This window comes from Psychroflexus sediminis, from assembly GCF_900099815.1.
Taxonomy (GTDB): domain Bacteria; phylum Bacteroidota; class Bacteroidia; order Flavobacteriales; family Flavobacteriaceae; genus Psychroflexus; species Psychroflexus sediminis.
On record NZ_FNCW01000008.1, the window covers coordinates 1 to 115,343 of the forward strand.

General features: G+C 38.4%; 88 protein-coding genes (1 of these 88 running past the window's edge). 33 read left to right on the forward strand and 55 right to left on the reverse strand.

Going from position 1 to position 115,343, the window contains the following annotated elements; translation table 11 throughout:
* Window positions 1-313 precede the first annotated feature (313 nt).
* The 10 genes from BLP81_RS08730 to BLP81_RS08775 all read right to left on the reverse strand — a co-directional run bounded on the left by BLP81_RS08730 (window position 314) and on the right by BLP81_RS08775 (window position 11,974).
* Window positions 314-679: a cupin domain-containing protein gene (locus BLP81_RS08730; RefSeq protein ID WP_093368082.1), complete on the reverse strand. Its 366-nt coding sequence runs from the start codon at window positions 677-679 to the stop codon at window positions 314-316.
* Window positions 680-785: 106 nt separating this feature from the next.
* Window positions 786-2,444, reverse strand: coding sequence for an aryl-sulfate sulfotransferase (locus BLP81_RS08735; protein WP_245686439.1), 1,659 nt, complete (start codon window positions 2,442-2,444; stop codon window positions 786-788).
* Between the two features lie 178 nt (window positions 2,445-2,622).
* Window positions 2,623-2,904: a hypothetical protein gene (locus BLP81_RS08740; RefSeq protein ID WP_093368083.1), complete on the reverse strand. Its 282-nt coding sequence runs from the start codon at window positions 2,902-2,904 to the stop codon at window positions 2,623-2,625.
* Between the two features lie 42 nt (window positions 2,905-2,946).
* Window positions 2,947-4,056, reverse strand: a complete 1,110-nt coding sequence (locus tag BLP81_RS08745) for an AI-2E family transporter (RefSeq protein ID WP_093368084.1) — start codon at window positions 4,054-4,056, stop codon at window positions 2,947-2,949.
* A gap of 316 nt (window positions 4,057-4,372) precedes the next feature.
* A complete protein-coding gene (locus BLP81_RS08750; protein ID WP_093368085.1) occupies window positions 4,373-6,325 on the reverse strand; it encodes an OmpA family protein in 1,953 nt (650 codons plus the stop codon).
* A 59-nt stretch (window positions 6,326-6,384) separates the two neighbouring features.
* Complete coding sequence (locus BLP81_RS08755; RefSeq protein WP_093368086.1) at window positions 6,385-7,920, reverse strand: ice-binding family protein; 1,536 nt, start codon at window positions 7,918-7,920, stop codon at window positions 6,385-6,387.
* Window positions 7,921-8,273: 353 nt separating this feature from the next.
* On the reverse strand, window positions 8,274-8,834 hold the full coding sequence (locus tag BLP81_RS08760; protein ID WP_093368087.1) for a helix-turn-helix domain-containing protein: 561 nt from the start codon (window positions 8,832-8,834) through the stop codon (window positions 8,274-8,276).
* A gap of 509 nt (window positions 8,835-9,343) precedes the next feature.
* The gene (locus BLP81_RS08765; protein ID WP_143002822.1) at window positions 9,344-9,808 is read right to left on the reverse strand and encodes a hypothetical protein; all 465 of its coding nucleotides are present in this window, start codon (window positions 9,806-9,808) and stop codon (window positions 9,344-9,346) included.
* A gap of 186 nt (window positions 9,809-9,994) precedes the next feature.
* Entirely contained in the window at window positions 9,995-10,933 is a 939-nt protein-coding gene (locus tag BLP81_RS08770) for an endonuclease/exonuclease/phosphatase family protein (protein WP_093368089.1), read from the reverse strand.
* Window positions 10,934-10,984: 51 nt separating this feature from the next.
* On the reverse strand, window positions 10,985-11,974 hold the full coding sequence (locus BLP81_RS08775; protein ID WP_093368090.1) for a DNA topoisomerase IB: 990 nt from the start codon (window positions 11,972-11,974) through the stop codon (window positions 10,985-10,987).
* 312 nt (window positions 11,975-12,286) lie between these two features.
* Here BLP81_RS08775 and BLP81_RS08780 point away from each other — a divergent pair, with 312 nt between their 5' ends.
* Window positions 12,287-12,787 (forward strand): DUF4494 domain-containing protein, encoded by a 501-nt coding sequence (locus BLP81_RS08780; protein WP_093368091.1) that lies wholly within the window; start codon window positions 12,287-12,289, stop codon window positions 12,785-12,787.
* A gap of 195 nt (window positions 12,788-12,982) precedes the next feature.
* Here BLP81_RS08780 and lpdA read toward each other — a convergent pair whose 3' ends face one another.
* From lpdA to aceE, 3 genes are read right to left on the reverse strand one after another with little or no spacing between them, the layout of a single operon-like run.
* Window positions 12,983-14,392, reverse strand: a complete 1,410-nt coding sequence (gene lpdA / locus BLP81_RS08785) for a dihydrolipoyl dehydrogenase (RefSeq protein WP_093368092.1) — start codon at window positions 14,390-14,392, stop codon at window positions 12,983-12,985.
* Window positions 14,393-14,412: 20 nt separating this feature from the next.
* Window positions 14,413-15,690 carry a 2-oxo acid dehydrogenase subunit E2 gene (locus tag BLP81_RS08790; RefSeq protein ID WP_093368093.1) on the reverse strand — a complete coding sequence of 426 codons (1,278 nt, stop codon included), beginning with the start codon at window positions 15,688-15,690 and terminating at the stop codon, window positions 14,413-14,415.
* Window positions 15,691-15,700: 10 nt separating this feature from the next.
* Complete coding sequence (aceE, locus tag BLP81_RS08795) at window positions 15,701-18,367, reverse strand: pyruvate dehydrogenase (acetyl-transferring), homodimeric type (protein WP_093368094.1); 2,667 nt, start codon at window positions 18,365-18,367, stop codon at window positions 15,701-15,703.
* A gap of 423 nt (window positions 18,368-18,790) precedes the next feature.
* Here aceE and BLP81_RS08800 point away from each other — a divergent pair, with 423 nt between their 5' ends.
* Window positions 18,791-21,583 (forward strand): cation-translocating P-type ATPase, encoded by a 2,793-nt coding sequence (locus tag BLP81_RS08800; protein WP_093368095.1) that lies wholly within the window; start codon window positions 18,791-18,793, stop codon window positions 21,581-21,583.
* Window positions 21,584-21,825: 242 nt separating this feature from the next.
* Here the strand turns inward: BLP81_RS08800 and BLP81_RS08805 are convergent, their stop codons facing one another.
* Both BLP81_RS08805 and BLP81_RS08810 read right to left on the reverse strand, forming a co-directional pair.
* Window positions 21,826-22,506, reverse strand: a complete 681-nt coding sequence (locus BLP81_RS08805; protein ID WP_093368096.1) for a potassium channel family protein — start codon at window positions 22,504-22,506, stop codon at window positions 21,826-21,828.
* A 16-nt stretch (window positions 22,507-22,522) separates the two neighbouring features.
* Window positions 22,523-24,082 carry a TrkH family potassium uptake protein gene (locus tag BLP81_RS08810; protein ID WP_218118874.1) on the reverse strand — a complete coding sequence of 520 codons (1,560 nt, stop codon included), beginning with the start codon at window positions 24,080-24,082 and terminating at the stop codon, window positions 22,523-22,525.
* Window positions 24,083-24,908: 826 nt separating this feature from the next.
* Between BLP81_RS08810 and BLP81_RS08815 the strand changes: the two genes are divergently transcribed.
* The 7 genes from BLP81_RS08815 (at window position 24,909) to BLP81_RS08845 (ending at window position 36,640) form a co-directional block, all read left to right on the forward strand.
* The gene (locus BLP81_RS08815) at window positions 24,909-27,329 is read left to right on the forward strand and encodes a PAS domain-containing hybrid sensor histidine kinase/response regulator (RefSeq protein WP_093368097.1); all 2,421 of its coding nucleotides are present in this window, start codon (window positions 24,909-24,911) and stop codon (window positions 27,327-27,329) included.
* A gap of 11 nt (window positions 27,330-27,340) precedes the next feature.
* Window positions 27,341-28,408, forward strand: coding sequence for a HEAT repeat domain-containing protein (locus BLP81_RS08820; RefSeq protein ID WP_093368098.1), 1,068 nt, complete (start codon window positions 27,341-27,343; stop codon window positions 28,406-28,408).
* On the forward strand, window positions 28,405-29,841 hold the full coding sequence (locus BLP81_RS08825; RefSeq protein ID WP_093368099.1) for a glycosyltransferase family 2 protein: 1,437 nt from the start codon (window positions 28,405-28,407) through the stop codon (window positions 29,839-29,841). Before BLP81_RS08820 ends, BLP81_RS08825 begins: the two co-directional genes overlap by 4 nt.
* Window positions 29,842-29,845: 4 nt before the next feature.
* Entirely contained in the window at window positions 29,846-31,117 is a 1,272-nt protein-coding gene (locus BLP81_RS08830) for a YaiO family outer membrane beta-barrel protein (RefSeq protein WP_093368100.1), read from the forward strand.
* Entirely contained in the window at window positions 31,118-33,316 is a 2,199-nt protein-coding gene (locus BLP81_RS08835) for a DUF4838 domain-containing protein (protein WP_093368101.1), read from the forward strand.
* Window positions 33,317-33,318: 2 nt separating this feature from the next.
* Window positions 33,319-33,681, forward strand: a complete 363-nt coding sequence (locus BLP81_RS08840) for a response regulator transcription factor (protein WP_093368102.1) — start codon at window positions 33,319-33,321, stop codon at window positions 33,679-33,681.
* 484 nt (window positions 33,682-34,165) lie between these two features.
* Complete coding sequence (locus tag BLP81_RS08845) at window positions 34,166-36,640, forward strand: ATP-binding protein (RefSeq protein ID WP_093368103.1); 2,475 nt, start codon at window positions 34,166-34,168, stop codon at window positions 36,638-36,640.
* Window positions 36,641-36,932: 292 nt separating this feature from the next.
* Here the strand turns inward: BLP81_RS08845 and BLP81_RS08850 are convergent, their stop codons facing one another.
* Window positions 36,933-37,130, reverse strand: coding sequence for a hypothetical protein (locus BLP81_RS08850; protein WP_093368104.1), 198 nt, complete (start codon window positions 37,128-37,130; stop codon window positions 36,933-36,935).
* 578 nt (window positions 37,131-37,708) lie between these two features.
* Here BLP81_RS08850 and BLP81_RS08855 point away from each other — a divergent pair.
* Complete coding sequence (locus BLP81_RS08855; RefSeq protein WP_093368105.1) at window positions 37,709-38,518, forward strand: helix-turn-helix domain-containing protein; 810 nt, start codon at window positions 37,709-37,711, stop codon at window positions 38,516-38,518.
* 113 nt (window positions 38,519-38,631) lie between these two features.
* Window positions 38,632-42,588, forward strand: coding sequence for an HYR domain-containing protein (locus BLP81_RS08860; RefSeq protein WP_093368106.1), 3,957 nt, complete (start codon window positions 38,632-38,634; stop codon window positions 42,586-42,588).
* A gap of 577 nt (window positions 42,589-43,165) precedes the next feature.
* Here the strand turns inward: BLP81_RS08860 and BLP81_RS08865 are convergent.
* Together BLP81_RS08865 and BLP81_RS08870 are read right to left on the reverse strand one after the other, a co-directional pair.
* Window positions 43,166-43,531 carry a response regulator gene (locus BLP81_RS08865; RefSeq protein ID WP_093368107.1) on the reverse strand — a complete coding sequence of 122 codons (366 nt, stop codon included), beginning with the start codon at window positions 43,529-43,531 and terminating at the stop codon, window positions 43,166-43,168.
* Entirely contained in the window at window positions 43,528-44,547 is a 1,020-nt protein-coding gene (locus tag BLP81_RS08870) for a sensor histidine kinase (RefSeq protein WP_093368108.1), read from the reverse strand. The genes BLP81_RS08865 and BLP81_RS08870 overlap by 4 nt, the downstream gene beginning before the upstream one ends.
* A 1,210-nt stretch (window positions 44,548-45,757) precedes the next feature.
* Here BLP81_RS08870 and BLP81_RS08875 point away from each other — a divergent pair.
* Window positions 45,758-49,036 (forward strand): S41 family peptidase, encoded by a 3,279-nt coding sequence (locus BLP81_RS08875; RefSeq protein ID WP_093368109.1) that lies wholly within the window; start codon window positions 45,758-45,760, stop codon window positions 49,034-49,036.
* 863 nt (window positions 49,037-49,899) lie between these two features.
* Here BLP81_RS08875 and BLP81_RS08880 read toward each other — a convergent pair.
* From BLP81_RS08880 to BLP81_RS08895, 4 genes are all read right to left on the reverse strand, one after another.
* The gene (locus BLP81_RS08880; protein WP_093368110.1) at window positions 49,900-50,259 is read right to left on the reverse strand and encodes a helix-turn-helix domain-containing protein; all 360 of its coding nucleotides are present in this window, start codon (window positions 50,257-50,259) and stop codon (window positions 49,900-49,902) included.
* A gap of 1 nt (window position 50,260) precedes the next feature.
* Entirely contained in the window at window positions 50,261-50,557 is a 297-nt protein-coding gene (locus BLP81_RS08885; RefSeq protein ID WP_093368111.1) for a type II toxin-antitoxin system HigB family toxin, read from the reverse strand.
* 557 nt (window positions 50,558-51,114) lie between these two features.
* Window positions 51,115-51,687, reverse strand: a complete 573-nt coding sequence (locus BLP81_RS08890; RefSeq protein WP_093368112.1) for a hypothetical protein — start codon at window positions 51,685-51,687, stop codon at window positions 51,115-51,117.
* 43 nt (window positions 51,688-51,730) lie between these two features.
* Window positions 51,731-51,964 (reverse strand): hypothetical protein, encoded by a 234-nt coding sequence (locus tag BLP81_RS08895; RefSeq protein WP_093368113.1) that lies wholly within the window; start codon window positions 51,962-51,964, stop codon window positions 51,731-51,733.
* A 189-nt stretch (window positions 51,965-52,153) separates the two neighbouring features.
* Between BLP81_RS08895 and BLP81_RS08900 the strand changes: the two genes are divergently transcribed.
* The gene (locus tag BLP81_RS08900; RefSeq protein ID WP_093368114.1) at window positions 52,154-53,614 is read left to right on the forward strand and encodes a phage tail sheath family protein; all 1,461 of its coding nucleotides are present in this window, start codon (window positions 52,154-52,156) and stop codon (window positions 53,612-53,614) included.
* A gap of 831 nt (window positions 53,615-54,445) precedes the next feature.
* On the opposite strand, the gene BLP81_RS08905 is transcribed toward BLP81_RS08900, so the two are convergent.
* Window positions 54,446-55,198, reverse strand: a complete 753-nt coding sequence (locus BLP81_RS08905; RefSeq protein WP_093368115.1) for a DUF5995 family protein — start codon at window positions 55,196-55,198, stop codon at window positions 54,446-54,448.
* Between the two features lie 30 nt (window positions 55,199-55,228).
* The gene (locus tag BLP81_RS08910; protein ID WP_093368116.1) at window positions 55,229-55,897 is read right to left on the reverse strand and encodes a C40 family peptidase; all 669 of its coding nucleotides are present in this window, start codon (window positions 55,895-55,897) and stop codon (window positions 55,229-55,231) included.
* Between the two features lie 286 nt (window positions 55,898-56,183).
* On the opposite strand from BLP81_RS08910, the gene BLP81_RS08915 reads away from it, so the two are divergent.
* Window positions 56,184-57,407, forward strand: a complete 1,224-nt coding sequence (locus BLP81_RS08915) for a patatin-like phospholipase family protein (protein ID WP_093368117.1) — start codon at window positions 56,184-56,186, stop codon at window positions 57,405-57,407.
* A gap of 442 nt (window positions 57,408-57,849) precedes the next feature.
* Window positions 57,850-58,071 (forward strand): hypothetical protein, encoded by a 222-nt coding sequence (locus BLP81_RS08920; protein WP_093368118.1) that lies wholly within the window; start codon window positions 57,850-57,852, stop codon window positions 58,069-58,071.
* 578 nt (window positions 58,072-58,649) lie between these two features.
* On the opposite strand, the gene BLP81_RS08925 is transcribed toward BLP81_RS08920, so the two are convergent.
* The 9 genes from BLP81_RS08925 to BLP81_RS08965 all read right to left on the reverse strand — a co-directional run bounded on the left by BLP81_RS08925 (window position 58,650) and on the right by BLP81_RS08965 (window position 73,423).
* On the reverse strand, window positions 58,650-60,971 hold the full coding sequence (locus BLP81_RS08925) for a toll/interleukin-1 receptor domain-containing protein (RefSeq protein WP_093368119.1): 2,322 nt from the start codon (window positions 60,969-60,971) through the stop codon (window positions 58,650-58,652).
* Window positions 60,972-61,126: 155 nt separating this feature from the next.
* Window positions 61,127-61,789 (reverse strand): hypothetical protein, encoded by a 663-nt coding sequence (locus tag BLP81_RS08930; protein WP_093368120.1) that lies wholly within the window; start codon window positions 61,787-61,789, stop codon window positions 61,127-61,129.
* Window positions 61,790-62,066: 277 nt separating this feature from the next.
* Window positions 62,067-63,329 carry an McrC family protein gene (locus BLP81_RS08935; protein WP_093368121.1) on the reverse strand — a complete coding sequence of 421 codons (1,263 nt, stop codon included), beginning with the start codon at window positions 63,327-63,329 and terminating at the stop codon, window positions 62,067-62,069.
* Window positions 63,329-65,380 carry an McrB family protein gene (locus tag BLP81_RS08940; RefSeq protein WP_093368122.1) on the reverse strand — a complete coding sequence of 684 codons (2,052 nt, stop codon included), beginning with the start codon at window positions 65,378-65,380 and terminating at the stop codon, window positions 63,329-63,331. Before BLP81_RS08940 ends, BLP81_RS08935 begins: the two co-directional genes overlap by 1 nt.
* A 76-nt stretch (window positions 65,381-65,456) precedes the next feature.
* Window positions 65,457-68,309, reverse strand: a complete 2,853-nt coding sequence (locus BLP81_RS08945; RefSeq protein WP_093368123.1) for a type I restriction endonuclease subunit R — start codon at window positions 68,307-68,309, stop codon at window positions 65,457-65,459.
* Window positions 68,310-69,452 carry a hypothetical protein gene (locus BLP81_RS08950; RefSeq protein WP_143002823.1) on the reverse strand — a complete coding sequence of 381 codons (1,143 nt, stop codon included), beginning with the start codon at window positions 69,450-69,452 and terminating at the stop codon, window positions 68,310-68,312.
* Between the two features lie 10 nt (window positions 69,453-69,462).
* Window positions 69,463-70,638 (reverse strand): restriction endonuclease subunit S, encoded by a 1,176-nt coding sequence (locus BLP81_RS08955; protein WP_093368125.1) that lies wholly within the window; start codon window positions 70,636-70,638, stop codon window positions 69,463-69,465.
* Between the two features lies 1 nt (window position 70,639).
* Complete coding sequence (locus BLP81_RS08960) at window positions 70,640-72,259, reverse strand: type I restriction-modification system subunit M (protein ID WP_093368126.1); 1,620 nt, start codon at window positions 72,257-72,259, stop codon at window positions 70,640-70,642.
* Between the two features lie 342 nt (window positions 72,260-72,601).
* On the reverse strand, window positions 72,602-73,423 hold the full coding sequence (locus BLP81_RS08965; protein WP_093368127.1) for a hypothetical protein: 822 nt from the start codon (window positions 73,421-73,423) through the stop codon (window positions 72,602-72,604).
* Between the two features lie 317 nt (window positions 73,424-73,740).
* Here BLP81_RS08965 and BLP81_RS08970 point away from each other — a divergent pair, with 317 nt between their 5' ends.
* Window positions 73,741-76,356, forward strand: coding sequence for an endonuclease (locus BLP81_RS08970; protein ID WP_093368128.1), 2,616 nt, complete (start codon window positions 73,741-73,743; stop codon window positions 76,354-76,356).
* A gap of 490 nt (window positions 76,357-76,846) precedes the next feature.
* Here BLP81_RS08970 and BLP81_RS08975 read toward each other — a convergent pair whose 3' ends face one another.
* A complete protein-coding gene (locus BLP81_RS08975; RefSeq protein WP_143002824.1) occupies window positions 76,847-77,260 on the reverse strand; it encodes a hypothetical protein in 414 nt (137 codons plus the stop codon).
* A gap of 498 nt (window positions 77,261-77,758) precedes the next feature.
* Between BLP81_RS08975 and BLP81_RS08980 the strand changes: the two genes are divergently transcribed.
* The 3 genes from BLP81_RS08980 (at window position 77,759) to BLP81_RS08990 (ending at window position 79,881) form a co-directional block, all read left to right on the forward strand.
* Complete coding sequence (locus tag BLP81_RS08980) at window positions 77,759-77,965, forward strand: hypothetical protein (RefSeq protein WP_093368130.1); 207 nt, start codon at window positions 77,759-77,761, stop codon at window positions 77,963-77,965.
* A 365-nt stretch (window positions 77,966-78,330) separates the two neighbouring features.
* Entirely contained in the window at window positions 78,331-78,945 is a 615-nt protein-coding gene (locus BLP81_RS08985; RefSeq protein ID WP_093368131.1) for a phosphoribosyltransferase, read from the forward strand.
* Between the two features lie 204 nt (window positions 78,946-79,149).
* A complete protein-coding gene (locus BLP81_RS08990; RefSeq protein ID WP_093368132.1) occupies window positions 79,150-79,881 on the forward strand; it encodes an SOS response-associated peptidase in 732 nt (243 codons plus the stop codon).
* Between the two features lie 140 nt (window positions 79,882-80,021).
* Here the strand turns inward: BLP81_RS08990 and BLP81_RS08995 are convergent, their stop codons facing one another.
* From BLP81_RS08995 to mnmE, 8 genes are all read right to left on the reverse strand, one after another.
* Window positions 80,022-80,456, reverse strand: a complete 435-nt coding sequence (locus BLP81_RS08995; RefSeq protein WP_245686441.1) for a hypothetical protein — start codon at window positions 80,454-80,456, stop codon at window positions 80,022-80,024.
* Window positions 80,457-80,649: 193 nt separating this feature from the next.
* Window positions 80,650-81,357, reverse strand: a complete 708-nt coding sequence (locus tag BLP81_RS09000; RefSeq protein ID WP_093368134.1) for a DUF6624 domain-containing protein — start codon at window positions 81,355-81,357, stop codon at window positions 80,650-80,652.
* A 208-nt stretch (window positions 81,358-81,565) separates the two neighbouring features.
* Entirely contained in the window at window positions 81,566-81,970 is a 405-nt protein-coding gene (locus BLP81_RS09005; RefSeq protein WP_093368135.1) for a hypothetical protein, read from the reverse strand.
* A 62-nt stretch (window positions 81,971-82,032) separates the two neighbouring features.
* Window positions 82,033-82,386 carry a helix-turn-helix domain-containing protein gene (locus BLP81_RS09010; RefSeq protein ID WP_093368136.1) on the reverse strand — a complete coding sequence of 118 codons (354 nt, stop codon included), beginning with the start codon at window positions 82,384-82,386 and terminating at the stop codon, window positions 82,033-82,035.
* A 160-nt stretch (window positions 82,387-82,546) separates the two neighbouring features.
* Window positions 82,547-83,404: a hypothetical protein gene (locus BLP81_RS09015; RefSeq protein ID WP_093368137.1), complete on the reverse strand. Its 858-nt coding sequence runs from the start codon at window positions 83,402-83,404 to the stop codon at window positions 82,547-82,549.
* On the reverse strand, window positions 83,391-84,524 hold the full coding sequence (locus tag BLP81_RS09020; protein WP_093368138.1) for a tyrosine-type recombinase/integrase: 1,134 nt from the start codon (window positions 84,522-84,524) through the stop codon (window positions 83,391-83,393). Before BLP81_RS09020 ends, BLP81_RS09015 begins: the two co-directional genes overlap by 14 nt.
* Complete coding sequence (locus BLP81_RS09025) at window positions 84,524-85,159, reverse strand: helix-turn-helix domain-containing protein (RefSeq protein WP_093368139.1); 636 nt, start codon at window positions 85,157-85,159, stop codon at window positions 84,524-84,526. The genes BLP81_RS09020 and BLP81_RS09025 overlap by 1 nt, the downstream gene beginning before the upstream one ends.
* Window positions 85,160-85,422: 263 nt before the next feature.
* Window positions 85,423-86,835 carry a tRNA uridine-5-carboxymethylaminomethyl(34) synthesis GTPase MnmE gene (gene mnmE, locus BLP81_RS09030; protein WP_093368140.1) on the reverse strand — a complete coding sequence of 471 codons (1,413 nt, stop codon included), beginning with the start codon at window positions 86,833-86,835 and terminating at the stop codon, window positions 85,423-85,425.
* Window positions 86,836-86,972: 137 nt separating this feature from the next.
* Here mnmE and BLP81_RS09035 point away from each other — a divergent pair, with 137 nt between their 5' ends.
* Window positions 86,973-87,332, forward strand: a complete 360-nt coding sequence (locus BLP81_RS09035; protein ID WP_093368217.1) for a DUF4870 domain-containing protein — start codon at window positions 86,973-86,975, stop codon at window positions 87,330-87,332.
* 77 nt (window positions 87,333-87,409) lie between these two features.
* Here the strand turns inward: BLP81_RS09035 and dnaN are convergent, their stop codons facing one another.
* From dnaN to BLP81_RS09050, 3 genes are all read right to left on the reverse strand, one after another.
* Window positions 87,410-88,531 (reverse strand): DNA polymerase III subunit beta, encoded by a 1,122-nt coding sequence (gene dnaN / locus BLP81_RS09040; RefSeq protein WP_093368141.1) that lies wholly within the window; start codon window positions 88,529-88,531, stop codon window positions 87,410-87,412.
* Window positions 88,532-88,607: 76 nt separating this feature from the next.
* On the reverse strand, window positions 88,608-89,000 hold the full coding sequence (locus BLP81_RS09045) for a rhodanese-like domain-containing protein (RefSeq protein WP_093368142.1): 393 nt from the start codon (window positions 88,998-89,000) through the stop codon (window positions 88,608-88,610).
* A 3-nt stretch (window positions 89,001-89,003) separates the two neighbouring features.
* Window positions 89,004-89,315: a rhodanese-like domain-containing protein gene (locus BLP81_RS09050; protein WP_093368143.1), complete on the reverse strand. Its 312-nt coding sequence runs from the start codon at window positions 89,313-89,315 to the stop codon at window positions 89,004-89,006.
* Between the two features lie 161 nt (window positions 89,316-89,476).
* On the opposite strand from BLP81_RS09050, the gene BLP81_RS09055 reads away from it, so the two are divergent.
* Genes BLP81_RS09055 through BLP81_RS09065 form a run of 3 tightly spaced genes read left to right on the forward strand, consistent with a single transcriptional unit; the run spans window position 89,477 to window position 91,169 of the window.
* Entirely contained in the window at window positions 89,477-89,941 is a 465-nt protein-coding gene (locus BLP81_RS09055) for a MarR family winged helix-turn-helix transcriptional regulator (RefSeq protein WP_093368144.1), read from the forward strand.
* The gene (locus BLP81_RS09060; RefSeq protein WP_093368145.1) at window positions 89,934-90,566 is read left to right on the forward strand and encodes an NAD(P)H-dependent oxidoreductase; all 633 of its coding nucleotides are present in this window, start codon (window positions 89,934-89,936) and stop codon (window positions 90,564-90,566) included. The genes BLP81_RS09055 and BLP81_RS09060 overlap by 8 nt, the downstream gene beginning before the upstream one ends.
* 27 nt (window positions 90,567-90,593) lie before the next feature.
* Window positions 90,594-91,169, forward strand: coding sequence for a YceI family protein (locus BLP81_RS09065; protein WP_093368146.1), 576 nt, complete (start codon window positions 90,594-90,596; stop codon window positions 91,167-91,169).
* Between the two features lie 123 nt (window positions 91,170-91,292).
* Here the strand turns inward: BLP81_RS09065 and BLP81_RS09070 are convergent, their stop codons facing one another.
* From BLP81_RS09070 to BLP81_RS09090, 5 genes are all read right to left on the reverse strand, one after another.
* Window positions 91,293-92,273, reverse strand: a complete 981-nt coding sequence (locus BLP81_RS09070; RefSeq protein WP_093368147.1) for an SDR family oxidoreductase — start codon at window positions 92,271-92,273, stop codon at window positions 91,293-91,295.
* Window positions 92,273-93,553: a nucleotide sugar dehydrogenase gene (locus BLP81_RS09075; RefSeq protein WP_093368148.1), complete on the reverse strand. Its 1,281-nt coding sequence runs from the start codon at window positions 93,551-93,553 to the stop codon at window positions 92,273-92,275. Before BLP81_RS09075 ends, BLP81_RS09070 begins: the two co-directional genes overlap by 1 nt.
* A 14-nt stretch (window positions 93,554-93,567) precedes the next feature.
* Entirely contained in the window at window positions 93,568-96,039 is a 2,472-nt protein-coding gene (locus BLP81_RS09080) for a GumC family protein (protein ID WP_093368149.1), read from the reverse strand.
* Window positions 96,039-96,824 (reverse strand): polysaccharide biosynthesis/export family protein, encoded by a 786-nt coding sequence (locus BLP81_RS09085; protein ID WP_093368150.1) that lies wholly within the window; start codon window positions 96,822-96,824, stop codon window positions 96,039-96,041. Before BLP81_RS09085 ends, BLP81_RS09080 begins: the two co-directional genes overlap by 1 nt.
* A gap of 147 nt (window positions 96,825-96,971) precedes the next feature.
* Window positions 96,972-97,289 (reverse strand): YbaB/EbfC family nucleoid-associated protein, encoded by a 318-nt coding sequence (locus tag BLP81_RS09090; protein WP_093368151.1) that lies wholly within the window; start codon window positions 97,287-97,289, stop codon window positions 96,972-96,974.
* 337 nt (window positions 97,290-97,626) lie between these two features.
* On the opposite strand from BLP81_RS09090, the gene BLP81_RS09095 reads away from it, so the two are divergent.
* From BLP81_RS09095 to BLP81_RS09110, 4 genes are all read left to right on the forward strand, one after another.
* Entirely contained in the window at window positions 97,627-98,169 is a 543-nt protein-coding gene (locus BLP81_RS09095; RefSeq protein WP_093368152.1) for a lipid-binding SYLF domain-containing protein, read from the forward strand.
* A gap of 295 nt (window positions 98,170-98,464) precedes the next feature.
* Complete coding sequence (locus BLP81_RS09100; protein WP_093368153.1) at window positions 98,465-100,600, forward strand: S9 family peptidase; 2,136 nt, start codon at window positions 98,465-98,467, stop codon at window positions 100,598-100,600.
* Between the two features lie 75 nt (window positions 100,601-100,675).
* Window positions 100,676-101,746: a cysteate synthase gene (locus BLP81_RS09105; RefSeq protein WP_093368154.1), complete on the forward strand. Its 1,071-nt coding sequence runs from the start codon at window positions 100,676-100,678 to the stop codon at window positions 101,744-101,746.
* A 35-nt stretch (window positions 101,747-101,781) separates the two neighbouring features.
* Window positions 101,782-103,041, forward strand: coding sequence for a cysteate-C-fatty acyltransferase (locus BLP81_RS09110; RefSeq protein ID WP_093368155.1), 1,260 nt, complete (start codon window positions 101,782-101,784; stop codon window positions 103,039-103,041).
* A 70-nt stretch (window positions 103,042-103,111) separates the two neighbouring features.
* On the opposite strand, the gene BLP81_RS09115 is transcribed toward BLP81_RS09110, so the two are convergent.
* Genes BLP81_RS09115 through BLP81_RS09130 form a run of 4 tightly spaced genes read right to left on the reverse strand, consistent with a single transcriptional unit; the run spans window position 103,112 to window position 109,276 of the window.
* Window positions 103,112-104,503, reverse strand: a complete 1,392-nt coding sequence (locus tag BLP81_RS09115) for an efflux transporter outer membrane subunit (RefSeq protein WP_093368156.1) — start codon at window positions 104,501-104,503, stop codon at window positions 103,112-103,114.
* Between the two features lie 3 nt (window positions 104,504-104,506).
* Window positions 104,507-107,665 carry an efflux RND transporter permease subunit gene (locus tag BLP81_RS09120; RefSeq protein ID WP_093368157.1) on the reverse strand — a complete coding sequence of 1,053 codons (3,159 nt, stop codon included), beginning with the start codon at window positions 107,663-107,665 and terminating at the stop codon, window positions 104,507-104,509.
* A gap of 5 nt (window positions 107,666-107,670) precedes the next feature.
* Complete coding sequence (locus BLP81_RS09125; RefSeq protein ID WP_093368158.1) at window positions 107,671-108,789, reverse strand: efflux RND transporter periplasmic adaptor subunit; 1,119 nt, start codon at window positions 108,787-108,789, stop codon at window positions 107,671-107,673.
* Window positions 108,779-109,276: a GbsR/MarR family transcriptional regulator gene (locus BLP81_RS09130; RefSeq protein WP_093368159.1), complete on the reverse strand. Its 498-nt coding sequence runs from the start codon at window positions 109,274-109,276 to the stop codon at window positions 108,779-108,781. The genes BLP81_RS09125 and BLP81_RS09130 overlap by 11 nt, the downstream gene beginning before the upstream one ends.
* Before the next feature lie 402 nt (window positions 109,277-109,678).
* Between BLP81_RS09130 and BLP81_RS09135 the strand changes: the two genes are divergently transcribed.
* The 3 genes from BLP81_RS09135 (at window position 109,679) to BLP81_RS09145 (ending at window position 111,370) form a co-directional block, all read left to right on the forward strand.
* Window positions 109,679-110,287, forward strand: coding sequence for a fasciclin domain-containing protein (locus tag BLP81_RS09135; RefSeq protein WP_093368160.1), 609 nt, complete (start codon window positions 109,679-109,681; stop codon window positions 110,285-110,287).
* Between the two features lie 252 nt (window positions 110,288-110,539).
* Window positions 110,540-110,965 (forward strand): NUDIX domain-containing protein, encoded by a 426-nt coding sequence (locus BLP81_RS09140; RefSeq protein WP_093368161.1) that lies wholly within the window; start codon window positions 110,540-110,542, stop codon window positions 110,963-110,965.
* A 12-nt stretch (window positions 110,966-110,977) separates the two neighbouring features.
* On the forward strand, window positions 110,978-111,370 hold the full coding sequence (locus BLP81_RS09145) for an acyl-CoA thioesterase (RefSeq protein ID WP_093368162.1): 393 nt from the start codon (window positions 110,978-110,980) through the stop codon (window positions 111,368-111,370).
* Here the strand turns inward: BLP81_RS09145 and BLP81_RS09150 are convergent.
* Window positions 111,356-111,652: a DUF3817 domain-containing protein gene (locus BLP81_RS09150; protein ID WP_093368163.1), complete on the reverse strand. Its 297-nt coding sequence runs from the start codon at window positions 111,650-111,652 to the stop codon at window positions 111,356-111,358. The genes BLP81_RS09145 and BLP81_RS09150 overlap by 15 nt on opposite strands.
* An 84-nt stretch (window positions 111,653-111,736) precedes the next feature.
* Between BLP81_RS09150 and galE the strand changes: the two genes are divergently transcribed.
* The 3 genes in view from galE to hutH are tightly spaced (at most 37 nt apart) and all read left to right on the forward strand, a layout consistent with a single transcriptional unit that may run on beyond the window.
* On the forward strand, window positions 111,737-112,750 hold the full coding sequence (galE, locus tag BLP81_RS09155; protein ID WP_093368164.1) for a UDP-glucose 4-epimerase GalE: 1,014 nt from the start codon (window positions 111,737-111,739) through the stop codon (window positions 112,748-112,750).
* 23 nt (window positions 112,751-112,773) lie between these two features.
* Window positions 112,774-114,282: an NAD(P)H-hydrate dehydratase gene (locus BLP81_RS09160; RefSeq protein ID WP_093368165.1), complete on the forward strand. Its 1,509-nt coding sequence runs from the start codon at window positions 112,774-112,776 to the stop codon at window positions 114,280-114,282.
* A 37-nt stretch (window positions 114,283-114,319) separates the two neighbouring features.
* A protein-coding gene (gene hutH / locus BLP81_RS09165) for a histidine ammonia-lyase (protein WP_093368166.1) crosses the window boundary here: on the forward strand, window positions 114,320-115,343 show its 5' portion. It continues 467 nt past the right edge of the window; 1,024 of the gene's 1,491 nt are visible here — the first part of the coding sequence; its start codon is at window positions 114,320-114,322; its stop codon lies beyond the right edge, outside the window.

The window sequence follows — 115,343 nt, forward strand, 5'->3', positions numbered from 1 at the left end:
CTTCTGAATAAATCTTTCTTGGTCCTAAACGTTTTCCGCTTTTTATCATCTTTAAAATGGTTTTAAAACGGTCAACCTATATCAGGGAGTGACAGGTTTTGGAGTCCCTTCCGGCCACGGACCCTTACTCAACTTGACTATGGGGTGGGTCGCCACCAAAAGAAAATCGGCTGATACGGTTAAAGTCCCGCTCGACAATTAAAAATGATATTTTGAACCTTTTTATCCTTTATAAAATCAAACTAAATTTAGTACTGATTCAGAAAAATAATCGCCTAATATTTTAAGGAACTGTGAATGATCTTATAGTCGATTAAATGGCATCGAGGTCTTTGACGGTAAATTCATTCTCTGTATTGCCGGTATTTAGCGTTGATTTTGGCTCAAACATCAGGACTTTGGCTTCGCCTAGCCCTATGGGTTTGTGCCGGGTTCCTCTGGGAATGATGACAAATTCCCCGGCATTGATTTCAAGGCTTTTGTGATCGAGTTCGATTTTGATCTGACCTTCTATCACCAGAAATAATTCGTCTTCCTCTTCGTGCTGATGGGCGATAAACTCATCTTTGAATTTGGCTATTTTGACGTGCTGACCATTGAGTTCTCCGACTATTTTCGGGTCCCAGGCTTTGGAGAACGTATCAAATTTTTCTTTCAGATTGACGGGTTTGATGTCCATATTGGTTTTTGAATTTTATACCGATTAGATTCTGCTAAGATAAAGGTCTAGGTCTGAATTCGAATTCATGTTTGTTTTTTTGAGCGATTTAATAAGCAGTTCAATTTTATTTTTTGATTATTTTTTTTGTAATCCTACGCTTGGCATGGCCTGCTCTGAGAATATAGATGCCTTTAGCCAGGCTAGAGATATCTACACTTGTCACTCCGCTGCTGCTAAGCAAAAGCTTACCCTGCAGGTTGAAAATCTCAATTTTGTCGTGGTTTTCAAAACCCTCAAGATGTATGAGATTTGAAGCCGGGTTCGGGTAAATAGTTAGGGTACTGGTTAAGGCATCTTTGGTGCTTAAAACTTCATAGCACTTGCTGAGGTCAGGATTGCCTTCAATGGGATTTCCCGGGCTCAAATCTCTACCCGCAAAAGCAGGGAAATCCAGGGGATATTTTTTGGCCCTGAAGATCAGATTGGAATCGGTAAGTTCTTCACCCTGGTTAGGGATGTTCAAATCGTTATTTCCTACCGGATTGATATAGGTCCAGACTAGGTCACCGTTAGCATCAATTTCAAAAATTTCTCCGTTGATGCCCTCGCAGATCAGGGTATTCCCGTTGGGCAAGCGCTGGGCGCTGCTTACGATTCTTGAGAAAAAAGGAGAGGGAATTTCGGACAGGTCAGCATACACCTCATCTGCCTGTTCAGGGCCAAAAGCAGCATCGGTTTGTTTGATGTATACGCCAGGAGAGTTCACAGGAGGATTAATAATCATGACTTCAGAAAAATCTGGTGTTCTGCCAAATCCATTGTTAAAGACTATGATTTTGCCGGCATCCGTTAAGCCTTCTTTGATGTAATGGGGGTAATGCTGCCCGTATAAAATTCGGTTCGCTTCACTGCCTTGCTGATAAGCCTGCGGATTTCCCCAGCGGTAGAGGATATCGCCTCCTTTTCCGTAAGTACCGCCGGTACTCCCGGCAGCTTCCAGTGTTGTGGTTGAATGGTCTATGATATAGATTTCGCTTAGATTTCTACAACTGATGACGATTTGATCCAGGGTTTCATCATATTGAATGGAATTGAAATGCAGCCAGTTTTCTTCACCGGTTCCTCCGTTTAGAAAATTGATATCGAGTTTTTCCGGACGCGCTGAAACCACTCCGTAATTCGATTTGGTCGCATCAAAATCCTGAACTAAATGCTGGTTTATATTCCATTCCCAGACCAGATTGGCCTGATTGGATCCCACAGGCTCAAGCTCCATGATCTGTTCATTGTATAAGCGTTTATCTGGTAGCCGGGATGAATTTCTGCCAGCCTCCAGCGCTTCCTGCTCTGTCATCGCTGTTGCTGCGAGAATCAGGACATTTCCATTGGGCATGGGATAAATGTCATGATGCTGTCGTTTTTGATCATCGTTAACCACATAGGACCAGAGCAAATTGCCATCCCAGTCAAAAAGTTCAACTATTCCACCAGCTCCGCCCATAGTGATACTACTGCCACTCTCCACCTGACCGGCTCTTAATAAATTTCCGTTAGTCAGGAGATACACTGCATTACCAGGCTTGTAATCGCTGGTCCATTCGTTAATGACTTCACCGCAGTTATTAAATAAAAAAGCTTTTGTATTCACACTCATCAAGGTCAAACCCTCGTAAACCCCTGCTTTAACAAAGGTGGTTCCCAGGGTGTTTTGTGCCTGTGATGCAATGCATAGCATCAGGAAAAATAGAATCGTATTTATTTTGAGAAAAGTCGGTTTATTCATGTTTATAGTAGAATTACAGGATATTATTTATCACAGATATGCAGGTGATAAAATTAGTAAGTACTTAACAAATATAAGTGTTTCAGCATCAGAATTTCACCAAGTTTTTAAGGATATGTCAATCGTATTTCATTCCTGACTATTGACTCCTGAGTCTGAAATGTACAGGAGCTTTGGCTCAGATCAGACTTCGAAAGGTTATAAAGGCACAGACTCCTAAAGACAGCATACTTACCAGGGTTACTATACGGATGGGTTTTTTAATCAAATGTATGCTGCCAACCACCAGAAATACTACCTCTGCGATAAGAAAGGGAATGGTGAGGAGTTCAACGAGAAAACCGATGATAAAAAAATGGATTTGATAGACGTAAAGCAGCCACATCAGAATGAAATACGCGACAATAGAGAAATTAATAATGCTCAGTTTCTTGTCGCTAAATCTTGTATTCGTTTTCAAAATTCAGATTTTTTAAGCTTGTGTAAATCCGGGAATAAAAAATCATTTTTTATGCATCACTTTCTCTTTCAGTCTTTTAAAAATCGATTTTTTATCCTTTTTATTGGTTTCAAAATTTTCATTTCCAATCAATAGTCCAATGGGCTCCAGGGTTTCATACTCCTTACAGATTACTTTCAGCATGGCTGCAAAGGGGAGAAATAGTATCATGCCGGCTACTCCCCAGACCGAAGCTCCTATGATGAGGCTTAAAATGGCAGCAAAGGCATTGACATTGACACTGCTTCCTACGATTTTAGGGTTTAAGAAATTGCCTTCGAGCAGCTGAACAAACCAGAACATCATGGCCACCGCAAAAGGAACCCAAAGCTGGTCATGCGACATAAAAGCGTATAAAACCGGAATAGTAGCCCCCAGGGTAGTGCCTATGTAGGGAATAATGGAGAGTGAAGCCGCCAGAAAACCAAATAAAAACGGGCTGTCTATCCCGATGATCCACAGGCCAATGCTATTGAGCGTACCTAAAATTAAAATTAAAATCAGCATGCCTGAAAGATACTTTTGTCCAACCTGCTGAATACCCTTAAGCATACCAAAGAACTGTTCTTTTTTATCGGCCGGAGAAAATTTCATAAAAGCTCTCACCAGCCCTTTATTGAAAATAAGAAATAAAAACAAATAGATAAACATGGTGATCATACCGGTTAAGAAACTGGTCGTGCTGTTGAATGTTCCTCCCAAAACAGTTCCTGCAGAATCTTTTAGCCAGGACGTCAGATCATTTAATAATTCGTCCTCATTGAGCTGGTCCACAAAGCTTATGTTTTTATTGATATAGATAATGATATCGGTGTAAAGACTGGATAGCTTCGACCCGAAATTACTGATCTCATCAGATAAGGCTATAATTTCTGCAGAAAAAAAGGTAAGTCCTCCGCTTATAATAATGATCATGATTAAGATGGAAAGAAATCCAGCTAAAATATTTCCCACACCCCAGTTTGTCAGTTTTTTATGCACCGGATATAAGATAAAGGCAAGCAGCAGGGCTATGCCCAAGGGAACAAGTATAGATTTCCCCACGACTAAAAAAGTTATAAACAGAGCGAGAAAAGCTAAGGTGAAAAACGATCTTTGAAATGATACTTTCATGAGTATTTATTTTTTCGAAAAGGCTTTAGCTAAATTTTACGAAAACCTGATTTAAGTTAGTAAAAATAGCCATTCTAAATTTATCAACCATTTTTTTATGATTTGGATATCTTTCAGTTTTACTCAGGTGTTTTCGTTCTTTATTCCTGAAATCCTCTCGAAACTTAGGTGCAGGATCAAGCTAAGACTTGACCTAAAGCCGATGTGTTTCTAAACCCTAAATTTTACTGCAGGAAACTCAAAATAAATGAAATAGAAAAAGGACCTGATTTTTATATCAGATCCTTTGACTATACCTTAAAATGTATTCAGGTTTTTAGATTTTGAATAGATCAATAATCACTGTACGGTTATACGCACGCTGCTCGGGAAGTTTATTTCCAAAATCAGACTTGCTTGTATCCTCGCCATAGCCCTGTACTTCAAATTTTACATCTGTTCTATTTGAATTTACAAGTGCTTTTTCAAGAATGTTTTTAACATTGTTAGCACGCGCCAAAGACAGTCTTTGGTTGTTTTCGGCATCACCAATTACATCGGTATGTCCGTGGATGATCACTTTACTGTCTTTAGGAATCTTTGGTGCCACAACATCGGTCAGGTACTTTTCGTACATCGTGATGGCTGTAGCATCATCAAATTCATACAAAATGCTGAACCTCATCGCCTCTTCAGCCTGAGCTGGTCCCCAAAGCACTACGTTTGCCTCGGATTTTTCGATAACTTCCAGACCATCTTCTGTGGTTCCTATCATTTTGACTTTAAAGTCTCCTTGAGATTCATTTCCTAAAATAGTTTTCCCGGGGATACTCGCTTCATTTTCAACAAAAGGACCGTAATTTTTCACCATTCCGTTTTCTTCTGTGAGTTCGAGTCTCCAGCTAGAGATGGCTTCTTCGGCACCGTCGGCTTTAAAAACAACATAGCTGTCTACAGGAGCTTCCATAACTTTAAACTGTACAGGTTTCAGCGGAGCAGTAGGACCGCTTTGAAATTCCATAAGCAAAGCCGGAGAATTGCTTTCTATACTCACTCGTCTGTCTTCATCCCTTAACAGATCCAAATCTTCTGTTCTCCCTTTTCGTTCTGAGCTCACTTCAGGTTCTATTCTGCCTTCAATGGCTATTCTGGTCGGGTTTATTGAAAAGACGTCGGTCAAATAGGTTTTAACCGATTGAGCCATTGCTCTTGCATCCTCACTTCCCTGTTCTGAGGATCCCACTAAAGTGACTTTAGAATTCGGATTCTTGACCATACGGTCCCCAAGAATGTTCATAATATTGTAATAGACAGTCATTCCGCGTTTGGCACGCCCGGATAAGTCTGTAGGGGTGTTCAGTTTAACCTGCTCTTCCTTGAAGTCTTTGACCTGGTCTTTTTCCAGTAAGACATACCGACTTGCAATCTCTGTCGACCCTTGATCCATATAGATATAGTTTCTTAACGGAAAGGTTTCAGAAACCGTAGCTTTTGCCGGAAGATTTCGGGGAGACACAATGCTAAACTCAACAACAGGTCTTATGGTTTCGGTTTCTTCAACAACCGACTTTTTACCCTGACCAAACTTTAGGGCAGCACCAGCTCTAAGCGTAGTGATGTTCCAGTTTTCTGTGGAACGTGGATTTTGTCCAAAATAGGGTTGAAAAGCCACAAATGGCGAAAGCACAAATTGAGTCTTTTGGGTATTGGAAGTCAAAGGAATATCAAATCCTGCACCTATCTGCATAGACAAAATAGTGTTTTCCACATCTCCAAACTCTTCATTTACGGCTGGTCCTGCGACCTGTGCCGGGAAACTTGGATTGGTCCCTTTTTCATAGGTAAATGATTTATCGACATTGAACGCCAGTCTGGGTCCGCCATAAATATAAAATCCGTTTTTGAAGGGTGCTATTCTCACACTTGGTTCTACGGTGATATAGCTAAGATCTGTGGACAAGTCCATCGGGCAGTTGCATGGTGAAATCACCTGATCCCATTCGCCTTGTCGGCTGTCGTATCCTGTCTGTAGCATAATTCCCCAAACTGAATTTGTGAAATGATATTCTACCAGTGGGGCAGCATAAAGACCAATGCCATTACCGTCTTTAAAAGCCGCAGGAACAGTTAAACCTGCATTCAGGTTTTGTGTGGTTCCCCGGTAGAAGTTGAAGTTAGCACCGGCGGCAACTCCAAAATACCAGTTGGGTTTCTCGTATTCAACCTCTTGGGCTGTCGTCTGCATTTGAAAACCTAATGCAACTATGATAAGTAAAAGTATTTTTTTCATAAGTATAGTGAATTGAATTTTATAAATCCCCCGCCATTTGGCAGGGGATAATGATATATTTAATTAGAAGGCTTAACAACTGCATTTGCGTCTAAAGTAACTGCAGACTGTGCTAATAATCTTCCTACTACTGTAGAGCGTGTATTTACAGAGATCAGTGTTTGAGATAAGATATTTCCACTGAAATTAACGTCTGTTCCAAGTACAGCACCTGCACCTGCAACTACCCAGTAAATATTATCGGCTTTTGCACCATTGATCAGAATGATTTCAGTGTTGTCGGCTATCGTAAGGTCTCCTGCAATTTGGAAAACAAATTTAGCGCAATCTACACCGCCACCATCTAAGGTTACGCTATTGGTTACTGAAAGTCCTGAAGACCATTTATAGACCCCTGAAGCTAAAGTCTGACCATTAATATTTCCGGCTAAAAGTTCAGTTTGATCCGGAGCTATGCCATTGGCAGTAGTAAATGCGGTTTCCATATTGCTTACAGCTGTGGTTAAATTAGCTGGTGTTGGAGAGGAATAATCTGAAGCGTAAACTCTTCCAGTGACTAAACTTGAAGTTGAATACGTACCGCTGGAATGAAGAATTAAACCAAATCCTGTGATGGCTGTTGAGCTGTTAGGACTAATTCCAAGGTCACCTGTTATGGACGTGTTACCCGTAGTTGAAATTCCAGATTTAGCCAGTATGGCATAATCACCGGCCAAGCCTAAATCTACGGCAGGATTAGCACAAATTTCAGCTGTATTCACCTGTGTAAAGTTAGCTGTGACTGCTTTATCAGCATTCATGGTGACGGTTAATGGATTGTTAGTTCCAGTAGCATCACCACTCCAGGATGAAAATTCATAGCCTGTTGCCGGAGTTGCTTCAAGGATTACCTCTGTTCCATCACTGTAAATTGCCTGATCAGGAGTAGTAGTTACACTTCCGTTTACAGCAGTTACTTCTAACAGATAAGTTGCAATTTCAAAATTGGCAACCAAAGCGATGTTTCCATCCATCTGGAATTCATAGGTGGAATTTGTGGAAACCACTTCATCAGCCTTAGTCCAGTTTATAAACTCAAAACCTTCACCGGGTACTGCCACAGCTGTTACGGTCGATTCATTGTCAAATAAACCGGCTCCTGAAACAGTTCCGCTGGCTTCTGGCGCAACCGATAAGGAAAGCTCTGGGATGGTTGTGAAACTCCACACATAATTTTCCTGTAAGGCATTCCCATAAGTGTCCTCTATTCCTGTGGTGACTGTACCTGTGTAAATTGTAAAAGGTAAAAGATCTTCAGCAGGGGTAAAAAAAGCGGTCATTTCTGAATAGCTGATTTCTCCCGCGAGTTCAGATGCTCCGCTTACACTATAGGTTCCTGAAGTTACAGTTTCCGGATTCAATTCCTCGTTGAAAGTTGCGGAAATCACCTGATCAAGAGGTACATTGACGGCTTCATCTACGGGGATGGTAGAGAGTACAATGGGACAAAGACCTGCGATTTCTTCTGCATCGTCTTTGGCGCAGCCCGTGGTCATAAGTGTCATAGCAAATACTATGGCGAATGCGGGGATTAGATTTAGTTTTTTGAAAAGCATATATTCTTGATTAAGTTGTTATTGGCCTTAAGCCAGCGTGAACTAATTTTCACAGTACAAATGTGGGAGACAAAACACCGGCTGATGTTATATAAGTCACACATTTGAAAATAGTTTTGGAAAGATGACATGTTACAGGCCGGGACTGGTTTAAAGCCTCCTGAATGTGCCTGTTTTTAGATGTAAGAATTAAATCAAATCAAAATAATTTTCAAAATTTGCGTATATATTTGAATTATTGCCTTGTAAAAAGAAGAGAAATTTTAAGTTAAAAACACCACAGCGGTTTAAAATTTCAGCCGATGAATACTGCTGTGCTGTTTGCAAAATCTAAAAAAAAAAGTGGTTAAGGATTAGCCGATAATTAGGGAGCCTTTTCTTTCACTTATGATGTGTTTGTAGCAAGAAGGGGAGAGTCCAGTCACTTTTTTGAACTGTCCGGACAGGTGGGCCACACTGCTGTAATGCAGGAGGTATGAGATTTCAGAAAGACTGATATCACTGGTTGAAAAATAGAATTTAACGCGCTCAATTTTACGTTGAATAATGTATTGCTGGATGGAAATTCCATTGACCTTAGAAAATACATTGGCTAAATAGGTATAGTCATGGCGTAATTTCAAACTTAAATAATTTGAATAACTCAAGACTTGCAGACCGTCTGCATAACTAAGCATTTCTTTGATGGCCACCTTAATTTTTTCTACGAGGATGACTTTGCTTGTGTCGTGAAGTTTTAAGCCATAGGGTAGTAAGCTATTTTTTAGTTTGTTGTGTTTTCGCTGATTCAAATCCTGAGGAAGGTCGATCATCCCGTCGGCAATACGTCCAAAGGGTATCTTTAACTTATTCAGTTCTGTTTTAACCTGTTCTTCTCCAAGTAAATCAAGCATGTTTTGTATATATAACTTCATGGTAATTTCTTTAACCCATTATGCTGAAATGCACAGCTACCCGAATCGTGTTTTATTTAAGAGCTAATGACCGATAAGACTATCATTGCTTTTTTATAAGGTAGCTTATAGTTAGGGTTCTCTTTTGTTAAATATTAACAATTGTTTCATAATTAACAGGTTAAGTGCTAAAAGAGCGTTTGGGGAGGTACAATGATGTTTTTTATGATTTGGATATCTTTAAGTCTGACTCCCATTTTTTGTTTTTTATTCCGGAAATCCTCTCAAAACCAACCTGTAGGCTCAGGTTAGGACTGTGCCTGAAGCAATGTATTTCTAAACCCGAAATTTTGCAGGATGAAATTCAAAATAAATGAAATAGACAAAGGACCTGATTTTTGAATCAGATCCTTTGACTATACCTTAAAATGTATTCAGGTTTTTAGATTTTGAATAGATCAATAATCACCGTACGGTTATACGTACGCTGCTCGGGAAGTTTATTCTATAAACAACTTCTTTAATTTTAATCAATTTTCAGTAATGTCAACTATGACATCTGCTGTTTGAGGTAACTTAGGGATTAACCTGTGGTAAGTAAGGTTAGGGGCAATCAACGTATTGTTTTGTTTGAAAGTCACTTCTAGGATATACGTATTTGTTTCACAGTTCTCAATCAATTGATAGTCTATAGAGTCATTTCCTGTAGTGAGTTGTTTTTTACCAATGATTAAGTCATAGGTTGAAAAATCTATATCAGGTTGACAATCACCGGTGACAAGCCTTTCAAAATCCTCCTGATTTGTGATGACCATGAAATCATCTGTGAGGTTGATTTCCATACCAAACTTAGTGTTGATACAACCGTATTCATTTTCTAAGCTTGTGGTTTCTATAATCTTATCAGTACAGGCCTCATTTTCATCATCACTGCAGGATAACTGTATAAAAATAAAGAGGCTTAGAAATAAGAGTTTATTTTTAAAGAGGCTCATGACTTTAAGATTCATTACAAAATAACTTTTATTAAATTTAATGAAATGACCTGTCAATTATTCTAATGGCTTGTTAAAAGTAATTATACGAGTAAGGTTCTTGTCTTTTAGTGAAAAGTGAAACGCATGAAATTGAGCATTGTCAAAATCAAAACAAAATTAAGAGGCAGTTCATTTTCATAGTGGTCAGTCTATCGCCATGAGGATTGATATAGGCAAATGATCGGATCCTACGGGCTGGCCAGTCGTTCGGTTAAGGACTTTCACGGTTTTGGAGACCAGAGCATGGTCCAAAGTAGTTTGCAGGAGTTTATATCCTGCAGGCCAGGTGGGCAGGAGTCCAAAGCCCATTCGGCTGTCCTTCATGCCGTTTTGAAGCAGCGTCCTGAAGTGATTCGAAAAGGAGGAGGTGTTGAAATCGCCAAGGATGATAAGAGGATTCTCGAATTCTGAAGTTCTGTTAAGTATAGTGGTGAGCTGCCGGTTCCTGTGTTGAAATGCCCTTTGATTAACAGGAGGGACAGGATGTGTGGCAACCAGGGTATACGCGGTATTTTCAATACTAATGTGGGCTATGACCGAGGGATGTTTAGTGAGACCAAAATAATCGACCGAACTTTTCATCTCGAACTTACTGACTACGGCTATGCCAAAATTGTCGGTTCTGCTGACTAATTTTCGGTAGGGATAGTCGCTGATAACTGCGCCTAATTCCTTTTCCCATTCCTGCGTGAATTCCAGTAGGACCAGAATATCCGGATTCTCGTTTTCGACATAGTCCCTGACCAGATCGGCTCTGGGATTGGTGGATAATAAATTGAGGCTGGTGAGTTTAAACGTCCTTTTGTTTTCAGGGCGTTCAGGGGGAGTATGGAGGTAATACGGCGCTATGTAATAGCTGTTCCAGAGTATTGAGATTAACAACAGGAGGTAAGCTGATTTTTTACGGGCAAGGACAAAAGTTGAGGCGATGAGCAGGAGAATGGCTATAAAAAAATACTGAACCTTGAAGTGGGCGAACAGATCGATGAGCCAGTAGTCCGGAAAGATATTAGGCAAGACAGAGGCGGCAGTAACCACAGCGATGGCCATCCAAAGCAGGGTTTTAAAAAATGGAGTTTTCATAGAATTATTTTTAACTGGATCTACTTTGATTTGGCATGCCTGAAGCTTTGTTTAGTTTGCATCAAGTTCATTTTTTAGCAGATACAAAACACCAACCTCTTCTCTGGAGAGGCTTTGATTGGAATCGAGCAGTTTATCGATTTCATTTTGGAAATAATTCAAGGTTTTACCCTGGGTATACTCATCAATTATCCTGGGGTCTATATAGGCACTTCGGGCTACAGCGGGCGTATTTCCCAATTTTTCTGAAACGCGAATCACGGCTTTGCGAATATTTTTATCCAGTAATTTTTGGTCCTCCTGATCGACAGCCCCCAGCTCATCTAAGGCGATGGCGGCAATCATAGTGCCCGCCCAGGTTCTGAAGTCTTTGGCAGAAAAATCTTCGCCCATGTGTTCCCGGATATAGGCATTGAGATCTTCGCTTTTGACATCCACTTTCTGCCCGGCTTCATCATAGTATTTAAAAATTTCATAGCCCGGGATGTCGTCCAAATCCCTAACGATCGCAGCCAGTTTTTTATCGATCACCCTTTTTTCCAGATCCTGACCCGATTTACCGGTGTAGGAAAAAATCAGTTCATCCTCCTCGATGTGCAAGTGTTTACTGCGCAGGGTAGTAAGGCCGTAGCTGTTGTTTTCAGAAGCATAAGCTTCATTTCCAGGTCGAAAAAAGGCAGACTCCAACAGCCTTACCATCGTAGCCAGGACTTTGTTTCGCGTATGTTTTCTTTCCCGAAGGTGCTGTCCGGTGACGCGGCGCATGTGCTCCAGCTGATCGGCAAAGGCGATAATCCTGTCAAATTTCCTGGCCTCCTTGCGTGCTCTGTAGTCCGGATGATAGATGTACTGTTTACGGCCCTTCGCATCGCGACCGGTCGCCAGTAAATCTGCGTTTTTATCGGCTGAAATCTCCACATCCGTCCAGGCCGGAGGAATGACCAAAGACTCAAACCAGTCGCGCAAACTCTTTTTTTTCACTGTTTTTCCCTGTGCATCCTGGTAGGTGAAACCCCTTCCTTTTTTATATCTGTAGTACATATGGCGAATGAATGATCAAACCTTATCGGGTTTTTGAGATAGGTTCAAGTATAAAAATAGGATTTTAAATGACTTCCCAAGTAATTTTGTCTGTAAAATCAAGAAAGAAGATGAGACTATTTTCAAAGTTTTCCAGATCTAAATGCTCTCTTTTTATGTTGTAAAAGTTAAAGTTTGGAGAGGCGAAGCCTGCTAATTATTGATACCTAATCGGTTATAAAAATGAGGCATTCATCTAAGAATATCCTGCTTTGATTTCGTGTCTATGGCTGGCTAAAAAGTATATTTTTGACACTTCAAAAAACAAAAGTTATGAGTGAAATTTGGTTTGAATGCAAGGTAAAATACAGAAAAACACAGGATACAGGGGAGCAAAAAATAACCACGGAAACCTATTTACTGGATGCCGTGTCTTATACAGAAGCTGAGACGAGAATCAACGAAGAGATGAAGGCTTACACAAGTGAAGAATTTAGAATCATGAACATCAGGGTCGCTAATTTTGCAGAAGTCCACCCCTTTGATAATTCCGACCGCTGGTTCAAATCCAAGGTGTCTTTGATAGCCCTGGATGAAGAAAGCGGCAAGGAAAAAAAGTCCAATATTTATTTACTCATTCAGGCTAACGATGTGAAGGAAGCTTTTGAAAATACTAATAAAGCTTTGGAAGAGACCATGGGGGACTATACAATTCCATCGATTACAGAATCCCCTATATTAGATGTATTTCCCTATTTTACAGGAGAGGAAGAGCAGCTGGAAAAATTTAAGGTCATTGAAACAGCCGAATCTGAGTTGATAGCAGATGAATGATTTACGTTAAACGATCAGAACAAAAAGAAGCGGTCTTAAAATCCATCTCCTTGTCATTCTGAACCTGCCTGACTGCATCAAGCAGGCAGGTTGGTTTCAGAATCTTATATAATGGATAATCAAATCATGATAAGACCTTGAAACAAGTTCAAGGTGACAATTTAGATTTTCTGAGACCGCTTTTTTTAAAGTTTCCTAGGATTTCTTGTAATGTGTTGCGCTGCCAAAAAACAGCTCGGCACTTTCCATGATGCTTTCAGAAAGCGTGGGATGGGGGTGGATGGTGAGTTCTAAGTCTTTGGCGGTGCTTCCCATTTCAACAGCCAGAGCAAGTTCGGGAATTAAACTCCCTGCATTTTTACCGGCTGCTGCCCCACCCAGAATAACTTCGGTTTGAGAATCTATCAAAAGCTTGGTAAATCCTGAGTCTTCACCAATGGCAGTGGCCCTTCCCGAAGCTGCCCAGGGAAATTTAACGACCTTGATGTCTCGGTTTTTTTCCTTGGCTTCCTGCTCAGTGAGTCCGCACCAGGCGAGTTCGGGATTGGTAAAAACAATCGCCGGTATGGCTTTTGGATCATAGCCGGCTCCGGGCTTACCGGCAATGACTTCGGCAGCAATTCTGCCTTCGTGGCTTGCTTTATGGGCCAGCATCGGCTCTCCGGTGATGTCGCCTATCGCACAGATATGTTTGTGTTTGGTCTGGCGCCGGACATTCACGTCTATAAAGCCTTTGTCGGTCGTAGAAATATCCAGTTTATCTAAGCCCAGACTCTCAGTATTGGGTGCTCTTCCAACGGCTACCAGTACACGGTCGAAGGTTTTGTCCTGTGTCCCTTCCTTGCCCTGCAATGAGACCATCACCCCCTGTTTGGAAACCTTTGCCTGTTCTACTTTAGTTTCAACATACACCCGTTCAAACGGCTCTTTTTTGTTAAAAACCTCCACCAAATCGCGATCTGTTCCCGGAAGCAAACCGGAAGTCATTTCAGCTATAGACACTTTGCTGCCCAGGGAGGCGTAGACACTACCCAGTTCCAGACCGATATAGCCCCCGCCAATCACCAGCATCTTTTCGGGAATTTCTTTGAGTTCCAGGGCGTCCGTAGAATCCCAGATGTGCTTATGGTCGATTTCAATATTAGGCAGACTGATGACTGAAGAGCCTGTAGCAATGATTGCCTTTTCAAATTGTAAACTGAAACTTTCTTCTTCTTCGGGACTGACTTCCAGCTCATTTTTGCCCGTAAATTTGGCTCTGCCCTGTATATATTCAATCCCCCTGGAATCGCTTAACTTTCCCAGACCGTCCGTTAGTTTTTTAACGACACCCTCTTTCCACGAGACTATTTTTTTTCGGTCTGTTTTAGGTTCTTCAAACTCAAGACCCCATTCGGAAGCTTTCAGGGCTTCATCTTTGGTTTTGGTGAGGTGCAGAAGCGCTTTGGAGGGAATACAGCCCCGGTAAAGGCACACGCCACCCGGATTTACTTTTGGATCAATCAACGTAACTTTTATGCCTAAATCTGAGGCGTGAAAGGCGGCCGCATAACCTCCAGGTCCGGCACCTATAATCACCAGTTCTTTTTTATCAGTTTTTCCCATTGTTTTTGCTGTTTTTGAAGTTATCCCAGTAAGGCCTCATACGGATCTTCCAGGGCATTGACCATCCAGTTCATGAAGGAAGCTCCATCGGCTCCGTCGATTAATCGATGGTCGTAGGATAAACTCAGGGGTAGAATTCGCCGGGGTTCAAATGTATCGTCGATATATACAGGTTTGGTGGTTGCCTGAGACACCCCCAGAATGGCCACCTGTGGATGATAAACTATAGGCGTGAAATTGGTTCCCCCGATTCCGCCTAAATTTGAGATTGAAAAATTTCCCCCTTCCATGTCTTCTTTTGTAAGTTTTTGTTCACGGGCTTTTTCAGCCAGTTCTGAAATCTCCAGCGACAACTCTTTGATGCTTTTTTGATCGGCATTTTGTATCACGGGAACCAGCAAGCCTTTATCTGTAGCTACTGCGATACTGATATGTACATATTTTTTGAGAACCATTTCTTCCTTTTCCATATCAATACTGGCGTTAAACCTGGGAAACTTGTGCAACGCCGTGGCAACAACCTTGGTGAGAATCGCGGTCAGCGTCAGTTTGCCCCCGGCCTTTTCAACCTCTTCTTTATGCTCTTCTATATAGGTTTCGATTCCCGAAATGTCGGCTTCCCCAAACTGAAACACGTGGGGGATAGACTGCCAGGATTTCAGTACATTTTCGGCAGTGGTTTTTTTAATGGTATTGAGCGGCTCGGTTTCCACGGCTCCCCACTGACTAAAATCGGGCAGTTCAAGGGATTTGGCAGCGGATTTGTTTTCACCTCCTTCTTTGTGCTGTCGCACATCTTTTTCGGTAATTCTACCGCTTTCCCCGCTGCCTTCTATTTTTTGTATATCTACGTCAAGTTCACGGGCCAGGCGGCGGACTCCCGGAGAAGCATGTACCTCCTTGGAGGATTTCTTTTCGCCTGATTTCCCTTTTTCTTTGGTCTTGTCTTTGTCTTGGTCTTGGTCTTCGCCTTCGTCTTTGTCTTCATCTTCGTCTTGGTCTTGGTCTTCGTCTTTGTCTCGGTCTTGGTCTTTGTCTTCGTCATCTTCATCCTCTTCTGAAGTTTCCTCGAGAATGAGAATCACATCCCCAACCTTGACTTCATCGCCCTCACTTACTTTTATTTCTTTTATCGTCCCCGCTGAAGTCGCAGGAATTTCGGTTGAAGCTTTATCGGTTTCTACTGCAATCACCGCCTGGTCTTCCTTAATTTTTTCCCCTTTGGAAACAAGGATTTCTGAAACGGTTGCGGTATCGACGCCTTCTGATATCTGTGGTATTGTAAGTTCTGTTGCCATTGCTAAATGTTTATGCCGTTCTTGGATTAATTTTTTGTGGATCTATAGTCAATGTTTTTGCTGCTTTTTCTAAATCCTCCAGATCAAACTGTTGCTGTTTTGCCAGGCCATACAGCGCTGCATAGGCTATATGCTGGGCATCCACTTCAAAAAAACCACGCAGGGCTTTTCGGTTATCGCTTCTGCCGAAGCCATCGGTTCCGAGACTGATCAGCTTATCCGGGAAATAAGAGGCCAGGCTTTCAGGAAGTGCTTTTACATAATCTGAAGCCGCCACAAAAGTGCCTTTTTCATCTCCCAGGTTTTGCTCAATGTAATTTTGTTCCTGATTCACCTGAGCTTTCAAACGGTTACGGCGTTCGGTGTCTATAGCATTGTCATACAAGGTCTTGTAGCTGGTGATGCTCCAGATATCGGCGCCAACATCAAATTCCTCTTCCAGTAGCTCTGCCGCCTTAAGCACTTCGTTCATAATGGCACCGCTACCAAATAGATGTGCTTTTCGTTTTCTTTTGCCCAGGCTGGAGGATCTGAATTTATACAGGCCTTTTAAAATGTCTTCCTTATCTACATCTGAAGGCATTTCGGGCATAGGATAGGTGTCATTACCAATGGTGATGTAATAGAACAGAGTTTCTTTCTCAATATACATTTTTTGAATACCTTCTTCGACAATGATGGCCAGTTCGTAAGCAAAAGCCGGATCATAAGCTCTCAAATTGGGATAGGCTAAAGCATATAAATGACTTTGTCCGTCCTGATGTTGCAGGCCTTCGCCTGGGATACTGGTTCTCCCGGCAATACCTCCGATTAAAAAACCTTTGGCGCCGGCATCTGCAGCCGCCCACATCAGATCCCCTGTACGCTGAAAACCAAACATGGAATAGAAAAAGTAAAAGGGAATGCTGGAGATACCATGGGTCAAATAGGTGGTACCCGCCGCTATAAATTCGGCCATACACCCGGATTCGGTAATGCCCTCTTCTATTATGGCTCCGTTTTTAGCCTCCTTATAGTAAAGTAAGCTTTCTTCATCCACAGGATCATATTTTTGTCCGTGGGGGGCATAAATACCAGCTTGCCTGAACAGCGATTCCATTCCAAATGTCCTGGATTCATCGGGAATGATGGGCACGATCAACTGGCCGATATGTTCATCCTCCATCAGTTTTCCAAGAATCTGAACCATAACCATGGTCGTCGCTACTTCATCTCCGTCAGATCCCTCAAAGAAGTTTTCGAATATACCTGAGTCCGGAGCTTTGACAGCGGTACTTTTATCGTTTCGCCTGGGAAGATAACCTCCTAAATTTTTTCTTTTTTCCTGAAGGTATTTTAGTTCCTCGCTATCCTGATCCGGCTTGATAAAGGGGAGGTCTTCCAGGTCTTCATCATCAACAGGCACGTCGAAAAAATCTCTGAATTCCCTGAGCTGATCTTTGTCGAGTTTTTTGGTCTTATGAGACACATTACTGGCTTCGCCTGCGCTTCCCTGGCCGTAACCTTTAATCGTCTGAGCCAGAATAATACTGGGTTGATCTTTGGTCTCCAAAGCTGCTTTGTAAGCCGTGTATATTTTTTGAGCATCATGACCGCCGCGTTTGAGATGTTCAAGATCCTCATCTGAATACTCTTCAACTAATTTTTTGAGGTCTTCGTCGCTTTCAAATAAATCCTTCCGAATAAACTCTCCATCGCTAAAGGCGTATTTCTGAAGCTGTCCATCGGGAAGCGCATTCAATTTCTGAAGCAGTTTTCCACTGCTATCCTTTTCAATAAGCTCTTCCCAGGCTTCGCCCCAAAGCAGTTTGATGACCTTCCATCCGGCACCTTTAAACAGACTTTCCAGCTCCTGTATAAGCTTGGCATTTCCCCGCACAGGCCCGTCCAGACGCTGCAAATTGCAGTCGACTACGAAAATGAGATTGTCCAGCTGGTCTCTGGTGGCGATACTGAGGGCACCCCGGGCTTCCACCTCGTCCATTTCTCCGTCTCCAACAAATGCCCAGACCTTGCTGTTATTTTCATCGATGAGTCCTCGGTTGTGAAGGTATTTATTGAATCGGGCACGGTAAATAGCCTGAATTGGTCCCAAACCCATCGAAACGGTCGGGTTGTTCCAAAAATCGGGCATCAGGTGGGGGTGAGGATAGGAACTGAGTCCTTTTTCAGACTGTATTTCGTGACGAAAGGCTTCCAGATGATCTTGTTGCAGATGTCCTTCCAAATACGCCCTGGCATAAAGGCCAGGCGACGCATGGCCCTGAAAATAAATTTGATCGGCTACTTCCCTGTCGTCAATTTTAAAGACATGATGAAAACCTACTTCCCAGAGCTGAGCCATGGAAGCGTATGTAGAAATATGACCTCCTATACCTTCATCGGCTTTATTGGCTTTTACCACCATCGCCATGGCATTCCACCTGATGTAAGCCATGAGTTTTTCTTCAAGTTCCAAATCACCTGGATAGTCTTCCTCCCTGTCTCTTGGGATCGTGTTTTTATAGGGCGTCGTGAACGTGTCAGGGAGCTGTATGTTGTGTTTTTTGGCTTCCTGATGTAAGATACCGAGTAATTCTTCAGCTCTTTCTTCAGATTTATTTTTGATGATCCACGCCAGTGAATCTATCCATTCCTGGTTTTCCTGTTGGTTGTTGTCTCTCTTCGTGTCGCCCATAAAATGTGATTGATATGTGTTGATGAAATCCTCCTGAATCCGGACATCTTCAACACGATAATGTCTAAGTGACTTAATTTATAAAAAAAATTAAACTTTATTTTAGAATTGTCTATCATTTACAAGAAATATAACAATTTCATGGATGAGGATTTAAGTATAAAAGTGAAGTAAGAAACGAAATAGGATTTTTAAAGTTTTAATTCAGATAAATTTTTAATTTTAGTCTGGATTCAATTTATTTTAGTTCAATTCTCTAATTCAATTCTGAAAAATTATGGATAAATGATCCAATTATTGAGATAAACTACGCAATACCGGGCTGAATTTATTTTGATTTGGTTCATGCTTTTATCGATTTACCATAGCCATAGCGCTAGTTTATGAACTATGAAATAAATTTAGTCATGCTAAATTCTGTATATGAGCAGTACTTACAATTCAGGGAACACATCCCAACATGATAAATCTGAGGAAACAGGGAAAACCAATTCCTATACCAAAGGAACTGATGAAGTAGTTGAAGAACATTCTGTTGATCCCGAAAAAGGCTTAAGTGAAGATGAAGTAACAAAAAGTAGGGATAAGCATGGAAAAAATGTACTCCCCCAAAAAGGGAAAACCTCCCCTCTTAAAATTTTCATCAAGCAGTTTAAGGATTTTCTTATTCTAATTCTTTTCATAGCTGCCGGCATTTCTTTTTATGCCAGTCAGGCGGTCAACGGCTATATTATTCTTGGTGTCATTCTCTTTAATGCTATCATGGGATTTTTTCAGGAATACAGAGCAGAAAAAGCCGTGGAATCCATCAAAAGTATGGTAAAACACAAAATAACTGTTTTACGGGGAGGTGAGCAAGCAACTATTTCTTCCAAAAAGGTTGTTGTGGGAGATATCATCATCTTAAATGAAGGAGAAAGCATACCCGCTGATGCCCGACTCCTGGAAGTTAAAAACCTTAGGACCGACGAATCTTCACTCACAGGTGAATCTGAACCTGTTGAGAAAGTGGCTGATAAAAAATTGAAAAAAGACACGGCCATAGCAGATCAGAAAAATATGGTTTGGAAAGGAACTCACATCGTAAAAGGTTCGGGGAAGGCTGTAGTGGTTTCGGTAGGAGGAGATACGGAGATAGGTAAGATTGCCAAATCCCTTCAGGAAATGAAAACCGGTGAATCTAACTTTCGAAAGAAAACAGCCCGGCTAACCAAGAAAATGGCAGGTATCGCTGTGTTTACCTCCATTATTGTCTTCTGTGTGGGTTACTTTTACAGGGCATTTGAGTTTCAGGAAATTCTCCTGGTTACTATTGCGACCATGGTATCTTCAATTCCTGAGGGCTTACCTGTAGTGATTTCCATCGTCTTTGCTATTGGAGCCAAACGCATGGCTAAGCAAAATGCCATTATAAGAGAATTTACGGCTACCGAAGTTCTGGGTTCGGTCTCCACCATACTGACGGATAAGACCGGTACCCTTACGCAAAGTATTCTTAGCGTTAAGCACATCTTTGGTGCAGACGAAAAAGAGTATCAGGTCGAAGGGCAGGGCCACGAGATAGAGGGTGAAATAAAAAATCAAGATAAGACGGTAGACGTCAAAGAGGCTCCAGAGGTGTTGAAGAAAATTCTGTTCATCGTCAATTATGGGACCAAGGCTAAAATTCAGAATAAGCAGGAAGAAGAAGAGGATGCTGATGAAGATAAAAACGGAAGCGATGACATAAAGGTCACCGGGGATCCAACCGAAGCCGCCTTGAAGGTTTTGGGTAAGAAAAGCGGGATTGATGAGCTGGAAGCCTATAGTAAACCAGAAGAATTGGATGATCTTCCTTTCAATTCCAGGCAAAAGTTTAGGGCAAAACTCGTTCAGTTTGAGGATGGAAAAAAGGAAATTCTGGTCGCTGGAGCTCCCGAGCGGGTGATGGAGCTTAGTTCTAAAGTGCTCACAGGGGAAGGTGTAGAAGATCTTGATGAAGACACTAAAGAGGTGATTCAGAAAAAAAATGAGGATTGGGCGGACCAGGCTTTGCGAGTTATAGGTCTGGCTCATAAGGAGGTTTCCAAAGATGAGATCGAAAATGAAGACGTTAAGGACCTGGTCTGGACCGGCATTGTAGGACTGATAGATCCGCCACGTCCGGAAGTGAACGACGCTATTGGCAGTTGTAAACGCGCAGGAATTCGCGTGATGATGCTGACCGGGGATCACGCTAAAACAGCTGCTGCTATTGCTAAAAAAGTAGGGATTACAAATGAAAACGAAAATGAAGATAGTGACTATCCCTCTGCGGTTTCAGGATCTGAGGTGAATGATGCACAGGAAGAGGATCTGGATGGGATGATAAGGAACGTGTCTGTATTTGCCAGGATGAATCCCAATACAAAGCTGCTCATCGCTGAACGGCTTCAGCAGCAGGGTGAGCTCATCGCTATGACCGGTGATGGCGTTAATGACGCCCCCGCGCTAAAAAAAGCGGATGTTGGCATAGCTATGGGGCAACGGGGAACGGATGTGGCTAAAGATGCAGCTCAAATCGTGTTATCTGACGATAATTTTTCCAGCATCGTCAAAGCCATCAGAGAAGGGCGAATTGTTTTTAAAAATGTAAAATCTACCAGTTACTTTCTGTTAACGACAAATTTTGCAGGTACATCGGTACTTATATTTGGCTTATTACTCGGATTCCCCCTTCCGCTTACTGCGGTTCAGATTCTTTGGATAAATATGGTGACAGATGGTATCATGGATGTCGCTAAATCCACGGAGAAAGGCCATGGAGACATGATGGATCGTGATCCTATAAGAAAAGATGAACCTATCCTCACCTGGGAAATAATGCCTTTTCTGCTCATCATGGCAGCTATTATGGTCAGTATGACGCTTTATACTTTTTCGTATTATGAAAGCCAGGGGACAGAAATGGCTCGTACGGGAGCATTCTTTGTTGTTGCCATGACCCAGGTGTTTAATGCTTTTAATATGCGGGACCTCAATAAATCTGTATTTGACATTGGTCTTTTGAGCAATAAGTGGATCAACCTGGCTTTTATAACGTCCATCGTCCTTCAGCTGGCTGTAGTTAAAATACCTTTTTTACAAGATGTATTTGGGTTTGATAATATTCCTTATCTGGATTTCTTTATCATGGTACTCGCTTCTTCAGTGGTGCTCTGGGCGGGAGAATTATATAAATGGATAAAGAGAAAATAAGGCTGAGATCTCAAAATTAGTTTCTTCAGGTGCATGTTTCTCAGAACCGATTTTATGAATTCGTTTTAGAATTCATAAAATCAAAAAGCAATTCGCCTTAAGTTGAATCTGCCGGGCCCCCTGGATGTATAAAAATGACTTGGCATAAAGAAACATCACTTAAGGTATAAGTAGAGGTCGGGACCAAGTCAGATTACACTTTCCTAATTACTAAGATAGATTCATTACATCTGACTTCGATTTTAATCGTCCTGGTTCTTTTTATCGCCAAATAAATTAGAGATATCCTCTACTTTGTCGCTTTTGGCTAAAACCACCAGCACATCCTTTTCTTTCATTTCTGCACTCCCATCGGGAATGATAAAGTCATCTTCCCTTTTGATAAGTACAATTAAGGTATTGCCTGGAAGTTTATTTTCTTTTTTCAGTTTCTTAATGGTTTGACCGGAAATTTCAGAATCCGGCTCAACTTCCAGTTCCAGAATTTCAAAACCATCCCCTAAGTCCAGGAATTCGTTGACGTTGGGACCCTGTACCGCTCTGTACAGGTGCTTGGCACTCAGTCGAAACGGACTTTCTATGATATCGGTTCCTATGTGTTTAAACACGTCCAGGCGCTCTTCATCATTGACAGAACTCACCAGTTGTTTTACTCCCTGTTCTTTGGCTAAAAGCAAGACTAAAGAGTTTATGGCATCATCATCTGTAGTCACGATAATGGAATCCGCCTCACCCGCTTTAGCCTCCTCCAGGGCTTCAATACTAGTAGCATCGGCATGAATGACGACGCAGTCAAAATTGGATGCAGCCCAGTCTGCAGTTTCCTTGTCTTTTTCGATGACAAAGACATCGTGTTTATCATTCACGGCTGCTTCAATAACATGTTTTCCAGTCCTTCCGGAACCTACGATTATAATATGCATGGTTTAGGTTTTGAGATTAAATTATTTTTGGTTTTGTACCATATACCAGTATTCTTAGCAGGACTAAAACGGGAATGATTTCTATTCTTCCGGTCCACATTTGAACGATATAGACACTTTCTATGACCGGAGACATGCCTGGTGAAACCATACCGGAGCTCAGACCGACAGTACCTTGCGCGGAAGCGGCTTCAAAAATAGCATCGGAAAGTGTAAAATCTCCCTCCATAAAAAACAAAGTGAGGAGTGTTGAAAAAAATAAAAACAACATATAGATGAACGTAAATAAACCGGCACCCACCAGCTCCGATTTCATCTCTTCAGGAAGCATCCTTTTACCATTGAATTTTACTGTATTAATAGCGCTTTTAGGATAAAATATTTTATGGATGTACCACCGCAGTCCCTTCTGAAGCAATTGTGCGCGTATGATTTTTATACCCCCTACGGTTCCACCTGCACACCCGCCAATGATCATCGCTCCTGCCACGACGAAAAGGACAGAGGTATTGTCCCATGCGTCAATGTCTGAGGTTTGCCAGCCCGTTGTCGACATAGCGCTTACAAATTGAAAAAGCCCTTCTCTAAACGGATCTTCAACACTACCTGAATACATCAGAAACAAGGATAAGGCAATGCCGCCAAAGACAGAGCCTGTGATGAATGAACGTGTCTGAAGGTCATTCCATAATTCATCCACCTGGCGCTGAAAAAGAAAACGATAATAAAAAGGAATGGATAATCCTCCAAGAAGCATGGGTAAAATGTATAAGATTTCCATTTTTGCAGACTTGTAGCCGGCAATGCTTTTGTCCAGTGTACTAAAGCCTCCTGTGGACTGACCCGTCAGGGCATGATTGACAGCATCAAAAATAGTCTGGCTCAACGGGTATTCAGGCAATATAAAATAGGTGCCTGCTGCCAGATATACCACCATAAATAAGGTGATCACAAAATAGACTTTCCATATAGCTCTTGCGGTATGGATGACATTGGTTCTTAATTTGGTTCCATGGGCTTCAGAACCATACAATAAAACGCCCCCGTGTCCGGGTAAGGATTTAAACACCGCCAGTGACATGACGATAAAGCCGGCCCCGCCGACCCACTGAGAAAAAGAGCGGTAAAAAAGGACGGCGTTCCCCACGGAAGGTTCATGATAAGCCATGGTGAAACCGGTAGTCGTAAAGGCACTTGTACTTTCAAATAAGCAATGCAGTGGATTTCTGAAGTTCATTAAACTGGAGGTATACACCTCACCGGCAGGGACAAACCCCTGCATGACTTCAGCAGGGGTTAACCAGGCAATAATCAGATAGGGAAGGGCCCCGAGAACCATAATCATTAACCAGCCTGAAGCGGCGATGGCCAGTGAATGTTCATGTCCGGGTTCTTCAGTGCTTTTTAAAAGCCGATAAATTAAAAACCCGAGAAGCGCAGTAAATGTTCCTGCTATCAAAAAGCCAGACAGGGAGTACCATTCCTGATAAATAACGGCCGGAACACTTGGAATTAGCATCACTAATCCCAAAATGATCTGAAGGCTGGCAATTTGTTTTATAAACGTCTTGTTCATAACAGATTTTATAACCAAAAGACTAGTAATTATACTAAATATTTTATCAAAATCCAGATTTAGGCAATTATTTAGTCCTGTAAATGGATAGTTTATATCTAAAAGTTTAAAATTTAGCTAGTGGCTGTTTCAACTAAATGTAGAAATATAAAAACGTAAAACGAAGTATAGAATCGTACAAATGATAATAGGGTCTAAATATTCGGCTTAAGGTTTTTTTCTAATCCTGGTGCCCGATGCTTCAACTTCAGCAAAGATTACTTTAGAACCGGCTCGAAATATGTGACCTATGATCTCATTTTAAATTGGCTCTTATGAGAAAGAGTGATATGCTATAAATAGTATTTCTCGGGAAAAAATCATCCTGATGCCTAGCCTTCCGAATGTGATTTCTGTTATCAAATTTGCAATGCTTCAGGAAATAGCCTGAAAATTGAAATGAAAGCAAAAAAGGGCTTTTTATAAGGTTAGTGTAGGTTATAAGTAAAGTCTTTTTCACCACTAAATGACAAGTTTTCAAAGCTCAAACTGCTTTTAAATCAAAGTATCATTCTTTTCGGGGAAGATTTTAAAATAAAATATATTTAAATTTTAATGCTTATCATTTGGCTTTATATTAAATCTATTTTTAAGGCCTGTCTTTTATCAATTCTGTTTTAAACCCAATTGCAAACCAGTTTTTAAATTTATTTTTTGAAAAAATTTGCATAATATAGCAAAAGTCATAAATTTTTCACAATAATTAATACATGATTCTTTTTTTAATATTTACTTTCGAGTAATCAATTCAATTTTAGAATGTTACAATAGTTTGAAATCTTCGAAAATGTTAGGAAAAATTAAAAATGTTCAGTTAAGTGAAATATGGAAGGATGGGAATCTTGATTTTACATCCTGGCTTTCTGAGAATTTAAAAGATATAGGAAATGCCATTGGGCTTGAACTTAAATTTGAAGCCAAAGAAATTCCTTTAGGACCATTTTCTGTAAATATTTTGGCAAGAGATGAGAAAACAAATAAGGTTGTAGTCATAGTAAATCAGTTTGACAATACAGATTACGAACATCTGGGTAAATTTATTACTTATGCTTCCGTATTGGATGCTTCTGCAGTAATATGGATTGCATCAAGTTTTAAAGACGAACATAAGAAAGGATTAGACTGGTTAAATGATCATACCTCTGATGAAATTGGATTTTATGGTATTAAGATTGAATTATGGCAAATTGGCAATTCTCAACCCGCTGCCAGATTTAATGTAATTAGTCAGCCGAATTCAGCAGTCAGGCAAGCAAGATTAGGGCAAATTACTGAGACCAGGAAAAGACGTTCTGATAAAGAGCTGGAAGCTAATGAATTGGAAAAATCCTTGGATAAAGCCAATGCTATTGTCAAATTTGATCTTAACGGCAAAATAGCGTCAGTCAATAAACTCTTTTGCGATATGCTGGAGTATGAACCAGATGAATTGATAGCGAAAGACTTTGACATACTAGTCCCCAGCCCAGAAATGCAGAAAAATTTCAAGGACTGCCTGGAAGAATCAAAGAAGGGGACCTCTCAGCAAAAGAAATTCAAAACAAATACAAAAAGCGGTAAGGAAAAATGGATTGAAGCTAGTTTCCTTCCTATTTTTGATAAGGAAGATAAGTTGATATTTATCTTAAAAATTGCGGATGATATTACAGAGGACGTCAATTATCAAAAAGATTTGGAGAAAGCAAAACTAGAAGCAGAAAAAGCTTTAGTGGCCAAGGATAATTTTTTGTGCAATATGAGTCATGAAATCCGAACTCCTTTAAATGCTATCATTGGATTTTCAGATCTTCTTAGAAAAGAAAAGTTGAATGATACCCAATTTGAACATGTAGATATCATTTTAAGTGCCGGAGAAAATTTGCTGCGAATCATTAATGATATCCTGGATCTCTCAAAAATCGAATCCGGAAATTTTCAGTTAGAAAAAAAACTATTTAGTCCGGCTAAAGTGCTGAAATCTGTATGTAAAATGCAGAGCGAAAAGGCTTCTGAAAAAAACATTAGACTTGAAGAAGACATTGATGATTCTGTACCGGAAATGGTTCTGGGAGATGAATATAGGTTGACCCAGATCATTATAAATTTAGTAAACAATGCTATAAAATTTACCCACGAAGGTTTTGTAAAAATTTCTGCCTCTGCTGAATTACAGGAGGATGCCCATTGTCTTTTATTGATAAAAATACAGGATAGTGGTATTGGAATACCTGAGGATAAACAACAGATGATCTTTGAACGCTTTACACAAGCCGATACCGATACGACTAGAAAATTTGGAGGCACAGGCTTAGGGCTTAACATTGTGAAATTACTTGTAAATAATTTCAATGGTTCTTTGTCATTAGAGAGCAAAGTTGGTGAAGGATCCGTATTTTCATTGTCTATCCCCTTTAAAGTAGAACACGAATCAAAAGAAGATAAGCAGGAAGACATTTCAGAATATAAGCTTTTACAAGGCAAAATTTTGATGTTTGAAGATAATCCGTTAAATCAAAAATTGGGGCAAAAAATTATTACCGAGCTAGGACATGAATTAGTTATTGTTTCCAATGGTGTTGAAGGCGTAGAATGGCTCATAAATAACAACGGTATAGACTTGATTTTAATGGATCTGCAAATGCCGAGGATGGATGGTTTTGAAGCCACTTCTATTATTAGAAATGAATTGAAATTAAAGGTTCCCATCATTGCGATGACAGCTCATTCTTTAAGTCAGGAGAAAGCTAAATGCATCGATTATGGGATGAACGATTTCTTATCGAAGCCGTTTAAGCTTTATGATCTCAGTAAAAAAATTCAAACCGCTCTAAGTGGAAAAAAATCCTCAGTGGGTTCGGCCTGCGAATTAGATGAGCAAAAACCTGATAAACTATACGATCTGAAAGAACTGAAAATGTTGGCTTCCGGCAACAAAGAATTCATCTATGAAATGTTCGATGTTTTTATCAGTGAAACCCCGGAGGAGTTGATGAGAATTCAAAACGGCATTCACAATAACGACTATAAAACTATTTATCAAACATGCCATAAATTAAAGTCCAGTTATGATGTTATAGGTTATAAAAACGTATTTCTGCTTAAAAAAATCGAAGAAATGTGTCAGAATGGAGATTCATTTGAAGATATACAAACCACCTTTAAAAAATTAAAATCAGAAACGGCAGATATTATTGAGGATTTGACTGAAGTCCTGAAACTTAATAAATAACTATAAATCCTATGGATAAAAATATTTTTATTGAAAAGATTTTAATTCCTTACCTCATTCCAATCTTATTAATTCTGTTTTTTAGTGTCATCATTCTCCTTTTTTTAAACAGATTTGCAATTACAAATATCAATTCTATAAACAAGAAACTAAAAAGAAAAATCAACGTCTTTTTACCTGAAATTCTTTTAGGCGGACTTTCGGAAACCGGAAAAAATCTTGAAATAGAAAAATTTAAAAATGACATTCACTTCAACAATTATTGGTTTAAGGAGTTACTCGTCAAATCGCTAATCGAATCAAAAAACAGTTTAAAGGGCGTAGCTGAAGCGGAGTTCCGTAAGATTTACGAAGCATTTGATTTAGACAAACACAGCTATAGATTTTTAAATAATCTATTTGTTTATTATAAGAAAAAAGGAATTTATCAATTTGAAATGATGGATTATAAGCCTGCGGCTAAAGACATCGAACCCTATATGTATCATAGGAATAAAAAATTGAGTGCAAATGCATTAATAGCTTATATCATTCTGACAGATAAAGACGTCTCTTTCTTGATCAATATAAAATATGAACCCTCGTTCGCAAAAGAAATTGAAATTCTTGAAATCTGTAAAATAAGAAAATTCAAGCGTCCGGATTTACTCAAGGATTTCCTGTTATCTGATAATGACTTTATAGTTAGGATTGGTCTGCGTTTGGCCGTTTATTATAATGCTTCAGATTTGGAGTCTGAAATTGCAAACTGTATGGATCACAAAAATCCCCAGGTAAGAGAACTTGCTTATAAGGCGCTGGGTAGTTTGTTTCTGGTGGATAAGACCGATGAAATGGTTTCGCGTTACGGCAATGAAACAGCTAACAATCAAACCCAAATCATCCTGAGTCTGCGTGAAATTGGAACTAAAGATCACCTGGACTTTCTTAAACCTCTCTTATTGATGAGTCATCGAAATGAACTTGAAATCGCAAGAGCTATAAAATCAATCGACTCCAATACTTTACTCACTATGGCGCATGACAATAAAAAGGTTAATAAAATTGAAAAGCATATTAACGAAAACTTACTGAAATGATAGACTATTTCTCCACCTTTCTAACTTGGTTCGAATACTTCATATTAGTATTTATGCTTTCTTATATTTTGTTTTTTTTGGTCTTAGCGGTTTCTTCATATTTAGCAATTGATAAGAATCTAAGATTAAAATACGATTTACCTAAAGATTTAATGCTTAAGTCTAATCAGGTGCTTGGTATTTCCGTAGTTGTACCCGCTTACAATGAAGGCGATATTATTGTCGATAATTTAAAATCATTCCTCTCCTTACAATATCCAAAATTTGAAGTTATCGTAGTTAATGATGGCAGTGAAGATGAAACATTGGATAAATTGATCAAAAATTTCGATTTAAAAAAAGTCGATTTTTATTATGATGAAAAAGTCAAAACCAGAAGGGTACTTGGACATTATAAATCTACCAATCCCGTATATGACAAACTTTTAGTTGTGGACAAAATCAATGGTGGCTCTAAAGCAGACGCTTCAAATGCCGGGGTCAACTCTTCTCGTTACCCTATTTTCCTCTGCACAGATATGGATTGTATTTTGAAAAACGATACGCTTACCAAGCTTGTACTTCCCTTCATGGTAGAGAAAAAACGTGTTATTGCTACGGGTGCAGGAATTCGAATTTCCAACAATTGTAAAATTAAAGAAGGGACTATAGAGGAAGTGAGATTTCCCAAAAAGATGTTTCCAAGATTTCAGGAATTGGAATATGTGCGCTCCTTTTTATTTGGCAGAATGGCCTGGAGCCGTATGAATGCTCTTCTTTTGGTTTCAGGGGCCTTAGGTATGTTTGACAAGAAGATTTTCTTTGAAGCTGGTGGTTATTGGAACGAATCCTTTGGTGAAGATTTTGAACTTATCACAAGGATGCGAAAATTAATGCATGATAAAAAAGAAAAATTTGCGATAAGATATATTGCTGAATCTCTATGCTGGACAGAAGTACCTTCCACTACAAAATTGTTTGTGACACAAAGGTCACGATGGGGCAGGGGCTTGGTCCAAACATTAAAAGTTCACCGCAAAATGTTTTTTAATCCTAAATACGCTACCACCGGTATATTGACTTTTCCGTTTTTTGTTTTTTTTGAATTTTTGGTCCCAATACTAGAGCTTTTGGGTGTTATCATAATCCTATGCTCTTTGATTTTTTTGGAGGTGAATTATGATTTCATGCTGTATCTTTTATTAGCTGTTTTCCTCTTCTTTCAATCCATCACCTTGATTTCTATTTTAATAGATGAGTTTATATTCAAGAATTATAACAATTTAAAGGAAATTCTAATTTTAATCATCATGTCTATTATAGAACCTCTTATATACCATCCCATAAATACTTTCTCCTATTTAAGAGGGTATTGGTTGTTTTTTACGAGAAAACAACCCAAGTGGGGCGATATGAAACGCAATGGTTCTTTAACATTAGACTTAAACTCATAATAGCGTGAAAAATATATTTAAATCAAATATTCTCTGGTTGGTTCTTTTTATCGGAACGCTTCATACCGCCGCATTAGGACAGGAAATTAATGTGGATTCGCTTTTGTATAAAACTATTGATTTATTGAAAGAAAAAGAATATGAACAAGTAAAAAGCAATGCTCGAAAAGCATTAAAAATCGCACCGGATTATCTCGACTATAATTTAGTTTTGGGAAGAGCGCAGCAAATGACCGGTGAAATCGATAAAGCAAGACAAAACTACGAGCTGATTATAAATAAAAATAAAGATTATAAAACGGCATTTTATTATTTGTTTGATTTAGAATTTCAGGCAGGAAATTATCAACGGGCAAAAGAAATAAGTGAAACAGCAATTCAGTATTACCCGGATGAAGAAGACTTTTATTATAAAAAGCTTTCAACATATCAGCCTTTAGGAGATTTAAAAGCTGAATACACCTATATAAAGGAAATTCAGCCAAAATTTCCTAATAATAGTGATCTGAACAGACGTCTGGTTAATCTAGAACTTCGTTACGATTTTGATATCGCTGGTCTGAATTACAGTATAACTGCTTTTGACAGAGAAAATGTCGGACCCTGGCATCTGTTGGGCTTTCAATATATACGCCAAAGAAAATGGGGGTCTCTTGTCCCTCGTATAAATTATGCGAATCGTCTTTCGGCTGTCGATGACAATGTAACGGGTTTGCAATATGAATTAGACTCTTATTTCTTTACGGGTATCAATAGTTATACTTACCTCGGTGGTTCTTACAGCAGCGATGATGTCTTTCCGACTTGGCGATTTAGATTTTCACATTTCATGTATTTCAATAAGGGCTGGGGAGCAGATATAGGTGCGCGCTATGATGAAACCTTTGATGATAGAAAATTTTATACAGCTGCATTGGGTGTTAATAAATATATAGGTTCCTACTGGATTTATCTGAGATCCTTTTTGATGACTGAAGATGAAAATAAATTTTATCCGGCTTTTACGCTGACCACACGTCATTATCTGGATACCAGGTTCGATTATCTTGCCTTGATTTTAAGCTATGGAACTAATCCAGATGAGCGTTCTACGCTTGGGCAATTTCAACGCCGAATTTCTACTGACTCCTACCGCGTTAACTTGGGATATTTCAGAATGCTGAATCAAAGATACCTGATAGGTATTCAGGGTGGTTATAACTACCAGGAGTTTTTACCGGATCGCTTTCAAAATGAATATGAATTATTTTTAAGTTTTCAGTATAAGTTTGATTAAATGCAGCAACGGATTTTTATAATTTCTATACTATTTAATGTGACGCTGACTTTAAATTCTCAAAATATTGCTGTTTATGAATCCAATGAATTTCAACTCAACCTGTTTCATACAGAATCTACCAGACACGTAGCAGAAGAACTGAGTCATTATTTTTATGAAGTTATTGGTGATCCTATTCATATTTCCAGGGCGGAGGAAAATCATCAGATTCTTTTGAGTATCAATACCAAAACTTTAAACGAAATCAGCTTTGAAATTCATTCTGATAATAAAAACATTAGAATTAGTGGCGGAAGTCAAAAAGCACTGCAGCGCGGCATCGCTTTTTTTTTGGAAACCCTCGGTATGATAAAACTCTCAGAAAAGGATTGGTTTCTAAATCCTGATAAAAAATTGAGTTTCCCTTCTCATTTTTATAAAAAATCTGAACCTGATTTTGTGTACCGCTACTTGTATTATCCGGGAAATTTTGATCAAAAATTCAGGTGCTGGTATCAGTTAGATCAGATAGATCAGGATTTCGGGATCTGGGGGCATAGTTTTCATAAGCTGATGCCGCCAGATGATTATTTTGAAAAGCAGCCTGAACTTTTCGCCCTTTATGAGGGTGAAAGAAATTCAAGCTCCGTTTGCTATACCAATCTGCAAACCAAGGAAATCTTTAAAACTGAATTAAAAAAAATTATCAGACAGAATCCAGATGCAAAATTCTTTTCGGTCAGCCAGAACGATGATACCGTTTACTGTCAATGCGATGCCTGTGAAAAATTAAATCAGAAATATGGTGAAGAGCGTGGCGCACATTATGTCTTTTTAAACGAGTTGGCCAAAGAGCTGCCTCAGCATAATTTGATGTCTTTAGCGTATTTACACACCTCACGACCTCCAAAAGATTTGCATCTTGTACATAATCTTTACGTGATGTACTGCCCGGTTGGTATAAACCGCGGCAGAAGTTTTGCGGAAGATCCGAGAAGCGCCGACATGAGAGCGATTCTTAAAAACTGGAGGGAGACGACAGAAAACCTCTTTTTCTGGGATTATACGGTACAGTTCACAGATTATTTTTCAGCTTTCCCCAACATACACACTTTTCAAAAAAACTATGATTACTTGAAAAATGCCGGTGTTAAAGGTGTTTTTGCTCAAGGTTCAGCAGATATTCCTTCCCATTTTTATGAACTGAAGCAATATTTATTGGCCAATTTATTGCTGGATACCGATATGAATCTGGATGAAGAATTAGAAAACTTTCTGGAAATGTATTACGGTGATGCAGCTGATGAGGTTTCAAACTATCTGAACCTCCTCACCAAAAACCAGATCAATTCTAATTCCTATTTAAGTATTTACGATAATCCTGTCATGCAAATCAATACGTTTCTGAGTCCTCAGGATATGTCAGAGTACAATCAAATTATTCTGAACGCAGAAAGGCTTGTTAAACAGGATAAAAAGAGGAGTAAACGAATTAAGGACCTGCGGTTCTCTTTGGAATATACTTACTTTCAACAATCAAAATACTTTGGAAAAGATCGACACGGTATGTTTGTGGAGAAAACTTCAGGAAAAGGCTATAAAATTCGTCCTAACCTAACCAAAAGAGTTGAAGATTTTACAAATTACTTAAACGAGAAGGGGGTTTATGAAATTGCTGAGATGGGTCTGAGTCCAGATGAATATTATCAAGGCTGGATAGAAATTGTTGATTATGCAAATGTAAGCCCGGAAGCCAAAAAAGTAGGCATACAATTACTGACACAGCCAAGTGAAATTTATAGAGGTAAAGGGGCTTACGGTCTAGCTGACGGGGTTCGGGCTTACAAAGATTTCAATATAAACTGGGTGGGCTGGTATGGAAATGATGCAGAAATTCAGATTGATGTGGCAGATCATGAGGTGAACAACATCAGACTAAATTTTTTAGAAAATCAAAGGCATTGGATTTTCACTCCATATCGTATGAGCCTCTTTGGTATCAAAAACGGACGAAAAATTAAAATCAAAACCTATGATTTTCCGGAACTTTTTGAAAATGATGAGATTAAGATCTTTTCTAAAACTTTTAGCCTTCAGTATCCAAATAATTTTAGTACTTTAATTCTTCTTATCACTAATCGAATGGATTTACCTCTTTGGCGAAAACGAAAAGATAAAAAAGCCATGTTTATGCTTGACGAAATAGAAATTTATTAGCTATGAAAACAAAAATTTTAGTTATTGATGACAACAAATTAACCTTAAAAATAATCTGTTTTGTCCTCGAAAAGAATGATTTTGAAATTATAATTGCTGAAGACGGTATCGAGGCCATAGAAAAGTTTGATGAAGTCAAGCCAGATTTAGTCATCGCTGATATTCTGTTGCCATTCAAATCTGGATTGGAAGTTGCACATCACATCAAAACCAAATCTCCAGAAACTCCCGTAGTGGTTTTATCTGCTCTTGGCGAGGAAGAATCTACAGTTGAAAAAGCTTTTGAATTTAAGGTTGATGATTTTATAAGTAAGCCCTTTTCTCCCAACGAGTTGCTTTTGAGAGTTAAACGTTTACTGAGATAGGTCAGTCAGGAATATATTTGACCAAATTTTGATTTATTTTCCAATTTTTAGTTGTCAACTTATACGTAGCCTAACTGCGTAAGTCTTATAAAACCTGCTTTGAAATATCATTTTAGAGTTTACGGTGATGATCTGATAAGTTTCTAAACTTTACGTGGTATCATACATCCAAATCTGTGTATTGTTCATCAGCTCTTCTGGAAACATCCGCTTCACTTTCAACATTAACCTTTAAGCCTGGTTTTTTTATTGGGCTTTTCTGTAAATTTCTGGAGTAGAGGGTGATAAAAATCTATTTGGTATAAGTATAATCCTTATCATTACTGTTGAGATTCTCCGATCCAATTAAATTTTAGACAGAGAGTTTCATAGGATTTATAATAGACAAAACAGAAATTTTACTGACAGCTGATAGCATTGATAATTAAATATTAAAAAACGATTTTGAACTTGTTTCAAAATTAAATAATTCATTAATTGCAATATGAAATTCTTTTCAAAAGCCTCACTTCCTCCTGATGAAACAGATCGACTGAAGGCGCTTGAATCCTATGATATCATAGAGTCCGGGCAAGATCAACGCTTCGATGAATTAGCAGAACTTGCCAGCTATATTTGCAAAACTCCGATTGGTAAAATTACATTTATTGAGAAAGCGCGTCAATATGACAAATCGTCTGTAGGTCTGTCTGGCAATCCTCTTCCACGCGAAAAAAGCATTTGTCAGTATACGCTATTACAAAACGATATTTTAGAGGTCGAGGACCTGTCTGCAAGCGAAATCTTCAGAGATAATCCCATGGTAAAAGAAGACCCTCATTTTCGTTTTTATGCCGGGATGCCATTATGTACCCCGGGAGGTCACAATATTGGAACGCTTTGTGTCTTTGATACCAAGCCGAATCAACTGAATAGCAATCAAAAAGAGGCTTTAAGAATTCTCGCCAGGCAGGTGATGAACCTGCTGGAAATCAGGATGCTTAATGCTAATTTTCAAGAAAAAGTAGAAGATCTGTTTGATGAAAAGATGCTCGACACCAAAAAAAGATTAACTAATAAAGAATTAGAAGCCAGTCAATTACAGCGATCCATAGATAAAGCTAATGCTACTGTCAAACTAGACCTTGACGGCAAAATACTGTCTGCCAATAAGCTCTTTTGTGATCTGCTGGACTACGAGCCTGATGAATTGATAGAGAAGGACTATAAAGTTCTGGTCCCCGGCTTTAAAATGAAGAACATTCTTAAGGAATACTCTGGAAAATCAAAAGAAGGAGTTTATCAGAAAGAAAAATTCAAGACAAATTCGATAAATGCAGCGGAAAAATGGGTTGAATCTCATTATAACCCAATATTTGATTATCAAGGTAACCTGGTTAGTGTTTTAAATATTGCCCATGACATTACAAATCAGGTTCAGCACCAAAAAGACCTGGAGGAAGCAAAACTAGAGGCAGAAAAGGCTTTAGTCACCAAGGATAATTTCCTGTCCAATATGAGTCATGAAATTCGTACACCTTTAAATGCTATTATCGGATTTTCAGACATTCTAAAAAAAGAAAATTTAAATCATACTCAATTTGATCACGTGGATACCATTTCTAAGGCAGGAGAAAACCTGCTGAGTATCATCAATGACATCCTTGATTTATCAAAAATAGAATCTGGTAAGTTTTTATTGGATCATAGTCCTTTTAATCCAGGTAAGGTATTAAAAACACTGTATCAGGTTCAGAACGATAAAGCGTCTGAAAAAAACATCACACTTAAAAACGAAATTGATGATTCTTTGCCACAACTGGTCTTAGGAGATGAATTTAGATTCAGTCAAATTATTATAAATCTGGTCAACAATGCCATAAAATTCACGCATGAGGGTTATGTAAAAGTTTCTGCCTCTGCTGATATTTTGGATGACAGTAATTGCATTTTAAAGATAAAAGTGCAGGACAGTGGCATAGGTATACCGGAAGATAAGCAGGAAATGATTTTTGAACGTTTTACCCATGCTGATACGACCACTTCACAGAAATTTGGAGGAACAGGACTTGGTCTTAATATAGTAAAATTACTGGTAGAAAATTTTAACGGGTCTTTGTCACTGGAAAGCAAAACAGGTCAAGGTTCCACTTTTTCGGTTTCTCTACCATTTGGCATTGAGCACGAATTAGAAGAAGTCAAGCAGGAAGCCATTCCAACCCATAAGTTTATCCAGGGCAAAATACTATTGTTTGAAGATAATCCGTTAAATCAAAAATTGGTTCGAAAAATTATTTCCGATTTGGGTCATGAACTGACTATTGTTTCCAATGGTTTGGAAGGCGTGAACTGGCTTAAAAACAACAAGGCTGTCGACTTGATTTTGATGGATTTACGTATGCCGGAAATGGATGGTTTTCAAGCCACCTCCATCATTAGAAATGAGTTGAAGTTAAACATTCCAATCATCGCTATGTCGGCGCATTCTTTAGCCCAGGGAAAAACCAAATGCATCGAGTATGGAATGAATGATTTTTTATCCAAGCCCTTCAAACTTGATGACCTTAACCTTAAGATTCAGACAGCGCTGCATGGAAAAAAACCATTAATTAGTTTGACATCCGGATCAAGTGAGCAAAGCCCCGATAAGTTATATGATTTAAAAGAACTGGAATTGCTGGCTTCCGATAATAAAGAATTTATTAAAGAAATGCTGGAGGTCTTCATCACTGAAACCCCAGAGGAGTTATTGAGCATACAAAACGGCATCCTTCAAAAGGATTATGAAACTATCTATCAAACGAGCCATAAATTAAAGTCCAGCTATGATGTGATCGGCTATAAAAATGTGATTCTCTTAAAGCAAATAGAAAAGATGAGCAAAAATGAAGATGCGATGGAAGAGATAGAAACCGCCTTTAAGAAATTGAAATCTGAAACAGCAGATATAATTAAGGATATGAGCGAAGAATTAAGCTAAAGATCTTATGATTCGCCAGCCTGTGAATGTAAGAGGTTTCAATTTACATATCCGGCTCATTTGTTGATGTATCGAGTTGATATACTTTGAAATCAAATTGATTCAACTGACTTCACTCTACAGCTATAGTTGCAGTAAATTCAGGTCTATAATGGTCTGTACAAACTTCAGGAGATTCAATACCTGAAAATGATGTTCATTTGTAAGTTATCCTGGTTTTATCCAAACTAAATTATATGACTATTTATTTATTAATCAGGTTTTTAGAAGTTTAAAAAGTAAGAACATGGGTTCATTTTAGTATATACATTGTCAAAAAAGTTGTTGCTGTGCCAACAAAAAGTGCACTTTGCCAGAAGTAAACGCGACCTCTCCCAAGTTTCCACGTCTTTTTACCGAATTCATTTTTATAATAAACATGAAGTGCTTTCCAAAAAAGAAAAATAGCTACTGTAAAAATCAATAGTGCTAATGTTAAAACCTTTGCCATGTATTTAATTTTTAAAGTTTTTTAATTTCAATAGTTGTCAATTAACTTACATATATTTTATGTTTGGAAAACATGTGAACGGTACTAATTTTATGTAGCCCCTCTTCTTTTACTTCTAAAAGTCAAATTGGAGCTGGGGTTTGATCGGTCAGAAAGGATCGGGAATAATTTTTTTAGTTCTTTTAAATAGGTTAGAATGATTAACTAATCCTGTTTGAAGCCTCGTTAATTCATTTAGGGCCATCTCCTTGGTGTCATATAATCCAGAAACAACGGCTTTCCCCCACCACGACGTGTCACTAATAAATGCACTTTCAACACCTCAGAGGGGATGTTTGAATGCGTTTAATTGAGATTATTCGTTAATACAAAGACTGGCCAATAAAGTCTGTCCTTGTTTTTCAATGTTATAAAAAACCTTTTAAGCGTCAAAACCAATAAACTTCGGACAAAAAACAAAGCTTAATAAAACTCATAACAGTAGATAAAAAGAGATAAAAGATCTTTTTTCTATTTGTCGGTATTTTACAGTTTTATAAAGTCCATTAAGATTATTTTAGCTTACAAAAGTTAATTAAATGGAATTTATTAACAGTTTGAATTTTAATCATTCTTTCATTAAAGATATTGTTAGAATTGATTATTCAGCAGATATGCCTTTACAATGCATAAATGATTATGGTTACAGTTACATCATGTTTCGTTTTGGTGATTTTGAAGCTTATGATTATAAAAATAACCCAATAGAAATTCCTAAAATTTTTGTGAAAGGAACTGGTGACTTTTTTAATGTAAAAGCTTATAAAAACAGTACCTGGATTTCAGTTGAATTACCCAATCATAGCTTGCATAACATCACCAGGCTCATCGCAAAAAAAAGTAGAAATAAACTGATTGATTTATACGATTATGTGGATGCTTCCATCTTAGACAGGCTCTACTATGAAATCTACGAAAACAAAACTGTAGAAGCTATCACACAAACACTAGATAAGCATTTATATACATTTTACAGCGCCTGGAACTGCGATTTGGATTCAACCGTGATGGTTAATTATATCTACAGTCGTAAGGGATTGCTTTCGGTATCGGAATTAAGTGAAAAATTTCCTTATGGAGAACGCAGTATAGAACGTATGTTTAGCAGAGAAGTGGGCTCATCGCCGTATCGCTTTATCCGCCTGGTCAGGTTCAATTTTATTATTCGAGAATTGGAAAAGGCAGAATACACAAAGTTTGAAGATTTAATCGAAAGATACAATTACTACGACCATTCGCATTTCGAAAAAGATTTCAAAAAATTTCTAGGACAGAGCATCACCACCTATAAAAATGATTTTAATCCTTTGTTATCCTCAGCTTTGAAAAGAGCGTATTGCAAAATCTAAAACACTTAATGAATTACCTCTCAATAATCAATCAAAACCTCTTTTTTATAAGGTTTTAAACTCATTACAAACCACAAAACTATCTCTGTTTATTTTCTAAAAACACTTAATCTATGAAGCAAATTTACTCACTTTTAATTCTTTTTATCGTTTCGCTTTCTTATGGGCAAGTCATTAATCCTGGAACAACAAGTGCAAATATCGTCAGTAATTCGGCACCAAACATAACTTGTCCAGAGGAGATCACCACCACTGCAACAAGCCCGATTGTTAATTTTAATAATCCAACGCTAACAGATAACGAAACAACTGCGTTTCCTTTTGTTTCATCAGATATGACCTATATCGGCAGTAATGGTGGTAAAAACTTTTTCATCAGCGAGCAAAGCTTTAGTGGAGCCAATGCATTTGCAGACGCGATCGCCAGAGGGGGACTTGTAGCTACGATCAGTGACGCCACTCAAAATACATTTATAGCAAATGCCTTACAAGCTAATAACATTACTGAGGCTCACATCGGATATTCGGATGCTGCTTCAGAAGGAAATTTTGTATGGCAGGATGGAAGCACTTCTGGCTATGAGAACTGGCAGCCTAATGAACCCAATGATACCGATGGCGGTGAAGACTATGTGACTATTTCTGCAGGAGGCGGATGGAATGATGTTGGCGCCAGAGGCACTGGTAACGCAAGGTATATCTTTCAACTGGATCAAACTGATGGGTTTCTCATTCAAACCAGTGGACTTGCCTCAGGAAGTAGCTTTCCTATAGGCACCACAACAAACACCTTCGAAGCTTACGATGCTTCAGGAAATAGTTCGATTTGCAGTTTTAATGTCACCGTAACAGATATCCCCGAGGTGGTCACTCAAAATATTGATGTTGTTTTAGATGCAACAGGTAATGCTACAATATCCCCTGAAGAAATAGATAACGGGAGTACTGCAGTCTCTGGTATTCTAGGCCTTAGCTTAGACATTTTGAATTTTGATTGCTCTAACTTAGGAGAAAATACAGTGACCTTAACAGTAATCAGTAATACAGTAGAAACTGCTACTGGAACTGCCATCGTTACAGTCCGTGATACCACAGCGCCAACCGTAGTGACTCAGGACATCACTGTCGAACTTGATGCCAGCGGCGAAGCAATAATTACTGCTGATCAAATTGATAATGGCAGTGCTGATAATTGTGGTATAGCTAGCTTAGACTTAAGTCGTACTAACTTTAATGGGTTTGACATAGGTCAGAATACAGTTGAATTGAAGGTGACAGACTCATCTGGCAATCAGTCAGCAGGAACTGCTACCGTAACAATAGTTGATACAACACCTCCAAACGCTGTATGTTCAAATCAAACCATATTTTTAGATGAATCCGGCAACGCTTCTATCTCAGCTTCAGATGTAGATGGGGGGTCATCGGATAATGCCTCAGCTGCTTATATTCCTTTACTCAACTATGAACCTATAGAAACAGGTAGTGGTATAAATGCAAGTGAATTCGAGTTTGTTGCTCAGGTTGTGACGATACCACAACCTATAAGTGATTTTAGAATTAAGCTTGAATTAGCGACATGTAAGTCCAATGGTTTAACTGGCGCTACTCTTGACATAGTTGAATTAGATCCCTCTGGTCATCCAGATCTCAGCCTTGTTTTAGGATCATCAAGCGTTCCAGAGTCAGACATATATGGGTGGCCGGGCTGCGTATCTGGATCCTTTGGACTTACAACCTTTGATTTTAGTGGTGTAGATTTACAGCAGGGTAATCAATATGCTTTAGTTCTGAAAAATTCAGAAGGGGCTAGAGGTTCTGTATCCTGGAATAGATCAGCAATACCAACAGATCCTTCTAATCCTTATCAGGGAGGTAATATTTGGACTTACGAAAATTACCGTTCTCGCTTATTATCTGATGAAGTATGGAGGGAAGATGAAACTCATGACTTACATTTCTCAATAGAAGCCCTGCAGGAAGATTTAACGTATTCTATAGATCAAGATAGCTTTGATTGTTCAAACTTGGGAGTAAACACTGTCAGTCTAACCGTTACAGATGCTTCTGGAAATACATCCAGCTGCATTTCAGAAGTCACCGTCATAGATAACTTAGCGCCAACCGTAGTAACTCAGGACATCACAGTCGAACTTGATGCTAACGGCGAAGCAGGCATCACAGCAGACCAAATTGATAACGGTACTTCTGACAATTGTAGCAGTATTTCTGGTTACTGCATTGAAGGAATGACCTATGGAAATGCCGAGATTTTTATTGAAGGCGCCGGAATGGGGCGTGTAGACTTTAGCGCTGGTTTAGTGAGTGCCTCATCCGGAGGGGTTCCAATGGAATTAGTTCCTATTACTACCATTGACTCTAAAGTGCGTAGTGGGGATCTGGTGCATGCCAGATCTACATTAAGTACTGGAAGTCGACCATCTGGTGAATCCATTTTTTACAGGGTCTCTGATGGTCGCATTATCTGGGGAGGACATTCTCCTTCAGGATCTTTTGCGAATAGAACACAATTAGTTATTGAACAACCAAATGTTGCTACAGGTGAACTCATTGACTTCAGCAAGCCTTATAATTTAAAATTTCAATTAAATGGCAGATACCTAAGTCAGTCTGGGGGATCTTTCACTTCAGTAAGCTCACCAGCCGATATTTCAGCCGTTTTAATTTCAGGGGATTTAGGGGCAACCAATAATTGCTTGTTAACAACCAGCCTTGATGCTACAACTTTTGACTGTAGTAATTTAGGAGATAACGAAGTAACGCTAACAGTAACTGATGGAAGTGGTAACTCTTCTTCAGCAACGGCAATAGTAACCGTAATAGATAATATAGCTCCAACAATAGTCTTAAAAGATGTTACTGTGGAGCTTAATGCAGAAGGCACAGTTAGTGTAGAGGCTTCAGCATTTGATAATGGAAGTTTTGATAACTGTGGAGAGGTCACTTTTAGCACAAATTTAGTTGAGATCTTGAGCTGTGGTGCTTTAGGACTAAACGAGGTTACCGTTACTGTTACCGATGCTTCAGGCAATCAATCTCAAAACACAGCGATCTTGACTGTTTTAGATAATTTATCTCCTGCTGTGGTCACTCAGGACTTTACTGTTGTGCTAAATGCCAACGGTGAAGCTACCATCACTGCTGCTCAGGTCGATAATGGGTCTGCAGACAACTGTGGTGTGGATACGCTAGCTTTAGATATAACTACTTTCGATTGTTCTAATCTTGGCGAAAACACAGTAACCTTAACTGCGACTGATGGCTCAGGCAAACAGGCTACAGCCACAGCAATAGTAACAGTTGTTGATAATAGTTTACCTACAGCAGTAGCTCAAAACCTTACAGTAGAACTAGATGAGTTTGGTGCTGCCAGCATTACTGCTGCACAAGTGGATAACGGATCCTCAGACAATTGCGGAGTAGAAACTTTAGCACTGGACGTTACCAGTTTCGATTGTTCTAACCTGGGTGAAAACACAGTAACTTTAAGAGTGACCGATGGCTCAGGCAATCAGGCTACATCCACAGCGGTCATCACCGTAATTGATGCTTTGGCACCTGCTCTGGTCACTGCGGATATTACAGTAAGCTTAGATGAAAATGCTACAGTAAGCATAGAACCAGGTAATCTTGTCGATACGCTTGAGGACAACTGTTCGTTAGCAGGAGAGATAACACTTGCCTTGGATCAGGATACCTTTACGGCAACAGGTATTTATGTGGTAAATATAACCGCAACAGATGCTTCAGGGAATACAACTACAGAATCTGCTGAGGTGACGGTGGATTCAACACTAAGCATAGATCAGGTCGATTCAGACATACAGGTTAAACTTTATCCAAATCCAACGACAGATCACCTATTCTTCGAAGTTTCCAATACAGAACTCATACACATCACTATTTACGATATGAATGGTAAGCTTGTTAAAACAAGTCAGGAAAGTCATTCTGTTGATGTGACTAACTTATCCAGTGGAGTGTACTTCGCAAAAGTTGATGCTAAGGGCGGAAACACATTGAAGATCCTAAGATTTATAAAGAAATAAATTTCATCCACTTATTTTTTTCTAAAGCCTCCTTTTCGGGAGGCTTTTTTATATGTATCCCTGAACAGCTAAGCCTATTTCACTCCAGCCGACTGTAAAGTCACCGATATCCAGCCTGTAAAAATCCAATGACACGCGACCTCAACCAAAACACCAGGTTTAGGATTGATTCCCAGGCTCATTTGAAGTATGGGGAGGAGCAGGGTTTACAATGCAGAAAGTTGGTTTGCCAGTATAGATAGAGTTTCAAGAGATGGAATTATAAAATGACAAAATACCTTGACGAAAAAAACATTACAATATTTAAGGAGCTGAGAGTGAAAAATAGTAATTCACTCAAAATCATCAGTCGTTTTTCACCGTAAAAGAAGAATAGATTTAATGCTTCAACCTGAAACTTTGACAACCTGATGAGTTCATCTTAGCTCTCAGGTTTTAAACAGTAACGGTGAATGGTCACACACAGGAGGAATTAGGGACAATTTTCTATCAGTCTACATCGGGTTTTGCGAGACATAAACACTCAAAAACTCCTGAAACTTCCTTGCACTATGCTATATAGTGTACAAGTCATTCTTTATGACAGTTTATTAATTTCTTTCTCAATCTCTTGCATACAAAAGGGTTTGCGGAAATATCCTTGAATTAATCCAGACTTTATTGCATTTTCGATTTCATCCGTTACTTCAAATCCTGTTAAAATATAAAATTTTTTTTCGGGATACTTTTTTTTCGCTTCCATAATAAATTCTATTCCGCTCATTTCAGGCATACTCAAATCACTAATTACGGCTTTTGTGTCAGAATGTTTTTCTAGTAGGTTCAGCCCTTCATATCCACTATACCCTGTATAGACCTCATAATTAACGGAAAAATTAATTTGAAAAAGCATGACATTTATTTTTTCGTCATCAATATATATGATCTTGATTTTCTCACTCATGGCCTATTTATTTTCGGTAATACTATTCTTACTGTTGTTCCTTTTCCTACTTCTGATTCAAATTCAAGTCTCCCTTTGTGCTCTTTTATGATGTTGAAGGTAATCGATAATCCCAGGCCTGTGCCTTTCCCGGGGGCTTTGGTCGAAAAGAACGGGTCCGTAAGCCTTTTAAGATTCTCTTTTGGAATACCTGTACCAGTATCTTCAATTGTTATGACTACCTCAGATTCTTTTTCTCTTGTTTTTACAATAATTGTCCCGACTGATTCAATGGCCTGAACAGCATTATTTAATATATTTATAAATACCTGATGTAAATTCCCTACATTCCCTTTAATGACCATATCAGAATTGCTGTAATCTTTTTCAATAGAAATTTGACATTTTATCTGACTACTCATCATAATAAGTGAATTTTCAACTATCTCATGCACATTACAATCTTCGTCATAAGAATCGCTTTTACGACTGAACTGGCTTAAACCCTTAACGATAGAAGAGGAACGGTCAACACCAATCTTCATAGCTTCAATTAATTTTCCAACTTGCTCAGGGTGATCTGAAAATGAATTTTCTTCATAATGACGGTGTAAACCAACATAAGAGCCCATGATGTAATTCAATGGATTATTAATTTCATGAGCAACACCTGCTGTTAAAATACCAAGTGATGCCATTTTTTCTGTTTGAACTAGATGAGCTTGAGTATCTTTAAGACGTTTGATATTCAATTCTAATTCCTTTGTACGTTCCTTAACTGTCTCCTCAAGATGATTTTGATGTTCTTGTAATGCTATTTCTAAACTCCGATGTTTGTTAAGTTGCCTTCTGATGAAAAAGAATAAGAGAATTGCAGTAATAATCACATAAAACCACCCTTTGTAGGTTTGAAAATCACTCAGTTTGGCCCTGTTATTAACCAGTAAATGAAGAATATTATCAGAGAAAAGTATCCAAAGACCACCTATTAATGTGTAAAGAATAGTTATTCTATATTCAAACTTAAGAGACTTCATATAAAATAATTTTTTTAAGACATCATTAATAGTTCAAAAAAACATTCACCAAATATATTAATAATACCATAACACTGTTTCAATTGCTGCCACTGGTTATTAAATGTTGAACCTAGACATATATATCAGGCATTCATAAAATAAATTTATTTTAATAACATTGTTTTAACAAAACCTCATTCAGCCACTCATCAGTGATGAGATTAGAGTTATTAACCCTCATCTCTAACATACTCTTTCTTAGAAATTTAAAACTGTTTAATCGATTTTTATGTCTATGTGAAATGATTTAATTTGGATAGCTGCTTTTGACAAAAGCTGATCTTCAATGGACTTATAAAAGTCCATATGTTTGACAGTTTTTAAATAAGCAAGGCTTTTCATGATCTTTAAGCCTATAAATAAACCTCCTGTCATCTAACCTAATTGCATAAGAAGCAAACATGAAGCAGCGGAGTTTTTTGAGTCTTAAATTTCTTTGAATAATTGAAAAAATGCAAAATTCTCCTGATCATACTAGTAGTCACTCAAGTTCAATTCTAGATTTTAGACATATTGATCTACACTATATTTTCTACATTACTTTTTTATGAGCTTTTCTTTATTACGACTCATTATTCTTTCGTTCTATTTATAAATGTATTGTTCTCATAAAATCCGCTATCCCTGATAAATTAAGCATTATATATTCTAAAGTTGTAAAAGGAAAAATGAGCTGTGGATAAACCGACATTCACCTGTGAAAAACTCATGTCCACTTGTGGCCGATTTAATTTAATGTACTTTAAAATAGTAAATAATGTACATTATTTGATACTATCCTCAAGTACTTTTTCTAATGACCTCTAGAGAAAATAAGGCGATTCTCAGGTACATTGATAAATGAGAGCTTAAGAATGGGGTTATAAGCTATATCATCTTAAGCCAAAGGCTTCTTGGATTTGAAGGCCAACAGGATCCATTCCTCTCCAGCTGTTTTTAAAAAATTCAATGACAAGAGACCTTAACCACAACACTAGGTTTAGAATTAATTCCCAGGCTCAGTTGAAGTATGGGGAAGGAGTAAGGTTTACAATGCAGAAAGTTGGTTTGCCAGTATAGATAGAGTTTCAAGAGATGGAGTAACAAGAAAAGATTAACGCATATATTATTTAAAATCATTATTTTAGATACTAATTAACACTTTTATAAACCTTAAACCTTCTTCCTTATGAAAAAGCTACTCCTACTTTTCGTTTTCGCACTGGGGGCTCATCAGGGTATGGCCCAGATCAACGCCAAACTCATGCGCGACTTTGATGTTTCAGAATCCCATATCGCCTTTGTCTACGGAGGGGATATCTGGCTGGTGGATAAAACCGGTGGTACAGCCAATCAGCTGACGCGTTCTCAGGGGGTGGAGTCCTTCCCCAAATTTTCACCCGATGGCGGGCATATTGCCTATTCCGCCTATTACAACGGAAATGAAGATATCTATGTCGTTCCGGTAACCGGCGGCCTTCCTGAACGTGTGACTTACGCCTCCTTCTCCGACCGGCTTGTGGACTGGCATCCTGATGGAGAGCACTTGCTGTTGGCTTCACGACGGCTCATAGGACAGCGATCCGCCAATCAGCTTTTTCTCGTAGATAGAAACGGTGGCCTGCCACAACCGCTTCCGCTTCCCTACGGCGAACTCGCCAGCTACTCTCCCGATGGGAGTCAGCTGGCCTACATCACAAAAATAACGGAAAACTATCCCTTCAAGCGCTACAAGGGCGGACTGGCGTCGGACATTTTACTTTATGATGTAGAGGATGAAACCGTGGTCAAGATTACGGACAATGAGTACAACGACGGGAAGCCCGCCTGGGCCGGGGATACCATCTATTTCCTGTCTGACCAGGGACCCGAGTTTCGCCTGAACCTCTGGGCGCATGATACCCGCACAGGAGAGACGACCCAGGTCACGACCTATGCTGAATTTGATATTTCTTTTCTTTCTGCCGGCCCTGATGATCTCGTGTTTGAAATGGGCGGCGGACTCTATCTGATGGATCTCGAATCCCGGGAAATTAGCCAGGTTGACGTGGACGTAGTCAGCGACCTGGCCCTTGAAATTCCCCGACGGGAAGATGTAAGTAAAAGCATTTCCAACATGACCGCAGCCCCCGGGAGCAAACGCGTGGTCTTTGAGGCCCGCGGCGAGCTGTTCAATGTGCCCGTTTCCGACGGATATTCTGAAAACATGACGCAGTCAAGCGGTGCCTTCGACCGTCATCCCGCCTGGTCCCCGGACGGACAGCATGTGGCCTTTTGGAGTGACAGGAACGGGGAGTACAACATCTACCTGCGAAACATGAGCGGCGCGGGGGAGCTGAGACAGCTTACAGACCGGGATAAAGGCTATGGATACACACTCTACTGGTCACCGGACTCCAAACAGTTGGCCTTTATCGATGAGACCAATACCATTTATACGCTTGAGGTCGAAAACGGCGCCCTTACGGAAGCCGGAAACACGCACTGGAACGTCGGTCACGGCGGGCGTGGCGACTATCCCCTGGCCTGGTCATCCGACTCCCGCTGGCTGACCTTTACGCGGGGGATGGAAAACGCTCAGTTTGCGGTGATGCTTTATGACACCAAAAAGGAGGAGCTGTACCAGGCCAGCAGCGGTTACTACAATGACTCGAATCCGGTATTCACGAATGATGGCCGGTATCTGATTTACACAACCAACCGCGAGCTGGATCCGGTGTATTCCGATCTGGATAACACCTGGGTGTACCCAAACTCCACCCGGCTTGTGAGCGTGAGCCTTAGCGATACCATTCCCTCCCTGCTTCCGGTCAAAAACGACAAGGTTGAGATCGCATCGTCAGATCAAAAAACAGATAAAAAAGGTGAGGAGTCCTCAAAAGAAAAGTCCGACTCTGATACCCTTACCGAGATTCAGCTCGATGGCTTTGAATCCCGCATTACTGTGCTTCCGGTTGAAGCAGGCAATATCAGGGGGCTGATGAGCTTTGACGGTCTGCTTGCCTATAGGCGTTATCCAAACTCCGGAAGCCGAGGCGGCGTCCCTGTGTTACAGGCCTATGATTTTGAAAAGCAGGAAGAGATGAGTATCCTGGAGGGTGTGGAACAGGCGGTACAGTCTGCCGATGGAAAATCCATTCTGGTATCGGCCGGCAAAAAATTTGGTATCCTTCAGCCAAAACCGAAGCAGAGTATTGAAGAGCCTATCTCCACAGCCGGTCTAAGCATGCAGCTGGTCGTTCGCGAGGAGTGGAACCAGATTTTCCAGGACACCTGGCGGAGATACCGTGACTTTTTCTACGATCCCAATATGCACGAGGTAGACTGGGACGAGATGCGTGAGCGCTACGGCGCACTGATCGCGGACGCCCGCACACGGCAGGACCTCACCTTTCTGCAGTCGAATATGCAGAGCGAGCTCAGTGCTGGTCATACCTACACCCGTGGCGGCGATACGGAAGCTGTGGATAGGCTTTCAACCGGCTATCTGGGTATAGATTTTTCCCTGGAGGACGGGATGTATCGCATCGCCCGCATCGTCAAACCGGCTTCCTGGGATACACAGGTTCGCTCGCCCTTTGACCGCCCCGGTGTGGAGGTGAGTGAAGGCGATTATATCCACGCCGTAAACGGAAAAACCCTGGACCCTGAAAAGGATCCCTATGCGGCCTTTGAAGGATTGAATGGCAAAACCGTATCCCTCAGGATAAGCAGTGACGGCAATCGGGAGAAGGCTTCCGAAGTGGTCGTGACCACTCTTACCCAGGGGGAAGAAGCGAAGCTCCGCTATCTCGAATGGATAGAAAACAACCGCAGGAAGGTCGATGAGCTATCGGACGGAAAACTCGGCTATGTCTATATGTCCAACACGGCAGGGCAGGGGCAGCGGGAGCTGGTTCGCATGTATTATGGTCAGCTCGACAAGCAGGGTTTTATTATTGATGAGCGCTTCAATGGCGGGGGTCAGCTGGCCGACCGCTTCTTGGAGCTGCTCACCAGGCCCGTCGTCTATAACCTGCACTGGCGCCACGGACGCGACCACACCCAGCCGGTTAAAACCAATACCGGCCCCATGGGCATGCTGATTAACGGCTGGGCCGGTTCAGGCGGTGACGGTCTTCCCTGGGCCTTTCAGGAGTTGGAAGCCGGGCCCATCGTTGGTGAACGTACGCTGGGTATCCTCGTGGGACCGGCTACAGGGCACTCCCTGATTGATGGTGGCGGTATAACGGTTCCCGGAGCACGTCTGTATGATAACGACGGACACTGGTTCTGGGAAGGCGAAGGGGTCCGGCCCGATATTCCGGTCTGGGACGATCCCAACCTGATGATGCAGGAACGGGATCCCCAGCTGGAGCGGGTGGTTCGTGAAGTGCTGAACAGACTGGAAGCCAATCCCACCCGGATGACGCCTGCACCGCCGTACCAGGACCGAACCGCTGAGGCTTTAAAGAAAACCTATAACTAAGCTGTTTTTAGATCGCACAATCAAACCCGTCGGCATATATCATCCAGCCGTTTTTTTCTACGGAGTCACGAACCTGCACGAGGATTTTTGTCCAAATGACCCATGCTTCGTGTCTTCGTGTTGAGGCAACTGACTGAGGAGTGGATCTCTAGGTCTATCATGATATGATAGACCTTGGTGCTGTGTTTTATGGTGTAATTTAGGCTTTGTCCTCTAACTTGAGCGCGTAAGAGGTAAATAGATGTATTCAAATACTCCGGGGCATAGCAATGGTTATTTCAATTCTAAATTTTTGAGGTAGTGACCTGCATTATATTCTCTCCATTGAAGCATTCAGGCCGTATTTATAATAGCCGATGGAACAGCTGGCTTTTAATGTTTAACCCGACTTATGCTTTAAGAGGCTCTGAATGAGCCGAATTAAGGCATTAGTAAGGGTTAACCTCCGAATAACACAAATTAAATTATCGTAATTTTAATTTGTAGTTATTCGAGAGTCCTCGATCTATTTTTTAATTCAATTATTGAATTATAATAGAATCGGGACCCGAGATTGAAAAACACCATTAAGGTGATTTTATCAAATCACCTTAATGGTAGAGTTTTCTTATTCGTTTATGCATTTGAAAACTTTCAAATGCATAAACCGGGTTTAAGCCTGTCCGATTGCAAGTCTTGTTTGAATATTTAGGGTCTGGGACAGGATAAAAAAATGGTACAAATCAAACCGAAATCACTGGCATAGTCCGACCGAAATCACTGGCACAAAACGAACCGAGTTATCCAATCATAAGTGTTCATTTTTTTGACTTTAGTGATACTTAGGATAATGAAGTTTTAGTCTAAGTCTCACTCATTTTTCATTATACCCCTAATACAATAGAGGCGTCGATGCCCATTTTTAAACTAATTTCTCTGGCCACTTTTAAGGTGGGCTCACTTTTGCCATTTAAATATTCGCTAACTCGGGAAGTGCTAACCCCTAATAATTCTGAAAGTCGTTTTTGGTTTAATCCCATTTCAGCCATACGCAACTTTATAACTTCAACAAGCTTAGGTTTGGCTAGGGGATAAGTACGCTCCTCATAATCTGCAACTAAATTGGACAACACGTTTAATTCTATATAATCCGTGGCTTCGGTATTTTCAATATTATCCGGGTTTTCCAAAAGTGTTTCAATACGATTGAGTAAAGCTTTATACTCTTTTTCTGTCTGTATCATATCAACTATTTTTTATGTCTTTTATCTTATCATAATCCTTATGCGTACCAATGAATCGAATGTAAACCTTTTGTGCATTAAAGGAAATTATAGCAACAAGCCGATAATCATTACCTTTTATATTAAACACATAGCGGTGGTTTCCTACATAATCAACGCTATTAAAGCTTTGTTTTATGTCACTTAGGTTTTTCCACTCTTTAGCTGTAACCGTATGGTACCAAAAATTTAAAGCAGTTTCAGCATCGGCATGTTTAGCTGAAAACTCTTTAATCCGTTTATAAGTTACAATACGCATTTAGTCTTTAATTGGTTACAAATATACTATTAGATTTTGTTTTATGTAATTTTATTTTGCAAAACAAAATAATAATTTAGTATGAGCAAAATTACTTTGCTATCTTCTTAATTCGGTATTCAGTATTTAATATTCAGTTGCAAATCATAAGAAAAGAGCAAGCGGCCAACGGCCAAAAGCCAGTATTCAGTATTCAGTATCCAGTATTCAGTATATGGTTTCAAGCCATTAGAAAAGAGCAAACGGCCAACGGCTAACAGCCAAAAGCCAGGATACATTTACCACTTTCCGTGAAGAAATTAACATTCCAGCAATGACTCGGCCTGTGAGCGCACAGAAACTGGTATTGACTCAAAATCGTCCCTCATTTTTCACTCCATTTGATTCGTAACTTTTGTAATCAACTGTAAATCAAAACTATATAAATATTAAAATTTTAAATCTATCATTTTTTTGTTTTCTTGTACCTCAGGAGGTACAAAACTTAAAATCTATCGGTTTTGATCATGAAAACAGATATTATTTTTGACCGTTCTGACCAGGGATTTTACCAGCTTTTAATTAAACCTGACCACACCACCTCTGGTATTAATTGTGCTTCCATCATCCAGGGTTGCCTCAATTTCATAGTCTATAGTATTGGGTATTCCGGTCGTATCTGAAAATTCAATCTGGAACCCACCAATGTTTCCATTAGTTTCTGATATAAATTCTGAAATCGGTTGCTGAGCGCCTACAATTTGCATCTGGCTGGTGACATCAAGGCGTTCATTATTATTATCAACATCGATGAGTTCAACCTTTATGGTTTCAATTTTATTTGTATTTATAAGTATTTGATCTTCACAGGGCACTACGGCGGCATAGATAAACTCAGGCCTATCGTTTTGAATATTGTTTTCCTCGTTTAGCGCTATGTTTTCAATACTAATGACGTCCACTTCAATGATAAAGTCCTCTTTATCAATGGTATTTTGTCCGTCATACTCTATCGTAGTGGAACCCTCAGATACTAAAACTCTGGATTCTAGGTCTGTAATGCTAAGAAAATAAGTGGTTTCATCACAACACGACATCAGTAAGGGTGGCATAAGGATAACAGCGAATACATTTAAAGCCTGTGGTTTCATTTTCTATCTTGTTTTACATTGTTGGTCAGTAAAGTAAGACTAACTATTTCTTTGGAATGTTTCTAAATAGTTGTTTCTTATGTAGGCCATTTTTTTCGCTGGAATTAAGGTTGGCTCTGGAAACCCATCTTGTCGGTTCGTTGTATTTTAAATCTTTTAATAACGCTCTTAGTTCTCTGGTAAAATCTGCTTTAAACTCTTTTTTGATCTCTTTTACCAGCTCATGCTTAAGCTCATCTAAAGTCACGTCGATAAGTCTTTTATAAGTTAATTTCATTATTTATAAGTTTTTGATAGTCAATGTAGTGAAAATCAGACAAACATATCGACTACCTGATATTTTAAAATTGGCTGGTTGATAAGATAGTGTTGGTTGATTTTTTTCTGGAAGCTATTAAAACAAGATTACTAAAAAATATATGATTTCTATTTTATTTATAACTTCCTGAAACCAAACTTGATATCAATGGCAAAAACTTCGAATCTCCCTCACACAATACCATCAGTAGAAACTGCCGTTCCCGCTTTTGTAGGTTACACTCAAAAAGCTGAAGCTGATGGGTTATCCCTCTTGCTCAAACCTACGAGAATATCTTCCATTCTTGAATATGAGAGCTACTTCGGAGGAAGAAGCAGCATAGAAAATATTACTGTTATTCTTGGCGATGCCCCTGCCAGGGGAGTAAAAGAGATAAATATTTCCAACACCGAACATTATCTTATGTATGATAGCCTGCGCCTTTTTTTTAACAACGAGGGAAGGGATTGCTTTATAGTTTCGGTAGGTTTTTATGGCACGGCACCTTCTTATGGGGATGAAGCAGATCCTTACAATTTAGGTTTACGTAACGGGCTTAAAGCCCTGGAAACCTATGATGAACCTAGTCTTATTCTTTTTCCGGATGCAGTGAACGTAGTAACAGATGGGAACGATGATCCCGCTTTTTATCATCTTCAGCAGATGGCACTTCAGCAATGTGCGGAACTGCAGGACCGATTTTGTATATTTGATCTCAAAGAGAACATTTCAGGAGCCTATGACCTTGCGGTTAAGAATTTAAGATACAGGATTGGTACTTCAAATTTAAAATTTGCTGCTGTTTATTCTCCTTTTTTGGTAAGCTCTTTTCATAAGGATCCCAAACTGTCTTCTTTTGAAAATTCTATATATAATTCCGCCGGAGAATCCCTTTCGCTGCTGGAGCTTTGTTTTACTTCTGCTGAAACTGACCTTCTGAATACTTACTCTGAAGCTTCAGATGAGGAAACCAGAATAGCTTTACAAGTGATGTTGTATCAGGGAACAGGTGTCATTGCACAAATCGCGACAGCGATAAAAAAGAAGCTGGGTACATTGCCCCCTTCCGGAGCTATTGCGGGACTTTATGCTATGGTTGATAGCAGTAGGGGAGTTTGGAAAGCCCCCGCAAATGTCAGCATCAATGGGATCTTAGGTTTAACAAAAGAAATAAGTAATGATGAACAGGCAAATCTCAATGTTCATCATAGCGGAAAATCGATTAATGTTATCAGGTCTTTTCCGGAGAAAGGTGTGTTGGTCTGGGGAGCTAGAACGCTTGCGGGTAATGATAATGAATGGAGATATGTGCCTGTGAGGCGTTTTGTTACTATGGTGGAAGAATCTGTAAAGAAAGCCTGCGCTCCTTTCATGTTTGAACCAAATGATGCAGGCACCTGGGCTAGGGTTCGGGCATTGATTGAGGACTATTTAAGTGGCTTGTGGAGGGATGGAGCCCTAGCCGGAGCCAAACCTGAGCAGGCTTTTTTCGTGAAAGTTGATCTGGGGGAATCCATGACAGCCCAGGATATCGTGGAGGGCCAGATGAATATAGAAATTGGATTGTCGGTAGTTAGACCTGCAGAATTTATAATTATCAGATTCAGTCTACAAATGGTTGAGTCCTGATGCTTTCAGGTGCTGCCCATAAAAAAAGCCTACCAGACCTATTGATTTCTTGATCTATCATATAGTGATATACAAAGACTATGTGCTTTAAACGCTTAAATTAAGGCTCTGTCATATAACTTAAGCGTTTAAGAAGCATACGGTATGTAGTTAAGCTTTCCAGAGTCACATCGATAAGTCTCTTGTAAGTCGATTCCATAATTTATAGGTTTTTGATAGTCAATGTAATGAAAATCAAAAAAGATATATTTATCATGGTTTTTTTTCAATGGGTAGAATAGGGGGGGTAGTTTTTTAAATTATAGCATAAAGGCAAAATCATTTTATGAGAAGAGTGTTTTTAATATTTTTGTATGTAATAAGCTACGCTCAAAGATGCGCTATCTTGTAAGCGTGACCTTTACTATTAAAAGTGAAAATCACATTTTTTTTTGAAACCAAAAACAAAGCAATTTTATGTATTGTCATGCGTAGTAGTTTTCCACTCGTCTTGTAATTCTAATCTCATTCCATAAGTTTTATAGTTATCAGATTTGATGCTTTGTCGCACATTTCAGAGTTTGGTCATTTTCTCCAGTGACAATGCAGTCTGCTATTTTTTGTTTGTCTGGGAATTTGTCCATTAATAAACCTAAATACATTGAAAGTTGTCCAAAAACTTTAAAATTTGCAACTCCAGTTTTTAATTCGACAGCCGGTAAAATGTCAATTCCTTAAAATTAGAAAATGCAGGCAATAGGGAAATAACTTTTATAATCCTTTATTTTAACACGATAAAAACTTAACTCCAGGGGTGAAATACAAGTAATCTTTGAAGCATTTGGAGCGGCATTAATTAGGTATAGCCTCTAATTTTTCTATTTTACTCTTCACAGTACCAGTTTCCCCTAGCCTTATTACAGCCAGTAGTAATCTTATGCTTAATTTGTGTTTTGTAATGATATCTGCAACCTCAGCAACAGCTAAATCTCTTTCCTTTTTGCAATCCTCCAATAATTTGCCTCCAGGTGTATGGAGAGTTTGGGCAAATCGCCAGGCACCGTCCCGGGCCAATTGCATGCTAAAATCAGTCATAAGATTATCAAGCTGCCCAGCTTGTTTTAATATATAGCGTAAAGGTGGCCAAATTGTTCCTAGATTATGCTGCACCTCTCCTACAAGATCTGCAAGGATCTGGTTAATTCTGTAAAAATCACTTCTTAAAACCTCAATGTTTCTTCCTTCAGAAATGTTGGCAGCAGCGATTCCCAGATCGAAATTGATATGGGCATTCATTCCAAGAAGCAAGTGTTGGAAAGTAATGGGCCAGAAACTAGAAGCCTGATCAAAAGCTTTTTTCCACGACTTAGACACAGGAAGATCTTTTTTATAGTTATTATAAGCATCAATGTATCTCCCTGCAAAGACAACATCAAGTCTTTCCATCCTCCTGCCATCTTCAAAATATCCGGTATCAATACCCTTTTTTACTTTCCAGGTAACCCGCCTGTATAGAACAGCGAAATAACCAAGAGCACTGTTCTCTTGTTTAGTTTCAAATATGATAACATCCAGGCTTTCTAAAACCTGTTCTATTGTCTCCATAAATACATGATTTTTTAATCGGAAATGATCTTAATTTGAATTCAACTTTGAGATCATAAATTCTCTGGTGGCCATGTCAAAAATTCCCGTTATAGCCACTTCAAAATTCGTTGCTTGAAACTCTTTAAGAGCTCCCTCCGTCATGGGCCCAAATTTTCCATCAGAAGTACCACAATTAAAGCCTAATAGCTTTAAAGCATCTTGAAGCTCGATAACGTCTTTCCCGGTATCACCTTTCTTTATTATCTTTTTGGCAAAACCTACTTTTGTAGTGGGGACAGGTCTTCTAAAACCTAGCAATTGACTTGAAGGGTAAGCGGTTACAGAAACCTGATTTCCCTGATTACCACCAAGGCAATAAATACGGTGACCATCCTGAGAAAAACCCATAAATATCCCTACATGGCCTTTCCAAGAGTCTAAGCTTTCCCGCCAAAAAATAACGATATCACCAGGCTCGGGATGATCAGTTGGCACGCCGGTAAGCAGCCACGACCTGGCAGCCAAACTATGAGACCTTTTCACCCTGGCCTTGTGGGCCACCCAATTAATAAATAAACTGCACCAGGCTGTTTCGTCTGAAGTATAATCAATAAAATTACAATCTTTAGCATATTGAATTATTTTCTCATTAGCCCCGGAACCTGAAACTTCCTTTACTCCCATCTCGGCACTGGCTATAGCTAATAAATTTTTCATAAAACCTAATTTTTAATGATTGTAAAATATTTAATATCCAATTATTAATGTGTTTCTTCAAACTTACTTCTAATTTAACTATTAACAAAAGCCAGTTATTCGAAACATTTACTAAATTAACAGAATAAAAGATACATATCTAAATTTTTTACCTAATGAAAATACAGGAACTAAAAAATTTACATCCTTGAATCGTTTATTCATTTTTCGAACTAAAGAAGAGGATTGTAGAATTATAGAGAATTTAGCAAAGTAGTCGTATCTTTCTTAAGCAAAATTATTTGAAATGAGTAAAAACAGATTTTTAGATAACAAAGAAGTTCAAAATCTTGTGCAAGAAGCTATTTCTTTAAAGGAAAAAAATATACGTTATTCAGATATTGTTGATGATAAAGGAAACCAATATGTAGATCTGGTTCAAGAAGGAGGAGGTGTATTAGGAATTGCACTTGTGGGATACACCTACATCATGGAAAAGGCAGGAATACGGTTTTACAGTTTGGCCGGAACCTCCGCCGGTTCAATAAACACCCTCTTGATGGCTGGATTAGTGAATCCAGGAGAACCTACTTCAGAAAAAATAATAGAAATAATAGGTGAGAAAAATTTTTTTGATTTTGTTGATGGCCCTTCAGCAATAAAAAAACTAGTTCAGAAAAAAATAGAGAACCGAGGTAGCGTATTCTGGAATGTGGTATGGAATGTCCGCAAAATCTTTAAACTAATAAAGTATAAACTTGGAGTTAATCCCGGGAATCATTTTGAAGAGTGGTTGACTAAAACTTTAAAAGATGCGGGTATTAATAGCTTATCAGATCTTGATGAACGCAGATCCCAACTTCCCAAATTAAAACACCTAAATAATAAGGAGTATGAGTTTAAAAAACCGGGTTTTGCAGTAATTACTTCAGAAATCACAACTCACAGCAAAGTGGAATTCCCTGAGATGCGTAAGCTCTATTGGAACGAATCAGATAATATTCACCCTGCAAAATTTGTTAGGGCGTCCATGTCCATACCTTTCTTCTTCTATCCGTATACTGTAAAAAACATTCCAAATGCCGGGAATAAAGAAGTTGAAAGTTGGAAAACCTTTCTGAGTTACAGTGGACCCATACCCGATTCTGTAAAATTTGTAGACGGCGGAATGTTATCTAACTTTCCTATAAATACCTTTCATGTTTCCGGCGGAAAACCTTCGAGACCTACTTTTGGGGCAAGGTTAAGCACTTATAGAAAATCGTACTCTACAACCGACAAGGCCTTTGGATACTGCGGCGCTATGATTAGTACTATGAGGCAAATTCATGATTATGATTTTATTCTAAAAAATCCAGATTACAAAAAACTTATATGTAGGATTGATGCAGACGAGAAATATAACTGGTTAAATTTTGGAATGAGCGAAAAGCGGCAGCAGGATTTATTTCTTTTGGGAGCTAAAAAAGCATTAGAATTTCTTAAAACATTTGACTGGGAAAAATATAAGGAGATTAGAGCAAATTCTTAGTGATTCTTGCCTCAAGTGAAATTAACCAAGATTTTCTGTTTTTTTTACTTTTCCGATACAAGAAGTTGGTTTGCCAGTATATATAGGGTTTCGGGATATGGAGGTACAAAAAGATACAGATTTTTACCACTTTCCGTGAAGAAATTAACATTCCAGCAATGACGGGGCCTGCGAACGCACAAAAATTAGTATTTGGCTAAAATGACCCCTTATTTTTCATCTCATTTGATTTGTACCTTTTATAAGTATTTATAAATCAATACTATATAAATATTAAAATTTGAAATCCGTCATTTTTTTTGATTTTCTTGTACCTCCTGAGGTACAAAAAGGTATTTTTTATCCAAAAAAATCAAAAATTACATTTTTGATTTTTATTCATAAATGATATTTTGATTTTTGATTTTATATAATTTAAAATACAAGATTTAAAAGAAATAAAATGACTGACAGAGAACATAAGCAACTAGAATTTATGAACAATAACCGTTCGAGAATAATCAAAAAATATATATCCAATAAAGATAAAGAGGGTTATGTTAGACTGTATGTTGATGATGATTTTAACCTTATAGAAGAGTCATTTAAATTTGTTGAAGGTGATTTCAATAAAGATAGTTTATATCTCTATAAGCATCTGAACCAGTCCAGCCTGAAAGAATAAAAGATGCTTTTCACGTTTATTTCAATATACTATGGTCAGATAATAAAACAATGTTGAATGTCAAAGTAAACAGTGTTAGAGGGTGATTAATTTTTGGGTATGCTTTAACTAAAATATAAATGACTATTTTAGAAATTAAACTAATTGACATTATTTATAAATACCCTGGTTTTTTTCCTTTTTAGCAATTATGAATCATAGATGATGATTTACATGAGTACAAAGTCTAGGCTGAAAAATATCAATGGGAGAGATCGAATGGAATGAATAATGCAAAGTTTTTTCTCCCATTTGAAAATACTTAGAATTTTGAGCCAGTTAAAAATTCAGCCTTTAGCATTACTTTTTCATTGATTGAGGAATGCGATGAGAGCAATTATAATGAATATCCACTACTTGGAGAAGATGAAGATGAAATGAAAGAAAACATGGAAATAGGCGAGGCAGTGTTAAAACTATATTATATTTTAACTCATTGATGCCTTTTTACTATTTATAATGTGTAGACTTCCTTAAAAGAAAGGGCATTTAATAAATTTTATTTTGTAAGATGAATACAAATTTTGTGCTTTGTATTATTAGTCTGTAAATGATTTATTAACTAATCCATATTTATCAGATAATTCATTCTTAGCTGCAGTCATGCCTGTATTATTGTAGAGTTCTTCAAGTGCTTTTCTTGGATAATGCTTACTACTGTTAGTTTTTATACAAGTTCTTAGTATCGCAATTGCATCAGGTATGTTTTTTTTCACGTAATATTCGTATTCCCCTTTCATGACTGATGCAATTTCTTTAGCTTTCGAGTCATAGCTTTTCTCAATACTTTTAAATAAATCTTCTATTACAGCTTTATCATCCTTTGACAGATAAGGTTTTCGAATGAGGCAAATAAAATACGCTTGAATGTGAAAAGCATTCAGTTTTTGCTGTTCATAGTTTTGTTTTGCAAGATCAATGGCCATCTTATAATCTTGTCTCAACAACAATATATTGACCAACTCCCTTTTTGATTTTTGAGAGTTTGAATGTTTTTTGAGTGCTCTTTTTAAAAAAGTCATAGCACCATCGAACTGCCCCTTAAAGCGTAGGAAGAATCCATAAAGAAAGTCGTAATCTGATCCATCCAAATGGTCAATCTCAATTTCGAATCGTGAACTTCTATTTCTTGCGAGTGTTAGACAAAGCCAGTATCTAAATTCTCTTTCTAAACTATCTTCAAGTCTACTCGGATTTTCAAGAATTTTATCGATAAGTGATATAACGTTTTTGTAATTGCCTTGATAATATAGCTCAACTATTGTTTTAAGAACAAATGATGGTATATAGTATTTTTCAGGAAGTTTGTGTCCTTCAAGAATTGCACCCTTTATATTAAAAAGAAGTTCAGAGATATCTTTAAAATCTGAGTGTTCATTTTCATGAGTAATAAAGTTTTTTATACTCTGACGTAACTTTTTAGAATATTCACTACTGATTTTTTCCTTTGATCGCCTTAAATAATCCCTAATAGAGTAGTGCACTTTTATATACTCTTTATTAGCACCTACAAGATCAAATATTCCCAGGATGTAGAAATCGTCTAGTAACTTTTCGGTTTCAGAAGAATTTTCAGTAATAGAGTAAATAAACTCATAACTAACAAACTCAAAACTTGAAAGCAAAGTAAGAAGTGAACTTGAATTTTCTCCTTTTGACTTGACCATGTCAATTAAATAATATACTTGCGTTTCACCAAAATCAACTAGTTCGTTGATGTTCTTGGCAGCATCCTTGATTCCATATTCTTTAATATATTCAACAGAATATTGTACCTGAGAAGGTGTACCATTCATTACTTCAAGAATAGCTTTTGCATCACTATTCACTAGGTCTAGTTTTAACATATCACAATACTTAACGAATAATTTTTCAGTATCCTTTTCGGAAAGAGTTGTAACATGAAAATGAATTATATCCTTTCTCAATCGCAACAATCCATTGGATGGACGAAATCTGGAAACGATATTTAGAGTAAATATTTCTTTGTGTTTTTGAGTCTTTATAATTTCTAAATACCATTCAGCGACTTTGCTGGTAGGTTTTACGATGCAACCAGAGTCAATAACAAAAATAATTTCATTCGATTCTTGTACTTTGTTTAATAGATTTTTAGCTTCTTGAATTTTCTCAGAAAATGACAGTTTTTGCAGCTCAGCCAAAAACTCACTAGATGTCTCATCATCAAAATCTTGAAGTTTTATGATGAAATCTTCTATACTGTCTTTAGAATCAAGGCTCAAAATAATAGGAGTATAAAATTCCTTTATTTTATTGGTTCTTTTTAAAGCGTTTTTTAGAAATGTTCTTCTTCCTATTCCTTCTAAACCTGACACGATTATTGAATTTGGCTTTACATCATTTAAAGAAAAAATTTTGGCTTCGAAATCTTCAAAAAGACTATTCCTTCCGACAAAAAGATTCTCTTTTGCTTTGAATAGAGGATTTTGGTCAAAGCTAATCTCTCTAAGTCTTTGACGAATTTTTTTGGTTATAATAAAATGATCTTGATATGGTTTCATTAAGTAGTCTTTGAGCCAATCGGGGATTCTTGAATCCTGGACTACATCAATTGATTTATCAATGAGAATCGGAAATATTCTTTTGTTCTCGTCAATCTCTAAGTTTCTGCGAGCTAAAGTAATTTCTTTTTGAACCCACTTGGAGTTCAATGAGTCATCAGAAATAAACAAAACAAATAATTCTGTTTTTTCTAAGCTAGCTAATATCTCTTCAAATAATGGCATACCTGACTCAAACTCGTATTCATCAAAGACACAATTTGATTTACCAAGATTGGATGCAATCTTTTTGATTAGTTCCTTTTGTTGACTACTGTGTGAAAGAAAAGCCCTGTTCATTATATCTGTTTTGATGAAGTATAACGGTTTCGTATATTTACTAAATTAATGAAAAATAATATTTTTTTTTCAATTTATGTTTTTAATTCCAGAAAAACCGAAAACTCAGATTTCAGCCGAAAATCTTAAATAGCTATATTCAATTTTTTCCTCAGTTATTTTACTCCTAATATAGTTCTAAATTCATCTTCTAATTCTTCTATAATTTTCGGAAACTCTTTAATTACTATATCAGAAATCTTATCTAATTTTTTTTGGTAGATATCATAGGAACCTTTTGCCATTTTATATTCACTAAGGTGACTACTCATTTGAGCAAAATCCCAACCTTTAGTCCTGTATTCATTTGATAAATTATCTAGTTTTTTTGCAAGATCTTTGTCAAAGTAAATTTTATTAGGCATATAATAATTCACAAAATTATGAATAGCTTTGTTAACTCTGTCTAATCTTTCCTTTTTTTCCTTTTCAGCACTTTTAATAATTGGATGTACTTTTCTTGTAAAAACAGTCATTGCTGATTGTAATTCTATAATTTTATGATAAAGTTGCCTAATCACTTCAGCTCTATCCTGATGTAATTTGGAAAACTGAATATTGAACTCATTAAGTTTTAAATCAAGATCATGCTGAAAATCTCTATTTTGTTGTTCTAGTTTGGTTTTATAATTTTCTAATTTTTGATTTAATTCGGTCTTTTTTAATTCAATTGTCTTTGAGAAAAAATATTCAATCATTTTTTTTCCAAATAGTAAAATGGCCAATATAATTAAAACGCCTGGCCCATTTATTTCAATTATTCTATATAGTTCATACATAATTTTTAACAACCTTTTATATAAATATAAATCTACACGTTTTTAATTAATATAAACTGATTAATATCAATTTATAACTCCAATCTATAAAACCTCCTTAAATTGCTTATCTGTGATGAGATCAGAACTATTAAGCCGCATCTCTAATAACTTATTTTCAAGAGCTTTTATTCAGTTAACCAATTTCAGGAAAAGACAATTAAACTCCTGTCATCTAACCTAAACGCATAAGGAGCTAGAATGAGGTATTAATCTCCTTTATAGTTTCTCCACTTAATCATTCAATCATCTTATCAAGAATTTCCTGTCCAATTCCAAAATTCAAGTGGCCCTGAGCGTTTAGGATGTTAACAAACCCCACTTTACATTGATTATCCTGGGGATTTTCCCTGCCTTTCCAAAACGTACCAAAATGTTCTTCTATTGTGCTCGAGTTGGGGTAGAGGAGCATGCTCCTTTTGGCGTTCCAGTAAAAGTTATAAGCATACATCTGCTTCAAGTCATCATCCGAGGGTTTTGGATTATGGGTGTCCAGGACTTTCCATTTGGTGTCAATGATAAACGTTTCAGAACTTCCTTTTTTAGTAATGACCAAGTCTGGCCTTATGGTTCGTTGCTCCCAAAAGGCTTGGCTATTTTGAAAACTTACCGTGAGGTCGTCCGTTTTAACCCTGACAAGCATACGATAGATATACTCTTCCCATAATTTATTCATATCGAATAATAGCGTCAGCATGTTTTCTTGCCCTCTGATAATATCAGGTGAATAATTCAGGAGTATCATTCTTGCAATTTGAATGGCCTTAGCATAGGGCACCGTTTTACGTGTTTCTTTTAGCTTTCTAAAATGCGTTGACTGGACTTTTAGTTTCTTAACTTCAGGAAATAGTGATGTGATCCTGGAGATACGATCTTTCAATATAGGATTGGAAGATATGGTGCTTAATACATTCAAGCCTTCCAGAAGAATTTGATTAATCAAGTGGTCATAATCATACACCTGGTGATGGGTGTAAAAGCGTTCTTTGTGGATCAGGTTTTTTTGTATGTTTTTGGAAAACTCAATTCGTCCTTTGAGCGCATTAAGGTTGCCCGACTGCTTTCTGTACTTTTTGATTAAGCCTGTATGGATTAGGTGTTCTAATTCATCCAGGTAAGTTTCAAAATAAAGGTCCAGTATAGAATTGTACCTGCGCTTCAGGCTTGCTTCGGATACTGAAGAGATCTGTATCCGCCTGCAGATTCTTAGCATATCCAGTAGGACTTTATGCCAGTGATCGTATTCTTCTTTATGCGGAGTTTTTTTCTGATCTGCTTTGGGTAGGATCTCAATCGTCAAACCACCGATTTGTATGACACCTACATAATTTTGGAACTTTACGCCATCTCTTATTCCGGTGAAGAATTTGTTGCCGTTGCGATCATTGAAATCATAGAGTTTGCTTAATTCAGCAGGCAATAAATACCTTCCCTTATCGTCTTTATGAAGGGTTATTTTTTCGTATTCGAAAACGCGTATGTGCTTATTTCTAATGTCCACTACAGGTAAATGCTCTTAAAGTCCCAGGTATCCATTGGTTTTATTTCGTAGACTTCACGCTGATTCAAATCTGATACTATGGATTCATCATAACCATCGAAATCAGCAAAAGTGGCTTCATTATCTTCAGTTTTCCGAATAAAAGAATTTCCCAAGACCAGACCTATCTTTCCATAATCTCCAAAGAAATACTCCTCCAGGAGAGGGATAACATTATCTCGAAATACTTTACCAAGATCCTCTACAGATTTGACGCTCAAAAAATAGGAATGCCCAATTTTATGGTCTTTATCCAGGAGTTTTTCTATTCTTGTGTTAATGGTCTCTAACAGAAATGGAAGTTCAATCCCATCCAGCATGCCTACATCTGCTTTGCCATGGCTTAAAATGATTTCAGGTTTTGGCTGCATTTCAATAAAACTAAATCTTCTTCTTAGTGCTGTGTCCAAAGCTTCAACACTTCTATCAGCGGTATTCATGGTGCCTATAATGTGCAGGTTCTGAGGAACTGAAAATTTGGTTTTTGAGTAGGGTAAGATTACAGAAAGTTCATTTTCTGCTCCCTGGCGTTTGTCCTTCTCAATGAGTGTAATTAACTCTCCAAAGATGGAGGCGACATTACCCCGGTTAATTTCATCTATAAAAATGGCATAATCATTATCTGGATCATCCTGGGCTTTCAGCGCTAGTTTTTTGAATATACCATTACTAATCTCGTATTTTATATCATCAGTTTCATCATCTAATACAGGCTTGATGCCTTCTACGAAATCCTCATAAGTAAATGACTGATGAAAAGTTACGAAACTGTAATTTTCTATTTCCTTACTATTGGTTTCATCATAATTCTTATAGGTTTCTAGTATCTGTTTGGCTTCAGGAAATAATTCCAGATTTTCATCTTCCTGTATATGCCACTCTGAATGATCTGTTTTCCAAAATGGTTTTATAGCAGCACGACTTACCACGCCAACATTTGGACAATCTTCTGTGGTATGACGTTGCAATGCACCCCATACAGATGCTCTCAAATTATTAATGGTACTTAATTTAGCTTTTGCCTTAACAGAGGGGTGAGCAAGAATGTCATTTACTCGAACTTTTCCTAGATCCAATAAGGCGATATATAATACCTGCCACCAGGCCAGTGGCTCCACCTCTTCTTTTAAATAATTTTCCCTGGAGGTTGAAGCAGAATATTGAGTGAATCTTTTAAAGTATTCAGATTGTAGTTTGAAGGTTTTCCCAGTTCCTGGAGGGCCGAAAAGAATTGTGTTTAATGAGTGTTCCATTAGATTCTTTGATGTTTTAAGGTAGTTTTTAATTGACTTTAATAATTGATCTAAGGTATTATCATTGTCTTTATTGGTCCACGCTGGGGCATTATTGTGACTATCGATTGAGTTTGGCTCAGGAAATAAACTTTCAATGATTTCTGCCAATGTTTTACCAGTCACTAAACCTATTTCACAATCTGGTTCATCAGATAGAGGTTTTATGTAATACTTGGTTGCTGTAGATTCATAACCATCTTTTTTAAATTTGCTATTTAATTTAGGGTGAGAGAATTTTAATTCTGTTTCCTTTCTGTTTTGTCCATGTGGTTTTTGTTCAGCTTCAAAATGGAAACCAGCATCTTCCATCTTCTTTTTTAAAGCTTCAAAAATGTCTTTTCTATCTGATTTAATATTTTTTTCATTGATGGATTCATTAAGTATTTCTAAATTATTAAATTTCTCTTCAAGAAATTTAATGTAGTTGTTTTTACCCATTACAGCTTTGGGGATACCGTTACTATGATGCTTATCGTACTCTAAAAAGTCAGTTTTTTTTCTACGTTCTTTTGTGCTAAACACAAATCTTATTTCCTGTTTGAGTTGGGATAAGTTCGAAGGGTCTACTTCAAAGAAATTATGCTCAGGAAAAAATTTACTTATTTCATTCAATCTTTCGACAATGGAGTTAGTCGATCCGCCTAAATAGTAATTATAGGAATCTGGTGCATGATTCAATAACCACTTTGCAAATTCTTGTTTTATATTAACTTTCATTTCTTTATCATTTGTAATGATTTTGAACCCATGTTATTTCTAAATTTTAATATAGCCCAATAAATGTTTTCTTTTTTTAAATTTCCACACCATTGATAAAAGTTTCTACAAAATTGACCACCTTTTTATTCAGTCGGTCACCAATTTCTTTTCGTTTTAAAACGGACGGTTGCTTACCGTTGATCAAGGCCAGAAGTTCATCTCTCAACGGCTCCCTTTCAGCAAAAAGGTAATTTTCAATCAGCCTCTTTGTTTTATCCCTGTCTAAGTTCTCCTTCTCTACAAGTTGATCAAATGCCTTTTGCTGTTCTGCGCTCCAAAACTTCTCAAATTCCTGGGGAATAGTTTCGGTTTCGATAACCAGGGGTAAGTTTTCCTCAATGAACTTTTCAATGAGTAGTCGTTTACTTCTCAGGTTAGCCTCTCCAGCGATCAAATCAACCACTTCCTTCTTTTTCTTCTGTTTTTCAGATTCGTTGGTGTCTTTGATCTCGGCCAGCAACTTCAGAATATAGGTGACATTGATTTCGTCACGGTGTATGAGCTCCAGCTCAAAATCAACATCTTCCAGGATGGAAACTTTTTCTTTGCCATGATCCTCTTTGACTTTGTCATGAAGATCCAGGTATTTACTTCTATAGTCGTTAAACTGTTGTTCATCAATCAACAAATCCTCCCAGTCAAAATCGGCGAAGGATCCCATCGTATTCTTGAGTCGCATCACTTCTCGAAAGGCTTTTATAAACTCCAATTCATCTTCCTCACTTACCAGATCATTAACACTGTCAACCGTTGGTGCTACCTCCAGTAATTTCTTAAACGCCTCGTTAGACTTAGCCACATAATCTTCATAAGGCTCCATGATAATCACCTCAATAGCATCTTTATTACTAAACAAGGTTATAGCTTCATCGGTTGCTTTTTTGAGATTACGAAACACAACTATTTCGCCTTGCGACTTTTGTTCGTTTAATATCCTATTTGTTCGTGAATAGGCTTGAATTAAGCCATGAAACCTAAGGTTTTTATCCACGTATAAGGTGTTTAGCGGTGGACTGTCAAATCCAGTTAAGAACATGTTGACCACCAAAAGAATATCTATTTTTTTCTCTTTTACTTTTTTGGATATGTCATTGTAGTAGTTGTAAAATGACTGACTATCCTTAGTAGAAAAATTGGATCCAAACATTTTATTATAGTCACCGATATAACTCTCCAGTTTATCGCGTTTATGCTGGTGTAAACCGTATAAAGCTGGAGATTCTTCAACTACAGAAACCTCTTCTGGAATAAATCCAGTGGCATCGGCATCCTCTTCATTGGCTACATAACTAAATATAGTTGCTACTTTGAGGTTATGCTCGCCATTTTCCTTTTTTTTTCTGAAAGTATCGTAGTATTTAACCAACATATCCGTACTGCTGACACACAACATGGCTGTAAACTCTCTGCTATGCGTCTTTCTGTTGTGATTAGCAATGATGTAGTCTACGATTTTATCAACTCTATCAGTTGACTCCATCAACTCCTTGCGGTCTATATCTTCAACTTCAATATCTATTTCTGTAGCGGTGTCTTTTCGTTTGAAATTACCAACGTATTCAACGGCAAATTTTAATACATTTTCATCTTTAATGGCGTCTGTAATGACATACTTATGTAAACATTCACCAAACAAGTCTTTGGTGGTGCGTTTTCCCAGATCATTTTTAGCAGCATTATCTGCAAAAATTGGCGTCCCCGTAAAACCAAACATCTGATGGTTGTTGAAAAAATCTTTTATACGGTTATGCGTATCCCCAAACTGACTGCGATGGCATTCATCAAAAATGAAAACGATACGTTCGTTTTGTAAAGACTTCATTTTCTCCAAATACTTCTTTTTACTAATAGCAGTATTCAACTTTTGAATGGTGGTTACAATCAGTTTGGTATCATCTTCAAATTGCTTGACCAAAGCTTTTGTGTTGTCTGTACCTTCAATACTGCCTTTGGAGAAACCATTAAACTCCTTGGTAGTTTGATTATCTAAATCTTTTCGATCTACTACAAATACCACTTTTTTCACCTGTGGCATATGTGTAATGATCTGACTGGCCTTAAAAGAGGTAAGTGTTTTACCAGACCCAGTAGTGTGCCAGATATAGCCGTTATGAGTACTGTTTTTAACTTTATCAATCATAGCTTCAACGGCATAAAATTGATAAGGTCTAAGCACCATTAGTATTTTATTGGTTTCGTTTAAAACGATGTATTTGCAAATCATTTTGGAAACATGGCAAGGCTCTAAAAACTCACTCGTAAATCCATTTAAAATATTAGTGAGTCGATTATTATTTTTGTCTGACCAGTAAAAGGTCTGCTTAAAGGATTGATATCGGTTGTTGGCGTAGTATTTAGTGTTGACTCCGTTGCTAATGATAAAGATTTGAACATACTGGAATAGGGCAGAGTTGCTTCCAAAGGAATGCCTCTGATAGCGATTTACCTGGTTAAAGGCCTCCTTCATTTCCAAACCACGCCTTTTCAGTTCAATTTGCACCAAGGGTAAACCGTTGACCAGCAAGGTGACATCATACCTGTTCTTATAACTTCCTTCTATGGTGACCTGCTGAGTGACTTGATATTGATTCTGGCACCAGTGCTCAGTATTTAAAAATTCGAAATAGAGGTTGTCTCCATTATCCCTTATAAGATGTTGTTTTTCCCTAAGCGTTTTAGCTTTTTCAAATACAGATCCTTTGCTGAGGATATTGATAACTTTTTTGAACTCATCTGGTGAAAACGTAATGCCGTTGTGTTTTTCGAGCTGAGTTTTTAAGTTGGCTAGTAAAGCTTCTTCGTTAGGAACAGTAACCTTGGTGTAGCCTAAAGAATATAACTGCTGGACTAATTTGTTTTCTAATATTTGTTCGGATTGGCTACTCATTTATTTATATTTTCTAAAAGCTTGTATTAATTGATAAATCCCAAACCCAATAGATATCTTGGCAAGGAAATAGGCGGCATAAAGCCTTGGTGAAATATCTTTTTTTTCATAGAAGCTAAAATCTGCTACATTGACTAATTTGGCCAGGTTCTTAAATTCACTAAATTTATATACGTCTGAAATACTTAAAATGATATGGCAGATAAAAGCTATAACTATAGTAAAAACTAGACCGTATAACCAATTTGTTTTATAATTGTTAGATATTTTATTTAATGATAATAGTATAAGATTTGAAGTGTTCTTTATCTTGAAATCCTTGTAAGTTTCAGTCCATAACGTTTGCTTCTCCAACTTGGCATATCTTTCAGCTTCTATAATATTATTTTGTTGGAGTAGTTGATCTTTAATTATACGAAAGGTTTCCCTTTTATTCTGTATTGGAATAACATCTCCTTCATTAATTGTTTTGTCAAAATTTATTGAGCTTGAATCGATTTTAAACGCTTTATAATCTCCTAAGACAGTTTCAAAAAAAATAAGCTGGCCATTGATGATAGCTTGAGATAAATCTAATGCAGTTGGATTTTCATCTTTATCATGGAATTTAGTTCGGCTAAAAATTCCTAATTTCTCAAAATTAGAATAAGTAAATAAACAGTTACCATGAAAGGTTGATTTTGTGAATACCACATTATCATTGAATGAACATTTTGAAATAATTGCCTTTTCAAAAAACAAGCAATTATAAAATTTCACATATTCATCAAATTTTGCATTATTTATATAAAATCTTTCAAATTCACAGAGCTTAAATTTAATCTTATTTTCAAAGGTTTTATCAGTAAAACTGGGATTAAAGTAAAAATAACACTTAACAAATTCTAATGCTGGTTGAAAAATTTCCCTATTGGTAAAAGTGAATTTATTTCGGAAAATAATATTTACAAACTCAATCTTATCAGTAGAATTTACTCCAATTTTTTTCAATCGAGTTTCGAAAAGTTCAGAAACACTAAATTCAAATTGAACGTCGGATAAATGATTAAAATCCCCAACGGAGACAAATTGGGTTCCGTTAGACTTTTTAGTAACCGTACTGATTTCTAACTTATCATAATTAAAAATTTCTCTATTTTCCAATTGTATTGTTTTAAACAAACATTAGCTGCAACAAACCCTTTTTATAGGTTTTGGTATATTCTATTTGTTGGTTGATGCCTTGTATTTGTTGGTCTATCGCAGATAAAAAATCAGCAATTTTGGTTTGTTCGGCTAGGCTTGGAATTATCAATTTAAATTTTGACAGATCTTTCTTTTGAATATTAGGCAAACCTGAACCTACTCTTAGTCTCATTATATTGGGTTCATAAAATTTCAGAAGATGATATAAGAATATTTTTTCGATTGAATTATCATTGATAATCAATGAGTAGCAATGACCACCACACCAAAACTTCTGAGTAATAAAATTTACGTAACCACATGAATTACCTCCTTCACTTATAATTATGGTATTTTTATCTTGATTCCATTTGTCAGTATATCCAGATGGATTAATTCCGCCGCTAATAGATGGATATTTACCAGACTCAAATAATTCAATTTTATTTAATTGCTCACCTTTATTGATGCTACATACTTTACCCAATTTTTTCTTCTTCCACTTCGGAAACCCATTATCATCATCATTTTTAAATCTTATTTCCTGTTTAAAAATCTTCTGGGTTACGCCTTTTTTATACAATTCTAATGCTTCTTTCTTTTTTTCTAAGGTTTGGATGTGGGTGTCTATGGAAGAAAGGAAATCCGCTATTTTTTGTTGTTCTTGGATAGCTGTAGAATATACTTCAAAGGATTTATATTCCTCTGCATTCAATCCTGGTTGTCCTGATCTTATAGAATATACATAGACCCATTGATTGTATTTGCGACGTAAAGTTTGAAGAAAAATAAATTTTGGGTTTGCCTTTAAAATATTAAACCTAATCAAGAACCCAGCGAATAATAATCTTCCGTCATCTTTATTATAAAGATATGACTTGCCAACACTTGCACCTGTTCTTGTAAATAAAATATCTCCTTCTTTTAAAACAAATTTTTCATCAATTTTACCTGAAGGACTAGTTAAAGGGTTTGGTTTAAATTCTCTTGATTCTTCATCAATATCTGTTATTCTGAGGTATTTATTTTTGCCATCAAACTTTTTTGCAGAGGCATTCATTCCATAACTAATATTCTTAGAAATATTCTTTAAGCTTGTCTTTTCCCACTCCCCATCAAACTCAGGAAACCTTAGTTTTGGTTCTAATTGTCTTTCATCGCTCATCCTAAAATGGAGTTTTAATGTTCAACTCATTACAAAAAGAAGCTATGGTGTTTTGGTTATCAGCTAAAGTTTGGTTGAGAGCTTCAATTTCATCAGCAACGGCTTCAATATCTACTGGTTCTTCTTCTTCAAAGGTATCAACGTAACGAGGAATGTTGAGATTGTAGTCGTTTTCTTCTACTTCGCTAAGCGGAGCAACATAGCTATATTTATCCTCCGTTTTACGCTCTCTAAACGTGTCAATAATCTTATCTATGTTTTTTTGGGTAAGGACATTTTGAGTTTTTACCTTTTCGTAATGCTCGCTGGCGTCTATAAATAAAATATCCTCTGGGTGTTCTCTACACTTTTTAAATACCAAAATACAGGTAGGTATGCTGGTGCCATAAAAGATATTGGCTGGCAAACCAATGACCGTATCTAAAAAGTTTTTTTCTTCAATTAAATATTTGCGGATATGTTCTTCCGCACCACCTCGAAATAAAGCACCGTGGGGTAACACCAAAGCCATAGAGCCGTTTTCTGCAAGATGATGCACCATGTGTTGCACAAAGGCATAATCGGCTTTGCTTTTGGGTGCAAGTTTCCCGTATTGGCTAAACCTGTCATCACTCATAAAGAGTTGGCTGGCACTCCAGTTCGCTGAAAACGGAGGATTAGCCACAATAGCTTCAAAACGCTGGTCGATATGTTGTGGATATTCTAAAGTATCTTCCTGTTTGATGTCAAACTTACGGTAGTGTACACCGTGAAGAATCATGTTCATCCTGGCTAAGTTGTAGGTAGTACGGTTCAATTCCTGTCCGTAAAAACTACTCACTTCTTTTACTTCTTTAGCTACTCGAAGTAGGAGGGATCCACTGCCACATGTAGGATCATATACAGATCTCAACTTGTTTTTGCCAGTAGTGACCAGTTTAGCCAGAACAATACTCACTTCCTGTGGGGTATAAAACTCACCTGCTTTTTTACCAGCTCCACTGGCAAATTTTCCAATCAAATATTCGTAAGCATCACCTAATACATCCAGTTCGGTTTGTTCCAGTTTGAAGTCAATCTTGTTCAGGTGGCCCAGAACTTTAGCGATGATTTCATTTCTGGCTTCGGGGGTTTTGCCAAGTTTGGTAGAATTAAGATCTAAATCTTCAAAGAGATTGTCAAAATCTTCCTCACTCTCCGTACCCATAGTAGAGTTTTGCACATTGTTGAGAATGGTCTGTAAATCTTCCAGAATGAAATTACTAGCGGTTTGGTAACTTTCGTCTGGATCTGCTGCTAAGGCGACTTCCTCAAGACTTACATCTTTATGATTTCCTCTTTTGGCTACTGAGCTAAATAATTCTGAAGGTTTTAAAAAATACCCTAGCTTAAGCAAAGCTTCCTCTTTGATCGCTTCGAGATAAGCTTTACCTTCTTCTGTTTCTTCATCAATATCGCTGTAAGAAATACCGTCAGGTTTAAGGATGGAGTCGGCATAAATCTCCATGCGTTCCGAAAGGTATTTGTAAAAAATAAAGCCCAGGATGTAATCTCTAAACTCATCGGCATTCATCTTTCCCCTAAGTGTATTTGCTATATTCCAGAGCTGTTGCTCCAATTGTTTTTTATGATCTTCGGACATGTGTTTGGCTATATATTTTTTGTTTGATAGTTGTAATTAGGTCATCATTAGATTGCAGTAGTTTGTAGCATCGGTAAAGGGTGAACCGTTAAAATGTAAATCAGTTTTTGTGTTGAAATCATTTAATATAGGATGGTTTTAGGATTAAAGTTTTTCCGAATATAAGAACAACCTATAAAACATTGACTCCAGAGGTAAGAATAAATGAGTAAAAATTGACTAATCAACGGCTCTAACGGTAAAACCAACGGTTATTGATGAAAGCCGTTGCATAACTTTTACTGTTTTTGCAACTTTAAATTATAAGTTGTGCACAAGCCGTTACATTTAAAGTGTTATACACTAAGAATTGCTCCTTATTATTTCTTCATAGGTTTCCGCACGCATTTGTTCCTGTTCGGCCAGGAGGCTAAAGCTTTCTTTAGCCTGCTTGGTTTTGCGGATTTCCCCTGGATAGGTCACTACCCCGATGAGGAGCAGGACGCTTCGGGTGAGGGGGAAGGTGAGCGTGATGACATCCAGGATATTGGCGATGATCGCGCTGTTCACTTTCTTTTCCCCGCCCTTGGCGTATCTCGGCATCCAGATGAGGTGTAAGCCTACATACCGGCCAAAGCCCATTGGCTTTAGGGCGTTAGCCTGATGTTCATAATCCTGGGCACGTTCCCTGCAGGCCTTTGCGGAGATCTTCAGGACGTCCACAAAAATGTCTTTGGTGGTAAGGGTTATTTTTTCAAGCTGCTTGTACTCCTTGGCATCCTCCGCTTCGGTAAAGCCGATCACATCTTCCACATCCCCGCATTTGTCTATAAACTGCTTCATCATCCTGAAGAGCTGCTGACTTTCACTGACGTCCAAATAGCCATCGGCAACAAAAGCCCTGGCTTCGTTTTTTATCACCACAAAGGCGCCTCCCAGTTTCGAAATTAGTGTACTGGGCCTGTATCCGGTTTTAAAGCTGATCGCTTTATCAAATTCATCCTGCACCTCCTGGAGGGGTCGTGTGTTTTGATGAGCAGAGTCCTGTCTGGGAGGCGAGTCGGCCGAAGCATAGGATCTGGCCCGCCTGATGGGAATGGAATGCCTGTCTTTAAATACCGTATTACTGACTACCCGGCCCATATCCCGGCCGACCTGATTGATTGCGCTTTGTAAAAAACCCATGCTTTAAGTTTAGATTGTGTTAGTGAAATCAGAGGATTTCAGGATAAAAGTCACTTCGAATATAAGAACAACCTATAAAATATTGGCTTCAGTAGAGATAATATGTAAGTAAAAATTGACTAATCAACGGTTCCAACGGTAAAATCAACGCTTATTAATGAGAGCCGTTGCACAGCCGTTGCGACTTTGCAACAGAAAGTCTGTCCTTCAATTCTGTGTTGAGCCTTAAAGGCTAATCATAACGGTTTGTTTACAATCTGATAATCTCACCCGTTTACCATTTATATAGTTTTAGGCTCATAAAAAAACAAGCAAAAATGACAAAAAATTACAAGTTAATGTGGAAAAGTATACTCCTGGGTATACTGACTTTTTCTTTTTATGCAGTTCAGGCCCAAGCACCCGCCGGCTATTATTCGCTGGCCGAAGGAAAGACAGGTGAAGCGCTTAAAAGCAGTCTTTATGAAATTATTAAAAATCACGTCGAGTTTCCGTATACGAGCAGCTCAACCGATGTTTGGGATATTCTCAAAGAAACAGACCGTGATCCGAATAATCCCAATAATGTTGTTGGTATTTATTCTAATTTTTCGATGACTGCTTCTCTGGAATATAATAGTGGCGACGGCTGGAACAGGGAGCACGTCTGGGCCAAGTCCAAAGGAGATTTTGGGACCAATCTTGGCGCAGGAACAGATGTGCACCATCTTCGTGCTGCTGATATTTCAACCAACTCGGCACGGAACAACAGGACCTTCGCTGAAGCGACCGATCCGTATGTGGATGGAAGCGGAACCTATCAGGGAACAACCGGGTCTTACACGAGTAGTACTGAGTTTGTGTGGGAGCCAAGAGCTGAAGTCAAAGGAGATGTTGCCCGGATGATTTTTTATATGGCCACGCGCTATGAAGGTTTTAACGGGGAACCAGACTTAGAACTTGTAGATTATGTGGTTGATGCCTCAGATAAATCACCACTCCACGGAAAACTTTCGGATTTATTGGCCTGGCATGCAGCTGATCCCGTAGATGACCTGGAAAAACAGAGGAATGATATCATTTATACTTATCAGCAAAATCGCAACCCCTATATTGACCATCCCGAATACGTGGAGTCCATCTGGGGAGGAGCAACTGATCCTGCATTAGCTATTACATCAACTCCGGTAGATGAGGTCACCGTCAATACGACTTATACGTATAACATCACAGCCTCGGGAGGAGAAACTACAGTCTCATTTGATGCAACTCAGAAGCCATCCTGGCTGACCTTCACCGACAATAATGATGGCACCGCTATTTTAACGGGAACCCCTACGGAAGCGAATACAGGCACCTATGCTATTGATATAAATGCTACTAATGGAACAGAAAACACCTCACAGGCCTTTACATTATCCGTGTCAGCATTAGCTTCTGGCGATGGGTATGCCACGGATTTACTGATTTCAGAATACATTGAGGGATCTTCGTATAATAAAGTTCTGGAAATAGCCAATTTCACCGGTTCAGATGTTGACCTTTCAGCTTACACTTTGCACAAACAGACCAATGGATCAGGAGACTGGAGTACAGGATTAAATCTGACAGGAATCCTACCACAAGGCGAAGTCTACGTTATTGCGCATCCCTCAGCCTCCTCTGAAATTATTATACAGGCTGATCTAACCTCGGGTTCATCAGAATTGAATTTTAATGGCAATGACGCTGTCGCTTTATTCAAATCGGGTAATTTACTGGATATCGTAGGTGTTTTTAACGACGGAACCAATTTTGCAAAAGATGTCACACTGGTGAGAAAATCCAGTGTTACCTCTCCAACGATTACCTATGATGTTAACGAATGGGATACGTATACAAAAGATACATTTACGTATTTAGGCGGGCATACATTTAGCTCTGCAGTAAACGAAGCTCCAAGCGTTTCGATTACTTCTCCGACAACTAATTCTGCCTTCACAGAGGGCGATATTATTAGCATTGAAGCTTCTGCGACTGATGCTGATGGGAGTGTGACCAAAGTTGTATTTTACGAAGGCAGCAATGTTCTTGGTGAAGATGATTCGTCGCCTTATGCTTTGGACTGGACAACTTCGGCATCGGGTAGTTTCTCTCTTACAGCCCTGGTTTATGATGATAAAAACACAACAAGCATGTCGGAGGCTGTTGCTATTACTATAGAATCTTCTTCGAATACGCCCGACTTGTTTTTTTCAGAATATATCGAGGGTTCTTCCTATAATAAAGCTTTAGAAATAGCTAATCAGACAGGTTCAGACGTTGACCTTTCCGCTTATTCTGTTCATAAGCAAACCAATGGTGCTGGAGACTGGAGTACAGGACTTAATCTGACAGGGACTTTGGCTCAGGGCGAGGTCTATGTTATTGCGCATTCTTCGGCCTCCTTCGAAATTCTTGCACAGGCCGATATAGATATAACTTCTTCAGAAATCAACTTTAATGGTAATGATGCTGTCGCCTTATTTAAATCGGGGGAGTTGCTGGATATTATCGGTGTTTTTAATGACGATTCTTATTTTGCAAAAGATGTTACTTTGCTAAGGAAATCCGACATCACCTCTCCCAGAACGATTTATGATGTTAATGAATGGGATACTTATGCAAAAGATACATTTGGGTATTTAGGAAATGCCACCTTAAGTACTTTCGGCACCAATGCTGCAAAAGACAAGCTGATATTTTATCCAAATCCGTTTCAGAATACAGCCAGGCTAAAGTTTGGTTCACCAGAAGCTTCAGAGGTTTTAATGACGATATACACTTTAACGGGCCAGAAAATCGAGAGTCATTCCTATCCAAAAAACCGGTATACCAATGAAATTAGATTAGGCACTGAATTGAGTAAAGGCATCTATATTCTTGAAGTGGTCATTGACGGGATTCCCCAGCGAATGAAAATTATCAAAGAATAGAGTACATAGGCATTATAAATTAAAAGCTTTTATGATTTAGAAAAAGGCTTAACTGTTTAAATCAAAAGTAAAACGCGAAGGCTAGTCCTTCGCGTTTTTTAGTATCAGTATTTCAAAGCAATCAAAAGGAAGAAAATGTTAAGTAGAGGATATCCAGGGAAATACCTAATCAAAACAGCTGGAAACGTGAGTAGTGCAATGCCGTTGGTATTTTAGCAAGGCTTATTGATGAAAGCCGTTGGCCATAAGTCTTGGTACTTCAATGCTTTAAAGCTTTATATTTTGAGCACTGAGCTAACGAAAATGTGCGCATAAAGACGACTAAGTACGAGCAACAGTTGAAAATAGTTGTTTTAGTGAAGTAATTTATTAGTGTTGCAGAGTCCTTGGAAGACCGTTGCATGTTTTCAAGGCTTATTATGAAGTTGATGAAGAACCGTTGGATTTTAGCTAAAGCAAGTTTCTCAGCTCAAGTGTGCTGTAGTCTTTTTTACTCAATTCTTAGCCAGGTTTGAGTATAATTGATTTCGTCTTCGGTAAAGTCAATCGTCATTATATCCTGTGCATCATTTATCGAGAACTCAAAAATTGATTCATCATCTATAAACAAAATGTTCTGATTGTTGGAGCTTATTTCAAATGTACCGCTGTTTTTAGAACCCTGAGAGGCCGTATAAGTAAACTGACCTTTGTAATCTGAATTATCATCATCTGTTTCAAACTCCAAAAATTCACAGCATCTTGGAATCATATCCGATATAATCCCATTGGTAATTTCATCCTGTATTTCCCATTTACCCAATACACCCGTGCTATCTAGCATGTCTGAGGCAACTGTATCATCACTTTCACATTGAAAAGCCATCAGTAAGGGCGCTAGTACTAAAAACCTTAAGCGTTTCATAAGTTTTAATTTCTATCTAAGCTAACTTAATCGGCTAATATACATGGACTTATCAAGTTTTTAAATCGTTATGATATGGTTAATTTTTAGCTTTATTACTCTTGATTTTAGCTAAAAAAACATCCGGAGGAACACTTATATTGACATCTAGAGTAAAAAATGTCTAATCATCGGCTTCAAAGGCTAAAACAATCGTCTTAGGTGATAACCAAAAGGCAGGATGAAGGAGCAGGGAGTCATGAAAAATTTTAAATTCAGTATTCAATATTGAATATTCGGTATTCAGTTTCAAGTCATAAGAAAATAGCTAACTGCCCACGCCTGGCAACAGCTTAATTAAAGTTAAAGGACTTAAAACCGCTAGTTTAATGGGAAGCTCATAGATTTGTTCTTATTACAAAAAGTATCACAAAGCTTTCCTAAGAAACTTAAAAAACTAGTTTAAGTTTAAGGGGATTCTAGTATATTAAGGTTTATAACAAATTTAAAAAACTGATTATGGAATTTAATACTAAGATTAAAGAAGAATTAGAAGGAAGAATTAAAGGACTGGAAGATTTTATTGAACAAAATGGTATAGGCTCGAAACAGCTGAATAAAGCTAAAAAAGTACAGCGCGATGGAAATATAGCTTTAGTTGTAGGTGGCTTAGTCACCATTGCAGGACTTGCTATTTGGGCCATGAACCGAAACAGTGACGATTAATAGAGGATAACAACTAATTCGGTTGCAAACGCATTGTATGCTTTACAATGCGTATTTAAAAGTCTATCAGTTCACTAGTGAGATTTTAGGTCTTTGCTTTTAAACTATAACCCGTGTGAACCTATATGTCTCTAACGCAAAAAGTTTCAACACTGGAAGAGCAGTATAAGGTCAAGCTAAGCGATGAAAGTCAGCGAGAGCTTTTTGATGTACAAATCCTTGGCTGGATGAATTAGGTTAGGTTCACCTTATTGCAATTAAGTTTTTTATGAATTCAGTTTATGCACTGATTAGCCCATATTTCAACCGACTTGATTGATTGTTCAAAATTTCTTAACCTAAAAACTAACGCATATATCTTGTTTATGACTTCAAACGATAAAGATTTTAAGGCGGAAATTGTCTCCTTGCAAAAAGCCTATGAAGATTCCCTGAAACTCGCTGAAAAAATTGCCGCTTCTTCCGATCGCTTTGATGCCATAGTTGGCATAGCGCGTGGCGGTTTTCCACCTGCGCGTTTTCTTTGTGATTTTCTCAATATTGAAGAGCTACATTCCATACAAGTTAAACATTATGGCAGTGGTGCCGAGGAGAAAGAAGATGCTGAAGTGCTCAATAAAGATTTTAAGGAGCTTAGCGATAAAAATGTATTGCTAGTTGACGATGTAAACGATTCCGGAAAGACGTTAAAGGCGGCGTCTAAGTTCCTGGAGGCAGCGGCTTTGCTTAAAACGGCAGTCATTCATGAAAAAGATACCACCAATTTTAAAGCCGATTTCGTTGGAGAACCCGTAAAGGAATGGAGATGGCTCATTTACCAATGGGCAGCTGCTGAAGACGTTTTGGGATTTCTTAAAGAAGGAGATATGCTAGAAGCGGATGCGACTGAAGCACAGCAATTTCTTGAGGATACCTATAGCCTGGAAGTGGAAATGTCTTTATTAACAAAGATACTTGCCACAAAATCCGCTTATAAGTAAACCAACTGCATACTACAGCTAATTTTTTCTACAAACAGCTTCTGCCTAAAGGAGACTAGTCTTAATTGCATAACTCGATGAACTGTGTTAAATCCTTGATTAGCTTCAGTTTAAGGTTTAGGTTGTCACTTTACTGAAAGATCGTGTATTTACCCCTTGGCAAGCCTTGAAATTTTATATCTTAAATTCAAATTTTAAAAATCCATGTGCGCCCATACCTCTCAAATCCAAAAAGTAGAACAACTAGAAGAGCAGTATCAAGTCAAACTCAGCGATGAAAGTCAGCGAGACCTCTTCGACCAGCCTAGTTACCATATCATAGGTTTTACGCATGCGCAGATGCTGATCATCCCGCAGGAGAAGCCCAGCGTTTTGGCTGCGGCTACCTGGGGCATAGCACCCGAAAACAAATCGGTAGATGAATTGAAGGACTATTACAAAGAAGCCAGGAAGTTTGGCGGAGGCATCAATGCCAGATCAGAAAAGGCTTTTGATCACTTTTTGTACAAGCAGTCTATTTTTTCAAAACGCTGTATCATCCCAGTCTCCGCTTTTTTTGAACCTCATGATCACGAAGGGGATAAGTACCCGTTTGTATTTAAACCTAAAGACAAAGCGTTTTTGTCTTTGGCAGGCATATACACGCGTATAGACAACAAGGTCACTTTTGCTATTCTCACTAAAGAGGCATCACCCTTATTTGCCAAAATCCATAACAAAAAGAACCGCCAGCCAGTCATATTATTCTCAGAGCAGGAAAAGGATTGGTTGAAGGATGATTTGGACCAGGACGAGATCGAAGGAATTATAAAAACAGACTACGATGAAGATCAGCTGGAGTATTATCCTGTGAGTAAAGATCTGTTTCATCCGAAAGAGAACAGCGATGTCAAAGCTATTTTGGATAGAGTAGAGTATGAGGAGTTAAAAATCTAGGATGGCAGTAATCTACAATCATCGGCTTTGCAACGGTAAATGTAAAGCTGTTGCTAATTTTGAAATGTTAGATTAGAGGGGCAGTCATTTCGGTTATTCTTTTAGCCCGCGTTGCATGTAGTTTATATTTTGCAATTTTTTTACCTTTTTATTCTCTTGTTTTCAGGAATATTAATTATTCCTGCTCCGTCAACAAGCCATTTATTATCTTCTGGTTTCAGTTTTAAAGTGAGTCGGAAGTCAGGCCAATCTTTACCCTTGACTATCAAAAATTCAGAGTCTGTTTTATCTAGCTCAAATTCATTTGGGTTGTCTTGAGCGTCCAGAATGAGGTCAAATCCTAAGCCAAGTTCAAAATCATTTTTTTTGGCTTTGTCAATTATTCTCTTCAATTCATTCTTGAATTCAACAGTCACATCATTTCGTTTACTAATCCAATCGATTAGTGCAATTTCAGATTCTAGGTCATTTATAAAGTCAAGATAGTCATTGATAAACTGGATAGCCACTTCATAATTGGGTTCAGAAGACAGCGGAGTTGTTGTTTTGGATGATTCTTTTTTTGAATCTGTCACTTGGCAGCTTAAAATTGTTAGTCCTAGTAGGAATATCGCTAAAGTCCTCAATGTCTTTTTTTATTTGTGCAACGTTTCTCGCATATCTGTTTGTGGCGGTTTTTGAAGCACTTTCTTGTCGGCTTGCACCAAACTTACTTAAAAGCAAAAAGCTCGAATTTACCACTTCCCCCTGCATAAGTTATATAGGCTGTTATGGGCTTTTTTTATTTTTTTCTAAATCACTGAGATTCTTAGATGTTGAAACCCATCGGCTTATTCCAAAATTGTTCAAATAATCTTCTAAATTCAATAATCCATTCCATAGTCTCAAGGAATCTATATTGGTTGTATCAGCAATTGGCCATACATATGCCCTTTCAACCTTCTGTCCTGTGAGAGAATCAATATCATATTCAATTCTGACTTGAGTACCGAATATTTGCGGTTCACCTCTATGCATTAAATATCTGTCTTGATACATTGCTGCAAGCCCTCGTTTCAGTTCATTGTTTTTTGCTGCATCAATTATCATTTCAAAATATTCTTCTTGAACACTATCAGGGGCATGTTGTAAGACATAAAAAGTAGTTTTACTGGCAGAATGTCCAACTAGTGATTGACCTGGATATCCTCCTACGTTTTCAATTATTTCTAAAATTCGTTGAAGATTTGAACTGTCAATTCTGTTTTGTATAGTCCAAAACTCATTCATTTCATCAGAGTTCCAACCGAACTCGTTTTGAACAGATTGCATTTCAGCTCGATACTTTTGATCAAGTTCAAAAATGCTATCTAATTCGTTCACTAGCCCTAAAGTGTCGATATCTCGCGCTACAGAACTTTCGTCATATTCTGTTCTTAAACCATCAGTGCAACTTAAGATTAAAGTGAAACAGAGTAGTGTTATTATGACTCTCATGAGGTGAATGTTTTTTTAATTGCCCATGACTAATATATATCCTCAAATATATATAACTTTTTTACATCTTTCTTTACTTTTTCAGTAGTCGGTCAGATCAACGATTTAAGCTAACTTGTAACTTCACATACCTAGCAACCTGATGTAGTTAAAATATGAAATCGAAAGTTATCCTTTTCAACTGTGTTTAAATCCATTGCGAAATATTCTATAGGTAAACAATCTTTTTCTCTTTACTGTCAAAATAAGCCAGAGTACCGTCAGCTCTTCTTGGCATGTTGTCAATTTTCTCGTATCGTTTTTTAAACTGAGCCATTAAGGTTTTAAAATCTCCTTTGGTCAAGGGCTTATTGTCATCACTTGTGAACAGACTTTTTAGTGTTTCGGTAGCCACATTTGCTATGGCAGCGTTACCGATGCCTGCTAAATTTATTTTTTCTTTATATGTCTCATCAGTTTTAAGTTTTGCAAGTCCAGTTTTATTTTTAGGAAGCTTGTTTTTTTGAAAATGAGCTTTTACACGACAGGTATCTGAACAATATTTCTGAACTTTTCTACGACGTGGAACGTATTCCTTAGAGCAATAAGCACATATATAAGTGTGTGTTTCCATAGGATTATGAATTAAATAAACGTTTGTTTTACGCTTAGTTTGAAAAAACCTGAGTATTTGGATTAGACTTTATGATTTCTGAGGTATTCGTCGGCCTGGTTTTGAATATCCTGATCGGTATCAACATTACCGTTGCGAAGCCAATCCAGGATTTTGTCTTTGAAGAAATAAAGGCGCTTTCCTTTTTTGATGTGTGGAATTTTACGTTTATGGACTAAGCCATAAATACCTGAAGGTTTCATGCCTAAAAATTCAGCAATACCCTTGACATCGAAATGCTCATTGGAAGTAGTATCTGAGTAAGAAGATCTAGGACTTTTAATAAGTCCTCCAGTTTCGTTTTCGAATTTGACCTGGAGATCTTCAACCGGATGAAGTTCTCCGTTTTTTGTCAGTACAAATAATTTACTTTTCATAGATCATTTATTTTATGATTATGAAGCTAAACTATGTTTTGTTGCGTTTTTTATCGAATTGGTGGGAGAGTGATATGTGAGTGATTATTTAAAATTAGAAATGTAGATAAATGATAATCATTTAGTTACATTCTTTATTTTCTTTGAAATAAATCAATGATTATTTTTTACTTAAAAGAAATTCTCTTTTAATGTGTCCGATATTTTGAACAAAAGCTGTCAATTCTAATGCTCTTAAAGTTTCTTTTAAATTTTGAAGAGATTTCATTTCTTTTTCTGAAAAGGCTCTACTAATCATTGGATATAGGTAAGTATCACTAGGTTTCTTATAGAATATGTCTAGATCATTAATATTTGAAATGATAAGCGTTAATTTGATTAATTCTGTCGTAGGAACATCGCCACGTTTTATAAAAATGTTAAAGGCTTTCAACAATACCTTTTTATCATCTTCGGTAAATGCCTTTAGCAATTCTTTTGTCTCTTCTATTTCTTTCGACCAATCTTTACCTTTTCTTTTTGTTTTTTTCTCAGGATTTGCTTTAAGGTCCAACTTTCTAGAGACTTCAAAATCTATTCTTTCACTTAATGTAAACTCGGTAAAATCGTTGAGTTGAAACATCGACTTGTAAGCCGAAGCATTATTACTAAAGTTGATTGCAATATCATGAAGGGATTTGCTTGATGCTATTATAGACACAAGAGTTTTATACTCTATTTTAAAGTTATTTTTTTCATAGTATTGGTTTAGATCATTAGTTAAAACCAAATTTATTTTTTCATCGTTACTTCCACGATATTTCGCTAAACTTTTCCGGAAAAAATCATAAGCTTCATTTAATTCATTTTCATTTAAAGAGTCTCTATAATCATCGTTAAGTTGATTATCGATATCATATCTTATATCATGAAACAAGAGTTTTTGATCATAGGCTTGTCTCAATTTTTCAAGAGTTTCTTCTTCTTTTTCTTTAATTACCTTAGCATATGACTTATTAAATACGTCAGTTATCTTCATTGGTGTTCAATTTTATTTTATCCAGAGTTTTGGTTTTCGCTATATCGGTGACTTTGGCGTAAATCATGGTAGTATTTATATTTTTATGCCCCAGCATTTTAGACACAGTAAAAACATCTGTTCCATTTTCGATTTGGAGAACAGCATAGGTATGTCTAAAGTTGTGTAATGTGATATTCTTATTTATTTCTGCAGCAGTCACCCATTCCTTGACAGCCCTAATGGCAATATCATAGGTAATGTCAAATATTTTTCCTTTCTTCTCTGGACGTTCATCGATAAGTAGTTGGTAAGCATCTTTTGAGATCGGATTTAAGGTATATTTTTTGCCTTTAGTGTGATAGACCCTTACAACATAATTACCTGAATTGTCTTTTGAGATATCTTCCCATTGCAGTTTACTGGCTTCGACAAATCTAAAACCAGTATGAGTACAGAAAAAACATAAGTTCTTGACCGTATTATTTTCCACTGACGTATTCCAAAGCTTGGTTAGCTCCTCAAGGGTTAAATACTCCCTGAGCTTGTTCTCAACCTTTACATTTTTGACTCCTTTTGTGATATCTTCTTTTAATACATCTTCTTCATAAGCCTGATTCAATACGTTAAGAAAATGTTTGAAATAAGAGGCCACAGTTGCGGATGAAAGCGCATGACCTGTCTTTTTACTCACGACTGTCTGTAAATGTTCTTTATAACCTTCTACATGCTTCTTGTTTAAGGATCTGGTGTAAATCTTCTTAGCGTAATCCTTGTAATGCATCAATGATGCTTCCCAGGATTGGTGGTTTTTTTTCGAAACCGTATTTGATTTGCGTTCTACTAACTCCTCGTAGTATTTTATAAAATCTATGTTTAAGACGACATTATCCTTAAAGCCATACTCTTTATTGTAAATACTTAAATTCCGGCTATCTCTGATTTTTTCAGCGATGGATAAGGTGGTTTTGTTGTGAGATTTTTGTTCTGAATTGGCTGGCTTTTCGAAAATGTGCATTTTCAGAAATTCTCTTCTGGTTTCTTTTCCATCCTTATTGATAATCGGAGGATAATAATCCAGGTATAAACTGAGTTTTCCTCCTTTAATGGGTTTCTGTCTTAAACTTACTTTTACAGCCATTAAATGTATTTTTTAAAAATTAAATCTACTATGTTTTTTGGGACTTTCACAAATTTCCCAGCGCTTCTTTTTGGGACTTTGTATTCCTTTAAGGTCTCATAAACGGTAGAAGGGGATACATTATACTTCTTACTTATTTCTGAAATAATGTAAAAATCTTCGGAGTCATATTCTTCACTTTCTTCAGGCTCAAAGTAGAGGAGTTGCTCTACACTTTCTCTGTCTATTCTTGTCAGACGTTTGTGGATATTATAGGCTCTAATTTTTCCGTTTTTAATCATATTATAAACGGTCTTTCTGGTAACCCCTAAAGCCTTTGCGGCTTCATTTGCAGTCATAACATCGTTGGTAATTTCGCCAGTAATTTCACCCCTCTGAACAACATCGTTGGTAATTTCGCCAGTAATTTCACCCCCCTTCCCGGGAGAGGAAATTTTCATCTCTGAGCTAGTTTTTTGATTTGATTTTTTAGCTTCAGAATTTTCATTAGCTGCTTTTACCTTTTCTTCTTTTTTCCTTTGTTTATAGGCTCTTTGGGCACATTTGTGAGAGCAATATTTTGTCACGGTAGTCTTGGCTATAAACTCAGATTTACAGAATTGACAGGTTTTTTTTATCTTTAATTTTGATGACATATTTAATAATTTCGCCGGTTATTTCTCCTTTTTGGAGAGACGACCAACGATGTGTAATAAGTGAAACAAGTACCCTTAAGTGTAATAAGTGTATTAGTTAACCAGGCTTGTTTTTAAAAAACATCAATTTTTCGTCTCGAGGTACAAATAGGTACAAAAAAACCAAAAAATAAAACAATTTAACAAACAGAAGGAAAAACACAAAAAAATAAAGCGCTGATTTACAGCGCTTTATTTTGTTTTATTTTGTTATGTTTTGAGGTTTATTTCCCGATACAGAAATTCGCAAAAATATTACCTAAAAGTTCGTCATTGGTGACTTCGCCGGTGATTTCTCCAAAATGATACAGGGCCTGGCGGATGTCGATGGCAAGCAGGTCGGTGGTCAAGCCTTGATTCAGGCCTTCCTGGACTTTGTTGATTTCCTCCATAGCCAGCAGCAGGGCATTGTAATGCCTGGAGTTGGTGACGATGCTGTCGTTGTTGCGCAAAGCGCCGGCATCCACATAGCTGAGGAGCTGCTCCTGTATGGCCTCAATGCCGGTTTTGGCTTTGGCAGAGATAAAGAGCAGGTCTTTAAAATCCGCCCGCAGTGTGTCTTTATTGGCGTCGGTAAGCAAGTCGGCCTTGTTGGCCAGCAGGAGGAAAGGCCGCTCTGGAAAGGCCTCTTTAAGCTGCTGTATGTCTGCTTTCACCCGCTCCCATTCCTCAGGGATGAGCTGATGCTTCTGGTCAAAGACTTTGGGGGTGTCGATCAGCTTCACAATCACCTGTGACTGTTTGATTTTTTCGAAGGTGCGCTGTATGCCCAGGCCTTCAATGGTGTCTTGGGTTTCGCGGATACCGGCCGTGTCTATAAACCGAAAGCCAATGCCTCCGATGGAAATTTCATCTTCGATGGTGTCCCGGGTGGTCCCGGCGATTTCGCTTACAATGGCGCGTTCTTCATTGAGCAGGGCGTTGAGCAAAGTAGATTTACCCACATTGGGTTCCCCCACGATGGCTACAGGAATCCCGTTTTTGATCACGTTGCCTACGGCAAAGGAGTCGATCAGTCGGGAAAGCACCTTCTGGATCTTCAACACCAAAGCCTGGAATTGGTCCCGGTTGGCAAACTCCACGTCTTCTTCAGAAAAATCGAGTTCGAGTTCCATTAGGGAAGCGAAATCCAGGAGTTCCTGGCGCAATTCCTTAAGCTGACTGGTAAACCCGCCCCGCATTTGCTGCATGGCCAGCTGATGGCTGGCTGCATTATCGCTGGAGATCAGATCGGCTACCGCTTCGGCCTGACTCAGGTCCATCTTGCCGTTGAGGAAGGCCCTCAGGGTAAATTCCCCGGGTTGTGCCGCCCGACAGCCTTTGGAAATGAGCAGCTGAATGATTTCTTTTTGTATAAAGGAGCTGCCATGGCAGGAAATCTCTACGGTTGGTTCTCCAGTGTAGGAGCGTTGCCCGCGGAACACACTCACCAGGACTTCATCCAAAATGCGTTCCCCGCTTCGGATCGTCCCCAGTTGCAGGCTATGACTTTTTTGATCTAAGATGGATAAACCACTTTTGGCATAAAACAGGGGAGCGCAAAGCTCTAAGGCCTGATGGCCGCTAATTCTTATGATGGCAATAGCTCCACTACCTGAAGCGGTTGCGAGAGCTACAATGGTATCTTTATCTATCATGCTGCAAATTTACAGCCTGTTTTTTAATTTGAATTGTTTTTCTAATAGAATTGAGAACTATGTTTGGTTTTTATGATTTAATTGTTAAATTATGTAACATTGAACAAAACATAAAGTCTAATTATAAAAAGAGAACCATGGAAGTTTATCAAGACCCTATATTAAGAGAAGATCGCCAAATGTTGCTTTTTGCTCACCTTTCCCAGCTCCTTAATCTATTTACCGGATTTGGCGGATTTATTGTTCCGCTCATCATCTGGTTAACCCAAAAAGATAAAATAGAGCATATGGATGAGCAGGGCAAGCAAATACTTAATTTCCAGTTGACGATGCTCTTAGCTGCTTTGGTAGCAGTACCCTTAATGTTGATTTTAATCGGCTTTGTCATTCTTGCCGGAGTTGGATTACTGACTTTGATTTTCCCGATCATCAATGCCATTAAAGCCAATAATGGGGAAAAAACCGATTATCCTCTAAGTATAGAATTTTTTAAATAATACATCTTTTTTGTTTTTTTAAAGGAAACAGCCTCCGGAAAAGAGGCTGTTTTGTAGGTGTAAAAATGTTTTTTTGCTTATTGATTACCCAGCATTACAGGCATGACCAGCATGGTAATGTGTTCGCCCTGTTCCAGTCCATCAACGGGTGTAAGGATTCCCGCCCTGTTTGGTAAACTCATTTTGATTTTGATATCGTCAGAATTTAAGTTGTTCAACATCTCAGTTAAAAATTTAGAGTTGAAGCCTATGGTAAGATCGTCGCCCTGATAATCGCAGGTGAGACGTTCTTCGGCTTTGTTTGAATAATCCAGATCTTCAGCAGATATATTTAATTCTGCGCCTGCAATCTTTAATCGAATCTGATGCGTGGTTTTGTTGGAGAATATAGAAACACGTCTTACCGAGCTCAAAAATAAAGCACGATCGATGGTTAAGACATTTGGATTTTCTTTGGGGATCACCGCTTCATAGTTTGGATATTTTCCATCGACCAGGCGACAGGTCAATTCTATATTTTCAAAACTGAACTTAGCATTTGACTCATTAAATTCAATTTGAACATCCTCTTCACTTCCTAAAAGGACACCTTTCAATAAATTTAAAGGTTTCTTAGGCATGATGAATTCTGCAGGCTTATCGGTTTTGATGTCTGTTCTGGCATATTTGACCAGTTTGTGAGCATCGGTTCCTACGAAAATGAGTGCCTCTTCCGTAAATCTGAAGAAGACCCCGTTCATCACGGGTCTTAAATCATCATTACCTGTGGCGAAAATGGTTTTGTTGATGGCAGTTGCCAGAATATCACCAACCAAAACGGTTTCACTCGCATCTTCAATACTTACCGGCGTTGGAAAATCTTCTGCATTGGCATAAGCCAGGGCGTATTTACCCTGCTCGGAACTAATTTCAATAGTATGGTTGTCCAACTTATGGAAGGTAAGCGGTTGTTCCGGAAAAGCTTTTAAGGTGTCCAAAAGCAATCGCGCAGGAACGGCGATTTCTCCTTCGTCGCTAGACTCAACATCCAGTCTGGCACTCATGGTCGTTTCCAAGTCTGAAGATGAGATCTTAAGCGAGTTGTGATTCAATTCGAATAGAAAATTATCCAAAATTGGCATCGTGTTATTATTATTGATCACACCTCCAAGAGTTTGAAGGTTTTTCAACATATATGTACTGGAAATGATAAATTTCATGTGATTAAAGTATTTGATCTATGCAAATATATTTTTTTCTGATGAATAATAACTACTCTTTGTGATTGTTAGTGCTTTAATGAGCTAAACTGTCAATAACAAGTAAGTCTTCATATTCCCACTCAGATAAACCCCCTTTGAGTTGGTAAATTTTTTTGAAACCGGCATCTCTGAGTATTTGAGAACATTCTTCAGATCGCCTGCCGGTTCTGCAATAGACAGCAACAGGCTTTGACTTGTCCAGTTGTTTTATTTTATAAGCGAATTCGTTATCATAGATCAAATTTTGCGCTCCTGCCAAATGCCCTTCCCGAAACTCCTCTAGTGTTCTTACATCTATAAGTTGAACCGAGTCTAAAATCATCAACTCCTTCATCTCCTTTGAGGATACCAAAGTAGAGTTGCTTTTACTGCGGTCACACGAAGAGAGCAATACCAATAAGAGTGAAAATAAAACTAAACCTCTCATGATTTATGATTTTACTTCACCGGTCCAGTCCAGAATTCCCCCTTCCAGGTTGTAAGCATTTTCTATACCCGCTCTGTTCATGAGCTGGCATGCCATTTCACTTCGCCTTCCAGACCTGCAATACACATAATAGTGTTTGTCTTTTGGTAATTGTTCTATTTCCTGCATGAATTTTCCTGAATCCTGGATATTGATCAGTTTTGCACCTTCAATATAACCCTCATTAAATTCTTCCGGGGTTCTTACGTCTATAATTTCAGCATTGTCTGAAGCTTGCAAGCCTTCAGCCCACTTTTTTTCATTTAAATTTTCCATAATCTCATTTTGAATTCAAATGTAAAAATACAATATTCCTTTAAGCTAATCGGATTATAATCCAATCATATACTAAAATTCAAGACTTAAAAGTTTAACATAAGCTTTAAATTTTAAAGCTTCCTTCGCATTACATTTGTACATACAATTGTTGTAAGTACATGATTATAGAAAAAGAGCTTAAGATATCAAAACCTTTACCTGAATGTAAAAGGGCCTTGCTGAACCTTTTATTCACGGGCAACTGGATCACGGATGAAATCACGTCGGTGCTGAAGCCTTTTGATATCACCACTCAGCAGTTCAATGTACTTCGCATTTTAAAAGGTAAACAGGGAGAGCCCTGTTCATTGCAGACCATCCAGGAACGGATGATCAATAAAATGAGTAATACCACCAGACTGGTTGATAAACTCATCAGGAAAAATTACGTCGAGCGCGAGCAGTGCGAATCCAACAGGAGAAAAGTCGATATCACCATTACGGAGGAAGGCATTAATATGCTCGATCTGATCAATACAGCGGTTGATGAAGCGGAAATGAAAATGACAGACCGGCTTTCACCGGCAGATTTAAAGGAATTAAACAGGCTATTACATAAATTAAGAACAGAACACTATGAGTAATTACATCAAAAAATTACACTGGCGTTACGCCACAAAAAAATTCAATCCGGAAAAAGAAGTTTCGGAAGAAGATTTAGAAACCTTGCTCGAAGCTATTCGATTATCAGCTTCCTCTTACGGATTACAGCCTTATGAAGTCATCGTCATCAAAGATCCTGAAGTGAGAGCCAAACTGAAGCCGGCTGCTTTTAGTCAGCCTCAGATTACAGATGCCTCTTATCTCTTGGTATTTGCATACAATACCAATGTTGATCAGGACTATGTAGACAAATTCATTAAAAGCAATAGTGAAATCAGGAACAAACCAGAAGAAGAATTTGAAGGTCTGAAGGATATGATTGAGAATTCTGTGCTTACTTTCTCAGAGGATAAGAAAGAAGCATGGGCAGCCCGACAAGCTTACATAGCTTTGGGCAACTTGCTTTCCGCAGCAGCTCACCTGGAAATAGATGCCTGCCCTATGGAAGGTTTCAAGCCTGATGAATTTGATGAATTATTGGATTTAAGATCAAAAAACTTAAAGTCAGTGGCTCTAACGACCCTGGGTTACAGAAGTGAAGATGATGAGTTACAAGATGAAAAGAAAGTAAGAAAATCCAAAGAAGAATTATTTACAAGAATTTAATTATAAACCAAATTAAACTTTAAAACTATGAAAATGAATGTATTAAAAGGTGCACTAGCCACCACAATTATCTTGAGTCTGGTAGCATTTACCACTGCTATCGAGAAGAAAAAAGTAAACATCAAGGAAAGTAGCATTACCTGGGAAGGTGAAAAACTGACAGGTTCTCATGAGGGAACAATCGACCTGAAAGACGGTTACTTCCTGATGGAAGATGGCGAACTTGTTGGCGGTGAATTCACAGCAGACATGACGTCCATCAACGTTACCGATTTAGAAGGCGACAGCAGGGAAAAATTGATGGGTCACTTAAGATCCGATGACTTTTTTGGCGTAGATACTCATGAAACTGCCACTTTTGTTATCAATACTGTGGCTAAAAAGAAAGATAATGTTTACGGGATTTCCGGTGATCTGACTATCAAAGGGAAAACCAATCCCATTGCTTTTGATATGGAAATGAACGAAAATTCAGCAACGACCAATCTTACCATCGACAGAACCAAATATGATGTAAGATATGGGTCGAACACTTTCTTTGACAATCTGGGAGATAAGACAATTTATGACGAATTTGATCTGGCGATCAATTTAAAGTTTTAATTGATTAATCAGTTTTGATTTGATTAAAAACCTGCCATCACTGGCAGGTTTTTTTATGAATTAAAGGTAGAATTAAACCCCTGAAAACCATTCAGATTTTGAAATCGCTGTCAGGAAAATTTCTTAGTTTTTGAAAGCGTCCCAGGTTATTTTCAGGCCTTCTTGTACACTAAATTTAGGTTGATATCCAATTCTTTTTTTGGCTTTATCGATGTTGGCTAAGGAATCTTTTACATCCCCTAGTCTTGGTGGGCCGTAAGTGGCTTTGAGGTTACTCCCTGAAGCTTCCTGCAGCGATTCCCAGAGAGTATTCAAACTAATACGCTCTCCGCAAGCGACATTATAAACTTGATTTGTTGCTTTTTTAGGAGCAAAAGCTGCTTTTATATTAGCCTGTACAGCATTTTCTACAAAGGTGAAATCTCTGGTTTGCTCTCCATCTCCATTTATAGTAGGGGAGTCCTGGTCTTGAAGTGCCTGCATAAATAAGGGAATGACAGCAGCATATGCGCCTTGGGGGCTTTGCTTGGGACCAAACACATTGAAGTAACGCAAGCCAATAATTTCCATACCATAAGTTTTAGAGAAAACCTCAGCGTAAAGCTCATTGACGTATTTGGTTACGGCGTAAGGGGATAAGGGTTTACCGATATTATGCTCGACTTTTGGCAAGGTGGGGCTGTCGCCGTAAGTAGAACTTGATGCAGCATAAACAAAACGTTTAACAGATTCTGAGGTTTTACAAGCGACCAGCATGTTTAAAAAACCCGAAACATTGACCTCATTACTGGTTATAGGATCATCAATAGAGCGAGGTACAGAGCCCAAGGCAGCCTGATGTAAAACGATATCTATATCTTTAACCGCCTTTTGACAGTCTTCGAGTTTTCTGATATCTCCCTCCTGAAATTCGAAATTGGGTTCACTATCAAATTCAGATATATTTTCGAAATATCCGTTGGATAAATTGTCTAAAACGCGAACTTTTTTTACGCCAAACTTCAGTAGATACTCTACGATATTTGAACCGATAAAACCTGCGCCGCCTGTCACGAGAATGTTGACATTGCTTAAATCTGCGTCGTGGTATGCGTGTTTATACATCATAATCTCCCGTCGATTTGTTCAGTTGGTAAAAAGGATTTTACATCGAAAACAACGGCCTTTTCATTTTTTAAGGCACTGAAATCCAGCCTGAGAAATTCTTTATGAGAAACAGCGAGCACGATGCTGTCGTAGGTTGAATTGATCTCTTCACACCGCAACAAATCAATCCCGAAAAGAGTTTTCACTTCATCTTTATCAGCCCATGGATCGCAAACATCTACATTCATATTATAGGTTTGTAATTCTTTAATGACATCTATTGCTTTGGTATTCCTGGTATCGGGGCAGTTTTCTTTAAAGGTGATTCCTAAAACAAGAGCTCTGCCATTTTTTACCTTCGCCTCTTTATTCAGCATTAATTTTATGACCTCATTGGCCACATATTTACCCATGCCGTCGTTTATTCGTCTGCCAGATAGAATGATTTCGGGGTTGTAACCAACTTCCAGGGCTTTTTGAGCCAGGTAATAAGGATCAACCCCTATACAATGACCACCGACAAGTCCTGGTGTATATTTGGTAAAATTCCATTTGGTTGCTGCTGCTTCAAGAACGTCATTAGTATCTATATCGAGTAGTCTAAATATTTTGGATAACTCATTCACAAAAGCAATATTGATATCTCGCTGTGAATTTTCAATAACTTTTGCTGCTTCAGCTACTTTTATGCTGCTGGCCAAATGTGTTCCCGCTGTAATCACGGAAGCGTATAATTCATCTACTCTTTTAGCAATTTCCGGCGTCGAACCAGAAGTCACTTTTAAGATGCTGGTCACCGTATGGAGCTTGTCTCCCGGGTTGATGCGCTCCGGGGAATAGCCGGCAAAAAAATCTTTATTAAAGGTTTTTCCAGACTGTTTCTCCAAAACCGGAACACATATTTCTTCGGTAACACCAGGGTAAACTGTAGATTCATAGATAACGATGTCACCATCCTTCAGGACCTTACCTATGGTTTCACTCGCTCTAATCAGTGGAGTTAACACAGGTTGGCGATTCTTGTCTGTTGGAGTAGGTACAGTGACAATAAATATGGTCGATTCCTTCAAATCATCTTGATCCGTAGATAATTTCATACCTGCTGTTGCACTTGTTTTTAAGGCCTCCTGTAACTTTTGGTCAGATACTTCCAGGGTATGATCTTTACCTCTGTTGAGTTCATCAACTCGTGACTGATTGATGTCAAAACCGATGACGGGATATTTTTTAGCAAAAGCAACAGCAAGGGGCAGGCCAACGTATCCGAGGCCAATAATTGCTATTTTAGGATGACTCATAAATGGGATTGATTTTATAGGTTAAATATTTTTTTCAGTTTCCGTAGAATTTTTTTCTTTAAAGTATGCTTGTTTTCATTTTGCAAGTAACCGTTACCATAGCGTCCATATCCATATCCGTAGCCATAACCGTAACCGTACCCGTAACCATACTTGGCTTTATGCTGAAAATAATTGAGAATAAAACTGATGTTTTTTACTTCTCCTTTTTCAAACTTTTCGTTGATGACACTTAACATGGCTTTTTTCGTATAATTTTGTCTCAACAGATAAATAGAGGCATCGGCATATTTACCTAAATTCAGAGCGTCTGATACCAGTCCTATAGGAGGTGTATCCATAATAATACAGTCATATTTTTCTCTCAGAACACGAAAAAGTGCATCCATTTTATCGGCCATCAAAAGTTCAGAAGGATTAGGAGGAACAGGACCTGAAACAATGATATCTAAATTGGCAAAGTTTGTTTTTTGCGTGATTTCTTCAATAGAATTTTGGTCAATCAAATAATTGACGACCCCGATATCATTAGTTATGTCAAAATCTTCAAAAATTTTCGGTTTTCTTAGATCCAGGCCAATAAGCAGGGTTTTTTTTCCGCTCAGAGAAAATACAGAGGCCAGGTTTATGGCTGTAAATGTCTTTCCTTCTCCACTTACAGATGAAGTAATAAGTATGGTTTTATTTCCCTGGATATGCTGCTGCTTGAAGATAAACTGCATGCTGGTTCTTAAGCCTCTAAAGCTTTCAGCTATCGCAGACCTGGGTTTGCTGAAAACGGCCAAATTCCCGGTGGATTTACTTTTTCCCACAACACCTAATATGGGAATGGGAGAGAGCTTATTCACGTCTTTAGGATTGTTTATTTTGTTGTCCAAAAAGACCAGAAGGAAAACAAAAACCAAAGGGACAAAGCTTCCCAGAAGAAGAGCCATGACATAATTGAGCTGTGTATTTGGACCTATTTTACCGCCACCGGTATCCATGGCTTTATCAATAATTTGCACATCGCTAACATTCGCAGCTTTTATTAAACCAGCTTCATTTCGTTTGCTCAAAAACAGGTTGTAGGTCTCTTCACTAATGGTATAGCGGCGCTCAATTTTCAGTAAATCTTGTTGTTCTTTGGGTAATTTTCGTATTTGCTTTTCTAATTCTGCAACATTTTGTCTTACTGTTCTTATCTGTTCCTGAAGGATTTTTTTCGAGGATTCGATATTTTCAAGCAGAACCGATTTTGTTGCATTTATTTGCCTGTCAATATCATCAAATATGGGCGCGTCACTTTTAATCGAATATGAATATTTGCTTCGTTGTTCAGATAATGCTAAAATCTTTCCTACAGCAGAACTTATGCTGGGTTCATCAATGCCAGCCACAGAAGGAGCGGGGACCTCACTGTAATTTTGCCTGCTTATCAAGTAGTCCTCTAGCCTGTTGTAATAATCCAACTGTCTTTGAATTACATTTTGTTCAAGGTCCAGGTTGGTCAATCTTTGTCTTATTTCGCTGCTTTCTGCAGTTAAATCAATGATGTCATTACTGATTTTAAATTGATTCAGTTCTTCTTCGACAGTTTTGAGTTCTTTAGATTTTTCAGTAAGACTGCTATCAATAAATCTAATGGTTTTTGTAGCAAAAAGATTTTTTCTGTTTAGCATATCCTCACTGAGTACTTGAACAGTAGTATTGAGGTAATCTACCAGTTTTTCTTTGTTATTACCTGTGAGAGACAGGTTAAGAATCGAGCTTCCTTTATTTTCCGGGTTTACATTTATATTTTGAAACTGCTTTACCGTAGAATAATAATTATTAAACTGAATGTAATAAGGTTTACCTATAACTACAGGTATATCACTTTTAAAAATTCGGCCTTTAAAAAATGGAGAATCTATATATTCTGTAATTTGAAAACTTGCTTTATAATCCTCCTTTTCAAAATAAAAACTTTCTTGTTCTTTGGTATAAAAATTATAAAAACTAAGCTTTCCCGGTTCTTCGTCCTCAAAGTTTAAGCTCAGTTCAAAGCTGTCTTCATTTTTAAAAGTAATGGTAAGGGGCCTGCCTATAAGCTGGAATTCTAAACTGTCTTCCAGAGCTACAAACGGAACTTGGCCATAAGCGTCTTCTCTCTGATATTTACCATCTACAAAATACTGAATGTAGTAGCGTAATCTATTCACAACTTTTTCATTGTGAGTTCTGGTTTTCAGCGTAGTTACACTGGTGTTGACTTTGTCTGAAACACCACCCCAGTTGAAGGTTAAGCTTGTGTTGGAAGTGAAAAAAGGGTTTTGGTCATCTTTTATGGTGATAAGACTTTCAATCTTATAAATCGGCTGCTTACGTACATTGATAAAATAAGCGATTCCCAGGCCTATCAGAATACTTATAACAAATAGGTACCAGTAACTAAAGATTTTGACGATGAATCCTTTAAAGTCAAAGTGTGTATTAGATTCATTTATTTCGAAATCTTCTTCCATTAGAGTCTTATCAATAAAATAGTAAGTCCAGTTAACAATGAGAATAAAGTGGCAATGGTTCCAAAACCGGTTTCACCTATTCCTAATGATTTTTGAGGCAGGGGATCCACGATAATTAAGTCATTGGGCTGGATATAATAAAAAGGTGAATTAACAGCGGTAATCTCGGTGAGATCAATGCGATGTATGCGTTGTCCTTCGGGATATTGTCTTAAAATCTTCACATTTCTTCTGTCTCCATAAATAGTGATATCCCCGGCATTTGCAATGGCCTCCATGATGGATACCTGTTCCTTATAAATAACTTGACTTCCGGAACCAATTTCTCCTAAGGTGGTATAGCGTAAACCTGCCAGTTTTACAGTTATAAAAATATTTGATTCTCGTTTGAAATAGTCACTAAGTAGTTTGTCTTTCAGCTTCAGCCTGATTTCTTCTAATGTGAGCCCTATTACCTTCACGGGGCCCAGGGTTGGTATTCTAATATTTCCATGCCTGTCTACAGGAAAGCCGTCAAAATAAGCCTTCTCTTCCGTAGTGGCTGTAGAATTCTCAGCGTCCCCAATGGGATTGAACATGCTGGTTAGTTCTTGATCCAGGGCTTTAACCCTAATGCTCAGCAAATCATTGATTTGCACCCTGTAAGGGCGTTGCATTTGTTGAATAGAAATCAGGCTATCCGAGATATCTTCGTCCACAGCTAGGTAAGTGAGCCGTTTTGTACTTATACAGGAACTTAATGAAGTGATGATTAGTAAAACTAAAATAATTGAAGATAATTTCATTCACTGGCTGATTATTAAGGCAAATATAGCTTTTGATTTATAAACATAATCCGATTAGTCATAAATTTATAGGCTAAGGTTTCGAATGTTTTGTTAGTATTCGCTGAAATCAATAGAACAGGATATACACTAAAGAACACTCATTTTTTAACTGGTTAAGCCAGGAATATCAGGTAAGCCGTCTTTAGCAACAGCAGAAATTTCAGCTTCATTCACCTCTCCAGCTTTTTTGATGGCTTTATTTATGGTTAGGATTAAATAATCTTCGAGTTGTTCTTTATCCTGAAGCAGTTCGTCATCAATTTCAATAGATTTGATTTCGCGGTTCGCCGTAATTTTTACCGTCAATAATTCGTCATTACTTTTTTCAAGTAAGGTGACCGTCTCTAAACGTTTTTTAGTCTCTTCAACTTTGGCCTGGGTTTCTTTGATTTTATTCATCATACCCATCATATCTCCAAACATAATTCTTTTGTATTACGATGAAGGACAAAATTACTATAATGTTGGACGCTTAAAAAAGATAAATCCAATAAATTTGAACACAGTCTTTAAAAGCATTCGTACCTGCCCTGATTTACAGAAAGCTTTCTTATCGATTTATTTTTTTCGGACAACACAGATTTACCTAAACCATTCAAAAGTCAAGTTTAAATAGCGAGTCATTTTTTCCCAATAACTTAGCAAAATTAAGGACTTTGCCGGGTTTGGCATCACTTTAAATAATGTTAAATGGCATCCTGAACTAGTTTATCAGCCTTAAATTAGTGTAAATCGAATATTAATTCAAAATTAATCATATATGAAAACATTAAATAAAATGACTAAGTCACTGATATTAGGATTATTTGTTCTTTTTAGTACTACACTGATGGCTCAAAGTGAACAGCAACTAGAGGTGATCAACGATGCCGAAGATGCCAGGAGAGAGATCGTTAACCAAAACCCGGAACTGATGGAGCTTTTTGAAAAAGCAGAGGGCTATGCTATATTTCCTAATGTGGGGAAAGGGGCCTATATACTTGGCGGAGCAGCGGGTAACGGAGCTGTTTATGAAAACGGAACCCTGGTAGGGATGGCAGAATTAAGACAGCTTGATATAGGCTTTCAATTGGGAGGTAAGGCGTTCAGCGAAGCCATTATTTTCCAGACCGATGAAGCCTTTGAAGAGTTCAAAAGCGGAGACCTTAAACTCTCTTCAGATATTTCGGTTGTCATGGTTGATGAAGGTGTATCAGGGGATGTCGAATTCAAAAACGGGATAGCTGTAATCTCCATGCCTAAGGCTGGTGCCATGGCAGGCCTGTCGGTTGGAGGACAGAAGTTTGATTACAAGGACTTATAATTTATCTGAACATATGTAGCAGAATTCGGTTCATTAAAAACTGTATTTTGTGTGAACTTTGATTGATTTTAGAACTTCAAAGTGATTAAAAAAATAGCCTGCACAACTAAGTATTGTGTGGGCTATTTGATTTGAATGAGTAGTTTTCTTCGGCTTAAACCTGGTTTTCTTTGATGTTGTGCGTCATTTTAATCCTGTCTCCAGACGTAATCCTTCATGAGTATACTCAAGAGCAAAATTGCTATATTGTCGGCCTCTTAAAAAAAGATACAACCATAAATTTAAACCCAGTCTTATGAAACAATTAATCCCTGTTCTAGCCTTAAGTTTTATATTTGCAGCTTCTTGCAAAAACGATAGTTCGAAGATGATAAATACCGATGTTATGCCACCCGTGACGAAAAAAAATCCAAAAACACTTTCAATTCATAACGAAGACAGAGTCGATAACTATTACTGGATGAACGATAAAGAAAATCCTGAAGTTATAGCTTATCTCAATGCTGAAAATGACTATTACAGGGAGTCCACTGCTCATACTGAAAAGTTTCAAAATGATTTGTTTGAGGAAATGAAGTCCCGAATTAAGGAAGATGATTCATCTGTCCCTTATAAACTCAATGGTTACTGGTATCAGGTGAGGTATGAAAAAGGAAAAGATTATCCTATCTACACCCGAAGAAAAGGAAGTATGGATGCTGAAGAGGAAATCATGTTTGATGTGAACAAGATGGCAAAAGGACATGCCTATTTCAATCTTGGCGGAGTGAGTGTGAGTCCGGATAACACTTATGCCTCTTTCGGTATTGACACTGTGAGCAGAAGAAAATATACGATTCAGGTCAAAAACCTAAAAACTGGAGAAATCCTTCCGGAGAAAATTGAAACCACGACTGGTGGTTCAACCTGGGCAAACGATAACAAAACCTTGTTCTATACGAGAAAAGACGAGCAAACCTTAAGGTCCAGTCAAATCTTCAAACATATCCTGGGAGAGGCTCCCGAAAACGATACCCTCGTATTTGAAGAAAAAGATGAAACTTTCAACACCTATGTTTATAAAACCAAATCCAAAGACTTTATCATCATAGGTTCATCCAGTACCATGTCCGATGAATATCAGATCCTGAACGCCGATCAACCAGATGGAGAGTTTAGATTATTTTCTGAGCGAAGAAGAGGTTTGGAATATGACATTGCGCATTATAATGATCATTTTTATATCCTGACCAATAAAGATGAAGCGCAAAATTTCAAGTTGATGAAAACCTCCCTGGAGGCGACTTCAGAATCTCACTGGGAGGAGATGATTGCACACCGTGAAAATGTTCTGCTAGAAGGGATAGACATTTTCAATAAATTTTTGGTCACTAGTGAGCGTTCCAATGGTTTAACACGAATTCATGTTCAAAGTTGGGACGAAAGTGAAGATTATTACCTTCCCTTTACAAGTGAAACCTATACAGCTAGAACTACAACCAATGTAGATTTTGACACTAAGCTGTTGAGATATTCATACAATTCGCTCACAAATCCAGCTTCGGTAATTGAGTTTGATATGGTCGATAAAACCGAGACTGTCCTGAAAGAGCAGGAAGTTCAGGATCCAAATTTTGATAAGAATAATTACATCTCCGAACGAATATGGGCAACGGCAAGTGATGGAACTGAAATCCCCGTGTCTTTAGTTTATAAAAAAGGAATCAAAAGAAACGGCAAAAACCCGCTTTTACAATACGGATATGGAAGTTATGGGGCTACAATGGATCCTTATTTTTCCACCACAAGATTGTCTTTATTAGACCGAGGTTTTATTTATGCCATTGCTCATGTGAGAGGAGGAGAATACCTCGGAAGAGAATGGTATGAAAGCGGGAAACTACTTCGGAAAAAAAATACATTTACCGATTTTGTTGACGTTTCTAAACATTTGATCGATCAGAAATACACCTCACCCGAGCATCTTTATGCGATGGGAGGTTCTGCCGGTGGACTTTTGATGGGGGCTGTCATCAATATGGCTCCAGAACTTTATAATGGCGTTATAGCTGCAGTTCCTTTTGTGGATGTTGTGACGACTATGCTGGATGAAACGATTCCTTTAACTACCGGTGAATATGATGAATGGGGAAATCCAAATGATAAAGAATATTACGATTATATCAAAACCTATTCTCCGTATGACAATGTGGAAGCGAAGGCTTATCCAAATTTATTAGTGACTACAGGTTTATACGATTCTCAGGTTCAGTACTGGGAACCTGCCAAATGGGTTGCTAAATTAAGGGAAATGAAAACAGACACTAATAAGTTATATTTAGAAACGAATATGGATGCAGGTCATGGTGGAGCCTCAGGGCGTTTCGAGGCTTTGAAAGAACTGGCCAAAGACTATGCTTTTATTTTGGATTTGGAGCAAATAACAGAGTAATCAGAAAAATAATTGTAATTTAGCCCCTTGTTATTTAGTTTAGAGATATTACTTACGTGAAAAGACGTTGGCTTTATGCATAAAAATTTGAATGTTCACGACAGCTTGTTATCTATGGTTGGCTGTACACCTTTAATTAGATTAAAAAATATTTCTCAACATTTTCAAGGAGAGTTTTTAGCTAAGTATGAAGCTCAAAACCCCGGTCTGTCCTCCAAAGACAGGATTGCTCATTATATCATTGAAAAAGCAGAGCAAAACGGGGATTTAAAACCTGGAGATACTATTATTGAAACTACATCCGGTAATACAGGCTTTAGTATTGCTATGGTCGCCGCTATAAAAGGCTATAAATGTATTCTTGCCGTAAGTTCTAAATCTTCTAAAGATAAAATTTCCCTGCTTAAAACCATGGGAGCAGACGTGAGGGTGTGCCCTTCCAACGTGGCTCCGGAAGACCCTAGATCTTATTATGAAGTTGCCAAACGCATTCACAGCGAAACCCCTGGCTCTATATATATCAATCAATATTTCAATGATTTAAATATCGATGCGCATTATTTGACCACCGGTCCCGAAATATGGGCACAGACGGAGGGCGAAATTACTCATCTAGTTGCCTGTAGTGGAACTGGAGGTACTATTTCCGGAACAGCCAGATATTTAAAAGAGAAAAATCCAAATATCCGTATTTTAGGGATTGATGCTTTTGGCTCTGTTCTTCAAAAATTCCATGAAACCGGAAAGCTGGATAAAAGTGAGATTTACCCTTACAAAATAGAAGGTCTTGGTAAAAATTTGATTCCTACGGCTACTGATTTTAGCAGCATTGATAAATTTACCAAAGTTAGCGATGAAGATAGTGCCTATATGGCTCGTGATATCGCCAGAGCTGAAGGTATGTTTGTAGGATATACCAGTGGAGCTGTCATGCAGGGGGTAAAACAACTCGATGAAGAAGGTGAATTTGATTCTCAGAGTAAAGTGGTCGTCATTTTTCCAGATCATGGCTCCAGATATATGAGCAAAGTATTCTCAGACGAGTGGATGAAGGCACAAGGCTTTACAAATTATCCCGGATTGAAAGAGGAGAAAACCAATGGCAAAATTTTAAAAAATCAACAGGTTACAAATATTCATAACTGATATTTGAGTAATTAGTAAAACAAAAAAGATAAATAATGAAAGATTTATTTTCAAAAATTTACAGAGATAAAGGTCCTTTAGGCAAATGGGCTGATCAGGCAGAAGGTTATTTTGTTTTTCCTAAACTGGAAGGACAAATAAGCAACAGGATGAAATTCCAGGGACGCGAAGTCATTACATGGAGTATCAATGATTACCTGGGGCTTGCTAACCATCCCGAAGTAAGAAAAGCTGATGAAGAAGCAGTCAAAAAATGGGGAAGTGCTTATCCTATGGGAGCTCGAATGATGAGTGGCCATACCGAACTGCATGAAAAACTTCAGGAGGAATTGGCGGATTTTGTCAGCAAAGAAGCTGCATACGTCCTAAACTTTGGTTATCAGGGCATTTTATCGACTATTGATGCACTTGTAGGAAAAGACGATGTCATTGTTTATGATGTAGACGCTCATGCCTGTATTATTGATGGTGTACGTTTACATTTAGGCAAGCGATTCACCTATAAGCATAACGATCTTGACAGTATCGAACTGAACCTGGCCCGGGCGGAAAAAATTGCGGAACAAACCGGTGGAGGCGTTCTGTTTATTTCTGAAGGTGTCTTCGGAATGCGAGGAGAGCAGGGGAAACTTAAGGAAATCGTTGAGCTTAAGAAAAAATATAACTTCAGGTTATTAGTCGATGATGCTCATGGTTTTGGTACCTTAGGTAAAACTGGCGCCGGAGCCGGTGAAGAACAAGGCGTGCAAGATCAGATCGATGTGTATTTCGCAACTTTTGCAAAATCCATGGCGAGTACAGGAGCTTTTATTGCAGCCGATAAAGAAATCATTGATTACCTGAAATACAACCTGCGTTCGCAGATGTTTGCAAAATCATTGCAAATGTCATTGGTAGAAGGCGCTTTAAAACGCCTGGAGCTTATGAGAAAGTCTACAGAATTTAAGGACAAACTCTGGGACAATGTCAATGCTCTTCAAAACGGTTTGAAAGACAACGGCTTTGATATTGGTACAACCACGAGTTGTGTGACTCCGGTTTACCTAAAGGGAAGTATTCCTGAAGCCATGGCTCTAGTAAAAGATCTGAGAGAAAACCACGGTATATTTTGTTCTATCGTCGTTTATCCGGTCATTCCTAAGGGCTTGATTTTATTAAGAATGATCCCTACGGCGACACATACAATGGAAGATATCGACTTAACTTTAAAGGCCTTTTCAGCTATTCGAGAGCGCCTGGAAAACGGAACCTATAAACGGCTTTCACAGGCCCTAATGGAAAAAATGGGTGAATAAATCCTGTAGAAAATCTTATCCATAAAAAAGCCGAGCGAGTCTCGGCTTTTTTTTATGGAGGAGCTTGAATCTATTGCCAACCTCCACCAAGACTTCTGTATAATTCAACAAGCGCATTAAATTGATCAAATCGAATCTGACTGACTTCTAGTTTGGTGTTCAGGGCGTTTTCCTGAGCGTTTAATACTTCAAGATAATTGGCTAAACCATTGTTGAGTAATTCCCTGGAATCGTCTAATGCGTTTTGATAAGCCTCATATTCTTTGGTTTTAACGTCAATTCTTTGCAAGGCATTTTGATAATTGAGCAGGGCATCAGAGACTTCTCTGCTTGCGGTGAGCAGGGTTTTTTCAAAATTCAAAAGGGCCTGTTCTTTTTCGTTTAAGGCCACCTCATATCCCGTTTGAATTTGTCTTTTGTTGAAGACAGGCTGTGTTAAGCCTCCAATCAAATTCAGGAACAAGGAATTGGGGGATATAAAATTTGACGGATTTAAACTTTGAAACCCTCCCGTAGCTGAAATGGTAATTGAGGGATAAAATCTAGCCCTGGCCGCATTGGTCAGTTCGAAGGCATTGATCAGTTCATATTCAGCCGCAATCACATCAGGCCGGTTTTCAAGCAAATCTGAAGCGACTCCAGTCGTGAGTTCCTGGTCTATGTCCTGAGCTGAAAACTCACCTCGCCTTAAGCCTTTAGGAGATTCACCTTTCAAAATGGAAATGGTGTTTTCCAAAAGTTTAATGTCGTTTTTCAAACTGAGCAATATGGCTTGAGCGGCATAAACCTGAGCTTCAGTCTGGCTTACAGCTACTGAAGTAAGGTTTCCAGCTTCCTTGAGCGCCTGGCTTGTTTCCAGGCTTTTCTTTCTGCTTTCCAGGGTTTTCTCCGTGATTTTGACTTGTTCATCCAGGGCCAATAACTGATAATAACCAGAAGCAATTCTAGAAATCAGATTGGTTTTTACAGCTTGGTGTGCAGCCTGGGTTTGCATGAATCTGGCCTGAGCAGCTCTTTTATTGCTTTTTATTTTACCCCAGATATCGGCTTCCCAGGATAAACCGGCATTGAGTTCATACTGTTCCACAGAAGAGAAAAAGCCACCGAATTGAGAGTTTGGCGATAATTCCTGCCTGGTATAGGAGGTATTTATATTTAGAGAAGGATAAAATCCAGCCTTTCCTTGTTTGTAGTAAGAATTGGCTATGCTTATTTGCTGCAAAGCAATCCTTATATCTTGATTGTTGTCAAGTGCTTCTTCGATATGATTTTGAAGAATAGAATCTGTAAACATTTGCTTCCAGCTTATTTTGGAAAGGGGTATAGAATCCTTTGACAACTGATCTGTTCTATACCTTATAGAGTCTATAGTGTCTTCAGGTCGGTCATAGTCTTTGGTCACAAAACAGGACTGTAGTAAAGACAGGCAAAAGAGGATGAGAATAGGTTTAATGTATTTCATAGTCTAATTAGATTCTTTGGAATTATTTTGAGATTTTCCGACTCGGGCCCTGCTGGAAGGACTTACTTTTTCCTGAAGCCACTGAAAAACAACAAAGAGCACAGGAATGACAAAAACACCAATGACAGTCCCAACCAGCAAGCCACCCGCAGCTCCAGTCCCTATGGAGTTATTTCCCTTGGCGCCTACACCGGAAGCCAGTACTAAGGGGAGTAAACCTAGAATAAAGGCAAAGGAGGTCATCAAAATTGGTCTTAACCTTACTTTGGCTCCATCCAGAGCAGCATCGTAAATACTCATGCCTTCATTTCGCCGCTGTATGGCAAATTCAACGATCAAAATAGCATTTTTGGCCAGCAAACCTACCAGCATGATTAAGGCAATTTGAAAATATATGTTATTTTGTAAGCCTGCCAGATTTGTACTCCAAAAGGCGCCTGCAACGCCGATAGGCAATGAGAAAATTACGGCAAACGGGAGCAAATAGCTTTCATATTGAGCTGCCAGAAAAAAGTAAACGAAAAGAATACTCAAGCCAAATATAACTAAGGCCTGACCGCTTGCAGCAATTTCTTCCCGCGTTATTCCTGAAAATGCGATATCAAAATTATTTCCTAACTGCTCATCGGCTACCTCTCTGATTGATTGTATAGCTTCACCAGAGCTAAATCCTGGCGCAGTACTCCCATTTATGGTCACCGCATTATAGAGATTGAATCTGTTGATGACCTGAGGCCCATAAACTCTTTCCAGTTCTACAAATTCTGAAACCGGAGCATTTTCACCCGTGGGTAGTCTTACAAAAATACTGTTTAGGCTTTCTTCATCATCGCGGTCTTTAGGCAAAGCCTGGACAAGCACCCGGTATTGTTTTCCAAATGTTGAAAAGTTAGACACAAAAAAGCCACCTATATAGGATTGCATGGCTGATAGAATGTCGCTGACAGATAAACCGCTGGCTTTGATTTTCGGGACATTCAAATTCATGTCATACTGAGGGAATTCTGTACTAAACGAAGAGTTGGCAAAAGCAATAGAGGATTCCTGAAATAAACCGCCGACAAACTTACTAGCTTCCTGATCCAAACCTGTTAAAGGTCCGGAAGCTTTATCAAGCAATTGAACTTCAAAACCATCAGCCGCCCCGTATCCTGGAACACTCGGAGGAGTGAAAAACTGAATTTTAGCGTCTGGTATGGTAGAGGTAGCTTGGTTTAATTTGCCGACTATGGCATTGATTTCGGTCTCGTCTGTAGTGCGCTTGTCCCAATTATCAAGTATAATAAATCCCTGGGCATAGGAACTACCCGCCCCGGAGAAAAAGTTTCTCCCCGTAATTAAAGAAGCTGTTCGAATTCCTTCTATATTTTGAATTCTGTCGTAAACTTCTTCAGTGGCTTGGAAAGTTCTGTCCAAAGAAGAGCCTACAGGCAATTCCATGTTCATAAATACAACGCCTCGGTCTTCTGTAGGAACAAAACCTGTGGGAGTCAGTTCATTTGCGAAATAAATAGAAACGCCAGCTATCACTAAAATAAGCAGCGTCACCCATTTTTGTCTTATTAAGAATTTTAATGAATGTATGTACTTGCTTCGAATGGCAATGAATCCGGCATTAAAGGCCTTATAAAATCGCTGCAGTAAATTTGTGCGTTCTTGCTGTTCTTTGGGTGGCTTTAAAAATAAGGCGCATAAAGCCGGACTTAAGGTCAGGGCATTAATGGCTGAAATGATAATAGCCACAATTAAGGTCACCCCAAACTGTTCATAAAACACACCTGCTGGACCTTTGATAAAGGTGATAGGTATAAACACAGCAGCCATCACTAAAGTAATGGAAACTATGGCACCACCGATCTCACTCATAGCAGAAATAGAAGCTTCTTTAGCATCCTGGGCTCCACCTTCCAGCTTGGCATATACCGCTTCTACAACCACAATAGCATCATCCACCACAATGCCAATAGCCAAAACAAGCGCAAAGAGGGTGAGTAAATTGATAGAGTATCCAAATAAATTCAAGAAAAAGAACGTGCCAATAATAGAAACGGGGACGGCTATAGCCGGAATTAAAGTGGATTTTAAGTCCTGTAAAAAAAGAAACACCACCAGGAATACAAGTAAAAAGGCTTCAATAAGTGTTTTTTGAACCTTATCTATCGACGCTGTCAAGAACTCGTTGGTGTCATAGTTTACAAGATACTCAATACCTGATGGAAAGTTTTTTTCGAGTTCACCCATTTTGACGTAGATTTTCTCAATGATTTCCTGAGCATTCGACCCGGGTGTTTGAAAAATACCAAAGTTAACTCCAGGATAACCACTACTTCTTGATAGTGAATTGTAGGAAAATGCATCCAGTTCAACTTTTGCCACATCCTTTACGCGTAGGAACTGATCATTATCAAAAGTCTTTAGGATGATATTGCCATATTCTTCAGCGGTCTTCAGCCTCCCTTTGTAAGTGATGACGTATTCAAATGCTTTTCCGGCATTCTGGCCTACAGATCCGGGAGCAGCCTCCTGACTTTGCGCTCTGATCGCTGCTATAACTTCTGTAGCATTAAGACCATAATTTGCCATCTTTTCCGGATCCAGCCAAACCCTCATGGAATAATCTTTGCCACCAAACACAGAGACATTGGAAACTCCATTGATACGCTGTAATTCTGGCTTAATATTGATGTTTAAATAATTTTGAACATAGGTATCAGAATAATCTTCGTTGGTCGAATACAAGGCAGCATAAAGCAGTGCGGAATTTTGTTGTTTTGAGGTGATCACACCACTTCGTAAAACTTCGTCTGGAAGCACTGAATTTGCTCGTGCCACCCTGTTTTGAACGTTTACAGCAGCGATATCCGGATCGTACTGCTGTTCAAAAAACACAGTAATTGTCGCACTTCCGTTATTACTTGCCGAAGAGGTAATGTAGGTCATCCCTTCAACTCCATTGATTTGTTCTTCTATAGGTATGATAACACTCTCCAGAATAGTCTGCGCATTGGCGCCCGGAAAACTGGTAGTTACCTGCACCGTTGGTGGGGCAATATCAGGATATTGGGTGACAGGTAATTCCTGAATTCCAAGAATACCCAGCATGACTAAAATAATGGAGACCACTGTAGATAAAACCGGCCTTTCTATAAATGTTTTAAGCATGACTTCTATTTAAAAACTGTATCAAATGAATTTACAATGGAGTCCATCGTTGAGGATGTAGGCCTGATTTTATCATTATTTTTTATCTTATTGACCCCTCTTCCTACTATTTTTTCGCCTTTACTCAACCCGGATTCGATGACGAGATAGGGATCGGCTCGCCTGCTGACAATCGCTTTTTCGGTAACTGTAGAGTCAGATTCATTAAACGTATATACAAATTCTTTTCCCTGTCGGGAAAACGTAGAAATCCTTGGTACAACTATAGCTTCATCTATATAATTCGGGATTCGAATTTTACCGGTTAAACCGTCTTTCAGAATCAAGTTGGAATTATCGAATGTTGCTCGAAACCTTACAGTTCCAGTTTCAGCATTGACTTGACTTGAAATGCTGGTGATTTTTCCTTTTTTATCGTAAATCTCCCCGTTAGATAAGATCAAAACAACTTCCGGGAATGAGGAGATCAAGTTGGCTTTATCTTTACGATTCTGATTAAAATTCATCAGCAAATTCAAATAATCTTTTTCATTCATGGAGAAATAAGCAAAAACTTCATCGGTCTTTACAACCTTGGTTAGGGGTAGTCTGTCGGCAGGGTTTATCAAAGCACCATCTCTGTAATTTATAGTTCCTATAAAACCATCCACCGGACTTTTTATACTGGCATAACTTATATTGGCTGAAATGCTATTCAGGTTACTTTTTGCGGCTTCTAACCTGGCTTTAGCGGTTTGCAGCTGATTCTCACTTACAATATCTTTTTCCACCAGGGGTTTGAGTTTTTCTACTTCAATCTGAGCTGCACTCACCTGTGCTCTTGCCGCGGAAGCTTCGCCACTCAGACTTTCGGTCTCAAGTTCAAATAGAGTTTCACCCTTCTTTACAGCGGATCCTTCTTCAACTAACACATTTAAGATGTACCCCGGAACTTTGGCCCGGATATCACTGCTTATAATGCCCTGCAGTTGAGTTGGATATTCAGAAGTTGTTGTGATGTCCCTGGTATCCACTTCAATAATGGGTAACTGAGGTGGAGGAGATGTTTGTTTCTGACCTTGATTTTGACAGGAACTCATCAATAATGCTGAAGTAGCGAGGAGAATAATAAATTTATTTTTCATAAGTGTCTATGTTATGACTTGTTTCTTTAAGGGTGTTTAATGTTTCTAAGATGTTCTTTTTTTGGTTTTCAAGATGCGTTTTGAAGATGCTGACAAGCTTTTTATTAAAATCCTGGTCTGCTTTATGTTGAATAATTTTAGAAAGGATGTTGATTTCTTTATCAGTCTCCTTTAAGTGTAGTTCAAGCGTCTTTTTAAAATAATCACGTTTGGTCTTAAAGTAGCGTTTTCTCTTGTCGTCTTTAAATATGAAATCAACGCGTCCTTCTTCAATTAAAAAATTCAGTTGGTTTGAAACTGAGCTTTTACTGGCTCCCGTTAAATCTTTAATCTCTTCAAAGGTAAGTGCTTCAGCATTAGATAAAATAAGAAGGGAATAAATCTTTGCTGCCAACGGCGGCAGATGCTGTTCTTTTTCCAAATGCAGGCTCAATTCCTTGTCAGGAACATGACTGCAGGTTTGTGCAGGATTGTGCTTAGGTTTCATAAAGCAAAAGTAATTTTAGTTCGTTTTCAAACGAACTGGTATCCGATAAATAAATGTTAAGCTTTACTGATTTTATTTTTTCTTAAGAGGTGTCTAGTGCTTGGTTAATGTAAATGAAGTTTCAGTCATAAAAGAAATAAGAATATCTGCTGGAATATAAATCTAAAGCTAACCTATCTAGAATTGCTTAAGTCACCTGGAGGAGTTCTTTGGATGAAAATAAAAGAATAGTAAACGGGGGCGGTGCTAAAATTAATACTAAAAGTTTAAATCCTGGTCATTATAATTGCCTGCTTTTGATTTAGAAAATTCAAAAATATATAGAATTAACAATAAATTAAAACATTGTCTGAATTTGTTTAATTAATTTAAGATACTTTTGAACAAACAAAAAGTATAACTATGAAAAGAGTAATTTTAAGTTTGAGTGTAATTGCAATGATTGCTTTTACCTCTTGTAAAAACGATCAAAACAAAGAAAGCGAAGCACAGCAAGAAGAGGCAGCTATGGATGCTGAAAGCTCTTCTGAAGAAGCCATGTCCGAAGATGCGATGTCTGATGGACAAACCGTAGTCGAAATTGCAGCGGGTAACGAGGACTTCAGTACCCTGGTAACTGCTGTTAAAGCGGCAGAACTGGTTGAGACTTTAAATAGTGAAGGACCTTTCACTGTGTTTGCACCTACCGATGCTGCATTTGCAAAATTACCTGAAGGAACTGTAGCTACTTTGTTAGAACCAGAGAACAAAGAAAAGCTTACCGGTATTTTGACTTACCATGTTGTTTCCGGTGAATTTATGGCTGCAGATGTTGTAGCTGCTATCAATGACAATGGTGGAAGCTTTGTAATACCAACGGTTCAAGGTGAAGAATTAACTGCAACTCTGGAAGGAGAAAACGTTGTTTTAACCGATGCTAACGGTAACAAGGCGACTGTAGTCATGGCAGATGTTGATGCCTCAAATGGTGTAATTCACGCTATCGATGCTGTAGTTATGCCAAAATCATAAGTACTAACTTATTTACAGATGAAAACCCTTCAGCGATGAAGGGTTTTTTTATGCCCGGTTTTGAGCGATTTAAGATTTTGAGTTAGTTCTGGATCAGTTCATAATAAACTATTTCCAGGAAGCTGCAGTTAAAATATTTTAATTACTTTTAAAATAAAATGATTAGAACTAAGTAAAATTATAGCGCAGCTAAGAGGTTAAATTATAACCTAAAGAGAACCGCTTAATATAATAGTTTAATTTTAAAATTTCATGTCTTATTCCCCTTCTATCTTTATAACAGTGGATGCTGTGGTTATTTCAAAAGAAGATCAGCATAACTTTGTATTACTCATTAAGAGAAAAAACGAGCCCTTTAAAAATCAATGGGCATTTCCGGGTGGATTCGTTGAAAAAGAAGAGCTGGTACAGCGAGCATGTCAGCGTGAATTGAAAGAAGAAACAGGACTGGGTATAAATGAAAAAGACCTCTCGTTTTTAGACTATTACGATCAGATTGGTCGGGACCCAAGAAGCAGAACAATAACCTTCGCTTTTACTGCTTTCATAGATAGCAGAACAGAAGTGAAAGGTGATGACGATGCTGCCGAAGCCCGCTGGTTCGATGCTCAGCATTTACCAAAATTAGCCTTTGATCATTCTGAAATTATACGGGATGCCCTGCACAAAATCCTTTAAAATTTAAACACTATGAGATTTCATACCAGAAAATGGGTCAAGCCCGGAGATTTAAACCCCAATGGAACTTTATTTGGCGGACAGCTTTTAGCCTGGATTGATGAAGAGGCGGCTTTATACTCTATCATCCAGCTTGAAAATCAAAAAACAGTCACGAAATATATGAGTGAAATCGATTTCAAAAGTTCGGCCAGGCAAGGCGATATAATTGAAATCGGGATTGAAGTGATCAAATTCGGTTCCGCCTCTCTCACCTTAACCTGCGAAGTCAGAAATAAAATGACCAGGCAGACCATTATTGTGGTGGACAAAATAGTCATGGTTAGCCTGGATGAAGCGGGCAATGCCAAACCTCACGGGAAAACCAAAGTCGAATTTGTCAAAGATAGATTAGACCTTAGGTAAGTATTTGCGTTCCACTATAAATGGACCGAAAGGTAAAATAGAGCTGAGAAATACGATCAATAGAATTTTGACAGACCAGCCTAATTTCTCATACATCCAATAGCCACCCAACAGATACAGAATAAACAGGATGCCGTGGGCCATGCCTACTATTCTAACGTACTCGGGCATTTCCCATATGTATTTTAATGGCATAGCTACGAAAAGAAGCAAAAGAAAAGAAATAGCTTCAAGAATACTTACCCATCTAAATGCGGTAATTGACTTATCCTCTTTTGACATATATTTTTTCTTCAAAAATAGGATTTACATGAGTTTTACCTAGCAATTTTTGTAATTTGCATATGAAATTTAACAAATCATAAAATGAAAATACTAGTCACGGGGGGACTTGGCTTTATAGGTTCTCATACCGTTGTCGCCCTTCAAAACAAAGGCTATGAAGTCCTTGTTATTGATAACCTGTCCAATTCTTCTTTAAAAGTTCTCGAAGGAATTACTAAAATCACTTCTAAGCCCCCCGCATTTCATAAACTCGACTTAAGAGACAAATCCAGTCTTCTGGATTTTTTTTCCAAACATCAGGACATTTCCGGAGTTATTCATTTTGCAGCCTCCAAAGCTGTGGGCGAAAGTGTAGAAAATCCTCTGTTATATTATGAAAACAATCTTGCAGCGCTGTCCTATTTGCTTCAGAACTTAGTACTCTTAGCAGAACAGAATATCATTTTCAGTTCTTCCTGTACAGTATATGGGGAGGCCGATGAACTTCCTGTTTCTGAATCGGCCCCCGTAAAAAAAGCCGCATCACCTTATGGAAATACCAAACAGGTAGGGGAGGAGATCATTTCCGACACTTGCGCTGCTCACGATAAACTGAAAGCTATTGCCTTGAGGTACTTCAATCCGATTGGGGCTCATCCTACTGCCGAAATTGGAGAATTACCCATTGGAACTCCACAAAATCTAGTGCCTTTTATCACCCAGACGGCCATTGGAAAACGCAAGCAACTATCGGTTTATGGCAAGGATTACCCCACTGAAGATGGAACCTGCATCAGAGATTACATTCATGTGATGGATTTGGCAGATGCCCATGTGATAGCTTTGGAACGCCTTATGAGTTCCCGAAGTCAAGAAAATTTCGAAGTGTTCAACGTAGGAACAGGTATTGGTTCTTCGGTTCTGGAAGTGATTGATGCTTTTGAGAAAGCTTCAGGAGAAAAACTGAATTATAAGATTGCAGACAGACGATCGGGAGATGTTGTAGCCGCTTATGCAGATACTCAGAAAGCCAATGAAACCCTAGGCTGGCAATCCAAAAGAACTTTAGAACAGGCTTTAAAAGATGCCTGGGAATGGGAGAAGAAACAGGCTTAATATAATTTTTTAATCCTTAACTCATGAAAATTTTATCGGCTTCACAATTGGCAGATTTAGACAGCTATAGTTGCGAAGAACAGAATATAAGTTCCTGGGAACTGATGGAACGTGCGGCGGGTTTGGCCTACGATGATATTAAAACCAGACTAAACTCCTTTTCTCAACAGATAAAAGTTCTTGCAGGCCCTGGCAACAACGGCGGAGACGGACTTGCCATCGCTTATTTTTTGGCTGAAGACGGCTATGATGTCGATGTGTTCTTAGTCAATTTTACCTCTTCACGATCTCAGGACAATCAAAAAAATCTGGTTCGGCTCAAAAATCAGGCTAAGTGTAACATCCGGGAATTGACTGAAGATTCTGAACTCCCTGGTATCATTTCTGAGGACCTTGTGATCGACGCTATCTTTGGAGTAGGCCTCAATCGGCCCATGCCAGATTTCGTACAGAAACTGGCCAGACATCTCAATGAATCCTTTTCTCAAATCATCTGCATAGATGTCCCAAGTGGTATGTATCTGGACCGGTCTCCAGGTGAGGAGGAGGAAGTTTTTCAGTCGGATGTAATTCTTACGTTTCAAACGCCCAAATTGCCGTTTTATCTCCCCGATTATTCGGGGGTTGTAGGCGAAGTGAAAATCATTGATATCGGTTTAAGCCAGAAACGCCTCAGTGAAATTTCTTCTGAATTAAATCTCGTTGACTTAAGCCTGGCAAAAAAGCTTTATCAACCTAGATCCAGATTTTCGCATAAAGGCACCTACGGTCATGCGCTTCTGATTGGTGGAAGTCAGCTGATGCTGGGAAGTGTTATCCTGTCTTCCAAATCCTGTATGCATTCCGGGGTAGGGAAGACCAGTGTGCTGATGCCCAGTCGGGGTCATTCAGCCCTGATTCAGCATTTGCCGGAAGCGATGCTCGTGGAGAATACATCGGAGGATTTTATCAGCGAACAGGAGCTCGGTTTTAAGGCAGATGCTATCGGAATTGGCATTGGTATCGGCACTTCTGAAGCCGCCTTAACCGCTTTAGCCGCCTGGCTGGAAAAGGCTGACTGCCCTTTGGTGATCGATGCAGATGCACTGAATCTTATCGCTGAACATACAGAGCTGCAATATAAGGTTCCGAAAAAATCCATTATAACCCCACATCCCGGTGAACTCCAAAGACTGGTAGGAAGCTGGAAAGACGATTTTGAAAAACTGAATCTGATCAAAGATTTTTCCAAACAATTTGACGTGATCGTGTTGGCAAAAGATGCTTACAGCCTTTGTGTGTACCAGGATCAGGTCTTCGTGAATTCCACGGGCAACTCAGGAATGGCAACCGCTGGAAGCGGGGATGTGCTTACCGGGTTGCTTACCGGTCTGCTGGCACAGGGATACTCAAGCCTGAATGCTGCTGTATTAGGGATGTTTCTGCACGGTTTAGCCGGAGATTTCGCTGCTAAAGAAATGTCGGAAGAAAGTCTGACCGCTTCAGATATTATATCGTATTTCGGAGATTCTTTTTCAAAACTCAAAGCTTAAACAAGTCTTAAATCTTATCTTTGAAAAAAGATATTTCATGTCCCATGTTCACTATATAGAATCTGATGTTTTGGGGTTTTCCAGGCTTCAGCAGCTGCTTGAAGATGACTATAAGCTCGCATTAAGCGAAGAGGCCATTGCCAAAATCCATAAAGCCCGAGCCTATCTCAATCTGAAGCAGAAAGAGAGTAAAGAACCAATCTATGGCGTAAATACGGGATTTGGCTCCTTGTGTAATATCAAAATCAACGAGGATAAACTCACCTACTTACAGGAAAATCTGGTGATGTCTCATGCCTGCGGAACAGGAGATCGCGTAGACGAATCGGTTGTAAAATTGATGCTACTGCTCAAAATACAATCCTTAAGTTACGGGTATTCAGGGGTGACCCTGGAGCTGGTAGAACGGCTGATCGATTTTTATAACGCCGGAGTTTTCCCTGTGATTTACGAACAGGGATCCCTGGGGGCCTCTGGAGATCTGGCTCCTTTGGCGCATTTGGCTTTACCGCTTCTCGGCAAAGGAGAAGTCAGTATCGATCATAAAATTGTAAAGGCTGGCCTACTGGAGGAAAAGTTCGGCTGGAAGCCCTTAGTCCTCCAATCCAAAGAGGGCCTGGCTCTGTTGAATGGCACCCAATTTATGGGTGCTCACTTGCTGAGGAATGTTTTGAAAACCAAGGCCCTGATGAAGTGGGCCGATACGATTGCTGCTATATCCCTGGACGCTTTCGACTGTAATCTGGCACCTTTTGATGAGCTGGTGCATAAAGTAAGACCACATAAAGGACAAATAGAGACGGCCAAAACAGTTTTAGATCTGCTTCAGGGAAGTCAGCTGGCATCAACTCAAAAACAAAATGTACAGGATCCTTATTCTTTTAGGTGTGTTCCTCAGGTTCACGGGGCAAGCCGAGATGCGCTTCGTTATGTTGAGCAGACCCTGCTCACTGAAATCAATAGTGTAACCGATAATCCAAATGTGTTTGCCGATGCTGATAAAATCATTTCTGGAGGTAATTTTCACGGTCAGCCTTTAGCGATTTCAGCAGATGTGATGG

Excerpts from the sequence above, each read along its gene's own strand:
- BLP81_RS09120 (WP_093368157.1), bottom strand. The coding sequence starts at position 107,665 with ATGCTTAAAACATTTATAGAAAGGCCGGTTTTATCTACAGTGGTCTCC.
- BLP81_RS09095 (WP_093368152.1), top strand. The coding sequence starts at position 97,627 with ATGAAAACATTAAATAAAATGACTAAGTCACTGATATTAGGATTATTT.
- BLP81_RS09025 (WP_093368139.1), bottom strand. The coding sequence starts at position 85,159 with ATGTCATCAAAATTAAAGATAAAAAAAACCTGTCAATTCTGTAAATCT.
- BLP81_RS08840 (WP_093368102.1), top strand. The coding sequence starts at position 33,319 with ATGAAAACAAAAATTTTAGTTATTGATGACAACAAATTAACCTTAAAA.
- BLP81_RS09115 (WP_093368156.1), bottom strand. The coding sequence starts at position 104,503 with ATGAAATACATTAAACCTATTCTCATCCTCTTTTGCCTGTCTTTACTA.
- BLP81_RS09145 (WP_093368162.1), top strand. The coding sequence starts at position 110,978 with ATGAGATTTCATACCAGAAAATGGGTCAAGCCCGGAGATTTAAACCCC.
- BLP81_RS08750 (WP_093368085.1), bottom strand. The coding sequence starts at position 6,325 with ATGAAAAAAATACTTTTACTTATCATAGTTGCATTAGGTTTTCAAATG.
- BLP81_RS08915 (WP_093368117.1), top strand. The coding sequence starts at position 56,184 with ATGAGTAAAAACAGATTTTTAGATAACAAAGAAGTTCAAAATCTTGTG.
- BLP81_RS08775 (WP_093368090.1), bottom strand. The coding sequence starts at position 11,974 with ATGTACTACAGATATAAAAAAGGAAGGGGTTTCACCTACCAGGATGCA.
- BLP81_RS08895 (WP_093368113.1), bottom strand. The coding sequence starts at position 51,964 with ATGAAATTAACTTATAAAAGACTTATCGACGTGACTTTAGATGAGCTT.
- BLP81_RS08925 (WP_093368119.1), bottom strand. The coding sequence starts at position 60,971 with ATGAACAGGGCTTTTCTTTCACACAGTAGTCAACAAAAGGAACTAATC.
- BLP81_RS09015 (WP_093368137.1), bottom strand. The coding sequence starts at position 83,404 with ATGAAGATAACTGACGTATTTAATAAGTCATATGCTAAGGTAATTAAA.
- BLP81_RS08990 (WP_093368132.1), top strand. The coding sequence starts at position 79,150 with ATGTGCGCCCATACCTCTCAAATCCAAAAAGTAGAACAACTAGAAGAG.
- BLP81_RS09135 (WP_093368160.1), top strand. The coding sequence starts at position 109,679 with ATGAAAAGAGTAATTTTAAGTTTGAGTGTAATTGCAATGATTGCTTTT.
- BLP81_RS09130 (WP_093368159.1), bottom strand. The coding sequence starts at position 109,276 with ATGAAACCTAAGCACAATCCTGCACAAACCTGCAGTCATGTTCCTGAC.
- BLP81_RS09140 (WP_093368161.1), top strand. The coding sequence starts at position 110,540 with ATGTCTTATTCCCCTTCTATCTTTATAACAGTGGATGCTGTGGTTATT.
- BLP81_RS08760 (WP_093368087.1), bottom strand. The coding sequence starts at position 8,834 with ATGAAGTTATATATACAAAACATGCTTGATTTACTTGGAGAAGAACAG.
- BLP81_RS08970 (WP_093368128.1), top strand. The coding sequence starts at position 73,741 with ATGACAAAAAATTACAAGTTAATGTGGAAAAGTATACTCCTGGGTATA.
- BLP81_RS08845 (WP_093368103.1), top strand. The coding sequence starts at position 34,166 with ATGAAATTCTTTTCAAAAGCCTCACTTCCTCCTGATGAAACAGATCGA.
- BLP81_RS09035 (WP_093368217.1), top strand. The coding sequence starts at position 86,973 with ATGGAAGTTTATCAAGACCCTATATTAAGAGAAGATCGCCAAATGTTG.
- dnaN (WP_093368141.1), bottom strand. The coding sequence starts at position 88,531 with ATGAAATTTATCATTTCCAGTACATATATGTTGAAAAACCTTCAAACT.
- BLP81_RS08940 (WP_093368122.1), bottom strand. The coding sequence starts at position 65,380 with ATGAAAGTTAATATAAAACAAGAATTTGCAAAGTGGTTATTGAATCAT.
- BLP81_RS08875 (WP_093368109.1), top strand. The coding sequence starts at position 45,758 with ATGAAAAAGCTACTCCTACTTTTCGTTTTCGCACTGGGGGCTCATCAG.
- BLP81_RS09060 (WP_093368145.1), top strand. The coding sequence starts at position 89,934 with ATGAGTAATTACATCAAAAAATTACACTGGCGTTACGCCACAAAAAAA.
- BLP81_RS08890 (WP_093368112.1), bottom strand. The coding sequence starts at position 51,687 with ATGAAACCACAGGCTTTAAATGTATTCGCTGTTATCCTTATGCCACCC.
- BLP81_RS08790 (WP_093368093.1), bottom strand. The coding sequence starts at position 15,690 with ATGGCAACAGAACTTACAATACCACAGATATCAGAAGGCGTCGATACC.
- BLP81_RS08900 (WP_093368114.1), top strand. The coding sequence starts at position 52,154 with ATGGCAAAAACTTCGAATCTCCCTCACACAATACCATCAGTAGAAACT.
- BLP81_RS08975 (WP_143002824.1), bottom strand. The coding sequence starts at position 77,260 with ATGAAACGCTTAAGGTTTTTAGTACTAGCGCCCTTACTGATGGCTTTT.
- BLP81_RS09070 (WP_093368147.1), bottom strand. The coding sequence starts at position 92,273 with ATGTATAAACACGCATACCACGACGCAGATTTAAGCAATGTCAACATT.
- BLP81_RS08910 (WP_093368116.1), bottom strand. The coding sequence starts at position 55,897 with ATGAAAAATTTATTAGCTATAGCCAGTGCCGAGATGGGAGTAAAGGAA.
- BLP81_RS09020 (WP_093368138.1), bottom strand. The coding sequence starts at position 84,524 with ATGGCTGTAAAAGTAAGTTTAAGACAGAAACCCATTAAAGGAGGAAAA.
- BLP81_RS08960 (WP_093368126.1), bottom strand. The coding sequence starts at position 72,259 with ATGTCCGAAGATCATAAAAAACAATTGGAGCAACAGCTCTGGAATATA.
- BLP81_RS08985 (WP_093368131.1), top strand. The coding sequence starts at position 78,331 with ATGACTTCAAACGATAAAGATTTTAAGGCGGAAATTGTCTCCTTGCAA.
- BLP81_RS08965 (WP_093368127.1), bottom strand. The coding sequence starts at position 73,423 with ATGGGTTTTTTACAAAGCGCAATCAATCAGGTCGGCCGGGATATGGGC.
- BLP81_RS09065 (WP_093368146.1), top strand. The coding sequence starts at position 90,594 with ATGAAAATGAATGTATTAAAAGGTGCACTAGCCACCACAATTATCTTG.
- BLP81_RS08820 (WP_093368098.1), top strand. The coding sequence starts at position 27,341 with ATGGATAAAAATATTTTTATTGAAAAGATTTTAATTCCTTACCTCATT.
- BLP81_RS08805 (WP_093368096.1), bottom strand. The coding sequence starts at position 22,506 with ATGCATATTATAATCGTAGGTTCCGGAAGGACTGGAAAACATGTTATT.
- BLP81_RS08770 (WP_093368089.1), bottom strand. The coding sequence starts at position 10,933 with ATGAAAACTCCATTTTTTAAAACCCTGCTTTGGATGGCCATCGCTGTG.
- BLP81_RS08835 (WP_093368101.1), top strand. The coding sequence starts at position 31,118 with ATGCAGCAACGGATTTTTATAATTTCTATACTATTTAATGTGACGCTG.
- BLP81_RS08955 (WP_093368125.1), bottom strand. The coding sequence starts at position 70,638 with ATGAGCGATGAAAGACAATTAGAACCAAAACTAAGGTTTCCTGAGTTT.
- BLP81_RS08870 (WP_093368108.1), bottom strand. The coding sequence starts at position 44,547 with ATGAAGTCTCTTAAGTTTGAATATAGAATAACTATTCTTTACACATTA.
- BLP81_RS08885 (WP_093368111.1), bottom strand. The coding sequence starts at position 50,557 with ATGCGTATTGTAACTTATAAACGGATTAAAGAGTTTTCAGCTAAACAT.
- BLP81_RS09085 (WP_093368150.1), bottom strand. The coding sequence starts at position 96,824 with ATGAAATTATCTTCAATTATTTTAGTTTTACTAATCATCACTTCATTA.
- BLP81_RS08880 (WP_093368110.1), bottom strand. The coding sequence starts at position 50,259 with ATGATACAGACAGAAAAAGAGTATAAAGCTTTACTCAATCGTATTGAA.
- BLP81_RS08765 (WP_143002822.1), bottom strand. The coding sequence starts at position 9,808 with ATGAGCCTCTTTAAAAATAAACTCTTATTTCTAAGCCTCTTTATTTTT.
- BLP81_RS09005 (WP_093368135.1), bottom strand. The coding sequence starts at position 81,970 with ATGGAAACACACACTTATATATGTGCTTATTGCTCTAAGGAATACGTT.
- BLP81_RS09090 (WP_093368151.1), bottom strand. The coding sequence starts at position 97,289 with ATGTTTGGAGATATGATGGGTATGATGAATAAAATCAAAGAAACCCAG.
- BLP81_RS08730 (WP_093368082.1), bottom strand. The coding sequence starts at position 679 with ATGGACATCAAACCCGTCAATCTGAAAGAAAAATTTGATACGTTCTCC.
- BLP81_RS08930 (WP_093368120.1), bottom strand. The coding sequence starts at position 61,789 with ATGTATGAACTATATAGAATAATTGAAATAAATGGGCCAGGCGTTTTA.
- BLP81_RS08980 (WP_093368130.1), top strand. The coding sequence starts at position 77,759 with ATGGAATTTAATACTAAGATTAAAGAAGAATTAGAAGGAAGAATTAAA.
- BLP81_RS08745 (WP_093368084.1), bottom strand. The coding sequence starts at position 4,056 with ATGAAAGTATCATTTCAAAGATCGTTTTTCACCTTAGCTTTTCTCGCT.
- BLP81_RS09125 (WP_093368158.1), bottom strand. The coding sequence starts at position 108,789 with ATGAAAAATAAATTTATTATTCTCCTCGCTACTTCAGCATTATTGATG.
- BLP81_RS08780 (WP_093368091.1), top strand. The coding sequence starts at position 12,287 with ATGAGTGAAATTTGGTTTGAATGCAAGGTAAAATACAGAAAAACACAG.
- BLP81_RS09160 (WP_093368165.1), top strand. The coding sequence starts at position 112,774 with ATGAAAATTTTATCGGCTTCACAATTGGCAGATTTAGACAGCTATAGT.
- BLP81_RS08815 (WP_093368097.1), top strand. The coding sequence starts at position 24,909 with ATGTTAGGAAAAATTAAAAATGTTCAGTTAAGTGAAATATGGAAGGAT.
- BLP81_RS09050 (WP_093368143.1), bottom strand. The coding sequence starts at position 89,315 with ATGGAAAATTTAAATGAAAAAAAGTGGGCTGAAGGCTTGCAAGCTTCA.
- BLP81_RS08755 (WP_093368086.1), bottom strand. The coding sequence starts at position 7,920 with ATGCTTTTCAAAAAACTAAATCTAATCCCCGCATTCGCCATAGTATTT.
- BLP81_RS08735 (WP_245686439.1), bottom strand. The coding sequence starts at position 2,444 with ATGAATAAACCGACTTTTCTCAAAATAAATACGATTCTATTTTTCCTG.
- BLP81_RS09150 (WP_093368163.1), bottom strand. The coding sequence starts at position 111,652 with ATGTCAAAAGAGGATAAGTCAATTACCGCATTTAGATGGGTAAGTATT.
- BLP81_RS08825 (WP_093368099.1), top strand. The coding sequence starts at position 28,405 with ATGATAGACTATTTCTCCACCTTTCTAACTTGGTTCGAATACTTCATA.
- BLP81_RS09110 (WP_093368155.1), top strand. The coding sequence starts at position 101,782 with ATGAAAGATTTATTTTCAAAAATTTACAGAGATAAAGGTCCTTTAGGC.
- BLP81_RS08850 (WP_093368104.1), bottom strand. The coding sequence starts at position 37,130 with ATGGCAAAGGTTTTAACATTAGCACTATTGATTTTTACAGTAGCTATT.
- aceE (WP_093368094.1), bottom strand. The coding sequence starts at position 18,367 with ATGGGCGACACGAAGAGAGACAACAACCAACAGGAAAACCAGGAATGG.
- BLP81_RS09075 (WP_093368148.1), bottom strand. The coding sequence starts at position 93,553 with ATGAGTCATCCTAAAATAGCAATTATTGGCCTCGGATACGTTGGCCTG.
- BLP81_RS09080 (WP_093368149.1), bottom strand. The coding sequence starts at position 96,039 with ATGGAAGAAGATTTCGAAATAAATGAATCTAATACACACTTTGACTTT.
- BLP81_RS08810 (WP_218118874.1), bottom strand. The coding sequence starts at position 24,082 with ATGAACAAGACGTTTATAAAACAAATTGCCAGCCTTCAGATCATTTTG.
- lpdA (WP_093368092.1), bottom strand. The coding sequence starts at position 14,392 with ATGGGAAAAACTGATAAAAAAGAACTGGTGATTATAGGTGCCGGACCT.
- BLP81_RS09100 (WP_093368153.1), top strand. The coding sequence starts at position 98,465 with ATGAAACAATTAATCCCTGTTCTAGCCTTAAGTTTTATATTTGCAGCT.
- BLP81_RS08905 (WP_093368115.1), bottom strand. The coding sequence starts at position 55,198 with ATGGAGACAATAGAACAGGTTTTAGAAAGCCTGGATGTTATCATATTT.
- BLP81_RS09105 (WP_093368154.1), top strand. The coding sequence starts at position 100,676 with ATGCATAAAAATTTGAATGTTCACGACAGCTTGTTATCTATGGTTGGC.
- galE (WP_093368164.1), top strand. The coding sequence starts at position 111,737 with ATGAAAATACTAGTCACGGGGGGACTTGGCTTTATAGGTTCTCATACC.
- BLP81_RS09000 (WP_093368134.1), bottom strand. The coding sequence starts at position 81,357 with ATGAGAGTCATAATAACACTACTCTGTTTCACTTTAATCTTAAGTTGC.
- BLP81_RS08920 (WP_093368118.1), top strand. The coding sequence starts at position 57,850 with ATGACTGACAGAGAACATAAGCAACTAGAATTTATGAACAATAACCGT.
- BLP81_RS09010 (WP_093368136.1), bottom strand. The coding sequence starts at position 82,386 with ATGAAAAGTAAATTATTTGTACTGACAAAAAACGGAGAACTTCATCCG.
- BLP81_RS08860 (WP_093368106.1), top strand. The coding sequence starts at position 38,632 with ATGAAGCAAATTTACTCACTTTTAATTCTTTTTATCGTTTCGCTTTCT.
- mnmE (WP_093368140.1), bottom strand. The coding sequence starts at position 86,835 with ATGATAGATAAAGATACCATTGTAGCTCTCGCAACCGCTTCAGGTAGT.
- BLP81_RS08945 (WP_093368123.1), bottom strand. The coding sequence starts at position 68,309 with ATGAGTAGCCAATCCGAACAAATATTAGAAAACAAATTAGTCCAGCAG.
- BLP81_RS09055 (WP_093368144.1), top strand. The coding sequence starts at position 89,477 with ATGATTATAGAAAAAGAGCTTAAGATATCAAAACCTTTACCTGAATGT.
- BLP81_RS08855 (WP_093368105.1), top strand. The coding sequence starts at position 37,709 with ATGGAATTTATTAACAGTTTGAATTTTAATCATTCTTTCATTAAAGAT.
- BLP81_RS08800 (WP_093368095.1), top strand. The coding sequence starts at position 18,791 with ATGAGCAGTACTTACAATTCAGGGAACACATCCCAACATGATAAATCT.
- BLP81_RS08865 (WP_093368107.1), bottom strand. The coding sequence starts at position 43,531 with ATGAGTGAGAAAATCAAGATCATATATATTGATGACGAAAAAATAAAT.
- BLP81_RS09045 (WP_093368142.1), bottom strand. The coding sequence starts at position 89,000 with ATGAGAGGTTTAGTTTTATTTTCACTCTTATTGGTATTGCTCTCTTCG.